Source organism: Cohnella silvisoli (assembly GCF_021190915.1).
Lineage (GTDB): Bacteria > Bacillota > Bacilli > Paenibacillales > Paenibacillaceae > Cohnella > Cohnella silvisoli.
This window is the reverse complement of sequence record NZ_JAIOAP010000009.1, coordinates 114,880-230,222: the sequence shown is the minus strand read 5'-3', so window position 1 is coordinate 230,222 and position 115,343 is coordinate 114,880. Positions and strand designations below refer to the sequence as shown.

Sequence of the window (115,343 nt, the reverse complement as noted above, 5' to 3'; positions counted from 1 at the left end):
GATCGAGTCGGCTCGCTACTCCGATACCCAGCAAAATACGGACGGCAATGTCATGCATTATGACGGATATTATAGCAGTCTCATTACCCCGCTGGACAAATTGTTTACCGGGGGCAACACGGAAAACTATCAGTGGCAAAATCCATATTCCAAAAATAACCGCGGAACTTTGAGCATGGCTACTTTGGTGCAAATGAATGTGGCGGATGCAGTCGTATCAGACGCCGACAAAGAAAGCTGGCGGAAGGATATCGAATTGTATCACTACTTCAAAACCGAAGGCGTCGTCGGACGTTGGGTTAAAGTATACAGGCCTAACGTGAGCACAGGAGACAAAACATACTTCTTACAGAAGATGAGCGGCGACAGTACCAAAGGATATTTAACAACCCGCCATAATGAATCGATGATCGGCAACAATGTGACGGTTTACCCGAAAGGGCTGACTCCGAGCGCTAATTATACGGTGGCGACGCTTGAAGGCGGAAGGGCGACGGCAACGAATACGGGCAGCTACTGGATGACGAACGGGATTACGCTGACCCCCCTGAAACGGGGCGAAGTTATTTTTTTCAACCTGGAGAATCGTCCCGGCAACGGCTCCGACACTACGGCTCCAATTGCTCCGTCTAATGTTACGAAGTCGCAGACCGCATATCTCAAACACGGCGGTACCCAAGTCGTGTGGACTGCGGGGACCGACAACAACTGGATTTCTTATTATGAAATATACAAAAACGGGACTCCTTACACGAAAGTATCTACGGGAACCTTCTTTTTTGATGTAAATGGCAGCGTGGATGATTCGTATCAGGTTAGAACGGTGGATGGTGACGGTAATACTTCCTCGCTTGTTGCTGCCTATAGTACGGATACGAGTATCGCATCGACAACTTACAAGCTGTCTACCGACTTCTCCAACAAACAAAGCGGCAAGGGCTGGAGTTACGTGCAATGGAATGGAAGCAGCTTTTCTAACCTCACTTGGGATGGCGCGGGGACCTGGCAAGGCGCATATCCGTTTAATCTTGTCTTCCATCCTACGCAGCTTCATCCCGATACGAACGATACGGCAGTTGCTTGGACCGCTCCGCAAGCCGGATATATTAAGGTTTCCGGCAATGTTGCCAAGGCCTTCGCGGGCGGGGACGGCGTGAACGTCAAGATCATGAAGAACGGCACGCAAATTTGGCCGGCTTCCGGATGGCAGTCGATATCTTCCGTCGATACCATCGGATGGAACCACGATCTAGCCGTCAAGGTGACAACCGGCGATAAAATCTATTTCGTGGTGAACAAGAACGGCAATAACGCTTTTGACGAAACCTCTTGGGATCCGGTCATCAACTATGTCTCATCGGGCTGGAACGCTTCCTCCGGATTCGGAACGACGCAGGGGCTTAACAATTGGTATTATCTCGAATCGAGCGGCATCACGTATCCGCAACTGACTTGGAATGCAGCCGCCAATGCATGGAAGGGCTCGAATGCATACAACCTGATCTGGTCGCCCGCGCATATTCACCCGGATCTTACGGACACGGTACGGGCATGGAAAGCTCCCAATGCCGGAACGGTCATTCTAAGCGGCAACGTTCGAAAGGGCAATAGCGGCGGGGACGGCATTCAGGTGAAAATGATGAAGAACGGATCGCAAGTGTGGCCAGCTAGCGGTTGGCAGTCGATTAGCGGAACGGATATCACGGGCATTAACCACAATTTGAAAATCAATGTTGCGGCAAATGATATGATCTATTTCGTTGTGAACCAGAACGTAAACAAGGATTTTGATGAAACGATTTGGGATCCAGTCATCGTTTACGACGCCACGGCGTCTGTCGCGACGCCATTGCCTTCATATGCGGCAACTGCGGACTTCTCCTTCACGCAGGGCAATTGGAATTGGTTTTACTTGCAGGCAAGCGGAAGCACCTATTCGAATATGACTTGGAACTCGGTAGATCACCGGTGGAATGGCGCATATACGTACAACATCATCTCTATGCCAGACCAAATGCACCCCGACGTGAACGATACGGTACGGGGATGGGCGGCGCCGAAGACGGGTACGGTTAGGTTGACCGGAACCGTTAAGAAATCGGCCAGCGGCATAGGAGGCGACGGAATCAATGTCAAGATCATGAAGAACGGTACGCAAATCTGGCCAGCCGGCGGATGGCAGCTCATAGGCGGGGCGGATACGACAGGCATTGCGTATGATTTCTCGATGAGCGTCAATCAGGGAGATAACCTTTACTTTGTGGTCAACCGGAATGGGAACAACGGCTTCGATGCGACAGCCTGGAATCCCAAGATCGAATATACTTCTATTCCTTAATGCGAGTACTCTCTCTAATAATAAGCTGCGGTGATATAGGGGATTCCGGGCTCCCGCTGTCCGTATTGCCTTGAAGGATGATTTCGGCAGCGCGTTGTCCGAATTGGAAAGTGTTCTGGTCGACTGTTGTAAGTTTTGGTGTCGTCCATTGGCTTATGGGTTGTCCATCATAACCCATAATGCTGATGTCTTCGGGTACTTTTAATCCATGATCGTTAGCTGCGCGAATGGCCCCGATCGCTTTATAATCGCTTGCCGCAAAAACAGCGGTTGGCGGATGAGCAAGATTCATTAGTTCGGCGAAGCCTTCGTAACCGGAGGCTTCCGTTTCTTCTCCAACGTCTTTCACAATAACCAAATCAGGATCGAATGGTATATTATGGTTGCTTAGCGCGAGACGGTAGCCTTGAAGGCGAAAGGAAAAATCGGAGAAAATCTCCAAATGCGATTTGCCGGACACGATGATCCCTATACGTTTATGACCTAAATCGAGAAGATGTTGGGTTGCCAAATAACCCCCGGCCATATTATCCCCTGTAATACTCGGAATTTCTAAATGCGGAAAATAGAATTGGATAGTGATCATTTTCCGCCGTTCCTGCTTCCACTTCGCAACGGTACTCATGAATTCAGCCTTTTCCTCATCAAATAATCCGAAAAAAATATAACCGGCATCCAGCTCCTCAGGTAATTGAAGACTATTCCCCATATTGTAGATCGAGAATTCGATGTTATGCTTCGCGCAAACTTCGGCAATCCCGGATAACATCGCTAAATAGAAGCCATCATTCAACAATCGGGCTAGAACATTGCGATGAACAAAATATATTTTGGGAACGGTAGGTACGGTAGTTGCGGTATTCAACGGAAGCTGTTTGTTGGCAGACGGTTTAATAAAGCTGCCTTTTTTACGGATGCGGATAATAAGGTTTTCCTCCACTAATAGAGCAAGCGCCTTCCGCATGGTCATTTCACTAGTTTTGTAAATTCTAGCGAGCTCTTTCTGGGATGGGATGGCATCGTTCGGTTTAAGTTCACCGGAAGTTATGCGGCTTTTAAAGTCGTCCACAATTTGCTGATAAATGGGTTTATTGGACTTGAGCATATGAAGGGTTCGCTCCTATTTAAAGATACATATCTATTTTATTAAAGATATTTACAACATCTTAAAAATACTTAATATGTACATTATAGATGCTTGTGGTCTAAAAACAAAGATGGATGGAGGAAATTCAATGAAAACATTTCACTTAATAAGCAATGCGCATCTAGATCCGGTATGGCTTTGGGAATGGGAGGAGGGTGCCGCGGAGGCGATTTCTACGTTTCGCGTCGCCGCGGATTTATGCGAAGAGTTTGAGGGCTTTATTTTTAACCATAACGAGGTAACGCTGTACAAATGGGTTGAAGAATATGAGCCTGCATTGTTTGCGCGCATACAAGGCTTGGTGAAGCAAGGCAAATGGCACATTATGGGCGGATGGTATTTGCAGCCGGATTGCAACATGCCAAGCGGAGAATCGTTTGTGCGGCAAATGCTGCTGGGGCGAAATTATTTTCAGGAGAAATTCGGGGTAAAACCTACAACGGCGATAAACTTTGATCCCTTTGGCCACACGCGCGGACTCGTGCAAATTATGAATAAAGCGGGCTTTGATTCTTACATTTTCTGTCGTCCCGAGCCTGAGAGATGCTTGCTTCCCGATAATGATTTCATTTGGGTAGGGTATGACGGATCGGAAGTCACGGGGCATCGCGCGAAGGAATTTTACAATTCCCCGCGTGGGAAGGCCGACGAAAAAGTGGACAATTGGCTTAAAAAGTCTGCGGAGCAGCTCGTTGGTTCCGTGCTTTGGGGAGTGGGCAATCATGGCGGCGGTCCGTCTAGAGAAGATTTAACGAAATTAGGTAAACTCATTGCAGAAACAAAGGATACGCAGATTATTCACTCTACCCCGGAAGCTTTTTTCAAGGAGTTGCGTGAATTGGGCGGAGACTTGCCTCGTCATGATAAGGATATCAACTCTTGGGCACCAGGCTGCTACACCTCGCAAATTCGGATTAAGCAAAAGCACAGACTTCTCGAAAACGAAATTTACATGCTGGAAAAAATGATTTCACATACCGCTATGCAAGGATTGACGACCTATCCGTATGAGTTGATCCATGAGGCGATATGCGATCTGATGGTTACGGAGTTCCATGATGTGCTTCCGGGATCATCGATTCAGCCTGTTGAAGAAGCATCGCTTCGTTTAGCCGATCATGGACTTGAGATTGTTTCCAGGCTGAAGGCGCGTGCGTTCTTCGCACTGGCAAGCGGTCAGAAAAAGGCTGAAGAGGGCGAGATCCCGATTCTTATCTATAACCCGCATCCCTACAAAGTAAAAGGGACTTTTGAATGCGAGTTCCAGCTTCCCGATCAGAATTGGAAGGATGAATTTTCGCTGCCATTGGTTTATAAGGACGGGGTGCAAATTGCCTCGCAAGCCGAAAAAGAGTTAAGCAATCTGAATTTGGATTGGCGTAAGCGAACGGTATTCTTCGCAGAGCTTGAGCCGGGGCAGATGAATCGTTTTGACGTTCGGTTAGAGGTGCTTCCGAAGAAACCGACTCCAGTGCTGCAGCCGCAGGATGGTAAAATCACCTTCAAAACGGAACAATTGGAGGTCATTATCAATTGCGAAACCGGTTTGATGGACCGCTACAAAGTTAATGGTGTCGATTTTGTCCAGCCGAATGCATTTGTTCCGATCGTTATTGAGGATAATGACGATCCTTGGGAGACGCAAGGGGCAAGCTTCCGCAATGTCGAAGGTGCGTTTAAGCTTATGTCAGCCGAAGAAGGAACTCGTTTCTCGGGAATTCGCGGCAGCCGATTGGAATCCGTGCGTGTCATCGAGGACGGGGCAGTTCGTACGGTAGTGGAAGCCTTGTTTGCATATGGCGACTCTTTTATTATCCAAACCTACAAGCTGCCGAAAAAAGGCACGGAAATCGAAGTGCAAATTCGCGTCCATTGGAATGAAAAGAGCAAAATGCTGAAGCTGTCGATTCCCACTGCATTCCCGGAAGGGAAATATTGGGGGCAAGTGGCTTATGGTCGAGACGAGCTTCCAAGCAATGGGGATGAAGCCGTTTCGCAAAAATGGATCGCCGTTCTGGATGAATCGAAGGATTTGGCGTTAACCTGCATTAATGACGGGGTTTATGGATCGGATTATGCGGACGGCGAGGTGCGAATTTCGTTATTGCGCTCAGCGGGCTATTCAGGTCATCCGATCGAAGACCGCCCTATCATGGCGCAGGATCGGTATTCAAGCCGCATAGATCAAGGCGAAAGGTTATATCGTTTCTGGTTCAATGCAGGCAAATCTTCGGAGCGCTTGGATGTCATTGATCGCGAAGCATTGGCGTTGAATGAGAAGCCATTCGTCTTATCTTTCTTTCCATCGGGTGCGGGTGCGGTTCCGGCGAACGCTGTAACGTTAAGCGATTCATCGGTTCTACTTACTGCCTTTAAGCGCGCTGAAAATTCGAATGATTATATCATTCGTTTGTTCGAGCCAACCGGCAAAGCTGCCGTGACTACATTATCCGTTCCAGCACTAGGGGTTACACAAGAGATCAAGCTTGGTAAATTTGAAATCAAGACGTTGAAATTAGATACTGCTTCTAATGTGATAGTCGATGCGAATTTAATGGAAGATTAATCGGATATATTTACGAGCAGCCTACTAGCGCAAAAAAAGGAGGCTTACGGCAACGGGCCGCAAGCCTCAACAAGTATATTAAAAGGGGGGTCATGTATGTATTGTAACCCCTTAATGTAAAGAGAACATGAAGGTAATATTACGGTTTAGTTACAAAGTCGGAGCGGAACGCGGTGGGTTGCATCTTTTGGTGAGAAAAAATAAAGTCCTTTAATTGAAAATAAAGTACTTTAACGACTAGAGGGACCTCGCTTTTTTAGTGGGGTTCTTCCTTTTTAGTTTCCTGAGCTTCGTTGATCACTACTGTCAATTGAGTTGTTCTTGATCAATCGGTACTAAACAGCTTCAAGTGTCGTAGATATAAAATCGGTACTAGGGGGGGGGGATCCCCCGTCTAACCTACTTAACGGTTGTTTATCGGCTGATAGCGTGTTCTGTATTTGCTGGGAGATTCTCCGACGATCTTCTTGAACAAGTTGCTGAAATAATTCGAATTGTCGTATCCAACGTGCTGGGAGATGTCGACGACGGATTGATCTGTCGCCTTCAACAGCTCCTTAGCTTCTTCAATCCGTTTGTTGATGATGTAATTTACGGGCGAAAAACCGGTTTCTTGTTTGAACAGGTGAGACAAATAATAGGGACTGATGTAAAGTCGATTAGCGATTTCACTCAGGGCCATGTTCTGCGTGTAGTTGGAGTCAAGAAAATTCTTGATGCGGCCGGCCAGCGATTCCGTGTGTTGTATATCGGGCTGTGTGATCTTGATAATGCGGAAGATTAGCACAATTAGGGAAGCGAGCAAATATCGCGTCATTGTATCATACCCGATAACTTGGTTGCGTAATTCCTCGAAGATCTGTGTGATAAGCGACTCAATTTGATCGGCGTATTGATAGGTTCTCACGTGTGGCGAAGCTTCCGGTGGAAGCAACGCTCCGTCAGGTGCTCCCACGATGAATAACTGGCCAACGCCGCAAAAATAAGTAACCAACGGATTGTCGGGGTCCGATTTCTCCTCGTGTGAAACGCCGGCATTATAAATAAGAATATCTCCTTTGGAGGCATGGACAACACGATCTCCGATTCGGAAGCGGCCTTTTCCTTCGCTAACGTAAATTATTTCACTCAAGTTATCATGCTTATGCGCAGGAAACGACCAATTCGGATCCCGATCGATCTGGCCGGTATAGAGCAGCTCAGGCAATCGGCTGGATCTGAATACGGACCTGTCGTTATGGCCATAGAGTTCAAGTGCCACAGGAGCGCCTCCTTTCGTGAGAGAACTGTCTTCATTATAAGTGTAGCGCTTTCATGTTAGCAAGAATGTTTAGACGCTTACAGCAAGATATGAAATGCAGGTTTGCATTCTTGAATTTATGATAAAGACAGATGGAACGGAAGGATGATCAAGGCATGAGGACTGGGTATCGGATGGCCGAAGACGGAACGTCCATTGAGATTGAGCAGGGAACACGAACCTTTAATAGAGGTATAAGGCGTGGAAATACGATTCTCGTAACCGGAGATAAGCCTCGTTTCGCGCTTTTGCGCACGAATAGAAGCGATACGATGAGTCCCGATTTTCACAAATGGGGGGAAGGTCGACTCCTCATTCACGGTAAGGATGGCCGTTCGGCAAGATTGGACGAATTCGCATCCATTCGAACAGTGTTTTTTCCTCATGGAACACTCTATGAGCTATCGGACCCCGCATGGGGAGACTGCAAATGGACCTTGCTCGTTGCCCAGGCAGGGGATTGGGGGAGTGTAGCAAAGCTTGGCCGACTATCGTCTTCCTATCTGGAATTAGCGGGAATTGACCGCATTGAGTTTGAATTCGGAGGGCTTGGCGTTCACGGCAGAACTCATTCTGCTCCCTATTTTCCCGAGGACAATGAGGATGCTTCCGACGATACGGTTGTACTGAAAGGCGGACGAGTCGTGTTCGCGGATAAACAAGTCGAGGGACAGTCCGCTGCGGTCGCATCGATCGGAGGAAACGCCGCTGTAGAGCAAGGTAAAGCCGTATTCCATTTCGCCGTAGCGGATATTGGTGAAGAAGGGGTGTTCCTGGTTGTCGGAGCTGAAAATTCGGTGCCGGTCGTCGTCGATAATGGTTACGGAGAAAGGCTTATATCGGAAGGGGAATCGTATTACGCCGAGGTATTGAGTGCGTGTACAATTCGGACGCCTTCTTCCGTCATAGACAGTGGGTTCCGGACAGCTCTCCTGAATCTGGACTACAGTTACTCCGATCCGGCGTGGCTGGAAGGTGTACATTGGTGGGCCTCCTATTGGGCGAACAATTATCAGATTTCTGCCGCAATCGGCATCGGACAATTGGATAGGGTCAAGCGAGCGCTTACGTTTTTCGGGCTCGGCGAACGAGGACCGAGTCCTCTCATCATGGCTTCGGGGAAACCGCTGGAACGATGCGAACATGATGATGAAGACGGACTGCCGTATTTTATATGGCAATTTCTCCAATATGTCGATGCAACAGGAGACCTTGCTTTTGCGGAGTCCGTATGGGAGCCGCTAATGCGTGCTTTAGACAAACTCTGGGAGGCAAGGGATTTCGATGGCAACGGATTAATCGGATGGCACATTTTTTGCAACAGTTTTATGTATCAGGCCGACCATCTCGGCATGCCGGGTGAAGGCGCCTCGCCAAGTCTAATGTTTGTCGGGCTGACTGAGCGCCTGGCCAGATTGGGTGAGCGAATCGGTCGTATCCCTGACGCTCAGCGATGGAGGCACATATCCGTAAAAATGCGGGAAGGGCTCGAAGAGAGGTTGTGGAACAAGCGAGAAGGTGTTTTTTACAACCATATCGATCTGCAAGGGGTCAAGCATATGGCTCACTACTACACCGACCTCGTATTCCCGACGCTTTATAGCGGGTTGCCGGAATGGTATGGATGGAGCTCCCTTGAATACTGCAACCGCAATCTGTGGATTTGTGACGAGCTAAACAATCCATCGCTCATGCGAGTGGGCAATCTGATGCCGCCGCTGTTCGGCAACAATAACGTTATGCCTGCCCAGCTGTCGGAAGCCGCCAGGGCGTATGCCCGAATCGGTGACCGTCGGCGTACTTACCGCCTTTTGGAAGCTACCGCCCTGGCGGGAACGGTATTCACCGATGCCCCTGGGAATTTTCCGGAAAGGATGGGGGATGATGGATCGGGCATTTATAACTATATTTTCGGTAATCCAATCGGTTCGTATATCTATGCGGTTATCAGCGGTTTGTTCGGTGTAACGATAGACGAGGAAGGAGAAGCGTTGGTCTGGACACCCTGTTATCCGGTGGAATGGCCAGAGGCGGAACTGAAGACAAATTATGCCGATATAGCGTACAGCGCGACAACTAATGAAGACGGCACAGTGACGCGGACATACCGCGTGACGCACGTTGGCGGCGCACGGTCGCTTCGGCTCATTGATCACGTCCCGGGTACCGTGTCCAGGGTAACTTCAGACGATTCGGATTTGCGATACTTCCTCTGCCCGAGTCTCGAAAGTGTCAGGCTGGAAACTGAGTTGTCGGCAGGAAAGTCCCATGAGATCAGAGTTGTTTACCGTCCCGAGTCCTTCCTCATGGATGGAACAACGTCCGTCTCAACTGGAGGAGCGGTTAGTTGGATCATTCCGGAAGGACAGTCCGTGACTGATACGCTGGATCCCCAAGAAGCCGTGGAGGAGCTCCGGGCAAAGGATAACGTTCTGGCCGGACTCACATCGGAGTACACCGGAGACAAAACCTTATTCGTGCTGCTGGAACCTGCCGGCCAGTACGTGCCACTCCGGTTCCAAGTTCAAGAGCCGCTTGAGGTTGCAGGGTTGTCAGCCATCCAACAAACTAACGGCAAGGTCAAGCTCCGCTTTGAATGGCGTGTGGCCAAAGGCGCTTCCTGGCCATCCGATGCGGAGTGGCTGGTTCGTTGGCAGGGTGAAAGCCGCCCGGTTTGTTTTGATTCCTCACCCGGTTTGCATCAGGCAGAGGTTTCATTCTCAAACAGGGAGTTTTTTCCGGAAGGTTTATACGCAGCGGATGTTGAACTTTGGGCCTCAGGTCAATTGTTATGGTCGGCCTCCCAAGAAGCGATTTTGAAGGGAGTGGACGCGGAGACGTCACGCCGGATGGCCGAACTGCGGGATCGACAGACCGTTTACTTGGACCTGACTCCGATGCGCAACGCGCCTCATCTTTGGGCAATGTCACTTTGGAGAGTGTGGAAAGAGTATCCCGTACCGCTTTCTTCGCTCGCAGGAGAACCGGGGATTGTCCGGACCGAAGCGGGAAGTTTTCAGGTATTGGAAAGCGGCGAGAATCTCGCGATTATCGAGAACGGACGTTCCGAACGTTATAGCAGGCAAACAATGCCGTCTCCGCATCCATCAAGCCTTGAGATTGCTGTAGGTCGTCGCGTCCGTATGGTATCACTGTTCTACGCCAACGAGGCTGAAGCGAGGCATACCGCGACAACGGTCGGCTCGATAACGCTGCAATACGACGACGGCTGCCAGACAATCATTCCGCTGGCGATTGGCAAGCAATTGGACATGCTTTACGACAAGACAGCAGAAAGCGCGCTTCCGATCGCTTACGGGGAGTGGGATTATTTGAACGTGTGGCGTCTTTCGGCTAGGAGTGATTCGGCACTATCCCGCTTTACGATCCAGTTGGATGTACCCGACGTGCAACTCGGTCTTCTGGGAGCGAGTGTGGTTGCAATTGGGGAGGAAACACAATGACCGTTCATCAGGCAGGAGGCCGAATAAGCTGGCTGAAAAAGTGGATCGCCCTTGCGGAACAAACAGCAGTCTGGCAGCTTGACGCGCCGAAGGAAGATGTCTTCATGCTAGGCAATGGCCGCGTATCGGCCGTGTTAGGCTGGGGTAATCCGATTAATGAACTCGGATGGGTACTGGGTCCATATTACGAAAGCGGACATAATCGCGGAGAGCACACCACGTCTTATTTCGGAACGTTAGGCATGGCCGTGAAGGCGGACGGAAAGAAGACCGTGTGGGAAACGCAGTGGGCCGGCCGCGTAAGGGGAACCGCCGTTTTTCTCACCGAGGTTAAATCGGCTTCAGGATTGATCTGGAGGACCGTGGATTTCGCTGAATGGCATCGCAATACGCTCGTTCGCATTCACTTGTTCTCTAACGAGGGCGAACGGCCGATTGGCGCTCTGGATGTGTCGGCCAACTGGCGAAGACCCGACGAAATCCATCGTCCATGGGATCCTGCGAAGGAACAATGGACAGGACCTGAAAACCGGTATATCGCGGAACAACTGCGGATCTTCGATCATCAGGGAGTTGAGCGAACGATGACGTGGGTGCTGCACGGCGAACATGGCGTAATCGAGAAAGAATGCCTAGGCGTAAGCCTGCACGGATTGCTAGCGGGCGACGAAAGGATGTTCGTCCAAACGATTTCCGCTGGCTCCGACACCGGGATACGTCTTGCGGAGCAGCTGGCTTCGGCGGCTGATCCTTTGCAGTCGCTTGAAGAGGTTCTGCTCGGATGGAAGAAATGGGGCAGCGAGGGGGCGGCGATGAGCACTTCGGAACCTTGGCTCGACGATCTTCTGGATTCGACGAAAGTATGGTGCAAAGTACAGCAGTCAGCGCATGGCGTTATCTCCCCCATGATTTTTTACTCCGACGCCTACATTCGGGATTGTTGCGGTCCCGTTCGCTTGTTTCTTCGGCTCGGAATGAAAGAAGAGGTAACGCGGATATTCGACTTTTACCGGAATGCGGCTTTGTTTCATCAACGTTTCAAAGAGACCTATTATTCCGGCCTTAATAATATCCGCCAGGACGTGGACCGGTTCGAAGGAGACGAGGACGTTCGTTGGGAACAAATCGACCCGGGCAAAGCGGAAATTCCGAGCTGGCTCGTACTGTGGCATTACTGGTATTGGCTGCAGACCGGGGATTCCCGGTACGCGATAAGAGACTGGGCGCTGCTCCTTCGCTGCCTAGAAAGCCAGACGGTGGACATCAACGGATGGATTCGGTTTCATGGGGATGAAACCTATGCCTATCTGAGTTCCTTGAGCGAGGAGTACAAAGGGTTTTTCCATCAGGAGCGAAGCGGCTCTCTCGAGGCGACCGTCTTATACGTGTATGCAGTGGAAGCGATGGAAGAACTAGCGAGAAGCACGAACAGTGAGACCGATATCGGGAACTACTCCGCGCTGAAAGATCAAGTATTGGAAAATCTCGATAAGAACTTTCTTGGAGACGACGGCTACCAGATGGCCAGTGCGGAGCATCGCCCCTTGCAGGGGGCTCACAGTCTTGTCCTTACCACCTCCCATTGGATAGAAGCCTTCTCCGCCAATCACAGTTTGCTGTCGAAAGGGTCCCGCTCCTTCGATATGTGGAAGAGCGCTTTCGTTCAGGCGGAAACGACCGATTGGCACTTTACAGCTCCCTATGCGGAAGGAATAAATGGCCATTTGCCTGGGTATATGCTGGCGGCCGCGAAACAGAACGATTGCCGAGAGCTCGAACCGCTGTTGGCGAGACTCAAGAATATGGCGACAAAAGCGGGAGCTTACGCCGAGGTGTACAAATCTGCGGAGCAATCGACGGCTAGGGGTTACCACGGCTTGGCTTGGGGAAGGCTGCGCCCTTGGGAAAGCGGCGTGAACGCCGACGCGATGATATACGCATTATTCGGAATCAGAAATTGGTACGTAGACGGGTTGGCGGAGTTGGAAGTAGCCCCCTATCTGCCGAGTGGCTGGAATCATGCGAAAATAACAGGCTTCCGCACGGGCGAGCGAATTCTCTCTCTTGAAATCGTTCGTACGGCGGATCAGGTCATTGCACGGCTGACCAACGAAGGCGAGAAAGAGTTGTCGCTTCGAATCTATCTTAAGAGAACGAACAACAGCCGTTTAGTCGCTCCCGGGGAATGCACCGAGTGGTGCTGCGGAGACTAAGGACCGGCTTGTATACTGAAAGGAGGCGATGCCGCGACTAGTGCAGAACACGAATCACAAGCAGCTTCGCAGGAGCAAGGTCGAACGAAAATTTGCGGTTACTACACGAAAGGGGTCACACATCCATGAAACGTTGGTTAGCACTAAGCTCGGCAGTCCTCTTGATGATGGCCATTTTAGCAGCTTGCGGCGGCAACAACGGCAACTCGGCATCCGAATCTGCATCTCCCTCGGCTAGCGGGGCGGCAAGCGAGCCAAGCGCATCGGCTCAAGACTCGAGCTCGGGCGTATCCGACGAAGCGTTTACGCTCAGCATCGGGTACTGGATTGACGACGTCAACGGTTACTTCAACGCCGTTACCTCCAAGTTCAAAGAGAAATACCCGAACGCGGAAATCAAACTCAACAAACAGCCGGGCGATAAATACGGCGAGCTTCTGGCGACGAAGCTGGCTGCAGGGCAAGGTGACGACATTATCTTTAATCAAGCTGTCAAGGAATTCGCCAAAGCCGGCTATCTAGTCGATCTTTCCGAACAGCCATGGGTTTCCCGCATGAATGCCACGGCGAAGAACGCTGTCACTTACCAAGGCAAGCAGTACGGCGCGGTTTATGAGACGAATACGTTCGGCGTTTATTACAACAAGAAAATTTTCTCGGAACAAGGGCTGACGCCGCCAAAAACATGGGATGAGTTCATCCAGCTCGGCGAAAAGCTGCTGGCAGCCGGCATAACGCCGGTCGTGGGAGGTTTCAAGGATGCGTGGACGATTGGCGGGCCGTGGATTTCCATCGGGGAAACGTCGTTCTTCGCAAAAAACCCGAATTTTGAAATCGACATTTATCATGGCAAGTCTAAGATAAATGGACCGGAGATTCAAGATGCTCTCGAGAGATTCAAAGAAATGACAGACAAGGGCTTCTGGAACAAAAATGCACTCAGCATCGGGTACGATCAATCGGTGCAGGAGTTCATCGACGGTAAAGCGGCCATGCACATCATGGGAAGTTGGACGCCGGGCGTTGTCGACAGCAAAACGAAAGAGATGGAACTTGGCTTCTTCCCGATACCGGGACGCAACGGAGAAATCGTCATGTCCGCAGGCGTCGACAAGCAAATCGGTATCAATACCAACTCGGCCAATGTGGAGAAATCGAAGGAATTGCTTAGTCTGATGCTGTCCAAGGAAATGCTTGAACTCTATAGCAAGAACGTGGCTTTGACCGCATTTACCGACGTCAATCCCGAGTACTCGCTATCCGGCATGACCGAGACGCAAGCGGCGTTATCTTCCGCAGATCAATTGAACATCAACGTTGGAGATCGCTTGACCAATTCTGCTCGCGATTCGCTTAACAAAGCCTTGTCGCTTATTCTGGCTGGAATAGACTACAAACCGGCTCTTGAAGAAGCGGAACGCAATTACGAGAAAGACAAAGGGACGCTGAATCCAGACGATTATCCGGCTTCGAACTAACGATCTACGGCGGCGTCACGAGGTTCGCAACACGGACGCCGCCGATTTTCTATTCGAGAGGGGAATCGATATTAATATGATAAAAAAAGGAATCACATCGCTTCTCTTGCTGATCGTTATCGCTTCCGGCTTAGCCTTATTTGCCCCCAAGGCCGAAGCTGTTGGCGACGGTTCGGTCTTTAACGGTCCTCATACGATACCAGGTCGCGTTGAAGCCGAAGATTTCAACAGCGGCGCAAGCCAAACCGCCTATTATGACAAATCAAGCGGCAATGGCGGCAACAACACAACTTACCGGACAGGTACGGACGTCGATATTTCCACGTCCGGCAGCGATACTTACGTAACGAACATCGAATTCGAGGAGTGGTTGAAGTATACGGTGAACGTGCCGACAGCCGGCTGGTACAAGTTCACGTTTCGGGCAAGCAACAATTTGTCCGTCAATCAGTCCATTATGGTGCATACAGACAACTTCATCCATGGTGACTTCCTAGTTACGCCTACCGGAGGCGCGACCACGTTCGCTACCTTCAACGGTCCCCAGGCCGTTTATTTGAGCTCAGGCAATCACGCTATCTTTATCGGTTTACGAAGCGGCAACGGTAGTACGAACTTCAACTTTGACTTGTTCGATATTACATCCGTCAGCGCGCCGTCTTGGCAGGACCCTGCCATCGTGACGACGTCTGTGACGACGGAAGACGTCGTGGTGGCGACTGTGAACGCCAAAAACGCGCCATACAACGCAGCGGGGAACGGGACGACGGACGATACGGCGGCGATACAGAATGCTCTTAACGATGCATTCCAAATGGGCGGCGGCATTGTCTTCCTCCCTGCCGGTCATTACCGGGTAAACGGAACGCTGAACGTTCCCCCGGGCATTACGCTGCGGGGAGAATGGAAAAGCCCCGATAACGGCGGAGGACTCGGCGAAGGTACGGTGCTCAAAGTGTACAGCGGTAAAGACAATGCTGGAGGCACCGCCTTTATGACGCTGAACAACATTAGCGCGGCCCGGGACCTCAGCTTCTGGTACCCCGAACAAGAGTACGACAATGTCCACGCCTATCCGCCAACGATTGCCGTAACGCGATATAACAACGTTGTCAGCGCGTTTAACTTGACGTTTTATAATGCTTACAAAGCCATTACATTCGGCGTTATCGGGTCGGGCAGCGGTTATTTTCTGGAGGACATATACGCGACATGCCTGAACACCTGCATCACGATTGACCAAAGTTGGGAATACAGCGTTATTCACAATGTCAAGATCAACAACGAAATTTGGTCCGGCTCGGCATTGGCAGGCGCTCCCGCGACGACGCCGCCAAAGGCTACCCTGCTTGCTTACACGACGGCTAACGCCGTCGGGATAGATGTCATAAAGAGCGATGGATTTTCCGCCTACAAAATTGACATCAGCGACGTCAAGAAAGGCATGATCTTTTACGATTCCAGCCAGTTTCCCGCTTACGGCTTCATCGGCAAAATCAATGCTACGACGATTGAGAAGAAACCCGGCGGCGGTTTGAAGATTGTTAATATGGATCAAATTCCGGAAACGAAGCGTTTGAACTACACGAACCCGCCTAACAGGAAGCCGGCCAGTACAACCAATTTCTTCAATGTAAAAAAATCCCCCTACAACGCTAAGGGAGATGGTCTGACCGACGATACAACGGCCATTCAGAGCGCTCTCGATGCGGCCAATACGGCGGGAGGAGGCACCGTCTTTTTGCCGGCCGGCAACTACAAGATTACCGGAGGTTTGACGGTATGGGCCGGAGTAGAGCTTCGGGGCGTGCACGATGCAAGGCATTTTCTCGATTCGATTGATGGGACGTTGATTTCGGCCTACGTCGCGGCAGGCAACGAGAATGGAACGCCCCTGATACAGATCAAGCAAAATGCCGGAATTCGAGGTTTCTCGATACGCTACCCGAACTCCGAACCGGAGAGCATTCTGGTGTATCCGTGGACTGCGCAAGTGCAAGGAACGAATTCATGGATTAAAGATATCCGGCTCGAAAATTCATGGAACGGATTCGACTTGGGCAGTTATGACACGACGGGACACGTCGTCAGCGGCATTTGGGCGAACGCGATGAATAAGGGAATTTACGTCGGGGGAGGCTCCAATGAAGGATGGTTGGAAAACGTGGGATTTTCCTATGCAGCCTGGGGCAAACACGGCGACAACGGTTCATGGACGTATAACCAGCCGCTTGTTCGAGATCGGGTCTATCGGTATCTGCACGCCTTTACCCTTGGCGATGTCAAAAACGAGCAAATGCTGAATCCTTTTTCCTTCGTTGCGCTTTACGGACAGCGTTACGTCAAGCAGAACGGCAACGAGCCGCAGGATATACTGATGTTTAATGCGCTGCTCGATACGAACGGTGACGCGCTGTTCAGCTTCGAGGCCGGAGATCGGATCGACGTGATGGGGGTCAACACCGTCAACACGGTTTATTACGCATACGGAACGCAGACGTTTAACGGAACGGCCAATATATACGGCGGCGTCAAGTTCGTCATGAACGGTCCATCCGTGGCCGAGCTTCACGCGCCTAACCAGTCGATTTACCGTTTGACGTCCGCGGATAGCTATAACCAGGACTATGAGAAGCCGCTTTACGCCGTGGACGGGTACGCTTCCAGCAAGTGGGTGGCCGTAGGCAGCACCCCTCACTGGATGATCGTTGATTTGAACAAAGCCACGACCATTGGACGGTGGGTAGTCAAACACGCCAATTATATTGGCGGCGGTCAGCAATCGCTTAATACGAGAGATTTCAAGCTTCAGTATGCGTCCAGTGTCATCGGTCCATGGACCGATACCGACACGGTAACGGGAAACGCATTCGACATGACCGACCGTATGTTCAGTTCTGCAACGGCTCGGTACTGGAGGCTGTATATCACCTCTCCCGAGCAAGGCTCCGGCACAGTCGCCCGGATACACGAATTGGAGTTATATGCGGTTCCGACTAATTTGTCTCTTGGCAAAACCGCAACGGCGATCTCAAGCTTTAATGGAGACACGCCAAATCGAGCTATCGACGGCAACCCGGCGTCCAAGTGGGTAGCTACATCAGGCGCTCCATACTGGCTGATGGTAGATCTCGGTTCAACGAAGACGATACGACGCTGGATCGTACAACACGAGGGTGCGTATGGCGGGGACAACACGTACAACACGAAAAGTTTCAAGCTTCAAGTCGGAGACTCTACCGGCACGACGTTCACGGATGTCGATGAGGTTATCGGCAACCGGGATAACCGGACCGATCGTCTCGTTAATGTAACAGGCCGTTACTTCCGGTTATGGATTACATCTCCGTCGCAAACGAACGATACGATGGCAAGGATCAAGGAGTTTGAATTGTACGATGCCGGAGGTCAAATACAGCTCTATTCCGAACAGGATATAGCTAACGTGACGAACCTCGCAATCAACAAGACGACGAATGCGAGCGGGATGATCGACGCGAACACAACGCCAACCAACGGCGTCGACGGCTTGCTGACGAACAGATGGTCCTCGACTGTACCGACACCGCATTGGTTAAGCGTGGATCTGGAAGGCAAATTCCGTGTGCAAAGTTGGGTTGTCAAGCATGCCGGGGCCGGCGGGGAAAGCACGACCCTGAACGCCAAGGATTACAAGCTTCAGCTTAGCAAAGACGGGGTTGAATGGATTGACGGCGATGCCGTTATGGGCAACACTGCCAACTCGCCCAACCGGAACGTCTCCTTGTTCGCCCGTTACGCGAGACTGCTGCTTACGGTTCCTGAACAGGGTAGCGGAACCACCGCTCGCGTCTACGAATTTGAGTTGAACGGGAAAGCGATGAGCAATCTGACCCCTACCGCAACGGCGTCGGCGGATGGGGCAACGGAGACGGATCCGCCAAGTCGGGCGATCGACGGTGATCTGTCCTCGAAATGGGCCGTCAGCGGCAGCGCTCCCCACTGGTTGCAGCTTGACCTTGGCAGTGTTCGTTACATCGGACGTTACGTCGTGAAACATGCAGGTATCGCCAATCTGTCCGATTTATCCTGGAACACAAGAAACTTTAAATTTCAAGGAAGCCTTGACGGTACGAATTGGTTCGACGTCGACGAGGTGAATTCCAACGCGGAAATCGTCACCGATCGGGATGTAACGGCGGTTGCCCGTTATGTCAGGCTTTACATCACGGCACCGGAACAAGGGAGCGGTACGGCTGCACGCATTCAAGAATTTGAAGTGTACGGTCTGACGGCCACGAACATAGCTTCCGGCGGGACGGCGAACGCCAGCTCCTCGTCGGGAGGAGACACTCCCGACAGGGCAATCGACGGCAAAACCGCCTCGAAGTGGGCTACGACAAGCGGAACGGGTTCCTGGCTGAATGTCGACCTGGGCAAGCCGCATACGATCGGCCGTTGGGTCGTGAAACATGCCGGCGCCGGCGGGGAAAGCGCGACTTACAACACGAAGGACTTCAAGCTGCAGGTGAGCGTCGATAACGTCAATTGGCGCGATGTCGATTATGTATACGACAATTCTTTCAACGTTACTGACAGGCAAGTTGAAGCGCAGGCGAGATATGCAAGGCTGTATATCATGACCCCTGAACAAGGATCGGGAACGGCCGCGCGTATCGTTGAATTTGAAGTATACGGCGTCACCGCGCCATAAGCAGTAACTTGGGCAGTACGGATTGACGGGGCAAGTAACGCTTGCCCCGTCAATCCGCTTCATCTTCATAGATATTTCGGCGGTAAGAACGGAGTGAAAATTCATGAAAAGGCTGGACAGAGGGATCTTCGTTCATCGGTTGCTATTCGTGCTTCCGGCGTTCGCCTTATTTGCTATCTTTACGTATTATCCTTTTTTTTTCGGACTGTATTATTCCTTTACGCAGTGGGACGGCATGGCGCCTCCCGTATTCGTAGGCATGAAAAATTACGTCGATTTGTTTCAAGACACAGCCATCATCGAGGCCAGCAAGAATACGCTTTACTTCGTATTGCTCAACATATTTATTGGAAATCCCTTGGCTCTGGGGTTAGCGTTGGCACTGAACCGAAGGTTCAGAACGCGTGGATTGCTCCGCACCTTATTCTATATTCCTTCCATTATGAGCCTTATGGTTGTGGCGGTCATATGGAGCGATCTTCTGCGTTACGATGGTCTGCTGAACGGTTTTCTCACATCGGTCGGTTACGAAAGTTGGGTGCGCGATTGGCTATTTGCGAAAGAGTCGGCTCTTCCCATGATCATGCTGATCGTTATTTGGCAAGGGAGCGGGTTCGGTGCCGTAATCTATCTCGCTGGCCTGCAAGGCATTTCGAAGGAAGTTTATGAAGCGGCAGAAATTGATGGAGCCAGCGGTCTTCGGAAGCTACTGCGCATTACGGTTCCACTCCTTATGCCCATCGTGACGATTAACGTCTTCGTGGGGCTAGTCGGAAGCTTGAAGATGTTTGATCTTCCGTTCACTTTGACTAATGGCGGACCGGGCAACGCGACGGCGACAATAGGCTTGCTGATCTATAAACTGGGCTTCGTTATCAAGACGCTCGGGTATGCCAATGCAGCGGGTATCATGTTCATGATCGTTATCGCAATCATAACGTTCATTCAGGTGAGAATTACCAGAAGTAAGGAGGTAGAGCTATGAGTCAGGCAGAGACTGCCGGGAAGTCCGGGCGCGCTCGCCGTCGGGCTACAGTCCGGAACCGAGTGTCCTGGCTAGCCGAAGGGACGATGCTGGCATTAGGACTAGTAGTTATCTACCCGCTGGCACATTTGTTCCTTTCGAGTTTGAAAGAGCCCGATAAAGTGTTTGATCCGTTCTACATTCCGGATTTTACGTTCTGGGGCAATTACGAAGAGGTATTCCGTGCGGGCAACTTCCTGATTTCTTTCGGCAATACGGTTTTCTTGACGACTGCCAGCATTGGTCTTGTGGCGATTCTCTCGTCTATGGCAGGCCATGCGATCAGTCGCGCAGGCAAAGGCTTGTTATTGTGGATCTACTTTCTGTTGCTGTCCGGCATGATTATTCCCGCACAGACGACGATGATACCCATCTTTAAGCTTGCCGTCGCTTTCGGTTTAATCGACACGCGGTTTTTCATGATTCTGATGTACACGGCCGGCGTTATTCCGTTTGCAACGTTTATCTATGCCGGATTCGTAAAATCGATACCGCGGGAATTGGAAGAGGCTGCGGCTATCGACGGTTGCGGCAGGTGGAGAACCTACTGGACGATCGTCTTTCCGTTGTTGATGCCGGCGACGGGTACCATAATCGTTACGAACATATTCGGAATGTGGAGCGATTTGCTTGGGCCGCTTCTCTATTTATACAGCCCGGAAAAGCAGACGCTGATGACACTGATCTTTTCGTTCAAGCAGGAACGCACGACGGATTGGGGGCCGGTGTTTGCCTTGTCGGTTATCGCAACGATTCCGCTGATTCTCCTGTTTCTATTCGTTCAAAAGCAGTTTATCCGCGGATTAACTTCCGGTGCGCTCAAAGGATAGCTAGCTTCATAAATACAGCCGACAGGGAGAGAAACTTCATGCCTAGATTACAACAATGTGAACTTGCTTTTGGAAACGCGCAGATGCAACTCGACGAGCAGTTGGGTGCCATCGTTTCATTGACAGCATTCGACAAGGAGTTCATCCTGGGAAATGTAAGCTCGCGGCGATTGTTCTCGCTTCGATTACGTGATCGAAATGGAGTGCCATATGACGTTTCTTCGGGGACAGCCCAGGAATGGTCGGCGGATTCGACGGCCGGATACATCCGTCTCCACTATCGCGGGCTCGGAGGGCTGGAGCTCGATGCGACAGCGGAAGCAGAGGCCAAGGGAGACGAACTTCATTGGCATATTGCAGTTCAAAACCGGACGGATTTGTCGCTGGAGTGGATCGATTATCCTGAGATTATCGTGCCGAATGATTTGATCGGAGCGGGCGGGGACGCTCGCCTGGTGTGGCCAGCCATGGAAGGGGTTCTGATCGACGATGTAAACATCAGGGAATCGACCTGGCTCCATTACAAGGAGCCGGGATATCCAAGCAAAGGATGGGAAGGCGTATATCCGGGCCCCGCTCCAACCCAGTTCATGGCATATTACGGGGAGAAGGGCGGCCTGTACGTAGGAGCCCACGACCCTTACGGTCACGTCAAATCGATAGAGTACCTTCCTTGCGAAGGCGGTATCAAGCTTCAATTCCGTTTGTTCTGCGAAGGGGCGGGTCGAGGTACTTACCGTATGGGTTACCCGATGGTCTTAGCGACATTCAAAGGTGACTGGCACGATGCAGCCGATCGCTACCGTAGCTGGTTCGAGAGCTCCGATGTACCCAAACCGACAAAGCTGGCAAACAACAATAAGCTACCTGATTGGTACTTCGAGTCTCCCGTCATCGTGACTTACCCTGTGCGCGGAGGCAAAGATACGGGAGATATGACGGAGAACGAGTACTTCCCTTATATCGAGGCCATGCCTCTGCTGGAACGGTTCGCCGAAGCGTTCGGGAGCAAGGTCATGGCGTTGCTGATGCACTGGGAGGGAAGCGCGCCTTGGGCGCCTCCTTACGTATGGCCGCCGTTTGGAGGGAAAGAGCGGCTTAAAATTTTCGCGGACGCACTTCATGGCAAAGGACATCTGCTCGGTCTTTATTGCAGCGGGATCGCTTGGACGCAGGAAAGTCTGCTCGTTCCCGAATACGGTCAGCAGGATCGGTTCGAGCGTGAGCATCTTGAGGAAATTATGTGCCGCGCTCCAGACGGGTCGCTCCCGTACTCCCTGATCTGCGGAGGCTCGCAGAGGTGGGGCTTCGATATGTGTCCTTCGCAGCCTTTTGTGGAGACGACAGTGACGAGGGAAATTCGCGGCATGCTGGAGAGCGACTGCGATTATATTCAGTTCTTCGATCAGAATCTCGGGGGGATGTCCTACTTCTGCTACGACCCTTCCCACGGCCATGGGCCCGGTCCCGGCCGTTGGCAGACGGAGGCTATGCGTCATCTGTTCCGTTCGGTCAACCGAGAGCTCGAACAGTCGGGACGCAAAGTCGTGCTGGGCTGCGAGGCCGCAGCTGCAGAACCGTTCCTATCCGAGCTCCCGCTGAATGACCTGCGGTTTAACGTCGGCTACTTTATGGGCCGCCCGATCCCGCTTTATCAGTATGTATACCATGAGTATGTGAACAACTTTATGGGAAATCAAAACATGGTGGTGCATACGATTGATTTCGAACAATCGCCGGACAACTTGCTGTGGCGTCTTGCCTACTCGTTCCTCGCCGGAGACATGCTCACCGTTGTGCTTGGAAGAGGAGGGCGGATCAATTGGGATTGGGGAAGCGATCCTGTCAACAACTTGCCAGACCAGTCCGCCGCTGAGAGATTCATCCACACACTAAACGGATGGCGCAAAGGAGCAGGAAGAGACTACCTCCACTTCGGCAAAATGATTAAACCGCTCTCCTATACATGTGAAGGCGTTCATACCGTATGCATGAAGGACGGTCGCAAGTTGGAGCATCCTGCAGTTCTGACCAGCAAGTGGGGGATTGCAGACGGACGGCAGGCCCAGTTTTTTGTTAATGTGACGGCTTCGGAGCAGTCTTTCAAAGTTCAGCTCGAGAAACAGGCAGGGGCTCACATTGCCGTCTCCATCGATGGAACAGCAAGCGGCGAATTCATACAGCTCGAGGCTGACGATCAGGATCAATTGCCGCTCAAGGTTGAAGAATACGGAGTACTGATGATTTTGGAACAATAAGATCAAATGTGTAAAGCGATCTTCTCATTCATACTTGAGGATCGCTTTTTCCGTTCCTGCTTGTAATAGATTCTGTTGATTCATCAAGCCCTTATCCACGCATCCGTATCGTACCCTCCTTGCTCCCAGTAACCGATATGATCCTTCTCAATCAGCTCGATCCTGTTCAGCCACTTGACGGACTTGTAAGCATTATCGGTATATACGCCGTCTCCGGAATAGAACTTCACGAACTTCGCGCTTGGCTTCACCCCTGCTTACTTTAGAAATGCGGAAAGCGGAATACCTTTCCATGTATTATTGTATGGAACGGATCATATTTCCCGTCGCCCAGAACTAGCAGCTTAGGCTTGTTCAGCCCCGTCTCGGATAGATCGACTTTCCAATCGAAGCCCGTGATCGGGAAAGTGCCCCATACTCATTAATGAACTTTATTTTTCTTCACCACTTTCAAACGCGGGTTTCATCAATAATCGCGCAGATACACCGATCTTCTAAAGGCAGGGGAGGAATGAGCGTCAAGCGTGAGCCTGAATGCCGTATTCGGATGCTTCCTCCTCCTCTAAAATGTGCTATAATCAGCATTGCGAGGAGGCGAACGTATGATCGTGACGGTGACGGCGAAAATAAAAATCAAGCCAAGGCAAGCTCAAGCAGAAGCGCTGCTGGAAACCGTCTTCGCTTATCGCAAAGGTTGCTACCTCGTATCTTCGGTGGTATTTACCACTAAACATTTAAAGCATCCTGCCCTGCATCAAATCACCTATAACACGCTTCGCAGCACAATTGGCCTCCGTTCCCAGATGGCCCAATCGGCCATGAAGACTGTCATCGCCAGATACAAGACCAATCAAAGCAATGGCCACGATTGGACACAAGTGCAGTTTAAACAGCCGGAGTACGATCTCGTATGGAATCGCGACTTTTCGTTAACCTCCGGTTTGTTTTCAGTGAACACCTTGCAAGGGAGAATCAAGGTGCCCTTCGAGAGGAAGGCGATGAAGGCCTACTTCGATGGTTCCTGGAAGTTCGGAACCGCTAAGCTTGTCCGCGAGCATCACAAGTGGTTTCTGCATATCCCGATGTCCAAGCAGATGACCGAGACGCAGTTGGAAGAGATTACACAGATTGTAGGCATCGATCTGGGAATCAATTTTCTCGCGACAGCCTATGACACGCAGGGCAAAACCGTCTTCTTTCCGGTTAGAGCGATTAAACGCAAGCGGGCGAAATACAAACAAATGCGCCAGCAATTGCAGAATAAGCAAACGTTAGTTAAGTAGAGGTTATTGATAATAGAAACCAAACCGCGGGAGCGGCAACGGGAGGCAACCATGTTCACAAGGCTCAGCGTTCGCGAACAGCTCGATTTCTCTTTGTACCGCGTAGAACGGGCGATATACGATTCCTTCCATTTGGATATGATCAAGCCTTATTGGACGGTATCCTTCGTTCTGGACGGGGAAGTAAAGACGAAATCCCAGGGCGCGGTCGAAATCGCGAAATCGGGCGACGTCATGATTTATCCTCCGCATGTTCCGTTTTCCGAGACGGCTTTAGGCAAAGGCGTCCACCTGTGGATGCTGATCGATATGCGAGTCGTACCTCAGCTTAACTTCTTCCAGCGTTTCCCGATAGCTAGAGTTGTTACGCTGCAAAATGCCCAAGCCTATGCGCGCACTTTCGATGACTTGCTTAACGTCTGGGAACAAGATCACTCGCCTTTTCGCGATTTCAAAGCGATTAGCCTGACCGTGCAGCTGCTGGAAGCGATTCTGGAAAGCTGGCTTGCGGCGGGCAGCCCGGGAATACCGGCATCGAAGCTTACCGAGGAAGACCGTTTCCTTCAAGTCGTTCAATATATGGAGCAAAATCTGGACGACAAAATCACGAGGGCACAACTGGCCCAGATTTTGCATCTGCATCCCGGGTATTTCAATCGGGCATTCAAGAAGATGTACGGAGTGTCGTCGCTGCAGATGCTTAAGACGCTGCGGCTTCGGAAGGCAGCCCAAATGCTGGAGGAACCCGACAATACGTTGGAGGTTATTTCCAAGGAATGCGGCTTTGGCGATGCGGCGTATTTCAGTAAAATTTTCAAGCAGAGTTTCGGGAAAACACCCGGAGAATATCGCAGAAGCATCCGTAATACGAAAGTCGGATTCATGTCTTCCTAAGAGGCTTCTTCTCAAACTAACCGTTTGGGAGGAAGCTTCTTTTTTATTTAGATGTTCCAAAAATACAATAGGTTGTTCAGATTTTTAATTGTCAGACGTTTTGAGCCTTACCTACAATGGGGAAGAGGGAGGAACTCAAGATGTCTACCGATACGAACAAGAGAGATTACCGACTTACCGGCCCCGAAAGCAAGATCGCATTAGAGAAAGGGCTAGTAGCAGCTGAATGGTACATCAGCCTAGTTCCCCGCAAGCGGCTTAAGGAATTGATGAAGCGAAGGAACGGACCGGCTATACGGGATACGATTCTATGGTTTTGCGCTCTCGCAGGAACGGGATTTCTTGCCTGTTGGACATGGGGAACTTGGTGGGCGATTCCGGCTTTCGCGCTGTACGGAATCGTATACTCCTCGCCGGCTGACTCGCGCTGGCATGAATGCGGTCATGGGACTGCCTTCAAGACGCCTTGGATGAACGAAGTCGTGTATCAAATCGCTTCTTTCATGAGCTTAAGGCCCGCAACGCCCTGGCGATGGAGCCACACCCGCCATCATACCGACACGATCATCGTTGGACGCGATCCCGAGATCGTGGCCCCGAGACCGCCGGTTTGGCGCATTATCCTGATGGATTTCTTCCGTCTGTACGGCGGTCCGAAGGACATCAGAAGAATGATCATGCACTGCTTCGGCAAGCTGGATGAAGAGGAACGCGAATATATTCCACGTTCGGAATTTTCCAAGGCGTGCTGGGAGTCTCGCGTCTACGTGCTCCTATTCATCGGAATTATCAGCTGGTGTATCGTTACGAAGAGTTTTCTGCCGGCCATGTTGATCGGGCTGCCATCCTTCTACGGAGCTTTCCTTGTTCTCGTATTCGGGATGACTCAGCACCTTGGTCTGAATGAGGACGTATTGGATCACCGGTTAAACACGCGAACCATCTATATGAATCCTATATTCCGTTTCCTTTACTGGAACATGAATTATCATATCGAGCATCATATGTTTCCGATGATTCCTTATCATGCGCTGCCCGCGCTCCACGAGGAAATGAAGGACGATTGTCCGCCGCCGTGCCGCAGTCTGTGGTCGGCGATTAAGGAAGTCGTCACGGCGTTAGTGAGGCAGGGCAAAGACCCTACTTATACGATTGAACGTACTTTGCCCGCAACAGCGCGTCCTTATGGGTTCGGGAACGATGACAAGACAACAGGAGGGGTAACCTATGCCGGATCTTGAAGGCTGGATCGAGACATGCGCGGTAGATGACATCGACGAGGAGGACGTTATCCGATTCGATTACGGAGACCGGACGTTTGCCTTATATCGGACGGAGGACAGCGAATACTATGCGACCGACGGTTATTGCACGCATGAAAAATTTCATTTAGCCGACGGGCTGGTGATGGGAAATACGATCGAATGCCCTAAGCATAACGGTCGGTTCGATTATACGACCGGTGAAGCCAAACGCGCGCCGGTGTGCGTTCGCCTTCAAACTTATCCGGTCAAAATTCAAGCGGGTAAATTGTTCGTGAAAATCGGGTAAGGGAGATACGGTTAAAATGACTGAACGGGGAATGGTGATCTTAGGCGCAGGTGAAGCTGGCGCACGGGCAGCCGTGGAGCTGCGGACAGCAGGCTGGACCGGGCCGGTTACGTTAATTGGACAAGAACAAGGATTACCTTATGAACGCCCCCCTCTTTCCAAGAGAGTACTGACAACGGAGGAAGACGTCCATCCGGCGGTTATTCATCATAAGGATTGGCTCGCTCAACAAAACATTACGTTGTTGGCCGGTAGTCGGGCTGAAAGGATAGACCGGTTTAACCGCTCGGTTGTTCTCGCCGACGGACGACAAGTCAATTATGAGCGACTGTTGCTTGCTACGGGGGCGATCCCCCGTAAATTAACCGTTCAAGGCTCGGAAACAGCGGGTGTACTGTACTTGAGAAACTTTGCCGATGCGCTTGCGATTCGCGCTAAGCTGCTCGCCGGTCGGCATGTAACCGTCATCGGCGGCGGTTTTATCGGTCTTGAAGTGGCTGCAAGCGCGCGGGAAAGAGGGTGCTCCGTAACGCTGATCGAAGCCGGTCCGCGCATTCTGATGAGGGGCGTTCCCGAAGCGATTGCCGGTATCGTTCAGGAGCGCCACTTGGCAGATGACGTCGAGTTTAAGGTCGGCGCGGCTATCGAACGGATTGAAGCAACCGAGGGAGGACACTCCATTTTTCTTGCCGACGGATCCGTTGTGCGTACCCAAGCGATCGTCGTCGGAATCGGAGCGGTTCCGGAAACGACGATTGCTGCTAATTGCGGACTGGATACCGATAACGGGGTAAGCGTGAACGAGTTTCTGGCAACGAGCGATTCTCATATTTATGCCGCGGGAGACTGTTGTTCCTTCCCGCATCCGCTCTATGACGGTAAACGAATAAGGCTTGAAGCGTGGCGGAACGCGCAGGATCAAGGAGCGCATGCGTCTCGCAATATGCTGGGCGCGGCCGAGTCGTTTGCAACCGTTCCTTGGTTCTGGTCCGACCAGTACGAACAGACGCTTCAGGTGACCGGCTTGCCGGATTACGGAACTCGCACAATAAGTCGCGATATAGGTCATGCCGGCCGGCTTTATTTTCACCTTACGGATGAGGGACGGTTAGTAGCGGCAAGCGCGATCGGCTCCGATCCGGGTATCGCCAAGGAAATACGTATCGCTGAAATGCTAATCGAACGTAGGGCGGCGCCGGATCCTCATGATTTAGAAAATCGGGACGTTAAGCTCAAAGGCTTATTAAAGTAAATCCATAGTCGGATCGAGAGGATAAGGTCTCGATCCGATTTTTGTTAAGGCGTAAAACATGTAAATTGCCGCGGGAAACGGATGGGCCTATGCTTATTTCTACCCCGCAGCAAATAAATATCGCACAGAATAGGTGAACCTAATGAACAATAGACAGCCCAATATCCTATATATCATGAGCGATGATCACGCCGCGCATGCGATGAGCTGTTATGGCAGCAAAATCAATCAGACGCCGAATTTGGATCGGATCGCAATGGAAGGCATGCGCTTCGACAACTGCTTTTGCACGAATTCGATTTGCACGCCGAGCCGGGCTTCCGTTCTGACGGGAACGTACAATCACGTCAATGGGGTTAGGACGCTGGATTCCAGCCTTGACGGGAGACAGACGACGTTTCCGAAATTGCTGAGGGAGGCTGGATATCAAACGGCAATGGTTGGGAAGTGGCATTTAGGGCACGGCGGGCATAGCGATCCGACCGGTTTCGATTATTGGAACGTGTTGCCGGGGCAAGGGGAATACCATGATCCCGAATTCATCGAGATGGGAGCGGCGCGCAAGGTCGAGGGCTACGTTACCGATCTCATTACCGATTATTCGTTGGAATGGCTGGACAATAGGGATAGGGATCGGCCCTTTCTGTTGATGTGCCATCATAAAGCTCCGCATGACAAATTCGAATACGATGCGAAGCACGCCCACCTATACGAGGACGTGGACATTCCGGAGCCCGTCACGTTCGACGACGATTATTCCAACCGTTCCGATGCGGCCAGGGAAGCAACCTGCAGAATCGCCGATATGGGCAGGCACCTTACGGAACAAGCTCCCGAGCACTTAACCGGGCAGGCATTGAAAAAATGGAACTACCAAAAGTTCATTAAAGACTATCTAAGATGCATCGCCTCTATCGATGATAACGTAGGACGTTTGCTGGACTATCTGGACGAAGAAGGTTTATCGGAAAATACGGTGGTCGTTTATACGTCGGACCAAGGCTTCTTCCTGGGCGACCATGGATGGTACGACAAGCGCTTCATGTACGAGGAATCGCTCCGGATGCCGTTTATCGTGCGATATCCGAGGGAAATCGCTCCCGGCTCGGTCGATGCCTCGATGGTGTTAAACGTCGATTTTGCTCCGACATTTCTGGATTGCGCGGGACTTCCGGTTCCGGCCGATATGCAAGGGAGAAGCTTCCGTCCCATGTTCGGCGGCGAAACACCGCCCGATTGGCGCACATCGATGTATTATCGCTACTGGATGCACTTGGCGCATTTTCATATCAAGGCGCATTACGGCATTCGGACCGACCGATACAAGCTGGTCTATTATTACGCGGAAGCGCTTGGAGTGGAAGGAGCAATCGACGAGACGAAGCCGATGGAATGGGAGCTGTTCGATCTCGTTCGCGATCCCCGCGAGCTGAACAATGTGTACGGCGATCCGGCATACGATTCAATAGTAACGGAGCTAAAGCTGGAACTGGCTAGGATCAGGCTGGAAGTTGGGGATGACAGCTGTCCTTGGCAGGAAAATCCTGACCGATGAATGCGGGAGGAGTGCATGCTGATGTTCAAAGTACTGCTGGTCGATGATGAGATGTACGTTCGCAGAGGCTTAAGAAATTTGATCGATTGGCATGAAAGCGGTTTTGAGATTGTCGATGAAGCGGACAATGGCGCCGACGCACTCCGATTGATCGAAGAAATTCGCCCCGACTTGGTCATTACGGACATTCGCATGCCGGTGCTGAGCGGCTTGGAGCTAATCGGACAGGTGAACGAAACCGGTCGCTTTAACATTCCGTTCATCATTTTAAGCGGGTATGGCGATTTCAAATATGCCCAGCAGGCGGTCCGATACAACGTCCATGACTATATTTTGAAGCCGGTTGATGAGGACGAGTTGAGGGCCGCGCTGCAAAAAATAGGCGATAGGCTGCGACAGTCGCAGGCATCGGGTATGGACCAGGAAAATTCGCTGCTTGCCTCCTTCTTCCGCAGTCTGCTGATGGATGCCGGGGAGGAGAGAGAAGCGATCGAACGCGATAAAATAGAGCGTCGCTTGTTGGCCGACGATGCGGCCGAGCTCTATTACTTTATCGTCGAGTCCGAGCCTATAGGCGGAGATAAAGCCGTTATTGCCGACACGATTACGAGCGTAGCCGGCATCGATGTCCCGACATATGTACATGAACAGGAACGCAACCGATTCGGTTTTGTCGGGACGACTCGCCACTTTGAGCGATTCGGAGGCGTGATGGAACGGTTTGCCGAAGCGGTTCGGAACGAGGCCGTCAAGCGTTTCTCGCGAGAGTTGCGTCTATATGCAGGACAGTGCGCTCGGTGCATAGACGAGCTGGCGGATTCGTGCCGGACGGCCAATCAATTGCTGCAATATAAATTTGCGGTACCGGAAAGCGACGTAATCTCATACGAAGCGGTGAAAGATATCCCACTTATTCATACCGATGCGGATCGGCAATTCATCTCTGCATTGACGGAACGAATGGAAGAGAACGATTCGGCGGCAATCCGGCATGCGGTGGATGCCCTGCTCTTGGAGTTTCAGGCCAAGAGATTGGCACCCCATGCGGTCGGCCGGACGATCGACCGCTGCGTCGGCAGCATCATGGAGACGATTGTCGGCATGAAAGGAAATACTGAGGTGCTCATTGCGCTCAAAACGTTTGAACCCCTGTCGCAATGGAATTCCCATTCCGGCGGAGTCGGGTCGTTGAGGAGATTGCTGACGGATTTAGCGCTTGAGGGTGCCGTGCTGATCGCCGATTTGCGCAAGGAAAAGATGCATGGCAGCATCCATCAGATCAAGAAGCATATCGAAGCTCATTTTCGCGAGAATATGAGCCTGAAGAGCATCGCGGGGAAGTTCTATATGAACCCGGTTTATGTAGGTCAGTTGTTCCGCAAAGCGTATGGCCTCTATTTCAATGAGTTTCTGTTGAAGGTGCGCATTCAGGAAGCCAAGCAGCTTCTACGCCAAACCGAGCTGCGAATTTATGAGATTGCCGAGAGAGTCGGATTCAATAGCGCCGATTATTTCGTGACGCAGTTCGAGAAGCTGGAGAGAATGTCGCCATCCGATTATCGGAACCTGCTGCTCAACAAAACATTCCAGAACGGCGGCGCTAATGCGAATCTTAAGCTTAAATAACGTCAGGCTGCGGAATAAGCTGCTGTTGCTCTATTTCCTATCCGTATTTTTCCCGATCCTATTCACCAACGTATTCTTCTACACGGTTACGACCCATAACGTCAGAAATCAGAAGGAGCATGACGTCTCGCTGGCGCTGGACAAGATCAGGAACGATTTTCGCGTCAAAATCGATGATGCCGTCGGCATCTCAGCCGTCTTCTACACGGATCTGCTTATTCATGACGCGCTGGAGCAGCAATACGAATCGCCGATCGATTATTTAGATACGTACGAAACCGATATTCGGCCAAGCCTGAATAAATACAGCCCCATTTACAAGTCAATCCGGGAAATTGCCATCTTAACCGACAACCCTACCGTTCTAGGCGCAGGGGGCATCAGCATGATTACGGACGAGGTAAAAGCATCCGGCTGGTACCGGGAAGTCATGGCGTCCAAAGCCAGCTACCCCGTCATCGTCCATTCGAGGGAAAAAGGCAAGCCCGACGTTTTCAGCGTCATCCGCAAGCTGAACAACTTCACCAATCAGAATCGGTTTACGAAAATACTGAAAATCGATCTCCATCCGGATACGCTCAAGCAAGTGTTCCAAGACGGCACGTTGCAGGGCAATCTCTATTTGGTCAACGCGAGCAACGAGATCGAATATACGACCGACTCAACCGTCCGCTGGCAACAAGAGAAGATCAACTTCGCTGCGTTTCATAAACCTCAAGGCGCGCTCGTATTCGAGAAAAGCTATGACAACGTGAATTACCTTCGCGATTGGAAGGTTATCGGAATTCTTCCCGAGCACCAGATGCTCGAGGTCGTCCGCAAGTCGAGGGCGGTCGTCATTTACTTAGCTTGCGCCAATATTCTGTTGCCGACGCTCGTTATCGTCTGGATAACGAAGTCGCTTCACGATAGGGTGCTGCGAATAGTCAGGCATATGAAGAAGGTCAAACACCAAACCTTCGAAACGATCGACCATGTCGAGACGAAAGACGAGATCGGACAGCTTACCCTGGAATACAACCGGATGACGCGGCAGATCAGAACCTTGATCGACGACGTCTACGTTGCGGATATTCAGAAGAAGGACCTGGAGCTGAAGCGCAGAAAGGCGCAGCTTCACGCGTTGCAAAGCCAGATCAACCCCCATTTCCTGTTTAACGCATTGGAAACGCTGCGGATGCGCAGCTTGCTGAAGCAGGAGGACGAGACCGCGAAAATCATCCATAACATGGCGAAGATTTTCCGCAAATCGCTCACTTGGGGCAACGACTGGGTTACGGTTCGGCAGGAAATGGACTTGGTCTACTCTTTTCTGGAAATTCAGAAGTACCGCTTCGAAGAAAAGCTTCATTATCGGGTCGAGGTGGGGGAGGACGTTGCTGAGTGCAAAATTCCGAAGATGGTGTTCCTGCCTTTCGTGGAAAATGCCAGCATTCACGGCATAGAACCCATTCACGGTCAAGGCGAGATTGATTTGAGGATCTCGCTCAATGAAGGGGAAATCCACTTTGAATTGAGGGATAACGGAGCCGGAATTTCCGAGGAAAAGCTGGAGAACCTGCTTGCATATATCGGCGACGAAGAAGAAATGGGCGATCATATCGGCATCAAAAACGTATACGCCAGATTGAACATGTACTACGGGGAAAACGCGCGGCTTACGATCGACAGCAAACCGGGAGCGGGAACGACAATCCGCATTCGCATCCCGGATCAGTTAAACTTTTTGCAGTAAAAGCTAAAGTTTACTGGGTAACCAAAGTCGCCTGCTTTATTTATTATTGTTATTGAAAGGGCTTACATCAACACGCTTTCAACAACAATATGAGGGGGAAAGAAACGACATGAAGGCAACAAAAATGCGGTTCTTCCTGTTGGCGCTCGTCATTATGCTTGCGCTGGCCGGCTGTACGAAGGGGAATAACGAAGCTAAGGACTCGTCGAGCGCAAGCGCGAACAGCCCAAGCGCTTCGGAGTCGAGCGGGGATCCATCATCATCCGCTTCGGCATCATCGGAAGCAGACAAGACGCCGGTTACGTTCTCGTATTTCAATGCGGCGGTAGCGGGCAAGGACGGCAACACCAACGAGACGGTGCTCGGTAAATTGTTGGAGGATCAAACCGGGGTCAACTTCAAGATGGAGCACCTCGTGGGCGACCTCAACACGAAACTTGGCGTCATGATCGCGAGCGGCGATTTGCCGGATGTGATGGTGCCGGACAGCGGGATCGACAAAATGCTGGACGCCAAAGCTTTTATCCCGCTGAATGAACTGCTAGACAAGTATGGCCCGAATATTAAGAAGCTGTACGGCCCTTACTGGGAAGATATGAAATCGCCGGACGGCAATATATACATCATTCCTTTCGCGGCTAATAACGGCTTCGTTCCGGACATGTATCAGCCGGGCGCCTTCTATATTCAGAGGGGCGTGCTCAAGGAATTCGGATATCCGAAAATCACGACGCTGGACGAATATTTCGACTTGATCAAGAAGTATAAGGAGAAACATCCGCAGATCAACGGCGGGGACACGATCGGTTTCGATGTCCTGACAGACGATTGGAGATTTTTCACCCTTACCAATCCGGCGCCTAACTTGGCAGGTCTCCCGAACGAAGGCGAAGTGTTCGTCGACATGCAATCCCACCATGCGGCCGTTACGGGCGACAAAGATTTCATGAAACGCTGGATTCAGAAGCTCAATGAAGCGAACAGCCAAGGTTTGCTGGACAAAGAATCGCTCGTAGCCAAGTACGATCAATATATCGCGAAGCTGTCTACCGGCCGCGTGCTCGGATTTTTCGATTACGGCTGGCAGATCATCCCCGCCCAACAAAATCTGCTTCAGGCAGGGGACGACGACCGTCGCTATATGGGCTTCCCGCTCGTCTTCGATAAAGGGACCAAGGACCAGTATATGGACCCGCCTAAATTCGTAGCCAATCGCGGCATCGGGATTACTTCTAAGGCGCAGGATCCGGCCCGCATCATCCAATATTTCGACAACATGGTGAAGGAAGAAAACCAGAAGCTGTTGTTCTGGGGCGAGAAAGGCAAGACGTACGAAGTGGACGATAAGGGTCGCTTTTACCAGACCGACGAGCAAATTAAGCAGACGCAAAATCCCGACTTCCAGCAGTCATACGGATTTAAGTATTACAGCTACTATTGGCCGATGGGGGCAGGTCTTTTCTCCGACGGCAACTCCTACTTCGCCGACAGGCAGCCCGAAGTCATCGAGAAAAGCTATTCCGAGGGAGATAAAACCTTACTGAACGCTTACGGTCTGAAGGTGTTTACCGACGTATACAGCCCGCCCGATGAGCGTAAGTGGTATCCGGTATGGACCGCGAATAAGCAGCAGGGCTCCCCTGAGCAAATTTTCGAGCAGAAGAAAACGGACTTGCAGCGGAAGGCTTTTCCTAAATTGATTCTAGCCGCTCCGGCTAAGTTCGACGCTCTGTGGAATGATTACGTTGCCGATTTCAACAAGCTTGACGTCAAAGCTTATGAAGATTGGGCGAACGGAGTCGTTCAGGATCGATTGAACGGCAAGAAGAGATAGCGGAATCATTTCCCGAATAACGGAAGGTCGCGGCGTCGGAGCTATCGTTCCCGATGTCCGGCCTTCCGTATGATTTGGAGGAGAGGAAGAGAGAGATGGTACGGAAATCGTTATTAAGCAAGCTGATCGAACAAAGGACCCTAGTGTTGATGTCGGTTCCGTTATTGCTATGGCTGTTCGTATTTCGCTATATTCCCGTCTGGGGCTGGACCATCGCCTTTCAGCATTTTCGGCCCGGAACAAAGCTGTTCGATCAAGAGTGGGTCGGTTTCGATAACTTCAAGTTCCTGTTTCAAGATGAATCGTTTTACCGGGTTATGCGCAATACGCTCGCGATGAGTTCGATTAATCTCGTACTCGGCTTCATTACCGCGATCACGCTGGCTATTCTGCTGAACGAGCTTCGTCATCTTTATTTCAAAAGAATCGTGCAAACGATCAGCTATATGCCGCATTTTATCTCTTGGGTCGTCGCTTCCAGCATTATCGTAAACGCGCTCTCTACGGAAAGCACGGGCATCGTGAATTTGATCCTGCTTAAGCTCGGCATCATCCAGGAGCCAATATTGTGGTTAGCCGAAGGGAAATATTTCTGGGGTATTCTCGGCACGGCGGAAGTATGGAAAAACTTAGGGTGGAACACCATCATCTATCTGGCAGCGATCACGACAATCGATCCCGCGCAATACGAAGCCGCCGAGATCGACGGGGCAAGCCGCCTGCAGCGAATTTTGTACATTACGTTGCCGGGATTAAAGCCGGTCATCGTTATTCTGTTGATTCTGAATCTCGGAAACATACTTGAGTCGGGATTCGAGCCGCAATATTTGCTTGGCAACGGTTTGACGGCCGACTATTCCGATAACCTTGACATATTCGTCCTGAAATACGGTATCGCCATGGGCAACTTCTCGTTCGCGACGGCCGCCGGCGTATTCAAAACCGTTATCAGCTTCATATTGCTGTTTTCCGCTAACCACATCGCCAAGAGACTCGGTCAGCCCAGATTGTTCTAGGAGGATTACCATGAAAACATCGACTCGATATGCTTCCCCGGGCGATCGCATTTTCGATTTCTGCAATATTGCGCTTATGCTGCTTCTGATCGCCGTTACGCTTTATCCATTCGCCAATATGATGGCCGTCTCCTTAAACGATGCGATGGATTCCTCCAGAGGCGGCATCTTTCTTAAGCCAAGAATATTCACTTGGTACAACTATAAATATACGTTGCGCGAGGCGGCCATTTATCACTCGTTGCTGATCTCCGTTCTTCGAACCGTAATCGGAACAATCGTTACCGTGTTCTGCTCGGCAATGGTTGCCTATACGATCAGCCGTCCGGAATACGTTTTGCGCAAATGGGTGGCTTTATCTTTCGTGCTCACGATGTATTTCAACGGGGGGCTCATTCCGACCTACCTGCTTAACAAAGAGCTTCATTTGATCAACAGCTTCTGGGTGTATATTATCCCGGGAATCGTAGGGGTATTCAACGTCATCATCATTCGTTCGTTCATCGAGGGCATCCCGGACGGCATTATCGAATCGGCCAAGATGGACGGAGCTGGCGATTTCGGAACGTTCATGCGAATCGTGTTGCCGCTATGCTTGCCCGTGCTTGCTACGGTATCGTTGTTTGTCGCCGTGGGGCAGTGGAATTCCTGGTTTGACGTGTTTCTATATAATTCTTCCAACATTAATCTGAGCACCCTGCAGTACGAACTCATGAAAATATTGCAAAGCTCCAACGGATCGATGACGCAGAAGACGGTCGGCGATGTCCTATCCAATCAAACCGGGCACGTGATGAACCAGGTAACCCCGGCTTCGATCCGCGCCACGATGACGATCATCGCGAGCCTGCCAATCATTATGGTGTATCCGTTTCTGCAAAAATATTTCGTGAAGGGAATGACGCTCGGGGGCGTAAAGGGTTAAGAGGAAAGAAAGAAGAGCAGCTTCCGCAGAAGGAACGTCCGCGGAAGCTGCCTTGCGCTTATATTCTGACGACGGTTTGATTGATGATCTCGGCCGTAGCCGGAAACCTAAGCTTATTGGAGCGATCCTTAATGAAGTATTCGAAGTCTCCGCCCGTTGCCGGGATCGTCGCCCGGTATACGCCGCGGTTTACGTGCTTCAGAGGCACCTTATCGTAGATGTCGCCGCCGAGAGGTTTCCAGTATACCGCCGCATCATCGGGGCGAACTCCGAGAAAAAGGACGGTCAAGTTGAGCTCTTCATCTTCATTCAAGCTTGTCCTGACAGTCGGGACGATGAGTCGCGGTTTGCCCGAATAAGACATCGACGGCTGGGCGTCCTGCGGCAACGGTTCGCCGAGCAGCGCTTCAAGCTGTTGCCCGGATCGATTAATGATGTGGTGCAACGCCTGCTGCTGAATATTGGCGACGGTGCCAAGCTCGCCGGGAGTTGAAACGGAGGCGAGCAAAAACCGGTTCAGTTCGGCGACTAAACTTACGATTTGTTTACGTATCGGCAGCAATTTAAGCTTGGCTTGCGATTGCTTGATCGATTCGTCATGCTCGTTGGCGATCGGTTCCATCGCGGTTTCGTAGGCACCGAGAGCGCATCCGATTTGGGAAACGCAGCGCAGGAAGCGGAATTGATTAAGCCAGTAATCGAATCTCTCCTTATTACCGGGTCCTAAAACATAAGGCTGCAAGTTTTCAAGCCTATCCAGAAAAACGTAATTTTGTGCGACGACTTCCCACGGCGATCGGTCAGCCGTGATCGTACTGCCGGGACCGGTGCCCCAAACGACAGGCCGTGGCAGATTCCCATCGGCGAAAACGAACTGCTCCGCGATCAATGCCGCGGCCTCCGGTCCGAAACGGGCGGTCGCCCAATCGAGGTAAAAGTCCGTTACATCCATGTTGCGATCCCGTAAGTTCAAGGGCAGTAAATCGGCTTCATAGTCTTCGATCGCTTCGCCGCCGCAGTTGATCCTGCGCGAGTAGGCATACCCTTTGAATTGGTTGACGTCGGCCGTTTGTCCAGTAATTTCGATTCCGGACAAGCAAGCTTCACCCTTAACGGAGCGAAAGAGCAAATTGAGCGTTCCATCCGTCACCAGCACATCGGGAAGGATCAAGTCGTAAGGCTTGTTAACGCCAGCATGTTCGTAAAGATCGATCGTTCGGGATATCGCTCTCGCTTGCGCTTCGCTATACACGGATACGGTGAACACGCGCTCGCCGACCGCAGCCGCTGACCATTCCCGGAAATTCAGCGTTACCCGATAAGTCCCGACCGGGATAAGCAAACGGTAGCCTTCCAGCCCAGCACGAACTGTCCGGTGAATGTCCGTCAGGCCGTCGTTATGTGCCGCCTTGTCCGACTGCGCCGGAATGGATGTCGCGATACCGCCGATAGAGCCTTCCGGGCGGTGTTCTTCCAAGTGCTTCCGGACGCCGAATTCGGGATTCCACCCGGTTTGATTCCAACCAGCGGCCGCAAGCGCGGAAATATTGGGATCGATAATTTTCGTTCGCCAATGGATGCCCATTAATCCGTTGCATCCGTAGGCTGCGGCATCCGCGGCATCCCTGCGCATGCGTCCCGCCCATAGTTGAGGCAAGATCATCGCGGGATCGTCTTCCATCCAAGGGATCGCCCAAGTCGGTCGCCGTTCGATCGCCTGGAATCCGGTGTCGACGAATTCGAAGCCGAGATGCCGGTTAATGCAGCTGAACGGAACGTCTTCGGGCAGCAAGCGGTCGAACTGCGAACGATCCTGCTGCGGTCCGAGCACCCAGCCGCAGGTCGCGATGGCGAACGGAGCATTCGTATTGTTCGCCGCGACGATGGCGCTCTGGATATCGCGAAGAACGGCTTCCGATTGCTCAACCGTGTTGCCTTTCCACGTCCAGTCTTCGGGTGTCCATAACCAATAATAATCAAGCGGGTGAACGTTTTGAATGCGGGTGAACATGCCTTCGTACAGTTTGCGAACCGTATCCGGGTCATCCGCATCCATGCCGGCGGCTTTCAATCGCTTTCGTACGGCTTCGGGAACGGTAAGCGGCGTTTCAGTCCCGATGCACGTTCGGATTCCAATCTCCTTCGCGTAACCGAAAGCATTGCGCAACAAGCTGCCGAACTGATCGAAAAGCTCATTCTCGGCACTTTCGTCCGCGGGCCATGGCGTCTTTCCCGCCATGTAGGGAGCTCCGTAATCGTCGCGGTCGAACAATTCACTTGCCCCATCGCGATAATCGCCTGTCGGCCGGGGAGTGAAACCCCATACCTCGCTTGCGGTCGTGAAATGCCGGGCTGGGTAACTGGAGGAAACGCCGTCCTCGCGGACGTCATCGGGCACACCGATCCATATGCCCGGCTCGGCGTTATAGGATAGCGGGTCAGGCTGCTTCTCCGGGTAGGTGTGCAGGCTGAAAAAGTTCATGCGCAGCTTAGGCAATTGGGACAGAACGGCCTTGTAATCGTCTTCGCTCCACCAATCCGGGCCTTCCGGAAAATCGTGAAAAGGTAAAATACCCCGCAGCTCGAACAAAGGCACTCCACTTTCGTCGATATCCGGCAAGCTTAAGTCGATCTGACGATCGGGCACGATATCGCCGTGAAGAGCGAAGCGGATGCCGAGATGCTCAGCCACCCGATAAGCGGCATATAGAATGCCGCCATCGCGACCACCCGTTACATGAATCCATTTGCCATCCGGCGAGGTGACGGTTGCGATCCGATATTCCTGTTCTCGGCCTTCTATGGCGATGGAATAACCGTTAGCTCCGGCTGGCAAGACGTCGGAGCTAACGAGAGGGAGCAGCCGCGAGGTTCGCAAATAAACGTATCTCCGAATTTCACGTGCGGCAAGCAGCTCCTGCTTGGCGGCGTTAGTCGGGTAAACGATAAGAATAGGCTTAGACATAATACGTTCCTCTCCGATTTGGTTTTAGTTTAATCGTAGGAGGATTAGGCATTCCATTCAATGAACAGATGTATTTATTCCATGCACGATATTCCTCAATTTGGAGGGGGCATAATAATATGGGCATCATTTCCGAACTGTTGTTGCATTTGCAAGAGGATACGTCTAAAGTGAAAACCGTTGCCCTTGGCTGCTCGGAGCATATCCATTATTCCGGCATTATGGAGGTCAAATCCTATATCGACAATCATCCGTTCGTGAGCTTCCGGCTAACCGAGCTCTCTAATCGAGCGGGGATGAGCCGAAGCTTCTTCTGCACTCTTTTCAAAGAAATGGTTGGGGTATCTCCGATTGTTTACAGCAACATGTCGAAAATAAACCACGCCAAGAAGCTGCTGCGTCAAACCGGCAAAAGCGCAACGGAAATTTCGTACGACTGCGGCTTCGAAACGGTCACTTATTTTTTCCGCGTGTTCAAGAAGGTCGAGGGCCTAACCCCCATTCAGTACCGAAACCGTTCCCAAAGGCGTATCGATTAAGCTTGCTGCCACGGGTTTTGGTAAAATAGAAAGAGCAAGTATAGTTTCCAAGGGAGGCAAACATGAGAAAAACCTGGTATTACCGCTTGCTATTCTCCTATATGCCGGTCTTTTTCCTGATCGTGTCTTTCCTGTTCTTCATCTTCTTCCAAGCCCTCAGCGAGCGAGCGCAGCAGGATACGACCCGGATATACGAGACCATAGACAGCCAAGCGCAGCAATCCGTTGAGCAGGCTTTGCAGTCGATTGATTATTTGATGGTCAATAAGCAGACGAACAATATTACGCCGGGCACCTTTAATTTGATCGATTTCTTTAATCAGGAAGGGCAGCCGTCTCCTTATTTTACCTATCAGGCAAACAAAGAATTCAACAATATGAAGCAGTTGAACCTGCTTATTCACTCCATCTATTTAGTGCGCGAGCGGGATGGTTACGTTCTTAGCGCCAATACGGTGTCCCTGCTTGACCGATTCCCGGACAGCAAATTCGTTCAAGGGCTGCTGAAAGAAAATTATTCGTATCATTGGACGAACAAGCGGAGTTTTAAGGAGTTCGAGGCATCACGGGAAGAGCAGGTCGTTACGCTCGTCCGCAAGTATATTACTAATCTTGGCGAGAGCGGCCTTATGGTAGTCAACGTGAAGGCGAACTCCTTATACCAGCTCGTCTCGCAGAGGCTTGATCGATCCGCAAGCTACGTGGACATTATCGATGGCAGCGGACAATCGTTGTTCGGCGAGAAGGAGCCTCAGCAGGACGGGCGCAAGGCGATGGCGACTCTCGAGTCGAGTTATACGGGCTGGACGTATGAAAGCGGGCTAGTTGACGGAAGCAGCTTCTCCTTGGTTCGTACCTTCTCCAACGTCTGGATTATTTTATCGATACTCGTCGTCCTGCTCGGAATCGTTACGATCATTTATATGACGAATCGCAATTACAAACCTCTTCGTTCCTTGATCGCCCAACTGGACCGGATCTCTTATGCGGGCCGGGGACAAAGCGAGGACAACCGGAATGAATTTCACTACATTCAGTCGACCGTAGACGGACTTGTCGAACGCTTTAACGTGTTTAAGTCGCAGTCGGATCAGAACATCGGCTATCGCAAAAAATCGATTTTCCTCGAAGTGATGAGCGGCACTGGATCGCTAACGAACGAGGAATGGCAATCGGAGATGGATCGGCACGGTTTCGCGGGAGGCTTCAGCAAAGCCGCGGTTATCGTCCTTTCCATCGATAAATACAAGGGCATTCAAACCCGGTTCAAGGAACAAGATTTAATCCTATATCAATTCATTATCCAGAACGCCTATACGGAGCTCGTCGAGAAATACGGCTTACGCAGCTGGAGCGAGTGGATAAATCCGAAGGAGATGTGCGGATTTATCTACGTCAACGACGAAACGCAGGTCGAACTCATGAACAATTTGCTGCAGCTGACGGAAAATGCTTTGACCTGGATTCGCTATAACCTGCCCTTCACCGTTACGATCGGCATCGGGCAGCTGACGGATTCGGTACCCAACTTGAAAGACTCCTATAAATCGGCCATGGAGGCTATCAATTACAAGACAGTGCTTGGAAGCGATCGGACGATCGGTTTCTGGGAGACGGAAGAGGGCTCCAAAGTTGAGCTCTATCATCATCTGGAGCGGATTCGCGGCATGGTATATGCTTTTCGGCTGATGGAATCCGATTGGAGAACGAAATATGCGGCGATTTATCAGAAAATCAAGGAAAACAGGCTGAAGCAGAGCGATATCGTAAATCTGTTGAATTACTTGTCATTTCACTTGTTCGAGAATATCCAAAGCATCGGGATGGACGAAGAGGTAATGGAAACGAACAAAGCGATTATGAAGGAAGTCATCGACAATTTCGAGACGCTCGAGGATGCGCAGGAAGAGCTGCTTGGCGTTCTTGAGAAGCTGGAATACATCATAACCGAGAAAACAAGCAAAGCGAATTCGCATCTGATCGCCATAGAAATGAAGCAATATATCGAAGAGCATATTTCGAATCCGGATTTATCGCTTGCCCATCTTAGCCAACAGTTCGATATTTCGTCCAAAAACGTCAGCCACCTGTTCAAGGATCAACTGGACATTAACTTTATCGACTTTCTCATTCATCGCAGGGTCGAGCTGGCGAAGCAGCTTCTTATGGATTCGAATCTCAGCATACAAGAGGTCGGTCACAAAGTCGGGTACTTGAACCCGGTTTCCTTCAATCGCGTATTCAAGCGAATCGTAGGCGTGCCGCCCGGAGATTACCGCAAAGAGCGATTCGGTTAATCGCGGAAAATGGTTAATCGCACAATCGGATCGGGAGCAGGCGTCCCGATCCGATTTATGTTTAGGCCCAGAAACATGTAAATTGCCGGATCTCAAACCGCCGTTTATAGTTGCCCTATCGAACAAAACAGTCAGCAAGAAAGGGGAGCGAAGATGGCACACTATTCACAAACGGCAGCTCAGACGAATGCGTTGGATAGGCTGGTTACTAACAAAGTACCCCGCGGCGCGTTCAAGAAAATTCGGCGGCATTGGCAGCTTTACATTCTTATTTCGGCGCCTCTGCTTTATTTTATCCTTTTCAAATACGTACCGATGCTGGGCGTCCAGATCGCATTCAAGGATTTAAACGCGATGGACGGCATATGGGGCAGCCCTTGGGCGGGATTCAAGCATTTCCAGACGTTCTTTGAACATCCGAATTTCTGGAACTTGATTCGCAATACGCTCGTCATCAGCTTGTATTCTTTAATCGTCGGCTTCCCGGCGCCTATCATCTTGGCTATCGCGCTTAACGAGCTCAAGAACGGCGTGTTTAAGAGAGCCGTACAATTAATCACGTATGCGCCTTACTTTATTTCTACCGTCGTTATGGCTTCCATGATCATCTTGTTCCTATCGCCGCGCATCGGACTCATCGATCACATCCGTACGGCGTTCGGTTTCGAGTCGATCAACTTTATCGCCAAACCTTCCATGTTCTCTTCGATCTTCGTTCTGTCTGATGTGTGGCAGTTCATGGGATACGGTGCGATCATCTATATTGCCGCTTTAGCCGGCGTTAATACACAGCTCTATGAAGCGGCTAAGATCGACGGAGCTTCCCGGCTGCAGAAAATCATTCATATCGATCTCCCAAGCATTTTACCGATTATGGTGCTGTTGTTAGTGCTTAACATGGGACAGCTGCTCAACGTCGGATTCGAGAAAGTGTATTTATTGCAAAACCCGCTGAACGTAGGAACGTCCGAAATCATCTCCACTTACGTGTATAAGATCGGCCTCGTGCAAGCGAATTACAGCTTCTCGGCCGCCGTCGGACTGTTCAATTCGTTCATTAACTTGTTGCTTGTCCTGGTTGCGAACTTCACGGCCAGACGAGTAACCGGATCGGGGTTGTTCTAATATGGAAGTATCCTACAAAATCAAAGAACCGTTTACCGACAAAATTTTGCTGGTTTTCATCTATATTTTCTTAGCTGCCGTTCTTATCGTTATTCTTTACCCGTTGATCTATATCGTCAGCTCGTCATTCAGTTCTCCGTTGGCCGTTATGTCAGGCAGAGTATGGTTGTGGCCGGTGGAGCCCACGATTAAAGGGTATACGGCGGTACTCAGCAATCCGCGGATATGGACGGGGTATGGCAACTCGCTCTTCTATACGGCGGCGGGATCGTTCATCAGCGTATCGCTCACGATCGCGATCGCTTATCCGTTATCGAAGAAAACGTTCTATGGAAGAGGCCCGATCATGTACCTGCTGATCATCACGATGATATTCAGCGGGGGGTTAATTCCTTTCTATATGACGGTCAAACAGTTGGGGCTAGTCGATACTCGCTGGGCGCTGCTGCTGCCGCAAGCTATCGCGGTATGGCAATTGTTCATCGCGAAGACGTTCTTCCAGGAGACGATCCCGAGCGAACTGAATGAAGCGGCCGAGATTGACGGCTGCAGCGACATCCGATTTCTATTGTCGATGGTGCTGCCGCTATCCAAACCGATCATTGCCGTATTGGTGCTCATGTATGCCGTTGCCAGCTGGAACGCCTACTTCGACGCGCTGATCTTTCTTAGAGATTCGGCATTGTATCCCTTGCAGATCATCCTGCGGGACATTCTTATCCAGAACACCGTCGATCAGACTATGATGGTGGACGCGAGGACAATGGAAGCTAGGCAGGGAATGAAGGATTTGCTGAAATTTTCGCTAATCGTCGTTTCCAGCCTTCCTGTCCTGATCATATACCCGTTCGTCCAGAAGTACTTCGTGAAGGGGGTTATGATCGGTTCGCTGAAAGGGTAAGACGATTCGATTTATATCCATTAGGAGGGTGTCCGAATGACAAAGAAAATGAAAGTAACCACAGTTATGCTGCTTGTCATCGTTGTTCTGCTCAGCGCTTGTTCATCCGGGGGCAAAAACACGGAAACGAGCAGCCCCAGCGCAAGCGAAACTGCAACTTCCAGCGGGCAAGCCAGTCAGCAGCCGGGATCCGGTGATCCGGTCAAGCTGACCGCATTCATCAACCAATCGCCTATGATCGCCAATATTTCCGAAAACCCTTTTACCAAGCAAGTAGAAGAGAAAACGAACGTGAAGCTCGACTTCGTAGTCGGACCTTCCAATGACAACAACGATAAACGCAACGTGCTCATGGCTAGCGGAGATTATCCGGAAATATTTTTAAGCGGCAACTTCTCCCCTGCGGAGCAGATGAAATTCGGAACCCAAGGCGTATTCCTTCCGCTTAACGACCTGATCGAGAAATACGCTCCGAACATTAAACAAATCCTGACTGACCGTCCGGATATCAAATCGGCCATTACCGCGCCGGACGGCAACATCTATGCGATTCCTCAAGTAAACGAATGTTACCATTGCTGGTACTCGCAGAAGTTGTGGATCAACCAAAAATGGCTCGACAACCTAGGCCTTAAGATGCCGACGACTACCGAGGAGTATGCGAACGTCCTGCGCGCGTTCAAGAACGACGACCCGAACAAAAACGGCAAGAAAGACGAAGTTCCGCTCAGCGGCGCGCTGTATACGTGGCATGGCGATCTGACCGGCTTCCTGATGAATGCTTTCATATACAATACGGGCGACGGTCAACCGTACTCTTATATTCGCGTTAAAGACGGCAAGGTGCAATTGTCCGCGAGCCAGCCGGAATGGTTGGACGGTCTGAAATACATGCATTCGCTTTACAAAGAAGGGCTGATCGACCAACAAGCGTTCACGCAAAATCAAGAAGGCTTGCAGCAGCTCGGCAACAATCCGGATACGGCCATCCTCGGTTCCTTCTCGATCGGGCACGTAGGCATGGGCGTTAGCAGAACGACCGACCGCCATAAGGAATATACAGCGGTTCCTCCGCTTAAAGGACCGAACGGCGTTCAATTGTCAGGCTACTACAAGTCGGTCGGTAACCAAGGAAGATTCGTCATTACGAACAAAGCGGGCCAGGATGCGCAGATCGCGGCAATCAAGATGATGGACTACTTGTGGACCGAGGAAGGCTCGTGGGGCCAAGTATTCAGCGTCAAGGGCGACAAGTGGTTCGACGCCGACGCGGGACAGTTGGGCTCTAACGGCAAAGCGGCTAAAATCAAAGTCGATCCTTCATACTTCACGGATCAAGTGAGATCCGACGGATGGGATCAAGCGGGCCCGGATTATCGTTCGCGCGATCGTTTCGAATCGCAGGCGGTTTCCCAAGACATCTACTCACCGGACGGCTACGAAGTTCGTCTCGTTCAAGAAACGAAGAAATACGAAGGCCACGAGCCGAAACCGGAAGAGTTTTTCCCGATGGACATTTTCATCAGCCCGGAGGATGGAGAGAAAGCGGCGCAATTCAAGCAAAGCATCGAGGACTACGTCAAAACGAGCATGCTGCAATTTATCGCCGGAGACAAAAACGTGGACAAAGACTGGGACAGCTACTTGAATGGCTTCAAAGGCTTAAAGCTGGACGAATATTTGCAAATTTTGCAAAAAGCGTACGACTCAAACAAAAGCAAATAAGCATGCGTGAACACTCAGTCTGGTTCCGGCCTGCGACATATTTGTCGCAGGCCGGTTTCTTACACGGGGTACTCATTCATTTAGAAGGAAGGGAACGAGAATATGATCACTAATCCGATATTGCCTGGATTTAATCCCGATCCTTCCATATTGCGGGTAGGAGAAGATTATTATATCGCGACATCGACGTTCCAATGGTTTCCGGGCGTGCAGATTCATCACTCAAGGGACTTAGTCCATTGGCGGCTGCTTACAAGGCCTTTAGATCGGCTAAGCCAACTGAATATGCTCGGCAATCCAGATTCCGGAGGGATTTGGGCTCCCTGCTTGAGCTACTCCGACGGTTTATTTTATTTAGTGTACACCGACGTGAAGAGTCACGCGGGCGCCTATAAGGACACTCACAATTACGTTGTTACGTCACCCTCCATCACGGGGCCTTGGTCCGACCCGGTTTACTTGAACAGCAACGGCTTCGACCCTTCGTTATTTCACGACGATGATGGCCGCAAGTGGGTCGTCAACATGGCATGGGATTTTCGGAAAAACAGAAATTCATTCAACGGCATTTATATTCGGGAATATTCGGCATCCGAGGGAAGGCTGATCGGACCGTCTCGGCGAATATTCGAAGGTTCGGAACTGGGCCTGACCGAAGGTCCTCACTTATACAAGAAAGACGGCTATTACTACCTCATGGTAGCGGAGGGCGGAACGAGTTACGAGCATGCGGTGACGGTTGCCAGGTCCAGGGAATTATTCGGCCCATATGAAGCAGACCCGCAAACTCCCGTCGTGACTTCATGGAACAAACCGCGGCTACAGCTGCAAAAGGCGGGACATGGAAGCCTGGTGGAGACGCAGACCGGTGAATGGTACTTGGCTCATCTGTGCGGCCGGCCGTTAGAAGGCACCGACCGTTGCAATCTTGGCCGGGAAACCGCTATTCAACGCTGTGCATGGACGGACGACGGATGGCTCAGATTGGCCGCGGGAGGGAATGATCCGCAAGACGTCGTAATTCCGCCTGCTTTGGAAGCTCATCCGTTTCCTCCGGTGCCCGAGAAAGACGACTTTGACGGCGGCGTGCTGAACATACAGTGGCAATCGCTTCGCCGTCCGTTCACGGAGGAGTGGATTTCGTTAAGCGAGCGTCCGGGATATGCAAGGATTCGAGGCATGGAATCCCCGAACTCCCGGTTCTTACACAGCTTGATCGGCCGCCGCCAGCAAGCATTTCGCTGCGAAGCCGAGACGAAGCTCGAATTCTCGCCGGAATCGTACCAGCAGATGGCCGGGTTGACCTATTATTACAACTCGCAAAACTATTATTACTTGCGGCTAAGCTGGAATGAAGATTTGAACGCCGCTACGCTCGCCATTATCGGCAACGATCATGGGATTTATCGCGAATATACGGAGCGGGAAGTGCCGGTACCTTTCGGTAAGCCGATTGAGCTTAGGCTAAAGCTCGATCAATCAGCGCTGCAGTTCGAGTTCAGAGCGGTTGGCGGGGATTGGACCGCAATCGGGCCGGTGCTCGACGCCAGCCAAATATCGGATGAGTATGCGACCCACCTGGTGGACGGTTATTTCACCGACTGGGGATTTACCGGGGCTTTTATTGGATTGTGCGTTCAGGATTTGTCCGGCGGCCGCTTGCATGCGGATTTCGACTACTTTATTTATCGCGAAACAGAAGACAAGGGAAGGCAGTGAGGACAATGTCGGCAAATTTGGAGGGCCGTCGCATCGTGTTCGTCTGCGGCGAGGACGAGTATGAATCGGAGAGAACGATGCCGCTGTTGGCGCATATGATCGAGGAACTGCATGGAGCGGAAGTAACGGTACTGAAGGCGTATCCCGACCCTGCGTCCGCGAATGACATTCCGGGGCTGGAAGCGCTGCGCTCCGCGGATTTGGCTATATTCTACATTCGTTTCCGCGAGCTGCCGGAACAACAATTTGCTTACATTCGCGAGTATTTGGAAGCCGGAAAGCCAGTCGTAGGCTTTCGCACGAGCACGCATGCCTTCCGTTACGCGGAAGATCATCCGCTGGCGAAGTGGAACGACGGCTTCGGCATCGACGTGTTGGGCGCGCCGTGGATTCGGCATTTCGGCCATTCCTCCACGACGGACGTTTCCGTGGCATGGGGAGCGGAGGATCATCCGATATTGCGCGGCGTTCCGGATCGATTTACTTGCCGGTCATGGCTCTATCAGGTGCTGCCTTATCCGCCGGAAGGAGCGACGTTGCTTTTGAACGGACATGCGGTTAATCCGGAAGACAACGGTTGGTCGATGACCGAGCATACGCCGCGCATTCATCCGATCACTTGGACGCGCAAACATTTCGGCGGAGGCCGCGTCTTCACGACTACGATGGGCCACCCCGACGATTTCGAGATTCCCGCCTTCGAGCGGTTGATCACGAACGGGATTTATTGGGCTCTTGGCTATGAACAACGAATCGAAGGGAGAGAAACGAAATGAAACTGGCTGCGATAACGGGACAGCAACAAGCTGAATTAGTAGATAAAGAGAAGCCCGCGCTGCGCGAAGGATGGGCGCTCGTGAAAATCCATGCCGCGCCGATGTGCGCGGAATATAAGGATTTCGTGCACGGCCGCCATTCGGATTGCTTAGGGCATGAAGCGGCAGGGGAGGTCGTTGAAGTGGCGCCGGGGAGCAAAGTACGGGTCGGTGACCGCGTCGTCGTCATGCCGCAATATCCTTGCGGGGAATGCGATTTATGCGTTGCGGGCGATTTTATTTATTGCGAGCATAATCTGGAACACTGGGAACCGACGATGTCCCAATATATCGCCAAGCCTTCATGGTTGCTGCCGCTCATTCCGGACGGCATTCCTTACGAGAAGGCATCTCTAGCTTGCTGCGGGCTCGGACCGTCGCATGGCGCGTTCTCGGCTATGGGGGTTAACGCTTTTACGACGGTGCTGATCACGGGACTCGGGCCGGTAGGTCTCGGCGCGATCGTAAACGCGAAATACCGCGGGGCGCGCGTCATAGCGGTTGAGATGAACGAGTTTCGCATTTCTTTGGCGAAGAAGATGGGCGTGGACCATATTATCGACCCGAGGGACCCGGATGCGGTCGCGCGGATTAAGGAACTGACGGGCGGCATTGGACCGGATTGCGGCCTCGATTGCTCAGGCGTAGTGTCCGCCCATCGGCTGCTGATCGATGCGATGAAACGCAAAGGCAAAGTGGCTTTCGTGGGCGAAAGCAGCGCGGATACGCCGATTCGGATCAGCGATGACATGCTCCGCAAAGGGCTGCAGCTGATCGGCTCTTGGCATTACAACATAAGCGAATTCCCGAATTTGATGAAGGTGATCAAGGGCTCGCCTTTGGCTGATCTTCTGATCACGCACACGTTCCCGATGAGCCGCATTCAGGAAGCGTTCGAGGTGTCGGCCTCGCAGCAAAGCGGCAAAATCATTTTAAAGCCATGGGAGTGACCGCGAAATGAAAGTCGGAATGAATATGCTGCTATGGACGGATAAGCCTAACCCTTCCGAGCACTATGACTTGTTGAGCAAAATAAAACAATGGGGCTTCGACGGCGTGGAACTTGCGGCGGATAACATGGATCCGGCGGATGCCAAGGCGTTTGCCGTAGCGTTAGACGAACTCGGGCTAGGCAGGACGACGATTGCCGCATTGGACGCAACGGTTGCCGACCCGGCTAGCCGGGATCCGGCATTGCGGTTGGCTGCCGTGAAGACGTTGAAGCTGGCGATTGATAATACTTCTTCTTTGGGAGCCGATCTGCTATGCGGCCCCTTGTTCCAAGGGTTGGGCCGGTTCACGGGTAAAGGGCCGATGGCCGATGAATGGGGCTTTGCGGTCGAGACGCTGCGGGAAGCCGGCGAGTACGCCGCAACTCTCGGAGTGAAGATCGCGTTAGAGCCGATCAACCGGTTCGAGATGTACTTGGTTAACACGTTGGATGCGGGTGTCCGCTTCGTGAAGGAAGTCGGGCTGGATAACGTAGGTTTGCTCGCAGATACACATCACGGGAACATCGAAGAGAATCATGTCGCGGAAGCTTGGCGTCAGGCGGCGGAACACATTTTCCACGTCCATATTTCGGAAAATAACCGGGGAGTTCCGGGCAGCGGGCACGCCGTCGGCCCAGAAATCTTCGACGCGTTGAAGGACAACGGGTACGACGGCTGGCTGACGATCGAAGCGTTCAGTCAGGCGGTTCCGGGGCTGATCTCGCGGCTTCATCTGTGGCGCGATTATGCAGCGCATACCGACGATGCCGCTCGCCTTGGCGTACAGTATATTCGAAAGCATATATCCTGAATGGAGGGATAGGCGATGCCGGTTGTCGACAGCAATGGCATTCATATCAATTACGTGGAGCGGGGCAATGGGGAGCCTCTTGTATTGCTCATGGGTCTCGGGGCGGACGGCAGCGTATGGGAAGAGCATGTCCGGGCTTACGAGAAACATTTTCGCTGTATTCTGGTAGATAATCGGGGAGCGGGGGGCTCGTCCAAGCCGGAAGGGCCCTATACGACGGCAATGATGGCGCAGGATACGATCGGCTTGTTGGATGCGCTCGGCATCGAAAGCGCGCATTTCTCCGGCATTTCGATGGGCAGCGCGATTGCCCAGCAGGTCGCATTGCTAGCGCCGAAACGCGTCCGTTCATTGACTCTTAACTGCTCATGGTCCGAGTGCGACCATTATTCCGTTCGAATTTTCGAGACGTTCCGAGCGGCGTATGCCACTATGCGGGCCGACGATTTCGCCAAGCTATTGCAATTATTCATCTTTACGCCGGAATACCACGAGCGTAATTTGAAAGATTTGCTCGCACGGCAGCAAGGGGCTCTGGACAATGCAGCTCCGATGCCGGCTCATGCTTTTGCCGCGCAATGCGATGCATGTATTTCGCATAATACAACCGGGCAGCTGCGAGCGATTCGGACACCGACGCTAATAACCGTTGGCGATCGTGATATTTACACCCCGCCGCATTTATCCCAATCGATCGCCCAAGAGATTGTTCATGCTGAGGTCGAGATTTTCAAAGGAAGCGGCCATACCCATCATTGGGACAACTTGGAAAAATTTAATCGGGTAACTTTATTATTTATGCTGAAGCATTGTTCGTAAGTAACCAAGTTCGCATTTCACAGGAGGTATTGTTATGAATCCCAAAATATCGTTCGGGTCGTGGGCGTTCACGTTCGGCCCGTTCTCTAATGACCCGTGGTCGTTTTCCCGCGTTCTTAAATATGTAAGCGAGGCAGGCTATCAGGGGATCGAAATCAATGGCTTCGCTCCGCATCCGACGCCGGAATCGCATCCGACCGCGTTGCATCGGAAAGAGCTAATGAAAGAGATCGAATCTTATGGATTGGGCGTTTCGGGATATGCACCGGACTTTACGGCCGTTCCTCCGGCATTGGCCGAACAAAGCGACTACTTGAAGCTGATGGAAAGCTATATGGTTTTTTGCGGCGATTTGGGGATTTCCACGCTTCGCGTCGATACCGTCAGCGCGCCGGAGCTTTTGGACGAACGCGAGTATGAGGAACGCTTCGATAGGCTCGTGTCCACGTGGCGGGCTTCGGCTCAGATGGCTGCAGCTGTTGGTATAAAGATTGTCTGGGAATTCGAGCCTGGGTTCTGGTTGAATAAGCCTAGCGAAGTGAAACGATTGATGGATTCGGTCGATCATCCGGCGTTCAAGGTGCTGTTCGATACGAGCCACGCCTATATGAGCGGTGTCATTGGCGCGCGTCATATTGGGGAGAGGGAGATTCTGCCTGGAGGAATTGTAGAGTATGCCAAGTTACTGGAGCGTCATATTGGCCACTTTCATCTTATCGATTCGGACGGTACGCTGCACGATGACGAGACGAGCACGCATGCGGCGTTCGGGGCGGGGTATGTGGATTTTAACGCTTTTTTGACGGAGCTGAAGCCGGTCGTTTCCAAGCTTGACTGGTGGTGCGTCGATTTCTGCTTTAACGCGGAGACGGAGGAATGGGGCAAGGCAGCGGTGCCGTACATTCGCGAGAGGATCAAGGAGGTTGGGTAAAATGGGGATCCGATTTGGCTTCCAAACCTATACGTGGCAGATGAGCTACGACAAATACCGCGATAGGCTTCCTTACATCCTCGACGTCGTTCAAGCTTCCGGAGGTGCGGGCGTGGAGCCGGAAGTTTGCATGCTGGGACCTTATACGTACTTTCCGGAAGCGTTTCGCGAGGATTTGGTGCGGAGAAGATTGCAGCTTGGCGCGCTTTGTCTCGCGCTTCCGTGGCTTCATTTCGAGGAGACGGAGGAGGAACGGAGAGAGGCCGACCGGGTAATCGATTATTTGCAGGTTTTTCCGGGTACGGTTCTAACGCTTGTGCAGTTGCCGGGACAAGACCGAAGCAATCTGCGGGAGAGACAGACTCGAGCGTTGGCTTGCGTTAACGCCGTATCGCAGCGCGCTTACGAGAAAGGAATCGTATGCGCCTATCACCCGAACTCTCCGAGCGGCTCGATATTCCGTACGGAAGACGATTACCGGGTGCTTATGGACGGGCTGGATTCGCGCTATTGCGGGTATGCACCGGATACGGGACATATCGCTAAGGGCGGGATGGACGTGTTGAACATCATCCGCACCTACCGTCCGATGATCCGCCATGTGCACTTTAAGGATATGAACGCTTCCGGACAATGGACGGCTCTTGGCGAAGGTGACATCGATCATCCGCAAGTCGTCCGCTACCTGCAAGAAACCGGGTACCGCGGATGGATCATGGTAGAAGAAGAGTCCAAGGCCGCCGAGCACGATCCCGACCGCGTGACGGAAGCTAACGGACGTTATATCAAGGGTGAATTGGCTGGATTAGTGGTTTGAGTGGGTGATTGACTAGGTTCAGAATAAACTCGAACTGCAGAGAGAAAGTTAGCATAGATCACAATCTTTAATGTAATAAAATATAACACATTAGACAAGATTCACATATTTTCGTTTGACAAAAGCTTTTCTTGTGGTAGTATTGCGTTATAAAACTTAATAAATAATTAGCTTTCTAGGGTTCCGTTTATATTAATGTTATATAAACTAACATTTATATAAAGTCTGGACCAAGAGATAGCGGCTGCAGAACAAGCGGCTACACGGAGGGATAAAAACCCGGGAGAATAGAGTCACTCTATCCTTCCGGGTTTTTACATATTTATAAGGGGGTTACATCATGAAAAAGCGAAATCGTCTTTCTCTCGTGCTTCTGGTATTAGTAACGATGGTCGTATCGGCTTGCGGAAAGACATCGTCCAAGAGCGACGATATTACGTTGCGAATCTCTTACAATCTGTGGGTAGGAAGCGCGGGACTATTCATTGCCGACAGCAAGGGATATTTCGATGAAGCTGGAGTTAAAGTTAAGCTTGTCGAATTCGCAAATCCGACGGAAGCGACTCAGGCGCTGCTCAGCAACAATGTGGATATCGCATCTACGACGTTGGACACCGCAGTCATGGTGAAAACCAATGAGCTTCCTAAGCAAGATTTAAGAGTATTTAACCTTACAGATTTGTCTAACGGAGCAGATGGTATTGTAGCAGGCAAAGATATTAAATCCATAAAAGATTTGAAAGGAAAGAATGTAGCGGCTACGATCGGTGCAGTGAATCACTTCCTACTCGACCATGCGTTGAAGCAAGCGGGCTTAAGTGAGTCGGATATTAACTTGAGCAACGTCTCGCCTGAACAAACAGGCCCGTTGTTCCTTGCCAACAAAGTGGATGCGGCAGTGACCTGGGAGCCCTATCTCTCGGAAGCGTTAGCCAACGGAGGGAATCTTATCTTCTCCACGAAAGAAGATCCGGATCTCATTATTGACGGCATGATGACGTCCGCAGATATGATTACGGATCATGAAGGGGCACTTCGTAAAGTTGTAGCTGCTATTGAGAAGGGCACTCAATTCTATTATTCCAATACCGATGAGGCTGCCAAGATCGTCGCCATGAAGCTGGAGACGAGCGCGGATGAAGTGAAGGCGATGATGGATGGCGTCAAGTTAATACAGCAGGATGAGGTTAAGAGCAAGATGACCGATGGCATGAGCAGCTTGGAAGCAAGAACACAGGAATATTCCAAGTTCTTCTTCGAGCAGAAGCTAATTTCCAAGGAAATTAAAGCTGCCGATTTGTTCGATACCTTTCTATTCAAATAGCCCAATCTGTACAAGGAGTGAATGAAATGAAGAAACAAGTGGATACGATTGTCGGGAAAGCAGCAATACTCATTATCGATGTGACTAAAGGATCGCTTCTTCCACCGGATAAAACACCGATACCGATTTTTGATGCTCAAACAGCGGTTAATAATATTAAAGAGGTTGTTGATGTAGCCCGTACTGTTGATATTCCAATTATTTTCTTCCAAGAGCTTCACCGTAGAGAAATGGTCGATTTCGGCAGAGAATTGGATGGGGTCGAGGACGTACACTGCTTGGAAGGGTCTGAAGATGTTGAGTTTATCGATTATTTGAAACCGATGGACGGAGAGTTCTCGATTGGTAAGCGCCGTTACAGCTGTTTTTTCGCAACGGATCTAAATATTTTGTTAAAGGGGCTTAAGGTAGAGACGCTGATAATTTGCGGATTCCTTACCGATGTCTGCGTCCATTATACCTCTGCAGATGCGCATCAGCACGATTATTACGTCCGGATCATGCATGATTGTGTCAGAGGATCGAGCCCGGAAGCGCACCAAGCTTCGTTGAATGCGATTAAATACTTGCAGACGGCATCGGAAACGAATTCAAAGGAAATCATAGGGTTGCTGGAGAAAATGACGGTTAAAGCATAGCGTCAAACGATAGTTACACTAAGCGGCGGCAGGCTGGCGTAGCAGCAGTACTTTTACCGCTGCAGTTGTCCAGTTAGTCTGATACCGAGAAATGTATATGTAGAGTGGATAGGTTTTTTAAAACTAGTTTGTTAGAAAACAAAGAAGGCTGTCCCACCAGGTTGCGAACGACGTGGTAGGACAGCTTTCCTTCGGCTTACCGAAGTCTAGGCGTTATTGCGATATCGATCGAACACGCGGTAAGTCCGCTCAGCGGCTTCGCTGATCCGGATCGGATGGAATGCAGGCAGCTCCGCATATAGAAGATCATTCAAGGGAGCCGTCCATGAAGCGGGCAGACGCGATCCGCCTAGCATTGCGCCCATGATCGAGCCGACGGTGGCGCCGTTGCAGTCGGTATCCCACCCGCCGAGTACGGAGGTCGTCACCGCGATCTCGAAATCGCCGCGTGCATAGATAAGGGACGCGGCTACTAGCGCGGCGTTATTGTTCGTATGAACACCGTCGTAATGGCCGAAAGCCTGCCATAGTCGATCCGCCAGTTCCGTCTGGCTTCCGGCTGTTTTCGCGATATCGACAGCTTGCCGGACGTCTTGCGCGAGCACGCTGTTCGCCGGAATTTCGGACAAACCGATGTCAACGAGCTTTTCGGCATCGCTCTCTACGAAAGCTGCGGACACCATGGCCGCCACGAACATTTCGCCGTAGATGCCGTTCTTCACATGGGAAAACGAAGCGTCGCGCCATGCTAACTCCGCGGCCAATTGGGGCCGACCGGCGGCGCCGTAGCCCCAGCCGTCCGCGCGAATCTGCGCTCCGATCCACTCGCGGTAAGGATTCAAATGAGTGGCTACCCAAGGCTTCCCTTTCGTCTCCCAATCCTCGGGCTTTTTCTCCCCTAAATGGGCGGTAAGCTGCGTGAAGTTCAAGTACGCTTGGGTTTCCGCTGTACATACTTGTTGGTAGGTCAAATTACGGTGCCACAACTTGCCGATATCCCATGAGTCGAAATCCATGCCTTTTTCCTCGAGCATAATCAAGCCTAGTACCGTGTAACGGATATCGTCATCCGTTTCCATGTACTTGATGTCTTCGCGCGTGCTGCGAAGTCCGTAGGGAGCGAGCGCCAAACCGTACTGCTCGGCCGCCCGGGAATCCTTCGGAGTGTAACCGATTATCGGCCATGCATCCGCGCCTTCGAACCACAATTGCACGTTCCGCCAGCCCGGACGTCCATGAGAACCTTGCATGAAATCGGGTGTTTCGATCGGTTTGCCTAGAGCGCACCCGACGCAGCGGCCGAGCCATGCGCCGAGAAAACGATCCTGCCACTCCTCTTCGGTATGAGAAACCGGCAAGGAACGCGGTCCATCTGGCCGCAATGCCCGAATGCCCGCCAAATCCGAAGGCTGGTTCGTATCGGGACCCGCTGCCGGAACTGCGGCATACATTTCCTTCCAGAGCGCCAACAAAGCGGATTCGTCTTCTTCGTCAACCGTTTCCACACGCTCGTCCCATCCCGGAAGCTCACAGCCGTCCAAACGTTTTTGCTTCAACTCATCTCTCAACAATTGCTTCAAAGGAGCCCAACCCGCCAATTCGGTCGCCACCATTCCTAATTGTAATTGGAATCCGGAATCGATTCGCTTAGACCATCGTAGCACTCACTTTTAATGCCTTCTTCTCAAAATCGTCGCTCATTCTCAAAACGTGCCTATCCGATTGTTATGAAGGAAGGTGCTGCGGTACTCCAAAGGCGATACCCCTACATGAGTTTGGAATAAGCGGTAAAACGTCGGCAAGCTCTGAAAGCCGCTCTGGAATCCGATGTCAGCTACCGCAAGCTCGGTTTCGGTGAGAAGTCTCTTCGCTTCGCGCAACCGGTGTTCGGTCAGATGGCTGCGCCAGCTTCTGCCCGTAGATTGGTGGAATAATCTCGCAGCCGTCGCAGGACGGACCCCGAGAACGGAGGCCACCTCCGATAGGCTTACCGTCTCGGCATAGTGATCGGCTATCCATTCCAACGCTGGCGAAAGGCGATTCAATTCACCCGTCATCTGCTTCCAATCGTGCATGGAGGTTGCTCCGGAATAATGCCTTGCCAACTCAACGCATAGCTCGAATAATAAGCATTTGGCCATGGTTTCGTATCCGTTGTTGCGATGCGTCCATTCCTCGAACAGTTTTTCCATTAGGCTTCGAATTCGCACGGCAATATCGGCTTCTCCCGGCAAACGATTATGGAATAGCGCCGGGCGATAGGAAAAAGGCAGCAACAGGTGAGGATTTTCCTTGCGAAGCAAGTCCGGGTCGAAGTTGACGAACAAATAGACGCTCGGGCGATGGGGATTGGACTCGGCAATATGCGGCTCAACAGGATTAACGATGAAGACGTCCCCTTGCCGTACCGGATATTGTTTTTCTCCAAAATAGAAAGTTCCTTCACCTTGAATGCAACAGCCGATTTCAAGGCTGGAATGCGTATGAAGCGGCTGACGATAAGGCATCGGCGACCAACGAAAGACGTTCAGCGGCAGTGACGTCCTGTATTTAATGTTAAGTTTCAAGAGTTTGTCCTCCCGCTCTTACTCCTTATCCTGCTCCCGCATCCGCGTCATCTGCTGCCAGACGGAGCCGGCGGCTTCTTCGCCGCGCTCGATGCGGGCGACGGCCATCTCGGCTTGCAGCCGCACTTCGAACTCTGGCTCGCTGCCAGCGATTCGGCGAAGCGCCTCTAACGCCGATTCATCTCCGGCTTCGTATAGAAATCGAGCGGCCCGCCAACGGACGAGCTTGTTGGAATCCTCCAACGCCTCGATCATCGGTCCGATCGCAGCCGTATCGCCAAGATCGGACAACGTATCGCCTGCAGTCCGGCGTACTGAACCGGAAGAATCCTTAAGCGCGGTGAATAGATGCGACATCGTCTCGGGAGTTCGCAGATCGCCGAGATAGACAACGGCGAGCCGCCGCACCGAAACTTGGCTGTCGCGTAAAGCAGCGGCGATTACCTCCAAATCCTCCGGCTTGGGCTTCAACCGCTCCAAAGCCGCGTAACGCTCTCGCCAATCCTGCGACTCGAGCGCATGAAGAACTTCTCCTCCCGTCAGCGGAGCGGGAGGAGCAGGGGGCGCGGCTTCCGGCCCGGCGGCCTTCGCCTGCGCGATCAAATCCTGAAGCCGCGCCTCGGAATAAGCGGCTTCCAGCTCTCGCTGAACCTCGTCGAGTACCTCTTGAGGTTCGCCGTATCTGACGCCGAGCTCTTCCAGCTTGCGCTCGCGTATCATCGTGGAACCCGCCGCCTCCGAGACGGCTTGGCTGAATCTTTCGGGCATAGCGGCCCGGAATTCCTGACCGCCGCTCCGCACGCGGATTTGCATCGGAATTCCGCGGAACATTTGCACGCGAACGTGCGCCTCTCCGAATCCTTCCGTCTCCGGTCCCGCGGCTGACGCCGCGCCATCTCCCGCTAGGCCGAAAGCTTCGCGAACGCCGTCCAGAATGGCGGCCCAATCCGCGTTTCCCTTGCGATCGATCGCAAGGAAATCGGATGTATGGAACACTCCCTTGATACCGGGAACATCGAGCAGCCTAGCAACAAGCGGAGGTATGGCAGTTGCGTTAGCGACGTTTTTGCCGTAATTAAGCCGCACTCCGGGATCGAGCCGGACGTCAACGTTCAGCTTCATTGTATTTGGACTTGGGGTCGGTTCGATGGACAACAATTTCATGGAAAACCCCTCGCTTTCCTTCTTTTAATTCCACAATACAGCAACGGGGCCTCTTTTGCCAAAACGAAAGCGCTTTTTACAAGAATTTGATGCTGCAATCCCAAATGTATTCATAACACTTTATCGTCCAATGCCGATGTAATTGAAACGCCCATTGACAGCCGTAAATCGCAGTGGTAAGTTATGTATGTTAGTAATAACTAACATTCGAATGAGGTGCAGGGATGAAACAAGAAGAATTAGGCACATCGGACAAAATTTTGTCCGAAGCGATCGAGCTTTTCCATCATAAAGGCTTTAAGTCCGTCACGATGAAAGAGATCGCCGCGGCTGCCGCGGTAAGCGAAATGACTGTTTTCCGGCATTTCGAAACGAAGCTGGGCGTGCTTGAAGCGGCCATTCGTAAGTATTCTTACATTCAGCCGATGAAGAAGCTGTTCGAAGAACAGATCGTCTGGGATTTGTACGAGGATTTGAAAATGTTCGCGAAGACGTATCACGAGAGCATGAGCCGCAACAAGGCTATCTCGTTCATCGCCATTCAGGAGAGAAATAACATGCCCTGGATAACGGAGCTTGCCGAGCACAATCCCGGGCAATTGAAAGAGTTGCTGACTCGTTACTTTCAAGATATGCAAGCCCAAGGAAAGATGGTGGCAGCGGATTCGGCAGGCCAAGCTACCGCGTTCATGACCTTGAATTTCGGCTATTTCATGAGCTGTAATCCCAGTATCAAGAGTACCGATACGGACGCCTTCATTGAAAATAGCGTGCAAACCTTCGCCAGAGGGTTGAGACCCTGAATGATTGGGTTCGCAATAGTGTGAGGAGACGGGTTGACGATCACGAGGATGCTTATCGGCCTGTGTGATCGTGGAGCTCGATTTTTTTAATCAATATGTTAGTTACTAATAACTAACATCATAAAAAGGAGAACAAAACCATGCAACAGTCTGCCGAAGGTGTACGCAATAACGGAGAAAAGCTGCTTCGCGTCCTTTTTTTTACGCTTATTCTGTCGGTTATGAATGCTTCGATGTTTAACGTTGTGCTTCCGAAAATATCCGCTGAGTTCGATTTAGTTCCATCGCAGGTGAGTTGGGTTATAACGGCATACCTTGTTGTCTATGCTGTGGGTACGGTTATCTACGGTAAGCTCGCCGATCATTACAGCCTAAGGAGCCTTATCACCTTCGGTCTGATTTTCTTCACGATTGGATCGATAGCGGGCTTGTTGGCACACACGTATTGGATGGTTGTAGCCGGGCGCGTGCTGCAGTCGGCAGGGGCGGCGGTTATTCCGGCAACCGCGATGCTTATTCCCGTGCGTTATTTCCCTATGGAGAGAAGAGGCCGGGCGCTTGGCATGGTTGCAGTCGGACTCGCGCTTGGAAACGCGATAGCTCCGATTGTCGGCGGTTTGGTATCCAGCATGGCAAGCTGGCGATTATTATTCGGCTTATCCGGTTTGGTACTGCTGACATTGCCTTATTACCGTAAATATTTGGGCACGGAAAAACGCAGATCGGGGCACACGGATTACATCGGCGGCGTATTACTAGGAGGGACGGTTGCCACATTGCTATTGGGGGTAACTCTAGGTAATGGCTACGTTATTGCTCTTGGAGCAATCTGCTTCTTATTGTTTCTAGCGCGTATCCGGTTAGCTTCGGAGCCGTTCGTGCAGCCGAAGCTATTTCGCAATAGAGCGTATACGATAGGGTTGGTAATCGCGTTTACGAATACAGGCGTGGTTATGGGGCTGCCTTTCCTGACTCCGCAGCTATTAACGAGCACGAATGGATTGTCCCCGGCCGAAGTCGGATTCATTATGTTGCCGGCAGCCGTCGCCTCCGCTTTGATGGGAAGGAAGGGCGGGAAACTGGCCGATGCGAGGGGAGCCTCCGCGCTTGCTTATATCGCGATTTTCTTGTTGTTCGCGTGTTTTGCCTTATTGTCCGTCCTTGCCGGGATGTCGCCGATTTACATTATGCTCATTCTGATCCTAGGCAATCTTGGACAAACGTTCATGCAAATCGCGTTATCGAAAACGATATCCGGTACGCTAGCGAAGGATCAAATGGGCGTAGGGATGGGGCTATTCTCGATGAACTCGTTTATCGCCGGTGCCGTCTCCGCTTCCGTGGTCGGGAAAATACTCGATTATGGAGAGCCGACGATACGTTTGAATCCTTTTTTCGGGAACCATGCCGGGCTTGCCTACAGTAATATTTTCGTCGTATTCGCGTTGCTTGTTATAGCGGTGTTTCTCTTGTTTTATTTTCAATTCGGAACTTACGGCAACAAAGCCGTCAGCGTTCTCGGCATAGGGGAAGAGAAGGGATCCATCCAGCCTAAGTAAGGTCTTTTTCGCTACTTACTTGGTACATTTCGACGTTTCCTGCTATAGTATACTTAAGCACATCATCGGAGGGATTTCATGCTTAGAAGACGCTTCGGCAACTTGGATTCCGTAGGTGCGGGCAAAGCATCTAAGGATCAATTCGACCGTTGGCGTGAGGATCGGATACGCAAGATGCGCAATAAGGAATACGGACAATGTGTCCCAAGCGTGGCGCCAGACCTGCGATTTCTGCAGCACAACCGCAACGAACCGTCCGTAACATGGATCGGCCACTCCACTTTTCTCATTCAGATGGCAGGCTTGAACATCGTCACGGATCCGGTGTGGGCAAGAAGAATGGCGTTCCAGAAAAGACTAGCTCCGCCAGGCATCGAATTATCGGACATGCCATCGGTAGATGTCGTCCTCATCTCGCACGCCCACTACGATCACCTTCACGTCGCATCCCTTCGCAAGCTAAGGGGGCCCAAGAAGATGATCGTACCCGCTGGACTGCGGAAGAAGCTCATGATTCGCGGATTCCTCCAAGCTCAGGAGCTGCACTGGTGGGAAGACATCTCTTTCCACGGCGTTAAGTTTACATTCGTGCCCGCGCAGCATTGGACCCGTCGGAATCCCTGGGACATGAACACTTCTCACTGGGGGGGCTGGGTGCTGCAAATGCCTCACGGTCCGACGATTTATTTCGCGGGGGACAGCGGTTATTTCCGCGGCTTCAGCGATATCGGACGCAAGTTTAATATCGACGTTGCCTTGCTTCCTATCGGAGCTTATGACCCAGAATGGTTCATGGCATCGCAGCATGTCAGTCCGGAAGAAGCTTTGCAGGCTTTCTTGGACGTTAAGGCGAAGTATTTCGTACCTATGCATTACGGTGCATTCAAGCTTTCGGACGATACGCCGGCCGAGGCGTTGCAGCGATTGGAGGCAGCCCGAGCGGAGCTCGGCATTCCGCAAGAGAAGCTATTATTGCTGCAGCACGGCGAAACGATGCGTTTTGAAAGCCATAATCTAGAAACCCCTAAGTAAAGGATGATTAGACTCATGATTACCGTATCCGGCGTAAGCCTGCGTTTCGGCAAACGCCCCTTGTTCGAAGATGTTAACATTAAGTTCACTCCCGGCAACTGTTATGGTTTGATCGGAGCAAATGGCGCGGGTAAATCCACGTTCTTGAAAATATTGTCCGGCGAAGTGGAATCCAGCTCGGGCGAAGTATTCATTACACCGGGAGAGCGCCTTGCGGTACTCAAGCAGAACCATTACGAGTACGATGATTTTAACGTGCTTGAAACGGTTATTATGGGCCATGAGCGCCTGTACAAAGTAATGAAAGAAAAAGACGCCATCTATATGAAAGAAGATTTCTCCGACGAGGATGGCATGCGCGCGGGCGAGCTGGAAGCCGAGTTCGCCGAGATGAACGGCTGGGAAGCGGAGAGCGAAGCAGCGGGAATGTTGAACGGCCTGGGAATCACGACCGAGCTGCACGACAAGAAGATGTCGGAGCTGGACGGCAATGAGAAGGTTCGCGTCTTGCTCGCGCAAGCGTTGTTCGGCAGCCCGAATATTTTGCTGCTCGATGAGCCTACCAACCACTTGGACCTCGTGTCCATTAACTGGTTGGAAGATTTCTTGTCTCGTTATGAAGGTACCGTTATCGTCGTATCCCATGACCGCCACTTCCTGAACCAAGTGTGTACGCACATCGCGGACATCGATTACGGCAAAATCCAGATGTACGTCGGCAACTACGACTTCTGGTACGAGTCCAGCCAACTGGCTATGAGACTCATGCGCGACCAGAACAAGAAGAAGGAAGACAAGATTAAGGAATTGCAAGAGTTCGTGCAACGTTTTTCCGCGAATAAATCCAAAGCCAAGCAGGCGACAAGCCGTAAGAAGCTGTTGGACAAAATATCGCTCGACGACATCCGGCCTTCTAACCGCAAATATCCATTCATTAACTTCAAGCCGGAGCGCGAGGTAGGTAAACAAGTCGTGACGGTAGAGAATCTTACCGCATCCGTAGATGGCGAGAAAGTGCTGAACGGTGTTAATTTCGTCGTCAATAAAGGCGACAAAATCGCGCTTGTCGGTCCTTACAGCCACGCGAAAACGCTGCTGTTCCAAATTCTCGTGGGGGAAAAAGAGCCTGAAGCGGGTTCGGTCACTTGGGGCGTAACGGCGGTCAAAGCTTATTTCCCTAAGGAAAACTCGGCGTACTTCGACGGGGTCGACCTGAATCTGGTCGAATGGCTCCGCCAGTACACCAAAGACCCGGACGAATCGTTCATTCGCGGTTTCCTCGGCCGGATGCTGTTCTCGGGTGACGAAGCCTTGAAGAAAGGCTCCGTCCTATCCGGAGGAGAGAAAGTCCGCTGCATGCTGTCCCGAATGATGCTTACGAACGGAAACGTGCTCATGCTGGACGAACCGACGAACCATTTGGACTTGGAATCCATCACTGCGCTCAATAACGGATTGATAGATTTTGACGGTCCGATCATCTTCACGTCCCATGACCATCAGTTCATGCAGACGATCGCCAACCGGATCATCGAGATCACGCCTAACGGCATCATCGACCGGATGATGACCTTCGACGAGTATCTGGAGCATCCGGAAGTACAGGAACTCCGTGCGCGCTTAATACCTGAAGAAGCTAAATGATGAAACGACGCTTGCCGACAACCGGCAAGCGTTTTTGCTGCTCGTAAACTTCGTCCATAGTCGAATAAACCGACTATGACGGGCGTAAACCCAACAATACCCGGCCCATAGTCGAATAAACCGACTAAAACAGACTGCCTGTGCAAGGCGGCGCCTAAAGTTTGTTCACATTTCACGTTTCTATGTTCTGCCGATCGGAGACACTATTATGATGTGCTAGGGTGGATTTAATTGCAGGAAGGGAGGTTGGAGCGATGGACGTCTACGGCGATATCAAAAAAGGGGAAAAAGGCGCTTGGATCAGCATTTGGGCTTATTTGGTGCTTTCTTCTTTGAAGCTGACGGCCGGTTGGATATTCGCATCCGAAGCGTTAACGGCGGACGGCTTCAATAACGTGACGGATATCGTTGCGTCCGTTGCCGTGCTGATCGGCCTTCGCATTTCCCGGAAGCCGCCGGATCAGGACCATCCTTATGGGCATCTAAGAGCGGAGACGATTGCCGCGTTGCTCGCTTCTTTTATCATGGGGACGGTCGGTCTTCAGGTGTTGATTGCCGCCGTGCGTAACCTGTGGAATGGGGAATTCGTGTCCCCGGGCCTAAATGCAGGCTGGATTGCACTCCTTGCCGCCGCCGCTATGTATGGCATATATACATATAATGTAAGGCTTGCCCGGCGAATTAACAATCAAGCTTTAATGGCGGCTGCTAAAGATAATCGCTCGGATGCGTTAGTCAGTTTGGGGGCCGCGATCGGTATCTTCGGGTCTCGTCTAGGATTGCCTTGGCTTGACGGTGTCGCTGCGATTGTCGTCGGCTGCATTATCTTGAAAACCGCTTGGGAGATTTTTACGTCTGCAACCCTAACGCTTACGGACGGATTTGACGTCAAACAGCTTATGAGCTTAAGAACGACAGTGGAGAAGACAGAAGGGGTAAAGGCAATCAAAGATATCCGGGCGAGAATCCACGGAAGCACCGTTCTCGTCGATGTCGTTATTGTCGTAAGTCCTGACATCTCGTTGGTGGAGAGCCATGCGATATGCGATACGATCGAGCAACGAATGAAACGCAAGCACGATATCGTTAACGTACATGTGCACGTGGAGCCGGACGAGTAAATTTCGGTGTTATACACGGATAGCAAACCCAAACTCAGTCGGCCTTAACGGCATGCTAGCCGATTCTGTGACCCACGACGATCTGAGTTTATGAGTAGAGATGTTTATCATCACTAATCGTGTGACGCTGCTGGGGTGAGATATTATTAAGAATGTAAAACATCCTAATTTGATTAATATCGCCTTCATTCTACGCAAAACATGGATTACTACGATGAAATTCATCGCTAATACATCAAAACATACTAAGATTCTCGAGATAACAATATAAAACATCGTATTATGCCAACCATCGAAAATGAGGAACTTGAAACCCCTTGATAGGCGATAAGGCAAGCATTGGGAATACCGGTTCATGTTCGGAGGCAGCGCGTTGTAAAATATAACTATCAAAAAAAGAGTTCAGGTACCGCCCGATGAGCGAAACTTGAACTCTTTTGCCGTTTATACGTGGAAGGATGGTGACTTGTCTATTGCATTAAAGCGAGAACAGCCTCGGAGCACTTGGCCGGATGGTACTCTGCATTGCGTAAAGCCATCAGCGTATCCCGGTGCTGATAAGCCGCATAAGGCTCTTGGATCAAGCGGAACCAGCGGTCGATCGTCTCGTTGGATTTCATCAATTCCCCGAAGCCGTGCGTGACGAAATACTCGGCGTTCTCTTCCTCTTGGCCTGGAATAGGCTCGTAGAAAAGCATCGGAATCCCCTTGGCCATGCCTTCCGTGCAGGTCATTCCGCCGGGCTTCGTAACAAGCAGGTCCGAGACGTCCATAAGCTTGCTGATTTCCTTCGTATACCCGATGACATGCACGTTAGGATGCTGAAACCGCGGATCGGACAGCAACTTGTCCTTGGCCTTCTGGTTGTTGCCCATGCAGAGAATGAGCTGTACGCGATCGGCGTAGGCTGCCATATACTCCACGAGTTCTTCTCCATAAAGAAGGCCCCAGCCTCCGCCCATGATGAGAACGGTAGGCATGTCCTTAAGCTGGAATTGCGAAAGAATTTCCGCTCGGTCGTGAGGATGCCAGAAATTCGGATGTACAGGTATTCCCGTTACTTCGATAGAAGCGGGAGGGACCCCACGTGCAATTAATTTGTCTCGAACGGCCGGAGTGCTTACTAAGTATGTATTGACTTCTGGATTGGTCCAGGTTGCATGGGCATCATAATCCGTTATGAGCGTATACAAAGGGACATCCAGACCCAGCCGTTTTAACCGACTAACGACGGCATTGGGGATCGGATGGGTGCAGACGATGGAATCCGGCTTTAATTGGCGGACCACATCTGAAACTTGATTGTAGAATAACCGATGCAGCGCGAATTGCGTCATGCGGTTTAATGATTTATGATAGCCGCTGCGGTAAAATCTTCCGACCAGCTTGGGCTGTTTACTTACGGTTTTGCGATAAGCGGACAAAATCAGCGGGCCGATGATCGGATTCAGAAAGGTGCCCAATTCAATGACACGCGTCTGGATCCGCGGCGACAACTGGCGCAACCCGACCGCGAGTGCATAGGCGGCTTGCGTATGTCCGGTACCGAAACCTTCGGAAAGCAGCAGAACTCTTTTTTTACGCATAAGAAATGATCCTCCACTTTACCTATTCCCATTTTACGCTGAAGCGGCACTCGGAACAAGTGGTACAATAATAAGAAACAAAACTAAGGAGGAAATGATGACAATGAATGAACTCGGAGCAATGACGGAAATTGTGAAAATGTCTTATAAAACAGGGGATTATGTCGGCGAGGTCATCGAACGGGATGATCGGCGACTGCTCGTCAAGGTACTAGCGGTGCTCCAGCATCCAACTCAAGGGGATCTGCACAGTTCATATGATCCGGATGCGGCCATGTTCCATGAACGCAGGGCGCTTTCTTACACGGAGAAAGTGTGGGTGCCGATTCAGACCGCGCAGCCCTATACGGGCGCGATTCCTGAGTACCGCGAAACGTTGCAAACCGCTCTGGGCATCGAGATGGAGAGAATGGACCGCTTAAAGCGTTGGTCGGAGCGCTGCATGGAACAATTGGAGAGCCTTCGTAAAGATTATGGGATGTAAAAATATCGCAAAATAGAATGTCGACTTTAAGATAATAAGATAAATCTCTTTTTGCGACTAATGTCCCGTTTTTCCAGTTTTTCCTTCATTTTTTCGAACGGTTGTCCGTTATAAGTATTAGTATGGAATCATGATTTTTCCTTGGGAGGAACTTCACAACGATGAATAGTAATCGAAGCACCGATCGGCAGACGCAATTACGTTCTCTCTCTATCTCGTTCCGCCTGCGGGTGGCATTCTTGTTGTTAGCATTGGTTTGGGGTTCTGTAAGCGGCATAGCTTACGCGGAAGATACGGTTACATCCGTTGAACTCAGTTCGGTGTCGGATACGAAGCTTTATGTAGAAGACGGCTCTATTTCGTTGACTCTATGGGCTAACTACAGAGAAACATCCAACAAAAAAGATGTAACGACAGAAGCGACATGGACCTCATCCAGTTCGGCGGTGAAAGTCGATAAAGGTGTGCTTACGGCATCCGCCAATGCCACTTCTGCCACGATTACGGGGAAATATAAAGGGTACTCGCAAACTATTAACGTAAGCGCCGAGTACCGTTACAGCGAACTAAAGCTGAGAATTGACAATTCAACCACAGATGCGCCGGATAAAGCGGATGTTGAATTGGGAAAAACCGTTAGCTATGATGCGTTTGCGGTCAAAACGGGCAGCAGCGAAGAGATCGAAGTTACTACCGATGCCCAATGGACAACCTCGAATGCTTCAGTCGCAACCGTCAGCAGGGGAGTCGTTACGTTGGTGACTGCCGGAACTGCAACGATTACGGTCAAATATCAAGGGCGTTCAGATACGATTGCCTTGACGGTGACCTCCCCTTATAAATCGTTGGCTATTACTCCTACGGGACCGATTGATATGAATGTCGGAGATACGGATATTGCTTTGGTAGCGACAGCAGTGCCCAAATTGGGCACGTCAGAGCCCGTAACTGAGAAGGCAACTTGGAAGAGCGACAATATCTCCATTGCAAAAGTGAATGAAAAGGGCGTATTAACGGCGGTAGCTCCAGGCATGACGACTGTTTCCGTCCAATACTTGGGTGTATCGGCTTCGGTAAAAGTAGTTATACGGACTAAATTCGAAGCGCTTCGGATTACGCCAGACCAACCTTTATATTTACCGCTGCAAGGAGGCGCTGTGGAGCTTATTGCGAAGGTCATGAACAATCCAGACGCACAAGAGGATGTGACCGATAAGGCGGTTTGGGAATCTTCGGACCTGCGTATTGCAACGGTGGGAAAAGATAGTACTTCAGGCAAAATGGTTGTCAGCCCCAAAGGCGAAGGAACGACGAAAATCAAAGCTACGTATTTGGGACTGACCAAGGAATTGGCCATTACAGTATTTCCGAGCGTAACGGCTATTAATATTGAAAAAGACAAGCTGGACGTATATGTTGACGACACGGCCGACTTGCCGGTTGTAAAAGGCACTACGATATCCGGTGACAGCAGGGATGTCGGTAAGCTCGTAAAATGGAAGTCGGACAACGAAAATATCGTTAAAATCGAAAACGGCAAATGGATCGCCAAATCGATTGGGACAGCCAAACTAACGGCTGAAGTTCAGAACAGTCCGCAAGGTAGCGTAATGAGCGATACGATTGAAATAAACGTTCAGAATAAAGTGTTGGTCTTGATTCCTGAAGTCAATGATGTCAGCCTTGTAATCGGTAAAGAAACCGATCTGCCGAAGGTTCATGTCGTTTACGAGGACGGCTTTGAAGATGATGTAACAGCAAAAGTAACGTGGAAATCATCTTCCCCTAATCTGTTGGTTAAACAGCCGAGGATTAAAGGACTGCTGCCCGCCAAAGTAACCCTTACCGGTACGTACTTGAACAAAACAGTCAAAGTAAACGTCGTGGTCGAGGAAGAGTTCGTCAGTTTTGTAATCGAGCCGGCAAAACTTGCTTTAACCATAAACAAATCCCAAACGATTAAAGTGACAGGCAAAACAAAGAGCGGAAAGAAAGTGTCGCTTGGCAGTCGATTGGATTGGAACAGTTCATCCGAATCGTTGGCATCCATTAAAGGCAGCAGCGTGAAGGGCCTGGAAGAAGGAACAGGCAAGCTTACCGCAACGATTCAAGAAAAAACCTTGGAGATACCTTTTACGGTTAAAGCCAAGCTTATAAAGCTGACCGTTTCGGAGACGTCATTCAAAGGTTCTATCGGCGCTCAATTTTCCACGAAAGTGACAGCGGCATACGAGGATGGTAAAATCCCGGATGTTACGGCGGCAGCGACATGGACAACGTCCCAAGCCAGTGTGGCGAAGGTAGATAAAGGTGTTATTACGGCAGTTGGAAAAGGTTCTGCAACTATCAAAGCTGTCTACGAAGGCAAGACCATTACGGTTCGAGTCTCGGTCAAATAGAAGGGAGACAAAAACATGAGCAGCGTTAACGGACTTCTATCAGCGCCGGCTGGATCGCTTCAACAACAGGTTGGAATAGCGGTATTAGCTAAATCCCTTGATTTCACCGAGCAACAGGGCGCACAGATGGCTCAATTGCTCCAACAAAGCGTTCAACCTCATTTGGGTGGCAAGCTCGATATTAAAGTGTAGATACAATTGTAAAAAAGATTAAAGGGCTCCCAGTCGGGAGCCCATTGTCGTAATAAGTTGGGTATACTAGCTCGTAAGTGTTTAAGAATTAATAAAGGCAGTCATCAGCTTCTTGCTAAAGATGACTTGGTAATTCAAACCGGTGCTGATGACGGCAAGCGGTACATACGTTTTCTGTATTTTGCCTACCTGCTGAAAGTATGCGGGGGTATCTAAAGGCTGGGTTACGCCGTTCACGATAATCGTTTTGGCGCCTACCGTGATGATCACCTCGCGACCGTCTTTCGAGAAAACGGCGGTTTTCGTTTTTTGGATCCATTTCAGATTGGCTCCAACCGCGCTCGCCACATCCGTTAGAGCAAGGAAAGTCGTGTTTTTAACGGTTGTCGGCTTGTTCGGCGGCTCTTTGCCGTTAATGACGATGGAAAGCGGAACATCGGCTGCTCTCGGCGCGGGCTTAAGGTATTGCTTCCATATAAGTTCGGCGAAGGTTTGCGCTATGGCTTCGTAACCAGCTTGTTTAGGGTGATTATCGTTACCATCAAACAAAGCGATGTATGTATAATTCGTCTCGTTGTTTACGAATTTGGTGGAAACGGGTGCGATGGTTACCGGTATGCCTTCCTTTGAGAGACCATCCGTAAATTCGGTCAAGCGGCCGGACAGCTTCTTGACCGCAGCGGATAAATCAGCGTACAAAGCATGCCCTGTCGGTAAGGGAAGGTATTGATCTGCCAGTATGATTTGTGCATTAGGAGCCAGTACATGAAGCTGGCGGATCATTTTATCCAAATTCGTTGTATATTTATTCATCAAACTGTCAAAATTGTCCTGCACATACTTTTTCGCATCCTCGGTGGATTGTTTGAGCATCGTTTTAATAAAATCTCCGAAATCATTTCCGCCGATCGTCATGACGACCAAATTCGCTTTAGCGAGATCAGTTGCAATTTGCTGAGTTTTCAAGGCAACGGAATCCGCTTGCTGCGGTACTCCGTCAGGTAACGAGGAGAAGTCCTGCAAATCGGCTGCTTTCAATGGTTTCCCGTCGGCGGCACCCTGCAGAAGGTTGATAAGACCAGGAGTCTGTAAACCCATGATGGCGTAATTGGCGAGTTCGGCGCGTTTGTGGAAAAGAGCTTGTTCGTACAGGCGATCGACGTATCCGTAAGGAACGGATTTCCCGGTCATGCCAGGCTCATACCCCACGGTTATCGAGTCTCCAAGCGCTACGATTCGATAAGTTTCCTTTGGTGACGGTACATTCTCGGCTGCAGTTACAGTCGTTACAGTCATTACAGTGGTTACAGTCATTACTGTAATCAAGATTGCCATTGCTGTTTTACGCAAATTCCATTTCATTTTGGCCAAATCCTCCCCAAACTCATCCGCTGACGCTCATGGCACCAAACAATACTTATCGGCACCATAAAAATATTAAATTGCCATTCATCTCGCGGTGGTGTTAAAATAATATAATAATAAAATGAATAATTATGAATAATCGCCGCGCTTAACCACGAATATCCTCGAATCCCCGGACTTTTCCGTAGCTTCCCTTCAGTATCTATTCTAGGTCATTTGGGACGGGATTAGAAGCCGTTATTGCTTAATTTTCCTCAAACACTGCTTACAGAAAGGTTGATATATATGATAGAGATGCGCAAAGGTCTACCTGTCAAGCAGGGGATGTACGACCCGCAGTTTGAGAAGGATGCATGCGGCATGGGATTTGTCGCACACATCAAAGGCAAGAAATCGCACGAAATCATTGAACAGGCGCTCACTTTGCTCTTTAATATGGAACATCGCGGCGGCCAAGGCAGTGAGCCTAACACCGGCGACGGAGCAGGAATCTTGCTGCAAATTCCCCATCGTTTCTTCCTTAAGGAAACGGCAAAGCTCGGTTTTACGTTGCCTGAAGAAGGCCAATACGCCGTCGGTATGGTGTTCCTGCCTCAAGAGGAATCTGCGCGTCGTAACCACGAGGAAATATTCGAGGCGATCATCGCCGAAGAGGGTCAGTCCCTTCTGGGCTGGCGTACGGTTCCAACCAATGACGATACGCTGGGCAAATCCTCGAAGAAGGTAAAGCCTTTCGTCCGTCAAGCGTTTATCGCACGCTCGGCAGCGTTGACAAGCGATATGGCATTCGAGCGCAAGCTGTACGTGATCCGTAAGCGCGCGGAGCAAGCGATTCGTTATGCCGGAATCGAAGGAGCGGACATGTTCTATTTTCCGAGCCTGTCGAGCAAGAAAATCGTATACAAAGGGATGCTGACCACGGAACAGGTAGGGCATTTCTATTCGGAACTGCACAATCCCGAGCTGGAAACGGCAATGGCGCTCGTTCACTCGCGTTTCAGCACGAACACGTTCCCAAGCTGGGAAAGAGCTCATCCGTTCAACTATTTGATACACAACGGCGAGATCAACACGCTTCGCGGCAACGTGAATTGGATGCACGCTCGTCAAACTTTATTTAGTTCCGAGTTGTTCGGGGACGATCTGAACAAGATTAAACCGGTTATCGCTCCGGATGGTTCGGATACGGCGATGTTAGATAACACGTTTGAATTCATGTACTTGGCCGGACGTTCGATGGCGCATGCCGCGATGATGATGGTTCCGGAACCGTGGCAGAACGATGAGCACATGGATGAAGACAAAAGAGCGTTCTACGAATACCATGCTTGCTTGATGGAGCCTTGGGATGGACCTGCTGCCGTAGGCTTCACGGACGGCGTGCAAATCGGCGCTATTCTTGACCGCAATGGCTTGCGTCCTGCCCGTTATTACGTGACGAAGGACGATTTGATCGTTCTTGCCTCCGAAGCCGGAGTCGTCGATATCCCTGAAGAGGATATCGTCTTGAAGGATCGTCTCCGTCCGGGCCGCATTTTGCTCGTAGATACGAAGGAAGGACGCATTATCTCCGATGAAGAGGTGAAGCGTTCCATCGTTACCGAGCATCCGTACCGTGAGTGGCTGAATGATCACTTGGTCGATTTGGAAGAGCTTCCGGAAGCCAAGGAGCTTCCTGAGCCGGATCATGATACGGTTCAACAGCGCCAGCAAGCATTCGGATATTCGTTCGAGGATATTCGCAAAGTCATGGAGCCGATGGCGCTTACCGGCGTGGAGCCGCTCGCTTCGATGGGATACGATTCCCCTCTTGCCGTGCTTTCGGAGAAGCCACAACGCCTATTTAACTATTTTAAGCAACTGTTCGCGCAAGTAACGAACCCGCCGATCGACGCGATCCGGGAAGAGATCGTTACTTCGACTTATACGACCGTCGGACCTGAGCGGAACCTGCTCAATCCGGAGCCGGAAAGCTGTCGCCAGATCCGTCTCTATTCGCCGATACTCTCTAACGAAGATTTTGCGAAGCTGAGGCACGTGCACCGTCCTGGCTTTAAGTCGATCACATTGCCGATTTTCTTCCCGGTCAGCGAGGGTGAAGCAGGCTTGCGAGGAGCGTTAAAGCTGCTTTGCGAAGCAGCGGATCGCCTGATCTCCAAAGGGCATAACATTCTGATCCTGTCCGACAGGGGCACGGATGCCGATAATGCGGCTATTCCTTCCCTGCTTGCCGTATCGTCGCTTCATCATCACTTGATTCGTCAAGGCACTCGGACAAAGGTCAGCATTTTGCTCGAATCCGGAGAGCCGCGGGAAGTTCACCATTTCGCTTTGCTGCTCGGTTACGGCGTAAGCGCGGTTAATCCTTACTTGGCATTCGAGTCGCTCGATGATCTCATTCGCCAAGGCATGCTTCGCAACATTTCGCACGAGAAGGCAGTCAAAAACTTCATTAAAGCGGCCACCAAAGGCGTAGTGAAAGTACTGTCCAAGATGGGGATTTCCACGATTCAGTCTTACCGCGGCGCGCAAATTTTCGAAGCCATCGGCCTGAACACTGAAGTCATCGATCAATATTTCACATGGACGCCGTCCCGGATTGAAGGCGTGGGTCTTGACGTAATTACGCAGGAGACGCTGTCCGCTCATCGTCGTGCCTTCTCCAAACAAGAAGGAGCGGAACGCGAGCTGGATTCCGGCGGCGATTACCAGTGGCGTAAAGACGGTGAGGATCATCTGTTTAATCCGCAGACGATTCACACGCTGCAGATGGCGACCCGCACGGGCAACTATGAGACGTATAAGAAGTATTCAGCGCTTGTCCAAGGCGAATACGAGCAAGTCCGTACGCTTCGCGCCTTGCTGCAATTCAACTTCGATCAGCCGCCAGTGCCGATCGAAGAGGTAGAGCCGATTGAAGCGATCTTCAAGAGATTCAAAACCGGAGCAATGTCTTTCGGTTCAATCAGCAAAGAAGCGCATGAGTCGCTCGCCATCGCGATGAACCGAATTGGCGGTAAATCCAATTCCGGCGAAGGCGGAGAAGATTCGGCCCGCTACATTCCGGATGCGAACGGCGATTCTCGCCGCAGCGCGATCAAACAGGTCGCGTCCGGTCGTTTCGGCGTAACTAGCTACTATCTCTCCAACGCGGAAGAGATTCAGATCAAGATGGCGCAAGGCGCTAAACCCGGCGAGGGCGGCCAACTCATGGGACGTAAAGTGTATCCGTGGGTAGCGGAAGTACGCGGAACGACGCCGGGCGTCGGACTAATCTCGCCCCCTCCGCATCATGATATTTATTCGATCGAAGATTTGGCGGAGCTCATTCACGATCTGAAGAACGCCAATCCGCGTGCGCGCATCAACGTTAAGCTTGTATCCGAGGTAGGTGTGGGTACGATTGCCGCTGGCGTTGCCAAAGGCCGTGCCGATGTTATCCTTGTTAGTGGTTACGACGGAGGAACGGGTGCTTCACCGATCGGTTCGATCCGTCATGCGGGCTTGCCTTGGGAGCTCGGTCTTGCGGAAACGCATCAGACGCTGATCCTGAACAATTTGCGCGACCGCGTCGTCGTTGAAACCGACGGCAAAATGATGACTGGCCGTGACATTGCGATTGCCGCATTGCTTGGCGCCGAAGAATATGGCTTCTCGACTGCGCCGCTTGTCGTTCTTGGCTGCATCATGATGCGCGTCTGCCAATTGGATACTTGTCCGGTCGGCGTCGCGACGCAAAATCCGGAACTCCGCAAGAAGTTCATGGGCGATCCGGATCATGCGGTCAACTTCATGAAATTCGTGGCGCAGGAATTCCGCGAGATCATGGCTCAGCTCGGCTTCCGCACCGTCGAAGAGATGGTCGGCCGCGTAGATCGCTTGAACACGAAAATCGCGATCAAGCATTACAAAACGCAAGGAATCGATTTGACGCCGCTGCTGCATATGCCGGAATTGCCGGAAGGCTCGTTCCGTTATAACGCCAAAGGGCAAGATCACTTGCTGAAAGATTCCTTGGATATGCAGAAGCTGCTTCAAGCAGCAGCGCCTGCGCTTGAGAATAAGCAACAAGTGAAAGGTTCGTTCCCGATCAAGAACACGAATCGCGTTGTGGGAACGATCGTTGGCGCGGAGGTAACGAATCGTTACGGGAAAGACGGATTGCCGGCGGATACGATCCAGTTCCATTTTACCGGAACCGCAGGTCAAAGCTTCGGAGCGTTCATTCCTAAAGGAATGACCTTAACGCTTGAAGGGGACTCCAACGACTACGTGGGCAAAGGGCTGTCGGGCGGTAAAATTGCCATCTACCCTTCTGCCAAGTCGTCATTCAAAGCCGAAGATAACGTCATTATCGGAAATACGGCATTTTACGGCGCAACCAGCGGAGAAGCTTACATTCGCGGTGCGGCAGGCGAGAGGTTCGCGGTGCGCAACAGCGGCGTTAATGTCGTCGTTGAAGGCGTAGGCGACCACGGCTGCGAGTATATGACCGGTGGACGCGTCGTTGTTCTGGGTAAAACCGGACGCAACTTCGCTGCGGGAATGTCAGGTGGAATCTCTTATGTCATCGACTGGGACGGGAAATTCGTCAACCGTTGCAACTTCGAGATGGTTGCGCTTGAGTCTCTTGAGGATGAAGCGGAAATCGCCGAAGTGCGTGCCATGATTAACAAGCATGTTCAATTCACGAACAGCGATCTTGGACGCCGGGTGCTGGAGGATTGGGACAACATCGTGACCAAGTTCGTTAAAATCATCCCGAAAGATTACAAACGGATGATGGAACAGATCGCGAAAGTGCAGTCTCAAGGCCTCAGCGGCGAGCAAGCTCTATTGGCTGCATTCGAAGCTAACATGCGCGACTTGTCCCGCGTTGGCGGCAATTAAATAAACTTACATGAAAGCATCTGGGAACTTAACTAACAAGTTTCCCGGGTGCTTTTTTGTATATGAATCTAGCGTATATAGGCAGTTTTATGGCTTTCGTGCCGTTATATGACGGTGTTTAAGTTGCTGTATATTCAATTATCTATGTTATAGATGAAATATCATCAATAATAATTTCCAATTTATTAATGAAAATTCTTCCATTCTAGCAAAAATAGGTGTAATATGAAAGCGACTACATACAGCAATACAGGGGGCGCAACATGTCTCAATTCTTTTTAGATGTCTCGGTAAATATGTATGAGGTTATTGCAACATTTGCTTTAATGCTGTCCCTATTTCGATTTTCGATTAAAGGATACGTTTCTTTAATGATCATTGCAGCCGCAGTGATGGCTCAATCATCCTACTTGCTGCGATTCATATTTCATCAGGATAGCATTACACCCATAATCATGCTGTTATGGTTCGTCGTTTTCTTCTGGCGGTTGTTCCGCATTCATCCTTTCTATGCTTTATTGATGACGGTTACGGGTTATCTGGGTTACTTAGTGATCCAATCCGCCCTCTTATACTTGCTTCAAATACCGTTCACATTGGATGAAATCGTAGGTTCTTTGCTTCATATCAAATTGGTTCAAGTTACTTCTTCGACTGTTACGCTATTAATTGCCTACTGGCTGCTGGAGCGAAGAATCGGTTTTTCGTTCGTACCGGATCGTTTGGATGAAAAGGTCGAAATGAGAGGCTTGAACCTCTTACTATTATTAGTTTCGATCGTAGCGTGCTTTTTCATCTCTGGAGTCGCTTATATTTTTATAAACGTTAATTTTTTGTATAGCACTCTCGTAACTGTGTTCTTTTTAACTATCTTGATTATTTTGAATTTTGCCTTCAAGAAGGAGATGAAGTCATGATAGAAAATATCTCGGAACGTATAAGCGGTTATGTTTACCGCCACAATGATCGTCAACATGTGAGCCGCGAAGTAATGAAATTTGCGCTTATCGGAATTATTTTGAACACCGTAACGGTTATTCTCAGTCTATGTATCGGTTTATTGGATGGAAAATTTTCGGAAACATGCATCGCTTTAGCCGCGATGGCGGCGCTGAGGTTTTTGGCAGGCGGGCATCATCTTCGGTCTCCGATTTTATGCATTGTAGTGTCGACTGCCGCAGTAACCGCCGTGCCATTTATTACGATAAGCCAACCTTTTATTTATGGATTTACCGTTGTTAGCGTTCTGCTGATATGGAAATATGCGCCGGTAGACTTCAAGAACAAAACGCGGATCTCGGAAAAATCGTTAGGGATTATGAAGTATTCCGGGATGTTACTCGTTAGCTCCAATCTACTGATACATTCCAACATATTGGCTGTATCGTGGTTAATTGTAGCGCTTACGCTGATTTCATTAAAAGGAGGTGATACTCATGAATAAGAAAGTTGCGACTTTATTAGCGACTGCACTTGGGATGGCAGCAGTTATTTTCGTTACTACCGCTTGTCTTGGTGCGATTGGTCATCGTCCTGAAGTGCCTGCCGAATTGCTGAAATAAGTAAGTAAAAAGGGGGTGCGGCTGCCGGATTAATCCTGCAGCCGTCATCTGAAATGGGAAAATTATGTGGAGTGAGAGCATGATTCAATCTGTAACGCGGGATCGGAAAAACGAAGGCGATGTCATCACGGTGGATATGGCAGACGTAAATTATATCCAGACGGAAGATGGAGCGGTCGTGTTCTACACAGCCCAGGGCAGGTTTTATCCTCTCGTTCCATCGCTCAGCATGTATGCCAATCATATGGAGTCGCTTGGATTTCAGAGATTGGATCGGACGAATCTAGTAAATATGAATAGAGTCAAAGGATTCGACGAAAAAAGAGGTTTAGTCTATTTCGAAGAAAAAGCGGCTTCGGACAGTCAAAGCGCTATCGTCGCTTTCATGAATATAGGCAAGCTTAAGGACATGATAATCAACTGGATTGTACGCAACCTCAAATAAACGGGTCCTTATTGCTGGACTGGTTTTTTCGTTATGGGGGTTAACAATGATTTCGTGAAAAAAAGGGCGGATTCGACAAAACTTCTGAATAAATTTTCCAGTCGAACTCCATCGCTCGACACCCTCCGCAAGGCCTATACTCTATACTAACTTTAGTGTTTAATCCGGGATCAGAGAGAGGGTTTGGAAGCGGAGATGGAGAGGGACATACCTATGGGAAATGCCAGCAATCCACCAATGGAAATTGACATCCGCAAGATTCTGGAACAACTAGGAATACAGAAGGAAAAATGGCCGGAGGAATACAAGAACCCTGTCCAGCAATCCTAAATACATATACATACGTTTAAGCACAACAAAAAACCTCTAGAGGAAACAGGTCGCGTTAGGGACCCTTCCTTCGGAGGTTTTTATTTGTCGTCAATTATGGATTCATATTCCGCTCCGCACGGACGAAGGCAATAAATCGGCGAGCTTCTTCGGCTGTTAGTTTACGTCCATCAATCGTCAGGGCGAAATGCTCCAATATTTCCGCATCTGCTAACTCAAGCTCATCGGAAAATTGTCGTACATCGGAATCTAAGGATGTTGTAGATTGATGGGTTCTTCCAACCAAGTAATCTATTGAAACCTGGAACAAGTCTGCGACTTTTCCCAAAGTTTCCGTGTCGGGCTCTCTACGATTTTTCTCGTAGTGGGATAAAGCTGCTCTCGAGATGCCAAGGGAAGAAGCTAGTTCCTCTTGAGTCAAGCCGCGTTGGTCTCTTAAGAACGCGAGACGGCTGCCGATATTCATCAGATCCCTCCCAGGATGGTCATTGAATTCATCATAATATGGATAAGCAACAAATGCATTATTTGCGACGAAATGTCGCAAATAAATGTAGCAATATCATTGTATCCATTCGTTGAAAAAGTTAAACATTTGCGCAAAATGGCGGCGGTAAAGATCATTCTTGACATGATACAAATTGTGTCGTACATTAAACTCAATTGTTATGATACGAATTGTATCTAAATTGAGGTTTGGTGATCCTATGGATGAAGAAATACAAGAGAATAGGCGAGAGAATATCCGCTTCGAGTTAATTGTTCCTTTATTTGCTGAGTTATCTCTATGGCGCGTAAAGGAAAGAGAAATAAGAAGCCGGACGCAGCGAGTACTGCTACGCAATATAAGCGCAGGCGGCTGCCGGTTCAAAACGCATTTGCATATTCCTCCGCGTGACGATGTGGAGTGGCTGCTTAAATTTCAATTAGGGAATTACTCGTTGAAGCAGAAGGTAATAATCGTTAACACGTGCCAGGAAGAAGGTCTTCAGGTTTATGGAGGCTGTTGGACGATGACCGGATTGGAAAGGCAGTCGTTTCAATACAGGCTTAACGAGTATTTGCATACGGTATTAGTATCTAGCCCGCACATACACACATTGTATAAGAAAATCGCAGGGCGGGACGATGATGGTCAGTTTAGGAAATTGGACGTAACTTCATAGAATCGGAAGGGGAAACCAAAGTTGAAACGGGCTCTTATGATTAAAATAACGATATTTTCTTTAATATCTATATTGGCACTTGCAACATTAAGCGGTGGTTATATCTGGTATTCCATGCAAAAAACGATGGATGCCATGTATGAGCCGCTTCCTTCTGTCGCGTGGATTCAACCTGATTTCGAAAATGAGGTTCAGCCTAGCGAAGCTCCTGCTTCAGGAGCGGTAAGTGTCCCGGTAATGGCCAGTCCTGCTCCCAAAGTAGTCGTAACGGCTGCCGTTAAGGAACAGGCCCAATCGGAAATTGTTATTAACAAGGAGGTGGCTCAGCGGTTGCGCCATCCGAATTTGTCTGCCGAGGAGCCCTTCAGCATATTGCTGCTAGGTGTAGATGAACGGGCAGGCGATCGAGGACGGAGCGATACGATGATTTTATTGACAGTGCAGCCCAAGAAGAAGTCGGCAACCGCCCTATCTATTCCGCGCGATACGAGAGTGATTATGCCCAATACAGGTAAATACGACAAAATCAATCATGCGTATGCTTTTGGTGGAACTTCATTAGCCGTAGAAGCGGTTGAGCATTTATTTGGCGTGCCGATCGCTTATTATATGAAAACGAATATGGAGGGTCTCGTAAGCATTGTCGATACGGTAGGCGGAGTCGATATCGACAATCCAAGGAAATTTGATTTCGTTGGATATTCTTTTGCGGCTGGGCCTCAGCATTTGAACGGAGAACAAGCATTGGCTTATAGCCGCATGCGCAAGGAGGATCCGCAAGGAGACTTTGGCCGGACTCAAAGGCAACGTCAAGTTCTAGCGAATGTGGTCGACCGGGTTGTCAGCGTGAATTCGATAACTAAGCTGCCCCGTCTATTATCGCATCTATCGGAATTCGTCAGGACAAATTTGACCTCGCAAAATATGATTGATCTGGCTTTGAATTACCGTCCAGCCATTAACAATGTGGAAACATTATATATTAACGGCCAGGGGCAAATGATTAAAGGAATTTATTACTATGTCGTTAAACCCGAGGAACGTCAAAAAATCCAACAACATCTGCTAATAAACTTAGATCCGACTTAAACTCTCATGAGCTGACAAAATAGGTTGACAGAAACGAAACGGTGCCTTATCTTTTGAATATGATACAAAATGTATATACACGAAACTATTTGTATATACTGAGGAGGCTATTATGGACCAATCCGTACTGTTTTATTGCGTGAAATGCAATCAGTTAAAGACAATGGAGCAAGCGGGCCTATTATTTCGAACGGGATATTATAAAATTCATTACCCACTGGGTTGCTGTGTAAACTGCGAGCACCATGCAAGATAAAGTTTACATAAAAATTCGGCTTTTTTTCTTACTATTGGTATAATTGTCCTGTATGTATCCTAAAGTCGGAGGTTAGCTCATGTCACAGGCTCCCGTCGTTCGCTTGCAGAACGTGACCAAAGTCATCGGCAAACGAACGATTATCGACCGCGTGTCGTTTGAGGTACAACCGGGCGAAGTATTTGGTTTCCTTGGACCTAACGGGTCTGGCAAAACGACAACGATTCGAATGATTGTCGGATTGATGGGACTGACCGAAGGGGATATTCAGATTGCGGGCCATAGCGTCCGCAAGGAATTTCCTAAGGCGATCATCCATGTCGGCGCTATCGTTGAAAATCCGGAGATGTACAAGTTTCTTACGGGGTATCAAAATTTGCTGCATTATGCCCGGATGAATCCTTCCATCACGAAGGAACGAATTCAAGAAGTTATTGAGCTTGTCGGACTGCAGGGCCGCATTCACGACAAAGTGAAGAAGTATTCTCTCGGGATGCGTCAACGTTTAGGCGTGGCGCAAGCGGTTATGCATCGGCCGAAGCTCTTGGTGCTCGATGAGCCGACGAACGGATTGGATCCCGCAGGCATACGCGAGCTTAGGGACTATTTGCGCCGTCTGGCGCAAGACGAAGGAACGGCTGTGCTCGTTTCTTCTCACTTGTTGTCCGAGATGGAATTAATGTGCGATCGGGTCGCAATCTTGCAGAAGGGCCAGATTATCGATGTTCGCTCCATTAGGGGGCAAACGGTTGATAAAGCAGCATCGGAAGAGGTGCAATTCGACGTGGATCACCCAGATGCCGCGCTAGGAATCCTTGAAGGACAGGGTTCTGGGAAAATCGTGGATGGTCTCTTGACGCTATCGGTCGATCGAACGGGAATAGCCGCGTTAAACCGCCGTCTGGTGGAAGCCGGTATTAATGTCTATGGAATTCGTGTGAAGACGAAGTCGTTGGAAGACCAATTCCTCGAGATGACGGGGAGTGAGACGATTGGGTAACTTTTGGAACCTTATATTGAATGAGAACATGAAGATATATCGCAGGGTTCGCACTTGGATTATGCTAGGGTTTATTGTGCTCCTTCCACCGCTTATTTCTATATTAGTTATGATATTTAGCGATGGTCCATCATCCAACTGGAATATGATGATGATGGAGTCTTATATTTTGTTTATCCTCGTCACAATCTTTACGGTTGTCATTGCATCGGAAACAGTAGCGGGTGAGTTTACGTGGGGAACGATTAAGCTATTATTAATTCGCCCATGGAGTCGTTCGACTATTCTGTTATCCAAGTATCTGTCAACCTTGATGTTTGCTTTAACGTTTATAGTTGCTGCTTTTATCGTGACTCTGCTCGTTAATATTGTGGTTTTTGGATATTCAGGAAACGCGAGTGAACTTTCAGGCACCGTCGGAATATCAGACTGGGAATACGCGTTGAAATATTACCTTTTTCAATTTATTAGTCTAATTATTATCGTTACGTTTGGTTTTATGATGTCATCGGCATTTCGAAGCAGCGGTCTTGCGATTGGCTTATCGATATCTTTCCTCTTCGCAGGATCTATTGTTGCCAATTTGTTCTCGGTTATCGATAAAGATTGGGTAAAGTATGTTTTGTTTATGCACCTCAATCTTACTTCATACATTCAGGGAGTAGGACCTATTCCGAACCATCCAACTACCCTCGGCTTCTCCCTAGCCGTACTGGCGGGTTACTTTATTTTATTTAACTTAATCTCCTGGACTGTTTTCCGGAAACGGGATATTACGGCTTAAATCGGATAAATGTAAAGACACGATAACTTTTGTAAATCAAAACGAAATCCATTAGGAACCTTGCGAGCTTTGCTGCAGGGTTCTTTTTTTGTTTGAAACAAAATGTATCAAAATAAGATAAAATTATAGAAAACTGTATTGACATGCTACAATTTGTATCTTATTGTTAGAATTAATTCTGATCCTGTTAGGAGGACTGGTTGCAATGCCAGCCATCAATCGAAAAATCATTACGCTTGAAAACCCCCAATCTCCAATCTCCGAAGCTTACAAAACATTAAGAACGAACATTCAGTGGTCGTCGATCGAACGTCCTGTACAAACGATCCTTGTCACCTCGCCTGAGAAAAATGCCGGTAAATCCCTTACCGTTGTTAATATGGCGGTGTCCTTCACGCAATTGGGTAAAAAGGTGGTCATCGTGGATTGCGATTTGAGGAAGCCGACTCAGCATGAATATTTCAAGAAGTCAAACCGCAACGGACTTTCGCATCTTCTCGCAGGTCACTATCAATTGGAGCAATGCTTGGTTGACACCCACATTGATAACTTGACCTTGCTCCCCTCCGGTACAGTCCCGCCCAATCCGGCGGAATTGCTAGAGTCGGGCAGAATGCTAAAGCTTATTGAAGAATTAAAGGCTTCCTTCGATATCATCGTCATTGATTCCCCTCCGACCTTAGTCGTCACGGACGCTCATATTCTTGCTTCTAAATGCGATGGAGTCGTGTTCGTTATCCGATCAGGGAAAACGAAAAAGGATTTGGCCCAGAAAGCACTCGCATACTTAAACTACGCTAATGCTCATATCTTAGGCGTAGTGCTCAATGATCAACGGGATATGAAAGGGGAAATTCAATATGGGTATGGAGGGTAGGGGCAAATTTAGCGCTTGACATGTTACAAATTGTATCATAAATTTGAATTAATATGATACATAATGTTTCAAACTTTTGGATTAGGAGGTTTCCAATGGAACCGGAAATCAAACAGTATTTCAGAATACTAGTTAAAAGGCTTTGGTTCATAAGCGGCATGATTATTCTGTTTTGCGCATTAACCGGCATTTACGACCAACTCTATTCCCATCCAACCTATGAGGCTAATAGCAAGGTGATCGTTAATTCTTCCAGAGGTATGGATAGCTTGAATAGCCTTGATATTAACGAAATAAATTCAAATATCCTGGTCATTGATACTTACAAAGAAATTATCGGGACCCCTGCCATTATGGAGAAGGTGGCTGCTAAGCTTCCTGAACTAGGGCTAAGTGCTAATGAGTTAATTTCGCAGATTAAGGTAGGGTCTTCCTCGAAGTCGCAGATCATGAGCATCTCATTTCGCAGCTCTTCTCCCGTCATAGCCGTCAATGTCGTCAATACGATTGCGGAAGTATTCAAGGAAGAGATACCTCAGATCATGAGCGTAGATAATGTAACCATTCTTAGTAAAGCTAAACTATCCGATCATTCCGCACCTGTATCTCCGAGTTTGTTGTACAAGCTTGTCATCGCGTGTATTCTCGCCGTGATTGTTTCCGTGGGCATTGTGTTCTTGTGGGAATATTTCGACGATACGATCAAGTCGGAGCGAGACATATCGCAGTTCTTGGGTAAACCGACGTTATGCACCATTGCGAGGATGAAGAAATCCGATTTGAAAACGAGCAGCGATCAATCCAGGAAAAACAGAGTGGGCGATGCCGTTCAAGTAACCATCAATCGATAGAGAATCCTAGAGCATAGAAAGCTACAGGAGGCATGGAAAGGGAGAATAGTCATGAACTTAATGAAAAGAGTCAAGAAAGCAATCATTCCGGCAGCAGGGTTAGGGACGCGTTTCTTGCCGGCGACGAAAGCAATGCCCAAGGAAATGCTTCCGATCGTGGACAAGCCTACCATTCAATATATCGTGGAGGAGGCCGTTCAGTCCGGAATCGAGGAAATCATCATCGTGACCGGAAAAGGGAAAAGGGCGATCGAAGACCATTTCGACAGCCACTTCGAGCTCGAGCATACGCTATTCGAGAAAAACAAGCTCAAGCTTCTCGAGGAAGTTAAACGGTCATCCAATCTGGTCGACATTCATTACATTCGGCAACGGGAACCGCTTGGTTTAGGGCATGCCGTCTGGTGCGCAAGAAAGTTTATTGGGAACGAGCCCTTTGCGGTATTGCTCGGAGACGATATCGTGCAAGCGGAAATCCCCTGCTTAAAGCAATTGATGATGCAATTCGATTTTACGCAGAAATCGATTATCGGCGTCCAACCTGTGCCTATGGAAGAAACGGATCGGTATGGAATCGTAGTACCCAATGAAAACCAAGGGAGATTGGCGGCTATATCGCAATTAATCGAGAAGCCTCCTTGGGGTACGGTATCCTCCAATCTGGCCGTTCTTGGGAGGTACATTCTAACTCCCGATATTTTCCGCCTATTAGAAAACCAGCAGCCTGGCGCGGGCGGCGAAATTCAATTAACGGATGCCATTCAACAGCTTAATGAATTGGACCAAGTATTTGCTTATCAGTTCGAAGGCAAACGGTACGATGTGGGGGACAAGCTCGGATTTATTACTACGACCTTGGAGTTCGCGCTTCGGAATGATGAGTTAAAGTTTCCCCTCATTAACGTTATGGAAGACATCTTAAACAAAATGAAAACAACGAAAATATAAAGAAGATTCATAGGAGTGGTCCTTAATGATTTCGAGAGAAGCCGACTTAGAGATAGAGTCGAAACCCTACTTTCTTTATCAAGGTTCTGAAGTCCGCCGAATGGGAGTGCATCAGGAGCTACCAAAAAGAATGTTAGACATTATATTGGCTTCAATTGGAATAATTGTCTTCTCACCGGTTTATCTATTGGTGGCCTTAGCTATTAAATGGGACGATCCGAAAGGAAAAATATTTTTTCAACAAACGCGAGTAGGGAGAAACGGCAAGCCGTTCCAGATGTACAAATTCAGGTCGATGGTCAGCAACGCGAATCAGATCTTGGATGAACTGCTGCATCTGAACGAAATCAACGGGGCCATGTTTAAGATGAAGAACGATCCCCGTATTACACGGGTCGGACGATTCATTAGACGAACGAGTCTCGACGAGCTCCCGCAATTCATCAATGTGCTTAAAGGCAATATGAGCATGGTAGGTCCGAGACCTCCATTGCCACAAGAAGTAGAAAACTATTCTGCCTACGATAGACAACGGCTTCAGGTTGTACCAGGGTGTACGGGGCTGTGGCAAGTAAGCGGCCGCAGTGCCATAGACTTCAAAGCAATGGTAGAGCTTGATCTGAAATATATGAAGGAAAGATCGATTTGGTTTGATATCAAGCTGATATTTCTTACGATCATCGTCATGATTCGATCTAAAGATGCTTACTGAGACGAGGGTTTGAAATGGATAAAAATTCAAAAATTTACGTTGCTGGCCACAAAGGCATGGTCGGATCGGCTATCGTCAGGAAATTGCAGTCGGCCGGTTATTTCAATATCGTATGCAGAACAAGCCGTGAATTGGATTTGAGAAATCCGGTTGCCGTCTCCGACTTTTTCCAGAAGGAATCCATTGAATATGTGTTTCTCGCTGCCGCTAAAGTCGGAGGTATTGTCGCCAATCGGGATTATCCCGCGGAATTTATCCGAGACAACCTGCTCATTCAAACCCATGTTATAGACGCGGCTTACAAGAATAAAGTAACCAAACTCATTTTCTTGGGAAGCAGCTGTATTTACCCTAAGCACGCCCCGCAGCCTTTGAAAGAACAGTATTTATTATCCGGTGCCTTGGAGCCGACGAATGAGCCGTACGCCGTTGCCAAAATTGCGGGCATCACCATGTGCCAAGCGTACAATCGCCAATACGGGACTAATTTTATCTCTGTTATGCCTACGAATTTATATGGCCCTTATGATAATTTCGATACTCATACCTCCCATGTATTGCCTGCGTTATTAAGGAAGATGCACGATGCGAAAATGGATGGGCAGCCTGTCGTGGAAATATGGGGGACCGGGAAGCCCTATCGCGAGTTTCTTCATGTCGATGATTTGGCTGATGCGTGTTTGTTCTTGATGAATCATTACAATGATCAAGAAATCATCAACGTCGGAGTCGGCGATGATATTTCGATTGCGGAGCTCGCTCATCTCGTGAGCGCCGTTACCGGTTATGAAGGGCAGCTTCTATTCAACAGCGATATGCCGGATGGAACGCCCAAAAAACAGTTGGATATCACGAAGATTTCAGAGCTGGGATGGCGTGCTCGAATACCCTTAAGAGCTGGGATTGAGAACACTTATACGTGGTATTTAAAGAGCCAACAAAATCTAGCGCTTGCAAGCGAACATTAGGAGGAAATATGAAAAGAGCTCTAATCACCGGCATTACCGGTCAAGACGGTTCTTATCTTGCTGAGTTTTTACTTCATAAAGGATATCGGGTATTCGGAGTACGAAGAAGGACAAGTACTCCGAATTACACGAATATCGAGCATATCGCGGACAAAATCGAAATTATCGACGGCGACTTATCCGATTTAAGTTCTTTGATTAGAGCGATACAGATTGCGGATCCGGATGAAATATATAATCTGGCCGCGCAATCGTATGTCGAGACATCTTGGCCGCAGCCGCTCTTAACAAGCGAACTAACAGCCGTTGGCGTAACGAACATGTTGGAGGCGTTTCGTCTCGTTAAACCGAGCGCTCGTTTCTATCAAGCGTCCAGCAGCGAAATGTTCGGCAAGGTGCTCGAAACGCCGCAAAAGGAAAGCACGCCTTTCTATCCTAGAAGCCCTTACGGCGTGGCCAAAGTATATGCGCATTGGATGACCGTCAATTACCGGGAAAGCTTTAATTTATTCGCTTGCTCGGGAATTCTGTTTAACCATGAATCTCCGCGCAGGGGAATAGAGTTCGTGACCCGGAAGGTGACGAATGCAGTGGCGCGGATTAAGCTCGGTCTGCAGTCGGAGCTTCGGATGGGAAATCTTGAAGCGCTCAGAGATTGGGGATTCGCCGGCGATTACGTTCAGGCGATGTGGCTGATGCTTCAGCAGGATACGGCTTCCGATTACGTCATTGCCACCGGCGAGACCCATTCCGTAAGAGAGCTGCTAGAGGTGGCTTTCTCTTATGTCGGATTGGATTATAAGGACTACGTCGTCAACGATGAGAAATACCACAGGCCCGCCGAAGTCGATCTGCTGTTGGGGGATGCTAGCAAGGCTAAGCAGCAGTTGGGCTGGGAATGCAAGGTTGGCTTCGTGCAATTGATACAGATGATGGTGGATTCGGATCTTAAGTTAAACCAAATGGATTCGTTTAATCCGTATAAGTTGCAGGGTTATGATTTCTCTAATCCGCTAGTCGCGGCAAGCTGGAGTGAAGTGGTATGATGAACGTCCTCTTTATCACGAATATTCCTTCGCCCTACCGGGTAGAATTTTTCAACGAATTGGGTAAGCATTGCAATCTGACGGTATGGTTTGAAGCGGAATCGGAATCCAACCGTCAATGGAATGTAGACAAACAAGCGATGAACTTTACGAGCGAATTTCTTAAGGGCATCACCGTCGGAATAGACAAGCACGTGAACTGGTCTATTATCAAGCTGCTCAAAAAAAGCAAGTTTGATATATATGTCCTTGGATGTTATAGCTCTCCGACGGAAATGGCCGCTATCCGCTGGCTTAAATCCAACAAAATTCCGTTTTTGCTCAATTCGGATGGCGGCTTCGTGGCGGAAGAGAACAAAATGAAGTATAAGCTTAAAAAGTATTTTATTTCCTCGGCAACGGGCTGGCTATCATCCGGCAGCCATTGCACCCAATATTTAATTCATTACGGCGCGGATCCCAAATTCATTTACGAGTATCCTTTTTCTTCCCTGACCTATAACGAGATCGAGCTAAGTCCGATGCCCCCCCAACGGCTGAAGGAATTTAAGCTCAAAGAACGCCTGAAACAGAAGGTTATCCTATCCGTCGGTCAGTTCATTCCCCGCAAGAACTTCTCGGAAATAATAGAATCCTTCAGTTCATTGGATAATGGAGAAACATCGCTTGTTATCGTTGGCGGAGGTCCGTTAAAAGAAGAGTATTACAAAATCATTCGCGATTATCGACTCAAGAATGTCATTATTAAAGACTTCATGAGCAGGGAGCAGTTGATCGAATTTTATAAAGCGGCCGATTTGTTCATACTGCCTACCCGCTACGATGTATGGGGGTTGGTCATTAATGAAGCGATGACGTTTGGTCTGCCGGTCGTGACAACGACGGGGGCGGGTGCCGCTTACAGCCTGATCGAGAACGGAAGCAACGGATTTGTCGTTGAAGCTTCGGATATCGGCGGGTTGATTCATAAATGCAAATTCTTATTGGAGCACGATTCCATTAGACAAGAATTTGGGGCGGCAAGCTTGATAAAATCCAAAAGCTATACCATCAAACAGATGGCTTCCAGACATATGGAATGGTTCGACGCCTTTCTGGAAACCCCGTCTGTGAATAGGGATGCTGAGTTAATTGGATGACATTTTATTTTACGATCTTTCCAACGACGGGCACCATTACAATTATAATTCCGTCATTATGAAGCATATGAAAAAGGAAGGAACGTCCAAACGCATTTGCTATTATACGGAAACGAACGATCCGCACATTATTCGCGAACTGAAAGATGAAGGAATTATCCTTCGCAACATAACGCTTCCTCCGAGAGAGGGGATTATGAGCGTATGGAGCCGAACCGTTATTTTGTTCCACATGCTCAGATTCGCTCGCAAAAACGGCTATCGCAAAATCCATCTATTATTCATGGACAGCAGCATTGTTTCACTCCTGCTCTTGCTGCCCTGTTTATTTGGATTCAAGATTACGGGCACTCTGCATTGGTATCCAACGAGGAAATGGAAGGAAAGAGCGTTCTATATCTTATTACAGCTGAAGATGATTGATCGTATCGTCGTTCATGGCGAGTTGACTAAGAAAAAAATCGTCGCTCGATTGGGTGCAGCCCGGAGCCGGCAGGTGGTTACGATCTATTTTCCGTCATTTCACCATCACGACGTGGCAGGGGACGAGAATCAGGAAGTCAATCAGATCAAGCAGGAATTAGTTGCTTACAAGCGCCCTTATTTCTTATGTTTCGGAGGACTTAGATACGATAAGGGGATCGACTTGCTGCTCGAGGCCGCTTCGCAGCTGAAAGACGACGAATTTACCCTTATCGTTGCCGGCTCCGAGGATTATTTCAATAAAGAGGATATAAGGCGGTTCATTCAACAATACGGATTATCGGGGAAGGTATTTTATGATTTGAAATATATATCCTCCGAAGCGGCGAATTTCTATTTTCAAACCTGTGATTCCGTCGTATTGCCTTATCGGAGCTTATACTCCGCCCAAAGTGGCCCGTTAATAGAAGGGGCAGCGCGCAACAAGCTGATCATCGGCCCTAATCACGGGGAAGTCGGGTTCACTATCCAGCATTTTCAACTAGGCTTAACCTTCGAAACCGATCATACCGATGATTTGGCCCGGAAGCTGCATGAGGCGATTGATCGATTTAACGGTAATGGTGCGGATGAAAGAGACTTGCTTAATGAATATGCATCCATGCTTACCCAAGAAAAATTCGGCGACCACTATGATCAATTTTTGCACATCGGATAGAGGAACGGCGAAAGCGAGGAATATAAATGAAAATGATTTTGCTTTCCGGCGGGTCGGGCAAGAGACTCTGGCCGTTGTCCAATGACGCGAGATCCAAACAGTTTCTGAAAATATTGCGCGGTCCTGACAGGCAAATGGAATCGATGCTGCAACGCGTATGGCGTCAGTTGAACAATGTGGGAATGGCTGAGAGCACGCTGTTCGCAACAAGCTCTAATCAAGTGGATATGATCAGCCAGCAAATCGGCCCGGATGCTCCTATAATCGTTGAGCCTGAGAGGCGGGATACGTTCCCTGCTATTGCTCTCGCAGCCTCCTATTTATATTCCGTTCAAGGCGTGAACCTGGATGAGACTATCATCGTGCTGCCCGTCGATTCTTATGTCGAGGACAACTTCTTCGAGAATTTGAAGCAGTTGGACCAGCTGCTGATCGAATCTTCGGCGAATTTGGCGCTGGTCGGCGTTAAGCCGACGTATCCTTCATCTAAGTACGGGTATATCGTTCCTGAGGATCGTGGGGAAGGCAAGGTCTATCGCAAAGTAAAAGGCTTCTGCGAGAAACCGGACGAAACGGAAGCCGGAAGGTTGATCGAGTCGGAGCAAGCGATGTGGAATTGCGGAGTATTCGCGTTCAAATTGGATTATTTGATAACTCATCTTTATGAGCAAGGCATTTCGCTGCAGTACGAGCAGTTAGCTAAACGGTATCATCTGTTAAAGAAAATAAGCTTCGACTACGAGGTCGTTGAAAAAAGCGATCGAATCATCATGCTGCCTTACGAAGGATATTGGAAGGACCTTGGTACTTGGAATACGTTAACCGAAGAAATGGCCGTCTCTCAGATGGGTAAAGGCGTCATGAGCGAGGATTCCCGCAATACTCACATTATTAACGAGATGCATATTCCGGTTACGGTGCTCGGGTTGTCCAACATTGTCGTGGCCGTAAGCCCGGATGGCATTCTCGTATCGGATAAAGCGGCTAGTACGCGTCTGAAGGAATTGGTTTTATTCGATCAAAGACCTATGTACGAGGAGCACCAATGGGGAACAGCCAAGGTGCTGGATCATTATTTCCTGGACGAGGACAAGGAAATCATGACATCGCGCCTATCAATGGCCGCCGGCAAGCAGAAAGGGGTCGAGGTTCATTTTCAAAGAAACGAAGTGTGGAACATCCTTAGCGGCAAAGGAGAAGTTTATCTCGATGGCGTAACGATACCCGTCGAAGCAGGTTCGATATGCCAGATTCCGCCGCGCGCGAAACACGGTCTAAAGGCGATCACGGATTTGGAAATGATCGAAATTCAAATGGGCGGCATTTTGCACCGGGGAGATGTCGTTGAAATTTCCTGCTCATGGGGAGAAGCGGCTGTCTAGTATGTTGGATATGCGGGAGTTGAATGAGAATAATGAAATCAACATCGTCACGACGAACAAAGCTATTGCTGTACAGTATCAATTTCGCCCCTGAACTAACCGGTATCGGAAAATATAACGGGGAAATGGTCAGTTGGCTGACGGAGCATGGTTACGAGGTGCGAGTCATTACGGCTCCACCCTATTACCCTCACTGGAAAGTGCAGCAGGGTTACTCGGCTTATCGTTATTCTACCGAGCGATGGAATGGGGCGAGTGTTTGGCGCTGTCCGGTATGGGTTCCCAGCTCGGGCTCTGGATTAAAAAGGCTGCTGCACCTATTTTCCTTTGCATTGTCCAGCATTCCCGTATTAGTAAGGCATATGTTATGGCGGCCTGATGTTTGCCTCGTTGTGGAGCCTCCGCTCGCGTTGTCTCCAATGGCAGTATTGCTGGCCAAAGTTCTTAGAATCAAGACTTGGCTGCACGTTCAAGACTTTGAGGTGGATGCCGCATTCGAGCTGGGCATTCTACCGGATAACAAAAGGTTGAAATCATGGATTACCGGCTTGGAAGGCTGGCTTATGCGCCGTTTCGATACCGTCTCTTCAATTAGCGAAGCGATGACTCAACGACTTCGGAACAAGGGAGTATCCTCCGACAAAATCAAGCTTTTCCCCAATTGGGTTGATGTATCGGCCATACATCCGCTTCCTGAAGGGGCCAGGGAAAGTTATAGGCAGGAAATGGGCTACAAGAAAGAAGATTTAGTCGTGCTCTATTCCGGTAACATGGGGGAGAAACAAGGGCTGGAAACGGTATTGGACACGGCGGAAAAACTACGATCGATGCCTCATATCGCTTTTATGCTGTGCGGGGAAGGAATGACGAAGACCAAGCTTATGGAGCGAGTCCGGGATCAGAACTTAACGAACGTGAGGTTCCTTCCTTTGCAGCCTGCAGAGAAATTAAACGAGTTGCTTAATATGGCCGACGTCCATCTTCTGATGCAGAAGAGGAACGCTTCCGATTTAGTTATGCCATCCAAGCTGACAGGGATGCTGGCTAGCGGGAAGGCCGTAATCGCCACGGCGGAAGAGTCGACATCCGTACATGCGGTCATACAGCAGTCTATGGCGGGCATTCTAGTTCCGCCGGAGGATCCCGATAAGCTGGCTGAGGCTTTAGTGTCGTTAGCCGAACGATCGGATGACCGTAAGTTATGCGGGGTCCACGCGAGAGATTATGCGGTGAATCACTTAGGCTACGACTCGGTCATGTATATGTTCCAACAAAATATGAGCGAATTAGGGGTCGAAATGGCGTGAATAATCTTATCCGTCTGGATTTGTACAATCAGGAGGGTTACTCCAGAGGCAGAAGCGGGATCACGGTGCTGTTATGGTGGTTCGTGCAAGGGACCTTGTTCCGATTTTCGCTGCAGCCGATGTATCGTTGGCGGGGATGGTTGTTAAAGCTGTTCGGGGCAGACATAGGCAAGGGTGTCAAAATACGGCCGACAGCGAAAATAACGTATCCATGGAAAGTGAAGGTCGGCGAGCACACCTGGATTGGAGATAACGCCGAATTGTACAGTCTGGATGCTATTACAATTGGACACCACTGCGTCGTCTCGCAGAATAGTTACTTGTGCACGGGAAGCCATCAAGCGGACGATCCTACGTTTTCGCTCGTAGTTAAGCCCATTCGGATCGAAGACGGTGCATGGATAGCCAGCGACGTATTCGTATATCCCGGAGTAACGATCGGGCCAATGGCTGTCGTTGCCGCCCGGAGCACGGTTCTGCATGACATACCGGCCAACGAGGTGCAAGCCGGAACGCCTGCTAAATATGTGAAGCAACGGTTTGAAGCCTCATTGGACTAATCGTTCCTTGGTTAAAGGTGGTACCACCCAACCATTTAACCAAGGAACGATTTCTTTGTTCGACGATCATAAAATATAAAATTGCATGTCTCTATACTCATCTGATCGCTCGATACAAACGTTTACCGCCGTTTATTTGACAGTTAAGAAAGTTTAAGTGATTCATCACGCTCCTATTGCCCCCAACCAACCTTTTGCCCGAAATCCCGCTCGCTCAGGACTGATTAATTTATGGATAAAACTTGAAGTATCGCTTGCAGTACGAACGTATGTTTGGTAAAATTTAGATAGGAACAAACGTTCGTGATAGGGGTGTGCGTGATGGAAAATGTTTCTTTCGAAGCTTTCTGCGACCAGTATGCCACAGAGGCCGACTGCATTTCCGCTTTGTTCGCGGCGAAATGGCCGGACGGTTTCCGCTGCCCACGCTGCGGGCACTCGCAAGCTTATCTCATCCATACGCGTCGTCTCCCCCTCTATGAATGCCGCGCTTGTAAAGCCCAGCCTTCCTTGACCTCCGGTACCGTTATGGAGCGCACCCGCACGCCTCTTCGTTTGTGGTTTCAGGCTATCTATCTTCATGCGCGCCCGGATGGCATTAACGCTTTGCAACTTTCTCAGGTCATTAGCGTTACCTATAAAACAGCCTGGCTCATCTGCCACAAGCTACGCTATGCCATGTCTCAGGCGGAGGCAGAGGTATTGCTGAGCGGGCTTGTCAAAGTGACCGATGCGGTACTTTATCCTCGAATTCCGCTAGCAAGCGGGGAGTGGCAGAAGAAGGAGCAAGCGCTGCTGGCCGGCGTTTCGGAAGCGGAAGATGGAGAGAAGACCCACATTAAAATCAAATGGTTCGACAAGAAGACGCTCCCGGACAGGCGCACCTCGCCAGATGTAGCGCCTTTTATCGCGCAATTCGTGGTCCCTGCGGCAAAGACGATCATGGCTCGTCGCCATGACAAAAAAGAGAACCGAATCCTCGGACATCCACTGCGCGGCGTATGCGGAGCGGCAGGATGGTGGCTTAGTTGGAAATTCGGGGGCATAGGTCCTAAGCATTTGCAGGTGTATTTGGATCATTACTGCTATATGTATAACCGTAAAGGGAAGGCCATCTGTCAAATCTTGTTACAGGATTGTGCGACCCGATCGACGATAACATACCCGGAGTTGATTGCAACGACGAACCGTCGATCCTATCGCCTTCCTCGAACAGCCGTTCAAAACCATGTCATCGCCAGCTAGTCCATGGTTACGGAGGATAAACGTTTGTTGAGCAACAATTCCTATGGAGGGAATCTGGTTCGTATAGCAATAAACGTTGCTTAAAATATTTCCCTGAGCGACGGGGATTTCGGGCAAAAGGGGTTTGAAGGCATACTTCGCCTATCGGTGTTTGATTGACGATTCGCCTGAGCGACGGGGATTTCGGGTAAAATTCACTGAGCCGACTTAGTTACCGAACAGCGATAGACCGTCAGGATTCCCTGACGGTCTATCTTGATTCAATATATCATGGACGGCTATACCCAGTGCATTACTCTTCCCACCAGATCGCTAATGGCGTTGCATCCTTGGCTTTAACCCATCTGAGTTAACAGGTCATATCGTGCACTGCTCACGTTACGCAATAATCCATGCTGCTCGAGGAGCAGCGCTGCTTCCCGTAAATCTTTGCCCATTACATTCAGCTTCTCTGCAATGTCCATTAGATCGTGAGAGCCATCGCTGAATGCTAGCAGGTTCGTAATGGCCGATATTTGACGTTGCTGAGCTTTCGTTCGCGTTCCCCCCGTGTATGGATATAATCCTCGCTTGTCTAATTTGGGCTCTCCGTGAATATGAGTGCATTCATAGGTTTCATTAGCTTCAAGCGTCTCAATGAGATCGATGTACATCTGAACCGTTTCTTCCAGCACCTCCTCGGAAATAAGGGAGCGATTGTCCAGGGAAGTGTGGTACTCCGGATATTCTCCGTACATCGTGCGCATGAGGCTTCCCATCGGCAGCTTAAAGGCTTGGCTGCAATATTGGCGTTCGTCGCTTCCGAATGGATTCCAATCGACGACCTTATGCAACTTGCCGGACTGCTTCAGGACATGCATGGCTGCCTTGTCGGCTAAAGTGTTGGCTTGTTTGCTCTTCTTATAGGTGAATGCCTCTCCGTGACCGACGCAAGTTACGACATATCCGGCTGCCACGTTGCGTTTCAGTTCATCCCCATGCTGGCTCAGATAGAGTAGGGATCCGATTGTCTCGGGAACATAGAGGAACCGGTAGCTATATTTTAAGTCCCCTTCTCTTTGTTGCAGATAGCGATAGACCATAGTCTGAACGAGCGGGCCGGACAGCTCGTTAATAGCCATGGACGGATGGCAAACATAAGTAGACAGCAAGATTTCCCGGCCCGAGGAGCCTTGAATAAAACCTTCTCCGATCGTCATATGACCATCCTTCAGCTCGGAGTCGATGACGACCTCGTACCATTCGTCCTTAAATTCCGCCAACCGGCTGTGCTCCACGCAAAAACCCCAGTTTTCCTTGTAGTAAGACATAACATAAGGGATAGCATCGGGGAGATCCGGCCGGGTATAAAGGTGCTCCATAAGCTCCTCCCGAGACACGTAACCCTGGAAAGGGGTACTATAGCCCATTAGATGAAGGTTGTTTTCCTTAAAATCGATAAGCGTGCGGCCCTGTCCGTCTTTCACGAATGCTGAACGCACGTTCCACTCTTTGGGAACCGTCCAGTCGAAGCATTCGGTACCGCTCGGGTATTCTTTCTGTGAGATCGGAACGATTTCTCCCAGAATGCTGAGCGATTCCCTCACGCCGTCGCCGGTGATGCTGCGGTTGATGGGAAACAGCCGGTCAAATAAGTCCATAAGCATATGATAATTCCTCCGCATCATTAAAAATCGTGGTCGCCGCCGACGATGCCGGAGCTGCCCTCGCATAAGTAATAGGTTTTGATATAAGGATTGTCGGAAACGCAAGTGTACCAGCCTATTTGATAGCTGAAGAAGGCTTGCAGCTGCAGGTCTTCGCTCAAACGCAAGCAATAGGTGCCATTGGGCATCAGGAATAACTGCCGGACAATCGTTTCCGTATCTTGCTCGCGATAAAACGTTAAGTTGATCGAAGCCGAACGCACGTAAGGGTTCTTCGGACTGCTGTTCATAATCCAGACGATGCCGTCTTCTTGATCGGCAATGACCGGAGCCCAGTGAAAGCTGCTTTTCTTATGCTCGAGTGTCGGATTGAACACATCCATTGTTTTACAGATGTTGCAGGTGAGGGAGCTGTCGTTTAAACCATAATCCAGACCGACCTTTAAGCGTGTCGGAAGTCTGCTGCTGCGAACGGGGCGGGCTATTAAGTTTGCGCTTAGTTTCTGGTCGCGGCTCACGCCGAGATCACGGCAAAGCGCCTTAATATCTAACGTCTGAAGTCGATTGTCGGTTGGCGAGATGGTTTGGGCGTTGTTCTTGGTTCCGAGCAGATTGCCATCGGTGTCATAGAGCTCCACATCCATTTCCAATTCGCAAGGAGAGTAAATCGGGTAGAAATTGACATGGGTCAGGCGTTCGCCGGACACGGACACGGGAATGAGCATACTGGCTGAATGCCACCCCTCTTGCGGTTCGTGCCAATAATCCTCTTTGCCTGATCTTGCGGTGCAATCGTAATAGGTGTGAGTTACGCTCATCGCTTTTTTGGAATGCTGCAGATTGCCGGCAACGATCCGGGGGAATACCCAGTTTACGTCGAAGTTGATTCGAGCCGTGCCCGGTTTCCCGTCCAGAAAGCCTTGCAGGTCCGTATGGCGATCCGGATAAATAACAGTCGTCTCATAAGGAGCGAGAAGAGGGACTTCGATATGGAAATCCATCGTTTGTTTCCGGCTGTTGAAAAATTTCATCGAGATCCGCCCGTTGCGTACGTATTCTATTCCGTTAATAAAAGAGAAGAAGGGTTCGCGATCTCCATCGGCATAGAGGTTAAACCCGGCTTCCGATACTAGGGCTTCTTCATTGGTGCGGCGATCCTCGGCATCGTTGTAAACCCGCTGGGCGGTATGCACGACACTGCCGAATTCCGGGCCGTAATAATTAACGACGACTGCCGGATAAGGGAATACGAGGTCACGGGAGGAAAAGAATTCGATCTCCAAGCTGCCGGTATATTCCGCTTGATCTCCTTTATCCGCCGCTTGAAGCAAGTGTTCGAGCTCTATGCGGTAAGCTTTGGCTTCCGTAATTAGCTGCGTTGTTCGGATTAAGATAGTGCCGTCCTTTGAACGAAGCGTAACGACGGACTGGATTTCCGGAATGCTGCGCTTGACCATCCAATAGCCAAGGAAGCAGATTCGCGTTTTTATTCCGGGCAATTGAAATACGGGAAAAATAGCCGAAGAACGAAACGTTGGTTTAAGAGTTAAGGCTGCTGCGGCAGGAGCAGCAGTTTGGAGCAGGTGATTATGATAGCTTCTCATTTCATCGCCTCCGCTTGTAGATAGGATCGAGCGGTCGCTGCGTTGGAGCGGCTCAATGTTACCAAACCGTGTTTGCTAAGCTCGTTAACGAAATTCCGCACGAATAGAAAATCAACTCCGATCGTCTCCGCAATGTCCAGACAGCTTCTCTCCCCGTTCATCAGAATTTGGATTTCCTGCAAAGCGGCGTAGCCTCTCTGGTCGATTTTGGGATCGATGTACAAATTGTAGTCGGTTAAATAAAGCGGGCCTTCATAATTGCGAGTCGGTACGTTATCGGTCTCGAACGTTTCGACAATATCCTTAAGCATGTCGAGAGATTCCTCCAACTTGTCGAAATCGCAATGTTCAAGATCATCGAAGTCCGTGTGATAGAAAAGATAGGGATGGCGGCATAGGCATACCGTAGGAATTTCGAAGCCAGGGCCGTCATAGAACATCTCGTCGTTACCGTATAAGCTGCGGTAAGGCGCGTCCAAGCGATCCGTGTCGTAGTTGGCCAGAACGCTTCGGGTTATTCGATCCGCATAACTGTTTCCGTGAAAAGAACGGGAGAAGCTGAAGGGTAAAGAATTCGCCATCATATCTAAGTAGAAGCCGTAACGAAGATTTTCTATGCCATTGCCATACTGCAGTACCGCGGCTGCGGCGTAATACTCGGGGCCTAAGATTAAGCGATATGTATAGTGCCTATTAGGCAGCGAACGTAAATACAAGAAAAGCTCCGCAAGTACGGCAATGCAAGCGATTCCGTCGTTAACTTGTCCGGGGTGGCACGTATGGGCGGCGAAAAACACGGTATCCGTCGAGTTGCCCGGCAACACCCAATCGATAACGTCTAGGGTGCCCGGCTCGAAAGAAGTATCGATATGTACCCGGTAGCTGTCTTCCGAGAGATTATTAATTGTCGATTGCGGGACGCTGAAGGCCCATTGCGTATGGTTTTTGTGATACTGCCAGCGATTGAGGTAAATTAACCGATCCTCCAGCTCGGGGTGGGAGGAGACATGCTTAAGAAGCTCTTCGCGAGAGATGACGCCGGAGAAGGGGATGGAATAGGAATTCAAATAGAGAGGATTCCAGGCAAAGTCCGCGATCCGTTTCCCGCTTAGCGTCTCGATATAAGCTTCCCGTACGACCCACTTGTCGGGAATGGTCCAAGTCAAACAGCTTGTTCCTGAGGGGATGGATAGAAGATTCGTATTTAATTGCGTAGCAAGACTGCGGGCAAACAAAGAAGTGTCATCTCCTACGGTAATGCGATTCAGCATGTAATAAGGCTCGATCAAATCTTTCATTCTTTGGCGGCTCATGCTATAGGCTTCCATTTCTTAAATACCTCCTGTAAGTATACAATTTGGAATATTAATGTTACATATTGTATCGACGATGATTTTACTTTATACTACAAATCGAGGGGAGTCAATGCTGTTTTTAGGAGATTAGGAGTGAAGAAGATGAAGGTAGCGATCATCATTCAAGCCCGAATGGGTTCGTCCCGCTTGCCGGGCAAAGTGCTTCGCATGTTAGACGGGATTACGGTTCTGCAATTGATACATGAGCGGCTCTCGTACTGTCGCCACGTTCATGAAATCGTCGTGGCAACGAGCGATTCAGAGAAGGACGACGCTGTGGCGGCTGCGATGGAGAGGCTCAATATTGCCGTGTATCGCGGTCAGGAAAACGATGTTCTCGATCGCTATTATCGGGCTGCGAGCATCGTGAAAGCGGATGCCGTCGTCAGAATTACGGGAGATTGTCCCTTGATCGATCCTCAGGTCGTGGATGCCGTAATCGGGAAGTACTTGGAGCAATTTCCGCAACTTCACTATGTATCGAATATCCATCCTCCGACTTTTCCCGACGGTCTTGATGTAGAGGTTTTCTCTTATGTGGCTTTGGAGCGGGCATGGAAAGAAGCGAGACAGGGCTCCGAAAGAGAGCATGTCACGCCATACATTCATAGCCGGCCAGACTTGTTCCCGCAAGCCAACATGGAGTCACGGATTAACTATTCCCATCTCAGATGGACGTTAGATGAAGAGAAGGATTACATATTCCTAAATGCCTTAATTGAAAAGGCACAACAGGACGAGGGCTTGTCCCCGCGCACGGCCTCATTAGAGCAATGGGTTGAAATCCTTAGAAGATACCCGGATCTGAATGAAATAAATAACGGCATATTGCGCAACGAGGGATTGGAAAAATCAAAGTTATTCGATAGTCTCGCTGCACAGTAATCAGAGATGGAGGGATGGAAGAGTGAAGCTAGGGTTAGGAACGGTTCAATTCGGAATGGACTACGGGGTATCGAACAGGCAGGGAAAAACTTCATTGGAGGAAGCGCTGGATGTATTATCGGCTGCGGCACAATCCGGAATTTCGGTGCTGGACACGGCATCCACCTACGGAGTCAGCGAGAAAGTGCTTGGATTGCTGCTGCCTAGAGAGCATTCCTTTCGCATTACGACGAAGCTGCCGAGATTAGTGCCGCAAGATGGCGGGGCATTCGACCCGGGTGAAGCCGACAGGTTATTGGAGGACTCCTTGTCGAACCTGCACCAGAGCTTCGTATACGGACTCATTTTGCACCGTGCGGACGATCTTCTCTCTATTTATGGAGATGAAATCATGAGGTGGCTGCAGAAGTGCAAGAGACGCGGACTGGCTATCAAGGTTGGCGTATCCGTCTATCCGGAGGAAGGGATCGAAGAAATCATCGATCGTTATCCGATTGATCTCATTCAAGCTCCGGTTAACCTCTTCGATCAAAGGCTTGTTCGCAACGGATTTTTAAGGCGGTGCAAGGAACGGGGAATAGAAGTGCACGCCCGTTCGGTGTTGTTGCAAGGTTTGCTCTGCATGGAGCCTCATCAATTGCCGGCCTATTTTCAACCCTACAAAGCTCAAATTCAGAAGTATCGCAGTTTCTTGTCCGAACAGGCCATTGATCCGATCGATGCCGCATTGTCCTTTGTAAATGAGTTGCCTGAAATCGACGTATTCCTATGCGGCGTTAACAACTGCGAGCAATTGCTTCAGCTTGTTTCGTCCGTGAGGCAATCCAGAATACAGCTCGATTACTCGGGTTTATCCTTATCGGATCCAGGGCTCCTTAATCCATACCAATGGAAAATCAATTGAAAAAGGTGATTAGATGTCGACTCGTTATGCGCAATCCGAAGCTCTGTTAAGCCGGGCATTACATACGATTCCGCTCGGCAGCCAAACATTTAGCAAGAGCAAAACGCAATATCCGCACGAGGTGTCCCCCTATTTCATTGAAAGAGGATTAGGAAGCCGTGTATGGGATGCGGATGGGAACGAATATATCGATTTCGTGAACAGCTTGGGTGCCGTCACGCTAGGTTATCGCGATCCCGATGTGGATGCTGCGGTTAAGCTTCAGATGGACAACGGCGTATCCTTCAGTTTGCCGCACAAGCTGGAGATGCTCGTTGCGGAGAAGCTGACGGAGCTCATTCCGTGCGCGGAGATGGTTCGATTCGGCAAGAACGGATCGGATGCTACGGCGGGTGCGATCCGATTGGCTAGGGCGCATACCGGCAGGGACCATGTAGCGGTCTGCGGTTATCACGGCTGGCAGGATTGGTACATCGGATCAACGGCGAGACATCTGGGAGTTCCCCTAGCGGTTCGGGAACTGACGCATTCTTTTACTTACAACCGTCTAGACACGCTGGAAAAGCTATTCGCCGAATATCCGGGACAAATTGCCGCGGTTATTCTAGAGCCGATGAATGTGGCTCGGCCGGAACCGGGATTTCTGGAAGGGGTTAAGCGGTTATGCGGTCAGAACGGTTCGGTTTTAGTCTTTGACGAGACGATTACCGGTTTCAGATTTGACCTTGGAGGTGCGCAGCGAAGCTACGGGGTAACGCCGGATTTGGCTACTTTCGGAAAGGGAATGGCCAATGGGTACCCGATTTCCGCCGTTGTCGGGAAGAGGGAAATCATGAAGGGCATGGAGGATATCTTTTTCTCTTTTACTTTCGGAGGAGAAACGTTATCCCTTGCCGCGGCACTCGCCACGATCAAGAAGATGGAAGAGAAGCCGGTCATTCCGGCCCTCCATTCTAAAGGCCGCAAGGTGGTAGACGGGCTCACGGCACTCATTCGCAAGTATGAGCTGGAGCAAACGTTATCGGTGGCAGGAAGCTCCGTGTGGTCGTTCTTAGTTATTCAGGATACAGCCGAGTATAGCTCGTGGGAAATCAAAACCTTCTATTTGCAGGAAATGCTGGCTCGAGGAATTCTGACCGTAGGCTCTCATAATATAAGCTTTGCCCATTCCGATTCCGATATTGAGACGCTGCTGGGCGCTTACGACGAAGTACTGCACGACATAAAACGGGCAATAACCGAAAGAAATTTGGCGCATCGGCTTCGTTGCCGTCCTTTGGAGCCGCTTTTCAAAATCAGATAGAAAAAGTTTACCAATTAACGACATTTTATGGCTTGACATGATACAATATGTAACATATTATGAAGCTATAATAACAAAACGTATCGTTCTAGAAGGGAAGAGAGAGCTTCATGGATTTTAACGGGAAAGTCGTGTTGGTAACGGGAGGAACCGGTTCATTCGGCAAAAAGTTCGTGCGCAAAATGTTGGAGATGGACGTTCGCAAGGTCATCGTGTTGAGCCGGGACGAGTTGAAGCAATATGAGATGAGCCAAGAATTTTCGGACCCGAGAATGCGGTTTTTCATCGGGGACGTCAGGGATGCGGAACGTTTGAACCGCGCATTCGACGGGGTTGATATCGTTGTTCATGCCGCCGCGCTCAAGCATGTCACCGCCTGCGAATATAACCCGTTCGAAGCGGTGCGTACGAATATTCTGGGAGCGCAGAACGTGATCGACGCAGCGATCAACCGCGGCGTAAAACGCGTTATCGCTCTTAGCACCGATAAAGCGGCGAATCCTATTAATCTGTACGGGGCGACAAAGCTGGCATCGGACAAGCTGTTCGTGGCGGCGAACTCCTATGTCGGGGACGTACCTACGAGATTTGCCGTAGTAAGGTACGGCAATGTCGCAGGCAGTCGCGGCAGCGTTATTCCTTTTTTCCACAAATTACGCTCTACGGGCCGGCTTCCGATTACCGACGAACGAATGACGCGGTTCTGGATTACTTTGGATCAAGGGGTTCAATTCGTTCAAGACTGTTTGGGCTGGATGAAGGGCGGAGAAATATTCGTTCCGAAAATTCCAAGCGTCAAGATTGTCGATCTGGCACGGGTTATTGCGCCTGAATGCCAGATGGACTACATTGGCATACGTCCCGGCGAGAAGCTTCATGAGTCGATGATAACGGAGGATGATGCCCGCAAGACGGTGGAGTTCGACCGATATTTTGTCATTAAACCCGAATATCCCGCTTGGCTCGATGACCATGAGCTTGACTACTATGGCGGCGTTCCTCTTCACGAACGTTTCAGTTATAGCAGCCACACGAATAGTCATTGGCTGTCGGACGATGAAATTCGGCAGTACTTGGGGGAATATGCATGAACCGGCCAGCGGAACGGCCCCGGAGAACGACCTTTCTGCCGTATGGCCGCCAATGGATCGATGAACGGGACATAGAAGCGGTTAGCGCGGTGCTTCGAGGGGATTACTTAACAACGGGACCGCTTGTCCCTGAATTCGAGGGCAAGCTCGCCGAGAAAGTCGGAGCGCGTTACGCCGTTGCATTCGCTAATGGGACGGCGGCTTTGCATGCAGCCTGTCATGCCGCCGGAATCGGCGAAGGCGATGAGGTCATTACGACCCCGCTCACTTTCGTTGCCAGCGCCAATTGTATTCTTTATCAAGGCGGGACGCCCGTATTCGCCGATATTGACGAGCAAACCTATAATTTGGACCCGCGAGCGGTCGAAAGCTTGATTACGGATCGGACGAAAGCGATTATTCCCGTTGATTTCGCGGGGCAGCCGGCAAACCTAACGAAAATCCATGAGCTAGCCAACCAATATGGCCTCATTGTCATAGAAGATGCCGCGCATGCATTGGGCGCCACTTATAAATCGCTTAAGATTGGTTCCGTCAGCCATATGACTATGTTCAGCTTACATCCGGTGAAGCATATTACGGCGGGAGAAGGCGGCGTCATTACGACTGACAATGAGGTCTATTACCGCAAGCTCCTAGATTTCCGCAATCACGGAATCGTACGCGATCCTTCTTATTTGGAGCATGCTACTCCGGGCAAATGGTATTACGAAATGCAGACGCTCGGCTTTAATTACCGCCTTACCGATATTGCCGCCGCGCTAGCGATAAGCCAATTGGACAAGCTGGATGACTTCGTCGGCAGAAGAAGGGCCATTGCCCAAACCTATAACCAAGCTTTCCGGGATTTGGATATTCTAGATACTCCCTATCAGGAAGGATCAGGGGAATCCAGTTGGCATTTGTACGTAATTCGGTTGAATTTGCAGCGGTTGAACGTGGGACGCGATGAGATCTTCGATCGTCTGATTCGCGAGAATATCGGAGTTAACCTCCATTATATTCCGGTCTATTTACACCCGTATTATGAGCGTCTCGGTTATCCGCCGGGGCTATGCCGCAAAGCGGAACAGCTATATGAAACAATATTAACGTTGCCGCTGTACCCTGCTATGACGGATGAAGATGTGGAAGATGTCATTCATACGGTTCGTCAAGTGTTAAGCGAATGCATGAAGACAACGGTTGCCGGATGAAAATTTTAATACGGACGGACGCATCGGTGCATATCGGCACTGGCCACGTCATACGTTGCTTGACATTGGCAGACCGGCTAAGGCCGCATGCGGAAATTAGTTTCGTTTGTCGGGAGCTGGAGGGGAATTTAATTTCGTTTATTCGCAGCCGTGGATATGGCGTTTATCCAATTCCTCCAGCGGAAAGCAACTGGGAAACCGATGCCGAATTTACGCTTGCTTATGTGACTCAAGAGAAGTTGCCGATCGACTGGCTTATTATTGATCATTATGGACTCGAAGCGAAATACGAATCCGTCTTGCGTCCTCATGCGAAACGGGTGTTGGTAATCGACGATCTGGCGGATCGATCGCATAGGTGCGATCTGCTATTGGACCAGAATCCTTACCGGGATGGAAACAAGCGTTATGAAGGGCTCGTTGAGGAAAGCTGTACGATGCTGCTAGGCCCCAAGTACGCGTTGCTAAGACCTGAGTTTGCCAGAGAAAGAGAGTACATATGGCGCAGCGGCGATATTCGCAGCATACTCGTATCGTTCGGCGGAGCCGACATGACCGGAGAGACGATGAAGACGCTTCAAGCGCTTGAGCCGCTGCTAACGGATAAGGTGAAGGTTAAGGTTCTGATGGGAAAAATCAATTCGCAAGCGGAACGTATTCGTGAAATGTGTCTGAGGCTTAATCAAGTCGAGTGTTTCGATCATGTGGACGATGTTGCCACTCTTATGCGAGAAGCCGATTTGGCGATCGGCTCAGGGGGGACGACGACGTGGGAAAGATGCTGTCTGGGTCTTCCTGCCATCGTGATCATGACAGCGGACAATCAGGTTGAATTGTCGGAGAACGCCTCGGAGTTGGGCGTTATCTCCTTGTTAGGTAGAGCGGAGCAGGTCCAAGCCGCGCATATTCGAGATAGAGTGCTCGGTTTAATGCACAGTACGGCGGAAATGACGAACATGTCCGTCAAAGGTACAAGGCTTGTGGATGGCCTTGGAGTAGATCGCACGGTAAAGGAGTTGCTGAAATGCTGAAAAAAATAACGGTCGTGAGCGATCGTAAAAACTGGATAAACGACTTTATTCCCAAGTGGCTGTATTCTTTGAAAAAATATGCAGAGGAAATCGTGTGGACTCATGATGTGAAGGATTTAACGTCCGGCGACATCGCCTTCTTCCTAGGCTGCGAACAAATTGTCCCGCCGGCGCTTCTCGCGCTCAATTCACACAATTTGGTCGTGCATGCCAGCGATCTGCCGAAAGGAAAGGGCTGGTCACCTCTAACGTGGAAAATATTGCAAGGCGACAACGAGATCCCCGTCGTGCTTTTCGAAGCGGCGGATAAAGTGGATAACGGGCCTATTTACTTGAGAGAGAAACTCGTATTCCAGGGGACGGAATTAATAGGCGAAATGAGGATGGAGCTGGGAAGAAAAAGCATCGCATTATGCAATCAATTTCTAGAGCAATATCCTGGGGTCCTAGCGCAAGCGGAGCCGCAGCAAGGAGAAAGCAGCTACTATCCGCGCAGGACTCCGGAGGACAGCAGGTTGGACCCGGATCGCTCGATTCGTGAGCAATTCCAGTTAATGCGCGTTGCCGATAATGCACGTTATCCCTGTTATTTTGAACTGAACGGATGCACGTTCGAGGTCAAAGTAGAGAAAAGAAGGTGAATAATGAAATGGGAGAAATTCAGTTGGGCCACCGAACGGTCGGAAGCGGGCATTCACCGTTTATTATCGCGGAAATGTCGGGAAACCATAATCAATCCCTTGAGAAGGCGCTTGAGATCGTCGATGCCGCAGCTGCTTCGGGAGCGCATGCGCTCAAGCTGCAAACGTATACGGCGGATCTGATGACGCTCGACCTCGACACAGGGGATTTCTTCATCGGAGATCCCGCCAGTCCATGGCAAGGCCAATCGTTGTACAGCCTTTACGAACAAGCCTATACGCCATGGGAATGGCACAAACCGATATATGAGCGTTGCCGAAAGCTTGGGATGATCCCGTTCAGTACGCCGTTTCACCCTAATGCCGTTGATTTCCTGGAGGAGCTCGACACGCCATTTTACAAAATCGCTTCTTTCGAGAATAACGATCTTCCTTTGATTCGTTATGCGGCCCGAACCGGCAAGCCGCTCATCATCTCTACCGGCATGGCCTCCCTGGCGGAACTGGAGGAAATGGTCGTTGCCGCGCGGGAAGCGGGCTGTCGGGATCTTATCCTGCTCAAATGCACGAGCACATACCCTGCTTCGCCCGCAGACAGCCACCTTCTCACCATTCCTCATATGCGCGAATTGTTCCAGTGCGAGATCGGCTTGTCCGACCATACGCTCGGAATCGGCGCCGCGGTTGCAAGCGTCGTTCTCGGCGCGACTGTCATCGAGAAGCATTTTACGATATCGCGAGGGGATGGAGGAGTCGATGCCGCATTTTCTTTGGAGCCGCACGAAATGAAGCTCCTCGTCTCCGAGACGGAAACGGCGCGGCAAGCATTGGGTACTGTTCGATACGGGTTAAGCGACAAAGAAAAATCCTCTCTTAAGTTCCGCCGTTCTCTCTATATCAGCCAAGACGTTAAGAGCGGAGAGGAACTCAACGAGACGAATATAAGAGTTATCCGTCCGGGGTACGGTCTTGCCCCTAAATATTTGAACCAATTCATTGGGCAAAGAGTATCCCAAGAGATTAAGGCAGGAACACCCGTCGGGTGGGAACTGATTCGATCGTGAATTTCAAACTGCCGCACATTCCGAATTGACTGCTTATTTTTTAGTAAAGGAGTATACAAGGGGTGCATGAAACGAAGGGCAAGACACTGTTTGTCTGCACGAAACCGTATCAGTACCTATTGGCTCGGTTGATCAAGAAGGGGTGCGGTTTCGATAAGTGCGATCTTATCATCCTGAATCACTTTTACGAAGCGGCGGACTTCAGCCGCAAAGTGAGGGATACGGGAGTTTGGAATAACGTCCTTTTCATAGATGACGAGTCTCTGGATCAAAAGAAGCTGAAGTTGAATCCCATCATGAAGTATTTCTTTTACCAATCCTGGAGCCGTTATTTGCCGGGAACGCTTTCGGACATCTCTCCTTATACGGAGGTATTCCTCGCCCATGATTTCGTGGCGGTGGAATACGCGATCATCCGGAAGTTCAGCAGTGAAGGAAAGCGTTCCACGCTGTACGAGGAAGGTTTTGGCAATTATATCAATAACAGTACCCATAAGAGTTGGCATATGAAGCTTTTGAAAAGATTGGCTCCTTGGTTCGGGTTGCCCGGCGGCTACTTCGGCAGTTTAAAATGGATCAACTCGGTTTGGCTTCAACGTCCGGAGTTGATCGTATCCGACAATAAAAATCCGCTCCGTCACAAGACGCGAAGCCTTCCGATGGCCTTCAAGGATTTCTTGCACGATCCGGGGATCATGAAGGAATGTTACGCGATTTACCCTGAGCTTCACGAAATCGATAGATGGCTCAATGGCAAAGATACCATGACGGTTGTCCTAACGGAACCTTTCGTAGACGAGGTAGCGGACAGGGGGAAATATTTCGCGGAAATCATCGCCAAAGTAAACCTGACGATAGGTTCCGAGGATACTCTGGTTTTCTTTAAGCAGCATCCAGGGGAGCAATTGCCGATTGAAGCGATTTCCAGCCAGATTATGCCACTGCCCAAGAAGCTCCCGATCGAATTGCTATATCTCGTCATTACCAAGAACAATATTCGTAAAGTGAACATGTTCTCCTTCGGAAGCACGGCGATCCTGAACTTGTACGATCTGTGCAAGACTAATGAGAGCCTGGATATTTTCATTATCGAAAGCATGGGCATGAGCGAGGATGACAAAGTCATCTCTTCCCGGTTTTGCGACCTAGCGCTTCAATACAACATCCAATTTCAAACTCTGTAGGGAGGGGCAAGTAATGAAAAACTTATTATTCGTCCAGCCCTATGCCAGTCAGGTCGGCGGAGTCGATTCCGTGCTGCTTCAACTTATTCAAGGGCTTGACCGGGAGAAGTACCGTTCATTCGTCCTGTTGTCCGCGCCCTCTCCGTATGTTGCGAGGTATGAAGCTTTGGGGGCTACCGTGTTATTCGGACCTTTGGCCGTTTTCGGCAAACCAACCGACGCCGGTTACTATTTTCGCAATTTCATTGTCCTGCTGCGATCTTTGAAGGTCATTCGCGACATAGTCAGAACCTATCAAATCGATCTCATACATTCTCATAAAATGGAAGTCATCGGCGCGAACGCAATCGGAAAGTGGCTTGGAATCCCAACGGTTCAAACCGTGCACGAACTTGCAAGAAAACCGCTAATCGCATATAAGTTCGTGGCCGGGTTGAATCATCTGTTCAACGATAAAGTCATCGTCCTATGCGAGAGAAGCAAGATCATGTTTCGTTGGTTTCATAAGGAATCCGGTAAACTCGTCAAAATTTATAACGGTATATCGAACACGTCTGTCCATTCGGACGCCCCATCCTTTAAGCTTCGCGAACAGCTGCAGCTTGCTGCCGACGACCGCATTGCGATTACGATCGCTCGATTGTCGCCCATGAAGGGGATAGAATATCTGATCGAGGCGGCAGCTATGCTTAAGGAATCCCATCCCGCGATTAAATTCATCGTCGTCGGAGACGTTGCTTTCGATTCCGAAAGAGCGTACAAGGACCATCTCGTCGATCAAATCAAGCGATTAGGTTTGGAGAAGACCGTATATATGCTAGGATTGCGCAGGGATGTTCCGGAGTTGCTGAAGCAGAGCGATGTGCTCATTCTGCCCTCCGTTTACGATATATTTCCGACCGTTATATTAGAGGCGATGAGCGCGGGACTCCCGGTAATCGCAACCGATGTCGGAGGAGTTCCGGAGATGGTTCGAGCTAACACCGGATTGCTTATAAGCCCGGGCAACAGCAATCAATTGAAAGAAGCGATCCTGCGTTTGTTCTCAATGGATTTCATCCGTATGGGCGATCGCGCCGGCGAAGTCTATATGCAGGAGTTTACCCAAGAGCAATACGTTCGCAAGACCGCCGCGCTTTATGAAGAGATGTTTAAGACAAAGCGGCGACAACTATCTAAGGCGTAAGGATGTGTTTGAGATGAATACGGAAATCATCCAAAGAACAAGAACGAACCCTTTGACCGACTCGAAGAGCAAATACCGGGAAATGTGCAGAAACCGTGGAGACATGTCTTTGTTCGACCAAGACTGGTGGCTCGATATCACATGCGGGGGGCCTGACAATTGGGATGTTTGCATCGTAGAGCGAGGGAATGAGATCGTTGCAAGTTTGCCTTACTACAAGGTAAAAAAATATTTGTTCAATGTCATCGAGATGCCTGAATTGACGCTTACGATGGGGATTTGGATGAAATATCCGAAGAACTTGAAGAACGACATGAAGTTGAATTACGAGCGGGAAATTTATACGGAGCTTATCGAGAAACTACCGCAGGTGGACTACTCTTATCAGCATTTCAATTGGAATATTACCAACTGGAGCACTTTTTTCTGGAAGGGATTCCGGCAAACGACTCGATATACTTACGTTTACGAGAATATTCAGGACTTGGATCAGATTTATGCGAACTTTAGGGACAATATTCGGGCGGAAATCCGCAAAGCCGAGAAAATCCTAAAGGTCGTAGAAAGCGACGATCTGGAAACGTTCCATAGAATCAACAAGAAAACGTTCGACCGACAAAATGTTCCGATGCCGCATAACTATGAAACTTTGAAGCTGTTGGATCAAGCATGCCGCAAGCGCGGATGCCGGAAAATCTATTTCGCCGTCGATGAGCAGGGACAAATCCATAGCGTTATCTACATGGTTTGGGATGCGAAATGCGCGTATTACCTTCTGGGAGGCGCCGATTCCGAGCTAAGGAAAAGCGGCTCGCATTCGTTCTTGCTCTGGCATGCGATTCGGGAGATGTCCAAGGTAACGAAGCAATTCGACCTTCACGGCGGGATGCATGAGCCGGTCGAAAGATTTTTCAGAGCTCTCGGAGCCCTTCAGAAGCCCTATTTCCAAGTAACGAAGATCCAAGGAAAGCTCTTTAAGTTCGCCTATTATATGAAACAAGCATTTAGTCAAGTCACGGCTGTCGTTGCCGCATCCGTAATGGGAAACCTATAGATAAGGGGGCAGGGCTATGGACTCTAAGAGCAAATATCGGGAACTATGCAGGAATAATTCGGACATCCCCTTGTTCGATCAGGATTGGTGGCTGGACATCACTTGCGGCGGCGCGGATAACTGGGATGTATGCCTGGTAGAGAGGGGAAATGAGGTTATTGCGAGCCTGCCCTATTATAAAATTAAGAAATACGGTTTTAATTTGATCCGAATGCCGCAGTTGACGTTAACGATGGGGATATGGATCCGTTATCCGAAAAACCAGAAATACGCAACCAAGCTCGCATATGAACGCGAGATCTATCTGGAATTGATCAATCTGTTGCCTAGCATGGACTATTCGCAGCAACAGTTCAATCGGAATATTACGAATTGGAGCACTTTCTATTGGAGAGGTTTCAGGCAGACGACCCGATATACTTACGTTATTGAAGATCTTCGCGACTTGGATTCCGTTTATTCCAACTTCACGGGTCAGGTCCAATCGGAAATTCGGGATGCGGAACGCCTAAACCTTAGAATCGTCGAAAGCGACGACGTGGATAAGTTTTACGGGCTTCACCGGAAAGTTTTCGATCCGAAAAATTTTCCCATGCCCTATAGTCTAGACATTCTTAAGTCTTTGGACCAAGCCTTGCGCGAGCGGCAATGCCGGAAAATATGGTTTGCGGAGGATGACCGGGGGCGTGTCCATAGCGCGGTCTACATCGTATGGGATCAGCATTGCGCCTATAACCTTCTTGGCGGGTCCGATCCCGATAGCAGCGCCGGCGGGTCGCATTCGATGCTGATTTGGCACGCCATCCGGGAGATGTCCAAGGTGACGAAACAATTCGACTTGCACGGGGGCATGCATGAACCGGTCGAAAGGTTTTTCAGAGCTTTTGGCGCGCAACAAAAACCGTATTTCCAAATATCGAAAATCAACGGGAAACTATTTAAATTCGCCTATTATTTGAAGCAGGCGATCAGATAGATTCATAGAGCGAGAACGTAAACTGTTAAGGTCACAACCGGCCTTGACGGTTTTTTTGTGCGCCATTTTCCATGCTTGTACATTACGACAAGAGACAATAACCGTCGCAATAACGGTTCGCGGACATAAACTGAATTACATATGAGATTTATGGAGGTGACGCAATGCCTATTAACGACAAAGATCTGATGCAGGGAATTAAAGATCTTTACGGCGTCTTAAACGTTAAGTCCTTTGGTGCCAAAGGAGACGGCGTAACGGACGATACTGCCGCTTTTATCGCGGCGAGGAATGAAGTCGTACGATTGATTGGAACATTCTCGTCTGAGAATGGGTTAAGGAGAGGAAATATAACGCTGTACATCCCATCGGGAACTTATCTTATTAAGATGGGTAAAGCATTAATGGATGATTCTTTTGCAGGTACGGCAATGGGTTTTTCGGTCATAGGTGCTGGCAGAATGATAACACGGATCGTATTCGATCCTCCGGATACGAATCAATATTTATTTTATAACAGGGACAATTGGAATCAAATTCATGTTTCAGATATCGAATTTCAATCGAAAAAAGTGACGAACAATTTCTTTTATTCCTACTCATCGGGACGAAGTCATGGGATGGAGTTTGAAAGGTGCCACTTCGGAGGCAAATGGGGATATGGATTTCACTTGGAGGGCACGAATACAAACAGTGAAATTCTTTGGTATAAGTGTGGATTTTCCGGAGAATGGAACAAAGCATTTTATATACCGGCTAGCGCTAGCGATCAATTCGTGAACTATGACTTCATTTCCTGTCAGTTTGAAGTCAGCAAGGGTGATTTCATTGATGCTCAAAAAGGAGGCAGCATCAATGTCATCGGAGGGAGTTTGCTCTACTATCCGGGTGCTACCGAAGGAGGTACATTTTTTAAACTGGGGGTAGGCGGAGGCGATCATAATTACGGGGCTATGAGATTTTCTTGTATAGGCGCACGTATTGAACTTGTTAAATCCACCAGTAAGCTTGTACAATGCGAATGGAAATCGGGAATTGTCACCTTTATGAATATCGACACCGGAACGCAATCTTATCAATCGGATAAAAACTGGATTCATGCAAGCTTTAGTTCAAATGGTGATTCATTTCCGAATATCGTTTTCGATAACTGCGTTTTACAAGGGCGTCATGAATATAAATATACATTCACAAGTTTCCAACGTTCGGAGAATATTACGTACAGGAATTGCTCGATTCTGCAACATAACAGTCCTGAGCAGTTTATTAATTTGGTTAATGCTTCGGGATTTAATGACGGCGGCGTCCCGCAAATCAGCTTCGAGAAATGCAACGGTTTATCCAACACGACTCAATCGAAATATGTCTTTGATACCGAACTAAACTGGTCAAGGACTACAACAGGCAAAACAACCAAAAGAGTCGTTTCCATTAACACTGCTAATAACGCTTTACCGTATAACGCTTATCCGACTGAAGACGTGTATATACCGTTAGGCGCAATCATTACGAAAGTATCGATATATATGTCTCCTGGTACGGTTACATCCAATATACCGGGTTGGAATTTCAAATTACAGACTAGCGAAGTAATACCTACCGTACTTGCCTCAGCCGATCCTGTTAATGGAGATACCCGTAAGGGATTCAATACCCAACAAGACCAGTTCTTTATTTGCGACTCTGATGCTAAGCGACATTTAGTACTTGTGGCCTCTAGCGGAGTAAATCAGATAAAGAAAGGATATTGTTTGGTTGAGTATATCGGATAAGATGAAATTTTTAATCGAAAAGCAACAGTTCAGGTATTCAAAATGAGCTGTTGTTTTTTTGCGATTAACCGGAGGAAATAGCTATTGACATGATACTAATTGTGTCATAAAGTAAGTATGTGGATACAAATTGTAACATAGAAGAGGTAGAGAATGAATACAAAAGTAATGGTTTCTGGGGCTCTGATCTTATTTATAGGTAATTTGTTAAGCAGTTTTCTCGGTCTTGTCAGAGAAGTATTGTTGGCTGCTCAGTACGGAGCCGGTATGGATATGGATTCTTATATATTCGCCAACACCATACCCTCCATATTGCTTGCTTTTGTCAGCGTCGTTTTCTTATCAAGCTTTATCCCGTTATACATAAGAGAACGGGTGGAAATCAGCGAGGAGAAAGCATCCCTGATGTTCAGCAATACTTTAAACTGGCTCATACTAATTATTCTGATTGTAACGGCCATTTGCTATTTGTTCAGTTACAACTTGTCGGATATATTCGCGAATGACGTTTCATCACAAATGAAAGTAGAACGGTTGATGTGGATATTGTTTCCCAGCATGCTGTTCTTCTCCATAGCCTATGCTCAATCGACTGTGCTCAATAGCTTAAATCATTTTACAATGCCGGCTTTGCTCACGGTTTTAAGTAACATTGTGATTATTGTATTCATGCTCTTATATCACGCTTCATTGGGCATTTATGCTGTTGCATGGGGATTTCTCCTGGGTACGTTCCTTCAAGTACTCGTTCAAGCTCCTGTCTTGGTAAAGAAGGGTGTACGGTATCGATTATATTTGGGAATAAAAGAAAAGTATTTAATAAAGTTATTGGTTTTATCTATACCCGTCGTCGGCATGGTTCTAGTCGATCAATGTTTAGTATTTTCCACCCGTTTTTTCTCGGCACATCTGGATGCGGGAAGCGCATCGGCGATTAATTACGCGAACAGAATTATTATGTTGCCCGTCACGTTGTTCGGTACCGCTCTAGTCAGTGCAACCTATCCTTCGGTAGTCCGAACGCTTGCAGAGAAAAAGATGAATGAATATAACGCAATTATAAGTACAAGCGTCAGAAGCCTGTTGTTGATTCTAGCTCCGATTTCTATCATAAGTATGGTTTTTGCCCAAGATATCATCAAGGCATTACTGCAAAGAGGGGCGTTTGATCGTACGGATACCGATATGACGGCAATCGCTTTTACCCTTCTATCGATTGGGATAATGATTATTCCTATACGAGAGTTTTTCACGCGCATATTTTTCAGCAAAGGGAATATCAAAACCCCGCTTATCGCCTCGATTTTATATTTATCCTGCTTTATCATCGGTTGCTTTATAATGGTTCCCAAACTTCATTATATTGGAATCGCAATTTCAACCGCTGCAGCTATGACCATTTCCTTTTTTTATTCATTAATCACTTATAAGAGGTTG

At 49.8% G+C, this 115,343-nt stretch carries 88 protein-coding genes, 2 pseudogenes and 1 riboswitch (2 of these 91 only partly in view); of the genes and pseudogenes, 77 read left to right on the top strand and 13 right to left on the bottom strand.

Going from position 1 to position 115,343, the window contains the following annotated elements; genetic code table 11:
* A protein-coding gene (locus tag K7P76_RS18150; RefSeq protein WP_232186732.1) for an alpha-amylase family protein crosses the window boundary here: on the top strand, positions 1–2,338 show its 3' portion. 1,559 nt of this gene lie to the left of the window's left edge; 2,338 of the gene's 3,897 nt are visible here — the last part of the coding sequence; the start codon falls outside the window, past its left edge; it ends in the stop codon at positions 2,336–2,338.
* Here K7P76_RS18150 and K7P76_RS18145 read toward each other — a convergent pair.
* A complete protein-coding gene (locus tag K7P76_RS18145; RefSeq protein WP_232186731.1) occupies positions 2,328–3,443 on the bottom strand; it encodes a GntR family transcriptional regulator in 1,116 nt (371 codons plus the stop codon). The two genes, K7P76_RS18150 and K7P76_RS18145, sit on opposite strands and share 11 nt — an antisense overlap.
* 130 nt (positions 3,444–3,573) lie before the next feature.
* On the opposite strand from K7P76_RS18145, the gene K7P76_RS18140 reads away from it, so the two are divergent.
* Positions 3,574–6,051, top strand: coding sequence for a glycoside hydrolase family 38 N-terminal domain-containing protein (locus K7P76_RS18140; RefSeq protein WP_232186730.1), 2,478 nt, complete (start codon positions 3,574–3,576; stop codon positions 6,049–6,051).
* 403 nt (positions 6,052–6,454) lie between these two features.
* Here K7P76_RS18140 and K7P76_RS18135 read toward each other — a convergent pair whose 3' ends face one another.
* Entirely contained in the window at positions 6,455–7,312 is an 858-nt protein-coding gene (locus K7P76_RS18135; protein ID WP_232186729.1) for a helix-turn-helix domain-containing protein, read from the bottom strand.
* A 155-nt stretch (positions 7,313–7,467) separates the two neighbouring features.
* Here K7P76_RS18135 and K7P76_RS18130 point away from each other — a divergent pair, with 155 nt between their 5' ends.
* The 7 genes from K7P76_RS18130 (at position 7,468) to K7P76_RS18100 (ending at position 23,311) form a co-directional block, all read left to right on the top strand.
* Positions 7,468–10,815 (top strand): glucosidase family protein, encoded by a 3,348-nt coding sequence (locus tag K7P76_RS18130; protein WP_232186728.1) that lies wholly within the window; start codon positions 7,468–7,470, stop codon positions 10,813–10,815.
* Positions 10,812–13,028, top strand: coding sequence for a hypothetical protein (locus K7P76_RS18125; RefSeq protein ID WP_232186727.1), 2,217 nt, complete (start codon positions 10,812–10,814; stop codon positions 13,026–13,028). The genes K7P76_RS18130 and K7P76_RS18125 overlap by 4 nt, the downstream gene beginning before the upstream one ends.
* A 125-nt stretch (positions 13,029–13,153) precedes the next feature.
* Positions 13,154–14,506 (top strand): ABC transporter substrate-binding protein, encoded by a 1,353-nt coding sequence (locus tag K7P76_RS18120; RefSeq protein WP_232186726.1) that lies wholly within the window; start codon positions 13,154–13,156, stop codon positions 14,504–14,506.
* A gap of 76 nt (positions 14,507–14,582) precedes the next feature.
* The gene (locus tag K7P76_RS18115; RefSeq protein WP_232186725.1) at positions 14,583–19,199 is read left to right on the top strand and encodes a galactose-binding domain-containing protein; all 4,617 of its coding nucleotides are present in this window, start codon (positions 14,583–14,585) and stop codon (positions 19,197–19,199) included.
* A gap of 103 nt (positions 19,200–19,302) precedes the next feature.
* Positions 19,303–20,184: a carbohydrate ABC transporter permease gene (locus K7P76_RS18110; protein WP_232186724.1), complete on the top strand. Its 882-nt coding sequence runs from the start codon at positions 19,303–19,305 to the stop codon at positions 20,182–20,184.
* A complete protein-coding gene (locus K7P76_RS18105) occupies positions 20,181–21,053 on the top strand; it encodes a carbohydrate ABC transporter permease (protein ID WP_232186723.1) in 873 nt (290 codons plus the stop codon). The genes K7P76_RS18110 and K7P76_RS18105 overlap by 4 nt, the downstream gene beginning before the upstream one ends.
* A 38-nt stretch (positions 21,054–21,091) precedes the next feature.
* Positions 21,092–23,311 (top strand): DUF6259 domain-containing protein, encoded by a 2,220-nt coding sequence (locus K7P76_RS18100; RefSeq protein WP_232186722.1) that lies wholly within the window; start codon positions 21,092–21,094, stop codon positions 23,309–23,311.
* Positions 23,312–23,394: 83 nt separating this feature from the next.
* Here the strand turns inward: K7P76_RS18100 and K7P76_RS18095 are convergent.
* A pseudogene (locus K7P76_RS18095) lies at positions 23,395–23,616 on the bottom strand (molybdopterin-dependent oxidoreductase); the annotation flags it as partial.
* A gap of 297 nt (positions 23,617–23,913) precedes the next feature.
* On the opposite strand from K7P76_RS18095, the pseudogene K7P76_RS18090 reads away from it, so the two are divergent.
* From K7P76_RS18090 to K7P76_RS18040, 11 genes and pseudogenes are all read left to right on the top strand, one after another.
* Positions 23,914–24,582, top strand: a pseudogene (locus tag K7P76_RS18090) (transposase); the annotation flags it as partial.
* A 63-nt stretch (positions 24,583–24,645) separates the two neighbouring features.
* On the top strand, positions 24,646–25,488 hold the full coding sequence (locus K7P76_RS18085; RefSeq protein WP_232186721.1) for a helix-turn-helix domain-containing protein: 843 nt from the start codon (positions 24,646–24,648) through the stop codon (positions 25,486–25,488).
* A 140-nt stretch (positions 25,489–25,628) separates the two neighbouring features.
* Positions 25,629–26,729, top strand: coding sequence for a fatty acid desaturase family protein (locus K7P76_RS18080; RefSeq protein ID WP_232186720.1), 1,101 nt, complete (start codon positions 25,629–25,631; stop codon positions 26,727–26,729).
* Positions 26,716–27,039: a MocE family 2Fe-2S type ferredoxin gene (locus K7P76_RS18075; protein ID WP_232186719.1), complete on the top strand. Its 324-nt coding sequence runs from the start codon at positions 26,716–26,718 to the stop codon at positions 27,037–27,039. Before K7P76_RS18080 ends, K7P76_RS18075 begins: the two co-directional genes overlap by 14 nt.
* Before the next feature lie 16 nt (positions 27,040–27,055).
* Positions 27,056–28,291: an NAD(P)/FAD-dependent oxidoreductase gene (locus K7P76_RS18070; RefSeq protein WP_232186718.1), complete on the top strand. Its 1,236-nt coding sequence runs from the start codon at positions 27,056–27,058 to the stop codon at positions 28,289–28,291.
* Between the two features lie 142 nt (positions 28,292–28,433).
* Positions 28,434–29,846 (top strand): sulfatase family protein, encoded by a 1,413-nt coding sequence (locus K7P76_RS18065; RefSeq protein WP_232186717.1) that lies wholly within the window; start codon positions 28,434–28,436, stop codon positions 29,844–29,846.
* 15 nt (positions 29,847–29,861) lie between these two features.
* Positions 29,862–31,472 carry a response regulator transcription factor gene (locus tag K7P76_RS18060; RefSeq protein ID WP_232186716.1) on the top strand — a complete coding sequence of 537 codons (1,611 nt, stop codon included), beginning with the start codon at positions 29,862–29,864 and terminating at the stop codon, positions 31,470–31,472.
* Positions 31,450–33,207 carry a cache domain-containing sensor histidine kinase gene (locus tag K7P76_RS18055; RefSeq protein WP_232186715.1) on the top strand — a complete coding sequence of 586 codons (1,758 nt, stop codon included), beginning with the start codon at positions 31,450–31,452 and terminating at the stop codon, positions 33,205–33,207. Before K7P76_RS18060 ends, K7P76_RS18055 begins: the two co-directional genes overlap by 23 nt.
* A 109-nt stretch (positions 33,208–33,316) precedes the next feature.
* On the top strand, positions 33,317–35,041 hold the full coding sequence (locus K7P76_RS18050; RefSeq protein WP_232186714.1) for an ABC transporter substrate-binding protein: 1,725 nt from the start codon (positions 33,317–33,319) through the stop codon (positions 35,039–35,041).
* 95 nt (positions 35,042–35,136) lie between these two features.
* A complete protein-coding gene (locus tag K7P76_RS18045; RefSeq protein WP_232186713.1) occupies positions 35,137–36,057 on the top strand; it encodes an ABC transporter permease in 921 nt (306 codons plus the stop codon).
* A 10-nt stretch (positions 36,058–36,067) separates the two neighbouring features.
* Entirely contained in the window at positions 36,068–36,982 is a 915-nt protein-coding gene (locus K7P76_RS18040) for a carbohydrate ABC transporter permease (protein WP_232186712.1), read from the top strand.
* A 58-nt stretch (positions 36,983–37,040) separates the two neighbouring features.
* Here K7P76_RS18040 and K7P76_RS18035 read toward each other — a convergent pair whose 3' ends face one another.
* Entirely contained in the window at positions 37,041–39,947 is a 2,907-nt protein-coding gene (locus K7P76_RS18035; protein WP_232186711.1) for a malectin domain-containing carbohydrate-binding protein, read from the bottom strand.
* Between the two features lie 119 nt (positions 39,948–40,066).
* Between K7P76_RS18035 and K7P76_RS18030 the strand changes: the two genes are divergently transcribed.
* The 14 genes from K7P76_RS18030 (at position 40,067) to K7P76_RS17965 (ending at position 55,400) form a co-directional block, all read left to right on the top strand.
* Positions 40,067–40,486 (top strand): helix-turn-helix domain-containing protein, encoded by a 420-nt coding sequence (locus K7P76_RS18030; protein WP_232186710.1) that lies wholly within the window; start codon positions 40,067–40,069, stop codon positions 40,484–40,486.
* Positions 40,487–40,548: 62 nt separating this feature from the next.
* On the top strand, positions 40,549–42,783 hold the full coding sequence (locus tag K7P76_RS18025) for a helix-turn-helix domain-containing protein (protein WP_232186709.1): 2,235 nt from the start codon (positions 40,549–40,551) through the stop codon (positions 42,781–42,783).
* Between the two features lie 153 nt (positions 42,784–42,936).
* Positions 42,937–43,908 (top strand): ABC transporter permease, encoded by a 972-nt coding sequence (locus K7P76_RS18020; protein ID WP_232186708.1) that lies wholly within the window; start codon positions 42,937–42,939, stop codon positions 43,906–43,908.
* A gap of 1 nt (position 43,909) precedes the next feature.
* Positions 43,910–44,809: a carbohydrate ABC transporter permease gene (locus K7P76_RS18015; protein ID WP_232186707.1), complete on the top strand. Its 900-nt coding sequence runs from the start codon at positions 43,910–43,912 to the stop codon at positions 44,807–44,809.
* 36 nt (positions 44,810–44,845) lie between these two features.
* Positions 44,846–46,534, top strand: a complete 1,689-nt coding sequence (locus K7P76_RS18010) for an ABC transporter substrate-binding protein (RefSeq protein WP_232186706.1) — start codon at positions 44,846–44,848, stop codon at positions 46,532–46,534.
* A 102-nt stretch (positions 46,535–46,636) separates the two neighbouring features.
* Positions 46,637–48,253 (top strand): glycoside hydrolase family 43 protein, encoded by a 1,617-nt coding sequence (locus tag K7P76_RS18005; protein WP_232186705.1) that lies wholly within the window; start codon positions 46,637–46,639, stop codon positions 48,251–48,253.
* A gap of 5 nt (positions 48,254–48,258) precedes the next feature.
* Positions 48,259–49,029 (top strand): ThuA domain-containing protein, encoded by a 771-nt coding sequence (locus K7P76_RS18000; protein WP_232186704.1) that lies wholly within the window; start codon positions 48,259–48,261, stop codon positions 49,027–49,029.
* Positions 49,026–50,018, top strand: coding sequence for a zinc-dependent alcohol dehydrogenase (locus tag K7P76_RS17995; protein WP_232186703.1), 993 nt, complete (start codon positions 49,026–49,028; stop codon positions 50,016–50,018). Before K7P76_RS18000 ends, K7P76_RS17995 begins: the two co-directional genes overlap by 4 nt.
* Positions 50,019–50,025: 7 nt before the next feature.
* Positions 50,026–50,871 carry a sugar phosphate isomerase/epimerase family protein gene (locus K7P76_RS17990; protein WP_232186702.1) on the top strand — a complete coding sequence of 282 codons (846 nt, stop codon included), beginning with the start codon at positions 50,026–50,028 and terminating at the stop codon, positions 50,869–50,871.
* A 15-nt stretch (positions 50,872–50,886) separates the two neighbouring features.
* Positions 50,887–51,690: an alpha/beta fold hydrolase gene (locus K7P76_RS17985; protein WP_232186701.1), complete on the top strand. Its 804-nt coding sequence runs from the start codon at positions 50,887–50,889 to the stop codon at positions 51,688–51,690.
* Between the two features lie 34 nt (positions 51,691–51,724).
* Entirely contained in the window at positions 51,725–52,621 is an 897-nt protein-coding gene (locus K7P76_RS17980; protein WP_232186700.1) for a sugar phosphate isomerase/epimerase family protein, read from the top strand.
* A 1-nt stretch (position 52,622) separates the two neighbouring features.
* Entirely contained in the window at positions 52,623–53,438 is an 816-nt protein-coding gene (locus tag K7P76_RS17975; protein ID WP_232186699.1) for a sugar phosphate isomerase/epimerase family protein, read from the top strand.
* Between the two features lie 164 nt (positions 53,439–53,602).
* A riboswitch (guanidine-I (ykkC/yxkD leader) is annotated at positions 53,603–53,726 on the top strand.
* A gap of 52 nt (positions 53,727–53,778) precedes the next feature.
* Positions 53,779–54,762, top strand: a complete 984-nt coding sequence (locus K7P76_RS17970; protein WP_232186698.1) for an ABC transporter substrate-binding protein — start codon at positions 53,779–53,781, stop codon at positions 54,760–54,762.
* Between the two features lie 26 nt (positions 54,763–54,788).
* Positions 54,789–55,400 (top strand): cysteine hydrolase family protein, encoded by a 612-nt coding sequence (locus K7P76_RS17965; protein WP_232186697.1) that lies wholly within the window; start codon positions 54,789–54,791, stop codon positions 55,398–55,400.
* A gap of 206 nt (positions 55,401–55,606) precedes the next feature.
* On the opposite strand, the gene K7P76_RS17960 is transcribed toward K7P76_RS17965, so the two are convergent.
* The 3 genes from K7P76_RS17960 to K7P76_RS17950 form a co-directional block, all read right to left on the bottom strand.
* Positions 55,607–56,998 carry an ADP-ribosylglycohydrolase family protein gene (locus K7P76_RS17960; RefSeq protein WP_232186767.1) on the bottom strand — a complete coding sequence of 464 codons (1,392 nt, stop codon included), beginning with the start codon at positions 56,996–56,998 and terminating at the stop codon, positions 55,607–55,609.
* 105 nt (positions 56,999–57,103) lie between these two features.
* A complete protein-coding gene (locus K7P76_RS17955) occupies positions 57,104–57,967 on the bottom strand; it encodes an AraC family transcriptional regulator (RefSeq protein WP_232186696.1) in 864 nt (287 codons plus the stop codon).
* 18 nt (positions 57,968–57,985) lie between these two features.
* Complete coding sequence (locus K7P76_RS17950; RefSeq protein ID WP_232186695.1) at positions 57,986–59,131, bottom strand: conserved virulence factor C family protein; 1,146 nt, start codon at positions 59,129–59,131, stop codon at positions 57,986–57,988.
* Between the two features lie 224 nt (positions 59,132–59,355).
* On the opposite strand from K7P76_RS17950, the gene K7P76_RS17945 reads away from it, so the two are divergent.
* From K7P76_RS17945 to K7P76_RS17925, 5 genes are all read left to right on the top strand, one after another.
* Entirely contained in the window at positions 59,356–59,934 is a 579-nt protein-coding gene (locus K7P76_RS17945; RefSeq protein WP_232186694.1) for a TetR/AcrR family transcriptional regulator, read from the top strand.
* Between the two features lie 140 nt (positions 59,935–60,074).
* On the top strand, positions 60,075–61,493 hold the full coding sequence (locus tag K7P76_RS17940) for an MFS transporter (RefSeq protein WP_232186693.1): 1,419 nt from the start codon (positions 60,075–60,077) through the stop codon (positions 61,491–61,493).
* A 78-nt stretch (positions 61,494–61,571) separates the two neighbouring features.
* Positions 61,572–62,525, top strand: coding sequence for an MBL fold metallo-hydrolase (locus K7P76_RS17935; protein ID WP_232186692.1), 954 nt, complete (start codon positions 61,572–61,574; stop codon positions 62,523–62,525).
* A 15-nt stretch (positions 62,526–62,540) separates the two neighbouring features.
* Positions 62,541–64,169 (top strand): ABC-F family ATP-binding cassette domain-containing protein, encoded by a 1,629-nt coding sequence (locus K7P76_RS17930; protein ID WP_232186691.1) that lies wholly within the window; start codon positions 62,541–62,543, stop codon positions 64,167–64,169.
* A 254-nt stretch (positions 64,170–64,423) separates the two neighbouring features.
* The gene (locus K7P76_RS17925) at positions 64,424–65,290 is read left to right on the top strand and encodes a cation diffusion facilitator family transporter (protein WP_232186690.1); all 867 of its coding nucleotides are present in this window, start codon (positions 64,424–64,426) and stop codon (positions 65,288–65,290) included.
* A 470-nt stretch (positions 65,291–65,760) separates the two neighbouring features.
* Here the strand turns inward: K7P76_RS17925 and K7P76_RS17920 are convergent, their stop codons facing one another.
* Positions 65,761–66,876, bottom strand: coding sequence for an MGDG synthase family glycosyltransferase (locus K7P76_RS17920; protein WP_232186689.1), 1,116 nt, complete (start codon positions 66,874–66,876; stop codon positions 65,761–65,763).
* A 103-nt stretch (positions 66,877–66,979) separates the two neighbouring features.
* On the opposite strand from K7P76_RS17920, the gene kapB reads away from it, so the two are divergent.
* The 3 genes from kapB to K7P76_RS17905 all read left to right on the top strand — a co-directional run bounded on the left by kapB (position 66,980) and on the right by K7P76_RS17905 (position 69,951).
* Positions 66,980–67,360 (top strand): sporulation phosphorelay system protein KapB, encoded by a 381-nt coding sequence (gene kapB / locus K7P76_RS17915; protein ID WP_232186688.1) that lies wholly within the window; start codon positions 66,980–66,982, stop codon positions 67,358–67,360.
* 161 nt (positions 67,361–67,521) lie between these two features.
* Positions 67,522–69,759, top strand: coding sequence for an Ig-like domain-containing protein (locus K7P76_RS17910; RefSeq protein WP_232186687.1), 2,238 nt, complete (start codon positions 67,522–67,524; stop codon positions 69,757–69,759).
* A 15-nt stretch (positions 69,760–69,774) separates the two neighbouring features.
* A complete protein-coding gene (locus K7P76_RS17905) occupies positions 69,775–69,951 on the top strand; it encodes a YjfB family protein (protein ID WP_232186686.1) in 177 nt (58 codons plus the stop codon).
* 81 nt (positions 69,952–70,032) lie between these two features.
* On the opposite strand, the gene K7P76_RS17900 is transcribed toward K7P76_RS17905, so the two are convergent.
* Entirely contained in the window at positions 70,033–71,313 is a 1,281-nt protein-coding gene (locus K7P76_RS17900) for an SGNH/GDSL hydrolase family protein (protein ID WP_232186685.1), read from the bottom strand.
* Between the two features lie 288 nt (positions 71,314–71,601).
* Between K7P76_RS17900 and gltB the strand changes: the two genes are divergently transcribed.
* The 5 genes from gltB (at position 71,602) to K7P76_RS17875 (ending at position 78,213) form a co-directional block, all read left to right on the top strand.
* On the top strand, positions 71,602–76,206 hold the full coding sequence (gene gltB / locus K7P76_RS17895) for a glutamate synthase large subunit (protein ID WP_232186684.1): 4,605 nt from the start codon (positions 71,602–71,604) through the stop codon (positions 76,204–76,206).
* 263 nt (positions 76,207–76,469) lie between these two features.
* Positions 76,470–77,123, top strand: coding sequence for a hypothetical protein (locus K7P76_RS17890; protein WP_232186683.1), 654 nt, complete (start codon positions 76,470–76,472; stop codon positions 77,121–77,123).
* Positions 77,120–77,650, top strand: a complete 531-nt coding sequence (locus tag K7P76_RS17885; RefSeq protein ID WP_232186682.1) for an accessory gene regulator ArgB-like protein — start codon at positions 77,120–77,122, stop codon at positions 77,648–77,650. Before K7P76_RS17890 ends, K7P76_RS17885 begins: the two co-directional genes overlap by 4 nt.
* Positions 77,643–77,768, top strand: coding sequence for a cyclic lactone autoinducer peptide (locus K7P76_RS17880; protein WP_232186681.1), 126 nt, complete (start codon positions 77,643–77,645; stop codon positions 77,766–77,768). Before K7P76_RS17885 ends, K7P76_RS17880 begins: the two co-directional genes overlap by 8 nt.
* Before the next feature lie 79 nt (positions 77,769–77,847).
* Positions 77,848–78,213: a LytTR family transcriptional regulator DNA-binding domain-containing protein gene (locus K7P76_RS17875; RefSeq protein WP_232186680.1), complete on the top strand. Its 366-nt coding sequence runs from the start codon at positions 77,848–77,850 to the stop codon at positions 78,211–78,213.
* A 424-nt stretch (positions 78,214–78,637) separates the two neighbouring features.
* Here K7P76_RS17875 and K7P76_RS17870 read toward each other — a convergent pair whose 3' ends face one another.
* Positions 78,638–79,009 (bottom strand): helix-turn-helix domain-containing protein, encoded by a 372-nt coding sequence (locus tag K7P76_RS17870; RefSeq protein ID WP_232186679.1) that lies wholly within the window; start codon positions 79,007–79,009, stop codon positions 78,638–78,640.
* A gap of 241 nt (positions 79,010–79,250) precedes the next feature.
* Between K7P76_RS17870 and K7P76_RS17865 the strand changes: the two genes are divergently transcribed.
* The 16 genes from K7P76_RS17865 (at position 79,251) to K7P76_RS17790 (ending at position 95,014) form a co-directional block, all read left to right on the top strand.
* A complete protein-coding gene (locus K7P76_RS17865) occupies positions 79,251–79,709 on the top strand; it encodes a PilZ domain-containing protein (protein WP_232186678.1) in 459 nt (152 codons plus the stop codon).
* A gap of 21 nt (positions 79,710–79,730) precedes the next feature.
* Positions 79,731–80,798 (top strand): LCP family glycopolymer transferase, encoded by a 1,068-nt coding sequence (locus tag K7P76_RS17860; RefSeq protein WP_232186677.1) that lies wholly within the window; start codon positions 79,731–79,733, stop codon positions 80,796–80,798.
* A 335-nt stretch (positions 80,799–81,133) separates the two neighbouring features.
* Positions 81,134–82,054, top strand: coding sequence for an ABC transporter ATP-binding protein (locus K7P76_RS17855; RefSeq protein ID WP_232186676.1), 921 nt, complete (start codon positions 81,134–81,136; stop codon positions 82,052–82,054).
* Positions 82,047–82,838: an ABC transporter permease gene (locus K7P76_RS17850; protein ID WP_232186675.1), complete on the top strand. Its 792-nt coding sequence runs from the start codon at positions 82,047–82,049 to the stop codon at positions 82,836–82,838. Before K7P76_RS17855 ends, K7P76_RS17850 begins: the two co-directional genes overlap by 8 nt.
* Before the next feature lie 205 nt (positions 82,839–83,043).
* Positions 83,044–83,715, top strand: a complete 672-nt coding sequence (locus K7P76_RS17845) for a CpsD/CapB family tyrosine-protein kinase (RefSeq protein ID WP_232186674.1) — start codon at positions 83,044–83,046, stop codon at positions 83,713–83,715.
* A gap of 95 nt (positions 83,716–83,810) precedes the next feature.
* The gene (locus K7P76_RS17840; RefSeq protein WP_232186673.1) at positions 83,811–84,566 is read left to right on the top strand and encodes a YveK family protein; all 756 of its coding nucleotides are present in this window, start codon (positions 83,811–83,813) and stop codon (positions 84,564–84,566) included.
* 60 nt (positions 84,567–84,626) lie between these two features.
* A complete protein-coding gene (gene galU, locus K7P76_RS17835; protein ID WP_232186766.1) occupies positions 84,627–85,514 on the top strand; it encodes a UTP--glucose-1-phosphate uridylyltransferase GalU in 888 nt (295 codons plus the stop codon).
* A gap of 25 nt (positions 85,515–85,539) precedes the next feature.
* The gene (locus K7P76_RS17830) at positions 85,540–86,226 is read left to right on the top strand and encodes a sugar transferase (protein ID WP_232186672.1); all 687 of its coding nucleotides are present in this window, start codon (positions 85,540–85,542) and stop codon (positions 86,224–86,226) included.
* A gap of 14 nt (positions 86,227–86,240) precedes the next feature.
* A complete protein-coding gene (locus K7P76_RS17825) occupies positions 86,241–87,194 on the top strand; it encodes a GDP-L-fucose synthase family protein (protein ID WP_232186671.1) in 954 nt (317 codons plus the stop codon).
* An 8-nt stretch (positions 87,195–87,202) separates the two neighbouring features.
* Positions 87,203–88,240 (top strand): GDP-mannose 4,6-dehydratase, encoded by a 1,038-nt coding sequence (gmd, locus tag K7P76_RS17820; RefSeq protein WP_232186670.1) that lies wholly within the window; start codon positions 87,203–87,205, stop codon positions 88,238–88,240.
* Positions 88,237–89,379: a glycosyltransferase family 4 protein gene (locus K7P76_RS17815; protein ID WP_232186669.1), complete on the top strand. Its 1,143-nt coding sequence runs from the start codon at positions 88,237–88,239 to the stop codon at positions 89,377–89,379. Before gmd ends, K7P76_RS17815 begins: the two co-directional genes overlap by 4 nt.
* Positions 89,372–90,520, top strand: coding sequence for a glycosyltransferase family 4 protein (locus tag K7P76_RS17810; protein WP_232186668.1), 1,149 nt, complete (start codon positions 89,372–89,374; stop codon positions 90,518–90,520). Before K7P76_RS17815 ends, K7P76_RS17810 begins: the two co-directional genes overlap by 8 nt.
* 26 nt (positions 90,521–90,546) lie before the next feature.
* Complete coding sequence (locus K7P76_RS17805) at positions 90,547–91,902, top strand: sugar phosphate nucleotidyltransferase (protein WP_232186667.1); 1,356 nt, start codon at positions 90,547–90,549, stop codon at positions 91,900–91,902.
* A gap of 32 nt (positions 91,903–91,934) precedes the next feature.
* A complete protein-coding gene (locus K7P76_RS17800; protein WP_232186666.1) occupies positions 91,935–93,209 on the top strand; it encodes a glycosyltransferase WbuB in 1,275 nt (424 codons plus the stop codon).
* Positions 93,206–93,769: a putative colanic acid biosynthesis acetyltransferase gene (locus K7P76_RS17795; RefSeq protein WP_232186665.1), complete on the top strand. Its 564-nt coding sequence runs from the start codon at positions 93,206–93,208 to the stop codon at positions 93,767–93,769. The genes K7P76_RS17800 and K7P76_RS17795 overlap by 4 nt, the downstream gene beginning before the upstream one ends.
* 321 nt (positions 93,770–94,090) lie before the next feature.
* Positions 94,091–95,014 carry a transposase gene (locus tag K7P76_RS17790; RefSeq protein ID WP_232186664.1) on the top strand — a complete coding sequence of 308 codons (924 nt, stop codon included), beginning with the start codon at positions 94,091–94,093 and terminating at the stop codon, positions 95,012–95,014.
* Positions 95,015–95,349: 335 nt separating this feature from the next.
* Here the strand turns inward: K7P76_RS17790 and K7P76_RS17785 are convergent, their stop codons facing one another.
* From K7P76_RS17785 to K7P76_RS17775, 3 genes are read right to left on the bottom strand one after another with little or no spacing between them, the layout of a single operon-like run.
* The gene (locus tag K7P76_RS17785; RefSeq protein WP_232186663.1) at positions 95,350–96,660 is read right to left on the bottom strand and encodes a DUF4910 domain-containing protein; all 1,311 of its coding nucleotides are present in this window, start codon (positions 96,658–96,660) and stop codon (positions 95,350–95,352) included.
* A gap of 20 nt (positions 96,661–96,680) precedes the next feature.
* Positions 96,681–98,264, bottom strand: coding sequence for a hypothetical protein (locus K7P76_RS17780; RefSeq protein WP_232186662.1), 1,584 nt, complete (start codon positions 98,262–98,264; stop codon positions 96,681–96,683).
* The gene (locus tag K7P76_RS17775; protein ID WP_232186661.1) at positions 98,261–99,592 is read right to left on the bottom strand and encodes a DUF4910 domain-containing protein; all 1,332 of its coding nucleotides are present in this window, start codon (positions 99,590–99,592) and stop codon (positions 98,261–98,263) included. Before K7P76_RS17775 ends, K7P76_RS17780 begins: the two co-directional genes overlap by 4 nt.
* A gap of 129 nt (positions 99,593–99,721) precedes the next feature.
* Between K7P76_RS17775 and K7P76_RS17770 the strand changes: the two genes are divergently transcribed.
* From K7P76_RS17770 to murJ, 14 genes are all read left to right on the top strand, one after another.
* On the top strand, positions 99,722–100,504 hold the full coding sequence (locus K7P76_RS17770) for a cytidylyltransferase domain-containing protein (RefSeq protein ID WP_232186660.1): 783 nt from the start codon (positions 99,722–99,724) through the stop codon (positions 100,502–100,504).
* A 22-nt stretch (positions 100,505–100,526) separates the two neighbouring features.
* The gene (locus tag K7P76_RS17765; protein ID WP_232186659.1) at positions 100,527–101,408 is read left to right on the top strand and encodes an aldo/keto reductase; all 882 of its coding nucleotides are present in this window, start codon (positions 100,527–100,529) and stop codon (positions 101,406–101,408) included.
* 13 nt (positions 101,409–101,421) lie between these two features.
* Positions 101,422–102,711 (top strand): aminotransferase class III-fold pyridoxal phosphate-dependent enzyme, encoded by a 1,290-nt coding sequence (locus tag K7P76_RS17760; protein ID WP_232186658.1) that lies wholly within the window; start codon positions 101,422–101,424, stop codon positions 102,709–102,711.
* Positions 102,712–102,821: 110 nt separating this feature from the next.
* Complete coding sequence (gene pseB, locus K7P76_RS17755) at positions 102,822–103,802, top strand: UDP-N-acetylglucosamine 4,6-dehydratase (inverting) (protein ID WP_232186657.1); 981 nt, start codon at positions 102,822–102,824, stop codon at positions 103,800–103,802.
* Positions 103,799–104,998 (top strand): UDP-4-amino-4,6-dideoxy-N-acetyl-beta-L-altrosamine transaminase, encoded by a 1,200-nt coding sequence (gene pseC, locus K7P76_RS17750; RefSeq protein ID WP_232186656.1) that lies wholly within the window; start codon positions 103,799–103,801, stop codon positions 104,996–104,998. The genes pseB and pseC overlap by 4 nt, the downstream gene beginning before the upstream one ends.
* Entirely contained in the window at positions 104,995–106,029 is a 1,035-nt protein-coding gene (gene pseG / locus K7P76_RS17745) for a UDP-2,4-diacetamido-2,4,6-trideoxy-beta-L-altropyranose hydrolase (RefSeq protein WP_232186655.1), read from the top strand. The genes pseC and pseG overlap by 4 nt, the downstream gene beginning before the upstream one ends.
* On the top strand, positions 106,023–106,670 hold the full coding sequence (locus tag K7P76_RS17740) for a formyltransferase family protein (protein ID WP_232186654.1): 648 nt from the start codon (positions 106,023–106,025) through the stop codon (positions 106,668–106,670). The genes pseG and K7P76_RS17740 overlap by 7 nt, the downstream gene beginning before the upstream one ends.
* A gap of 8 nt (positions 106,671–106,678) precedes the next feature.
* Positions 106,679–107,734 carry a pseudaminic acid synthase gene (gene pseI, locus K7P76_RS17735; protein WP_232186765.1) on the top strand — a complete coding sequence of 352 codons (1,056 nt, stop codon included), beginning with the start codon at positions 106,679–106,681 and terminating at the stop codon, positions 107,732–107,734.
* A 62-nt stretch (positions 107,735–107,796) separates the two neighbouring features.
* Complete coding sequence (locus tag K7P76_RS17730) at positions 107,797–108,918, top strand: polysialyltransferase family glycosyltransferase (protein WP_232186653.1); 1,122 nt, start codon at positions 107,797–107,799, stop codon at positions 108,916–108,918.
* A 13-nt stretch (positions 108,919–108,931) separates the two neighbouring features.
* Entirely contained in the window at positions 108,932–110,104 is a 1,173-nt protein-coding gene (locus K7P76_RS17725; RefSeq protein WP_232186652.1) for a glycosyltransferase, read from the top strand.
* A 13-nt stretch (positions 110,105–110,117) separates the two neighbouring features.
* Entirely contained in the window at positions 110,118–111,158 is a 1,041-nt protein-coding gene (locus K7P76_RS17720) for a GNAT family N-acetyltransferase (protein WP_232186651.1), read from the top strand.
* A gap of 16 nt (positions 111,159–111,174) precedes the next feature.
* Entirely contained in the window at positions 111,175–112,134 is a 960-nt protein-coding gene (locus K7P76_RS17715) for a GNAT family N-acetyltransferase (protein ID WP_232186650.1), read from the top strand.
* A 164-nt stretch (positions 112,135–112,298) separates the two neighbouring features.
* The gene (locus K7P76_RS17710; RefSeq protein ID WP_232186649.1) at positions 112,299–113,906 is read left to right on the top strand and encodes a glycosyl hydrolase family 28-related protein; all 1,608 of its coding nucleotides are present in this window, start codon (positions 112,299–112,301) and stop codon (positions 113,904–113,906) included.
* Between the two features lie 153 nt (positions 113,907–114,059).
* Positions 114,060–115,343, top strand: the 5' portion of a protein-coding gene (gene murJ / locus K7P76_RS17705; protein WP_232186648.1) for a murein biosynthesis integral membrane protein MurJ. The gene runs 288 nt beyond the window's last position; only the first 1,284 of its 1,572 coding nucleotides appear in the window; its start codon is at positions 114,060–114,062; the stop codon falls past the right edge of the window.

Excerpts from the sequence above, each read along its gene's own strand:
- K7P76_RS18145 (WP_232186731.1), bottom strand. The coding sequence starts at position 3,443 with ATGCTCAAGTCCAATAAACCCATTTATCAGCAAATTGTGGACGACTTT.
- K7P76_RS18140 (WP_232186730.1), top strand. The coding sequence starts at position 3,574 with ATGAAAACATTTCACTTAATAAGCAATGCGCATCTAGATCCGGTATGG.
- K7P76_RS18130 (WP_232186728.1), top strand. The coding sequence starts at position 7,468 with ATGAGGACTGGGTATCGGATGGCCGAAGACGGAACGTCCATTGAGATT.
- K7P76_RS18125 (WP_232186727.1), top strand. The coding sequence starts at position 10,812 with ATGACCGTTCATCAGGCAGGAGGCCGAATAAGCTGGCTGAAAAAGTGG.
- K7P76_RS18120 (WP_232186726.1), top strand. The coding sequence starts at position 13,154 with ATGAAACGTTGGTTAGCACTAAGCTCGGCAGTCCTCTTGATGATGGCC.
- K7P76_RS18115 (WP_232186725.1), top strand. The coding sequence starts at position 14,583 with ATGATAAAAAAAGGAATCACATCGCTTCTCTTGCTGATCGTTATCGCT.
- K7P76_RS18110 (WP_232186724.1), top strand. The coding sequence starts at position 19,303 with ATGAAAAGGCTGGACAGAGGGATCTTCGTTCATCGGTTGCTATTCGTG.
- K7P76_RS18105 (WP_232186723.1), top strand. The coding sequence starts at position 20,181 with ATGAGTCAGGCAGAGACTGCCGGGAAGTCCGGGCGCGCTCGCCGTCGG.
- K7P76_RS18100 (WP_232186722.1), top strand. The coding sequence starts at position 21,092 with ATGCCTAGATTACAACAATGTGAACTTGCTTTTGGAAACGCGCAGATG.
- K7P76_RS18085 (WP_232186721.1), top strand. The coding sequence starts at position 24,646 with ATGTTCACAAGGCTCAGCGTTCGCGAACAGCTCGATTTCTCTTTGTAC.
- K7P76_RS18080 (WP_232186720.1), top strand. The coding sequence starts at position 25,629 with ATGTCTACCGATACGAACAAGAGAGATTACCGACTTACCGGCCCCGAA.
- K7P76_RS18075 (WP_232186719.1), top strand. The coding sequence starts at position 26,716 with ATGCCGGATCTTGAAGGCTGGATCGAGACATGCGCGGTAGATGACATC.
- K7P76_RS18070 (WP_232186718.1), top strand. The coding sequence starts at position 27,056 with ATGACTGAACGGGGAATGGTGATCTTAGGCGCAGGTGAAGCTGGCGCA.
- K7P76_RS18065 (WP_232186717.1), top strand. The coding sequence starts at position 28,434 with ATGAACAATAGACAGCCCAATATCCTATATATCATGAGCGATGATCAC.
- K7P76_RS18060 (WP_232186716.1), top strand. The coding sequence starts at position 29,862 with ATGCTGATGTTCAAAGTACTGCTGGTCGATGATGAGATGTACGTTCGC.
- K7P76_RS18055 (WP_232186715.1), top strand. The coding sequence starts at position 31,450 with ATGCGAATCTTAAGCTTAAATAACGTCAGGCTGCGGAATAAGCTGCTG.
- K7P76_RS18050 (WP_232186714.1), top strand. The coding sequence starts at position 33,317 with ATGAAGGCAACAAAAATGCGGTTCTTCCTGTTGGCGCTCGTCATTATG.
- K7P76_RS18045 (WP_232186713.1), top strand. The coding sequence starts at position 35,137 with ATGGTACGGAAATCGTTATTAAGCAAGCTGATCGAACAAAGGACCCTA.
- K7P76_RS18040 (WP_232186712.1), top strand. The coding sequence starts at position 36,068 with ATGAAAACATCGACTCGATATGCTTCCCCGGGCGATCGCATTTTCGAT.
- K7P76_RS18035 (WP_232186711.1), bottom strand. The coding sequence starts at position 39,947 with ATGTCTAAGCCTATTCTTATCGTTTACCCGACTAACGCCGCCAAGCAG.
- K7P76_RS18030 (WP_232186710.1), top strand. The coding sequence starts at position 40,067 with ATGGGCATCATTTCCGAACTGTTGTTGCATTTGCAAGAGGATACGTCT.
- K7P76_RS18025 (WP_232186709.1), top strand. The coding sequence starts at position 40,549 with ATGAGAAAAACCTGGTATTACCGCTTGCTATTCTCCTATATGCCGGTC.
- K7P76_RS18020 (WP_232186708.1), top strand. The coding sequence starts at position 42,937 with ATGGCACACTATTCACAAACGGCAGCTCAGACGAATGCGTTGGATAGG.
- K7P76_RS18015 (WP_232186707.1), top strand. The coding sequence starts at position 43,910 with ATGGAAGTATCCTACAAAATCAAAGAACCGTTTACCGACAAAATTTTG.
- K7P76_RS18010 (WP_232186706.1), top strand. The coding sequence starts at position 44,846 with ATGACAAAGAAAATGAAAGTAACCACAGTTATGCTGCTTGTCATCGTT.
- K7P76_RS18005 (WP_232186705.1), top strand. The coding sequence starts at position 46,637 with ATGATCACTAATCCGATATTGCCTGGATTTAATCCCGATCCTTCCATA.
- K7P76_RS18000 (WP_232186704.1), top strand. The coding sequence starts at position 48,259 with ATGTCGGCAAATTTGGAGGGCCGTCGCATCGTGTTCGTCTGCGGCGAG.
- K7P76_RS17995 (WP_232186703.1), top strand. The coding sequence starts at position 49,026 with ATGAAACTGGCTGCGATAACGGGACAGCAACAAGCTGAATTAGTAGAT.
- K7P76_RS17990 (WP_232186702.1), top strand. The coding sequence starts at position 50,026 with ATGAAAGTCGGAATGAATATGCTGCTATGGACGGATAAGCCTAACCCT.
- K7P76_RS17985 (WP_232186701.1), top strand. The coding sequence starts at position 50,887 with ATGCCGGTTGTCGACAGCAATGGCATTCATATCAATTACGTGGAGCGG.
- K7P76_RS17980 (WP_232186700.1), top strand. The coding sequence starts at position 51,725 with ATGAATCCCAAAATATCGTTCGGGTCGTGGGCGTTCACGTTCGGCCCG.
- K7P76_RS17975 (WP_232186699.1), top strand. The coding sequence starts at position 52,623 with ATGGGGATCCGATTTGGCTTCCAAACCTATACGTGGCAGATGAGCTAC.
- K7P76_RS17970 (WP_232186698.1), top strand. The coding sequence starts at position 53,779 with ATGAAAAAGCGAAATCGTCTTTCTCTCGTGCTTCTGGTATTAGTAACG.
- K7P76_RS17965 (WP_232186697.1), top strand. The coding sequence starts at position 54,789 with ATGAAGAAACAAGTGGATACGATTGTCGGGAAAGCAGCAATACTCATT.
- K7P76_RS17950 (WP_232186695.1), bottom strand. The coding sequence starts at position 59,131 with ATGAAATTGTTGTCCATCGAACCGACCCCAAGTCCAAATACAATGAAG.
- K7P76_RS17945 (WP_232186694.1), top strand. The coding sequence starts at position 59,356 with ATGAAACAAGAAGAATTAGGCACATCGGACAAAATTTTGTCCGAAGCG.
- K7P76_RS17940 (WP_232186693.1), top strand. The coding sequence starts at position 60,075 with ATGCAACAGTCTGCCGAAGGTGTACGCAATAACGGAGAAAAGCTGCTT.
- K7P76_RS17935 (WP_232186692.1), top strand. The coding sequence starts at position 61,572 with ATGCTTAGAAGACGCTTCGGCAACTTGGATTCCGTAGGTGCGGGCAAA.
- K7P76_RS17930 (WP_232186691.1), top strand. The coding sequence starts at position 62,541 with ATGATTACCGTATCCGGCGTAAGCCTGCGTTTCGGCAAACGCCCCTTG.
- K7P76_RS17925 (WP_232186690.1), top strand. The coding sequence starts at position 64,424 with ATGGACGTCTACGGCGATATCAAAAAAGGGGAAAAAGGCGCTTGGATC.
- K7P76_RS17920 (WP_232186689.1), bottom strand. The coding sequence starts at position 66,876 with ATGCGTAAAAAAAGAGTTCTGCTGCTTTCCGAAGGTTTCGGTACCGGA.
- kapB (WP_232186688.1), top strand. The coding sequence starts at position 66,980 with ATGAATGAACTCGGAGCAATGACGGAAATTGTGAAAATGTCTTATAAA.
- K7P76_RS17910 (WP_232186687.1), top strand. The coding sequence starts at position 67,522 with ATGAATAGTAATCGAAGCACCGATCGGCAGACGCAATTACGTTCTCTC.
- K7P76_RS17905 (WP_232186686.1), top strand. The coding sequence starts at position 69,775 with ATGAGCAGCGTTAACGGACTTCTATCAGCGCCGGCTGGATCGCTTCAA.
- K7P76_RS17900 (WP_232186685.1), bottom strand. The coding sequence starts at position 71,313 with ATGAAATGGAATTTGCGTAAAACAGCAATGGCAATCTTGATTACAGTA.
- gltB (WP_232186684.1), top strand. The coding sequence starts at position 71,602 with ATGATAGAGATGCGCAAAGGTCTACCTGTCAAGCAGGGGATGTACGAC.
- K7P76_RS17890 (WP_232186683.1), top strand. The coding sequence starts at position 76,470 with ATGTCTCAATTCTTTTTAGATGTCTCGGTAAATATGTATGAGGTTATT.
- K7P76_RS17885 (WP_232186682.1), top strand. The coding sequence starts at position 77,120 with ATGATAGAAAATATCTCGGAACGTATAAGCGGTTATGTTTACCGCCAC.
- K7P76_RS17880 (WP_232186681.1), top strand. The coding sequence starts at position 77,643 with ATGAATAAGAAAGTTGCGACTTTATTAGCGACTGCACTTGGGATGGCA.
- K7P76_RS17875 (WP_232186680.1), top strand. The coding sequence starts at position 77,848 with ATGATTCAATCTGTAACGCGGGATCGGAAAAACGAAGGCGATGTCATC.
- K7P76_RS17870 (WP_232186679.1), bottom strand. The coding sequence starts at position 79,009 with ATGAATATCGGCAGCCGTCTCGCGTTCTTAAGAGACCAACGCGGCTTG.
- K7P76_RS17865 (WP_232186678.1), top strand. The coding sequence starts at position 79,251 with ATGGATGAAGAAATACAAGAGAATAGGCGAGAGAATATCCGCTTCGAG.
- K7P76_RS17855 (WP_232186676.1), top strand. The coding sequence starts at position 81,134 with ATGTCACAGGCTCCCGTCGTTCGCTTGCAGAACGTGACCAAAGTCATC.
- K7P76_RS17845 (WP_232186674.1), top strand. The coding sequence starts at position 83,044 with ATGCCAGCCATCAATCGAAAAATCATTACGCTTGAAAACCCCCAATCT.
- K7P76_RS17840 (WP_232186673.1), top strand. The coding sequence starts at position 83,811 with ATGGAACCGGAAATCAAACAGTATTTCAGAATACTAGTTAAAAGGCTT.
- galU (WP_232186766.1), top strand. The coding sequence starts at position 84,627 with ATGAAAAGAGTCAAGAAAGCAATCATTCCGGCAGCAGGGTTAGGGACG.
- K7P76_RS17830 (WP_232186672.1), top strand. The coding sequence starts at position 85,540 with ATGATTTCGAGAGAAGCCGACTTAGAGATAGAGTCGAAACCCTACTTT.
- K7P76_RS17825 (WP_232186671.1), top strand. The coding sequence starts at position 86,241 with ATGGATAAAAATTCAAAAATTTACGTTGCTGGCCACAAAGGCATGGTC.
- gmd (WP_232186670.1), top strand. The coding sequence starts at position 87,203 with ATGAAAAGAGCTCTAATCACCGGCATTACCGGTCAAGACGGTTCTTAT.
- K7P76_RS17815 (WP_232186669.1), top strand. The coding sequence starts at position 88,237 with ATGATGAACGTCCTCTTTATCACGAATATTCCTTCGCCCTACCGGGTA.
- K7P76_RS17805 (WP_232186667.1), top strand. The coding sequence starts at position 90,547 with ATGAAAATGATTTTGCTTTCCGGCGGGTCGGGCAAGAGACTCTGGCCG.
- K7P76_RS17800 (WP_232186666.1), top strand. The coding sequence starts at position 91,935 with ATGAAATCAACATCGTCACGACGAACAAAGCTATTGCTGTACAGTATC.
- K7P76_RS17790 (WP_232186664.1), top strand. The coding sequence starts at position 94,091 with ATGGAAAATGTTTCTTTCGAAGCTTTCTGCGACCAGTATGCCACAGAG.
- K7P76_RS17785 (WP_232186663.1), bottom strand. The coding sequence starts at position 96,660 with ATGCTTATGGACTTATTTGACCGGCTGTTTCCCATCAACCGCAGCATC.
- K7P76_RS17780 (WP_232186662.1), bottom strand. The coding sequence starts at position 98,264 with ATGAGAAGCTATCATAATCACCTGCTCCAAACTGCTGCTCCTGCCGCA.
- K7P76_RS17775 (WP_232186661.1), bottom strand. The coding sequence starts at position 99,592 with ATGGAAGCCTATAGCATGAGCCGCCAAAGAATGAAAGATTTGATCGAG.
- K7P76_RS17770 (WP_232186660.1), top strand. The coding sequence starts at position 99,722 with ATGAAGGTAGCGATCATCATTCAAGCCCGAATGGGTTCGTCCCGCTTG.
- K7P76_RS17760 (WP_232186658.1), top strand. The coding sequence starts at position 101,422 with ATGTCGACTCGTTATGCGCAATCCGAAGCTCTGTTAAGCCGGGCATTA.
- pseB (WP_232186657.1), top strand. The coding sequence starts at position 102,822 with ATGGATTTTAACGGGAAAGTCGTGTTGGTAACGGGAGGAACCGGTTCA.
- pseC (WP_232186656.1), top strand. The coding sequence starts at position 103,799 with ATGAACCGGCCAGCGGAACGGCCCCGGAGAACGACCTTTCTGCCGTAT.
- pseG (WP_232186655.1), top strand. The coding sequence starts at position 104,995 with ATGAAAATTTTAATACGGACGGACGCATCGGTGCATATCGGCACTGGC.
- K7P76_RS17740 (WP_232186654.1), top strand. The coding sequence starts at position 106,023 with ATGCTGAAAAAAATAACGGTCGTGAGCGATCGTAAAAACTGGATAAAC.
- pseI (WP_232186765.1), top strand. The coding sequence starts at position 106,679 with ATGGGAGAAATTCAGTTGGGCCACCGAACGGTCGGAAGCGGGCATTCA.
- K7P76_RS17725 (WP_232186652.1), top strand. The coding sequence starts at position 108,932 with ATGAAAAACTTATTATTCGTCCAGCCCTATGCCAGTCAGGTCGGCGGA.
- K7P76_RS17720 (WP_232186651.1), top strand. The coding sequence starts at position 110,118 with ATGAATACGGAAATCATCCAAAGAACAAGAACGAACCCTTTGACCGAC.
- K7P76_RS17715 (WP_232186650.1), top strand. The coding sequence starts at position 111,175 with ATGGACTCTAAGAGCAAATATCGGGAACTATGCAGGAATAATTCGGAC.
- K7P76_RS17710 (WP_232186649.1), top strand. The coding sequence starts at position 112,299 with ATGCCTATTAACGACAAAGATCTGATGCAGGGAATTAAAGATCTTTAC.